This window comes from Variovorax sp. PBS-H4, from assembly GCF_901827205.1.
Classification (GTDB): Bacteria; Pseudomonadota; Gammaproteobacteria; order Burkholderiales; family Burkholderiaceae_C; genus Variovorax.
Map to the genome: position 1 here is coordinate 1 of NZ_LR594676.1, position 115,343 is coordinate 115,343.

96 protein-coding genes and 3 pseudogenes (1 of these 99 running past the window's edge) are annotated in these 115,343 nt (G+C 64.9%); 54 read left to right on the forward strand and 45 right to left on the reverse strand.

What is annotated here, in order from left to right:
* Window positions 1-927 (forward strand): ParA family protein (locus tag E5CHR_RS30550; protein WP_232062342.1); only part of this gene is annotated, 927 nt, incomplete at its 5' end.
* A gap of 983 nt (window positions 928-1,910) precedes the next feature.
* Here the strand turns inward: E5CHR_RS30550 and E5CHR_RS32180 are convergent.
* From E5CHR_RS32180 to mobF, 3 genes are all read right to left on the reverse strand, one after another.
* Window positions 1,911-2,060 (reverse strand): hypothetical protein, encoded by a 150-nt coding sequence (locus E5CHR_RS32180; RefSeq protein ID WP_443083133.1) that lies wholly within the window; start codon window positions 2,058-2,060, stop codon window positions 1,911-1,913.
* Window positions 2,061-4,659: 2,599 nt separating this feature from the next.
* Entirely contained in the window at window positions 4,660-4,800 is a 141-nt protein-coding gene (locus tag E5CHR_RS30560) for a hypothetical protein (protein ID WP_162583993.1), read from the reverse strand.
* Window positions 4,801-5,170: 370 nt separating this feature from the next.
* Window positions 5,171-12,256 (reverse strand): MobF family relaxase, encoded by a 7,086-nt coding sequence (gene mobF / locus E5CHR_RS30565; RefSeq protein WP_162583994.1) that lies wholly within the window; start codon window positions 12,254-12,256, stop codon window positions 5,171-5,173.
* 150 nt (window positions 12,257-12,406) lie between these two features.
* On the opposite strand from mobF, the gene E5CHR_RS30570 reads away from it, so the two are divergent.
* On the forward strand, window positions 12,407-12,844 hold the full coding sequence (locus tag E5CHR_RS30570; protein WP_162583995.1) for a hypothetical protein: 438 nt from the start codon (window positions 12,407-12,409) through the stop codon (window positions 12,842-12,844).
* 1 nt (window position 12,845) lies between these two features.
* The gene (locus E5CHR_RS30575; RefSeq protein WP_162583996.1) at window positions 12,846-13,463 is read left to right on the forward strand and encodes a hypothetical protein; all 618 of its coding nucleotides are present in this window, start codon (window positions 12,846-12,848) and stop codon (window positions 13,461-13,463) included.
* A gap of 63 nt (window positions 13,464-13,526) precedes the next feature.
* Here the strand turns inward: E5CHR_RS30575 and E5CHR_RS30580 are convergent, their stop codons facing one another.
* The 5 genes from E5CHR_RS30580 to E5CHR_RS30600 all read right to left on the reverse strand — a co-directional run bounded on the left by E5CHR_RS30580 (window position 13,527) and on the right by E5CHR_RS30600 (window position 17,828).
* Window positions 13,527-15,293, reverse strand: coding sequence for a ParB/RepB/Spo0J family partition protein (locus E5CHR_RS30580; RefSeq protein ID WP_162583997.1), 1,767 nt, complete (start codon window positions 15,291-15,293; stop codon window positions 13,527-13,529).
* The gene (locus tag E5CHR_RS30585) at window positions 15,290-15,565 is read right to left on the reverse strand and encodes a hypothetical protein (protein WP_162583998.1); all 276 of its coding nucleotides are present in this window, start codon (window positions 15,563-15,565) and stop codon (window positions 15,290-15,292) included. Before E5CHR_RS30585 ends, E5CHR_RS30580 begins: the two co-directional genes overlap by 4 nt.
* Window positions 15,562-15,699 carry a hypothetical protein gene (locus E5CHR_RS30590; protein WP_162583999.1) on the reverse strand — a complete coding sequence of 46 codons (138 nt, stop codon included), beginning with the start codon at window positions 15,697-15,699 and terminating at the stop codon, window positions 15,562-15,564. The genes E5CHR_RS30585 and E5CHR_RS30590 overlap by 4 nt, the downstream gene beginning before the upstream one ends.
* Window positions 15,700-15,784: 85 nt before the next feature.
* Window positions 15,785-16,576 (reverse strand): DUF4192 family protein, encoded by a 792-nt coding sequence (locus tag E5CHR_RS30595; protein WP_162584000.1) that lies wholly within the window; start codon window positions 16,574-16,576, stop codon window positions 15,785-15,787.
* A 238-nt stretch (window positions 16,577-16,814) separates the two neighbouring features.
* Entirely contained in the window at window positions 16,815-17,828 is a 1,014-nt protein-coding gene (locus E5CHR_RS30600; protein WP_162584001.1) for a DUF932 domain-containing protein, read from the reverse strand.
* A gap of 228 nt (window positions 17,829-18,056) precedes the next feature.
* Between E5CHR_RS30600 and E5CHR_RS30605 the strand changes: the two genes are divergently transcribed.
* The 3 genes from E5CHR_RS30605 to E5CHR_RS30615 all read left to right on the forward strand — a co-directional run bounded on the left by E5CHR_RS30605 (window position 18,057) and on the right by E5CHR_RS30615 (window position 19,680).
* Window positions 18,057-18,494 carry a helix-turn-helix transcriptional regulator gene (locus tag E5CHR_RS30605; RefSeq protein ID WP_197893921.1) on the forward strand — a complete coding sequence of 146 codons (438 nt, stop codon included), beginning with the start codon at window positions 18,057-18,059 and terminating at the stop codon, window positions 18,492-18,494.
* Entirely contained in the window at window positions 18,491-18,691 is a 201-nt protein-coding gene (locus E5CHR_RS30610; protein WP_162584002.1) for a hypothetical protein, read from the forward strand. The genes E5CHR_RS30605 and E5CHR_RS30610 overlap by 4 nt, the downstream gene beginning before the upstream one ends.
* An 86-nt stretch (window positions 18,692-18,777) precedes the next feature.
* The gene (locus E5CHR_RS30615) at window positions 18,778-19,680 is read left to right on the forward strand and encodes a hypothetical protein (protein WP_162584003.1); all 903 of its coding nucleotides are present in this window, start codon (window positions 18,778-18,780) and stop codon (window positions 19,678-19,680) included.
* 8 nt (window positions 19,681-19,688) lie between these two features.
* Here the strand turns inward: E5CHR_RS30615 and E5CHR_RS30620 are convergent, their stop codons facing one another.
* From E5CHR_RS30620 to E5CHR_RS30630, 3 genes are all read right to left on the reverse strand, one after another.
* Window positions 19,689-19,889 carry a hypothetical protein gene (locus E5CHR_RS30620; protein ID WP_162584004.1) on the reverse strand — a complete coding sequence of 67 codons (201 nt, stop codon included), beginning with the start codon at window positions 19,887-19,889 and terminating at the stop codon, window positions 19,689-19,691.
* Entirely contained in the window at window positions 19,886-20,437 is a 552-nt protein-coding gene (locus E5CHR_RS30625) for a thermonuclease family protein (protein ID WP_162584005.1), read from the reverse strand. The genes E5CHR_RS30620 and E5CHR_RS30625 overlap by 4 nt, the downstream gene beginning before the upstream one ends.
* A gap of 351 nt (window positions 20,438-20,788) precedes the next feature.
* A complete protein-coding gene (locus E5CHR_RS30630) occupies window positions 20,789-21,628 on the reverse strand; it encodes a PhzF family phenazine biosynthesis protein (protein WP_162584006.1) in 840 nt (279 codons plus the stop codon).
* 480 nt (window positions 21,629-22,108) lie between these two features.
* Between E5CHR_RS30630 and E5CHR_RS30635 the strand changes: the two genes are divergently transcribed.
* The 3 genes from E5CHR_RS30635 to E5CHR_RS30645 all read left to right on the forward strand — a co-directional run bounded on the left by E5CHR_RS30635 (window position 22,109) and on the right by E5CHR_RS30645 (window position 24,563).
* Entirely contained in the window at window positions 22,109-22,318 is a 210-nt protein-coding gene (locus E5CHR_RS30635; RefSeq protein WP_162584007.1) for a hypothetical protein, read from the forward strand.
* Between the two features lie 463 nt (window positions 22,319-22,781).
* Entirely contained in the window at window positions 22,782-23,552 is a 771-nt protein-coding gene (locus E5CHR_RS30640; RefSeq protein WP_162584008.1) for a hypothetical protein, read from the forward strand.
* A 507-nt stretch (window positions 23,553-24,059) separates the two neighbouring features.
* Window positions 24,060-24,563, forward strand: a complete 504-nt coding sequence (locus tag E5CHR_RS30645; protein ID WP_162584009.1) for a hypothetical protein — start codon at window positions 24,060-24,062, stop codon at window positions 24,561-24,563.
* Between the two features lie 26 nt (window positions 24,564-24,589).
* On the opposite strand, the gene E5CHR_RS30650 is transcribed toward E5CHR_RS30645, so the two are convergent.
* The 9 genes and pseudogenes from E5CHR_RS30650 to E5CHR_RS30685 all read right to left on the reverse strand — a co-directional run bounded on the left by E5CHR_RS30650 (window position 24,590) and on the right by E5CHR_RS30685 (window position 30,665).
* The gene (locus E5CHR_RS30650) at window positions 24,590-24,883 is read right to left on the reverse strand and encodes a hypothetical protein (RefSeq protein WP_162584010.1); all 294 of its coding nucleotides are present in this window, start codon (window positions 24,881-24,883) and stop codon (window positions 24,590-24,592) included.
* Window positions 24,880-25,545: a helix-turn-helix domain-containing protein gene (locus E5CHR_RS30655; RefSeq protein WP_162584011.1), complete on the reverse strand. Its 666-nt coding sequence runs from the start codon at window positions 25,543-25,545 to the stop codon at window positions 24,880-24,882. The genes E5CHR_RS30650 and E5CHR_RS30655 overlap by 4 nt, the downstream gene beginning before the upstream one ends.
* 206 nt (window positions 25,546-25,751) lie before the next feature.
* On the reverse strand, window positions 25,752-26,660 hold the full coding sequence (locus E5CHR_RS32185) for a DUF5979 domain-containing protein (RefSeq protein WP_443083136.1): 909 nt from the start codon (window positions 26,658-26,660) through the stop codon (window positions 25,752-25,754).
* A pseudogene (locus E5CHR_RS32190) lies at window positions 26,655-27,137 on the reverse strand (DUF5979 domain-containing protein); the annotation flags it as partial. The pseudogene E5CHR_RS32190 and the gene E5CHR_RS32185, both read right to left, overlap by 6 nt.
* Complete coding sequence (locus E5CHR_RS32195; protein WP_443083137.1) at window positions 27,025-27,348, reverse strand: SdrD B-like domain-containing protein; 324 nt, start codon at window positions 27,346-27,348, stop codon at window positions 27,025-27,027. The gene E5CHR_RS32195 and the pseudogene E5CHR_RS32190, both read right to left, overlap by 113 nt.
* Window positions 27,349-27,921: 573 nt before the next feature.
* Complete coding sequence (locus E5CHR_RS30670; RefSeq protein ID WP_162584012.1) at window positions 27,922-28,230, reverse strand: hypothetical protein; 309 nt, start codon at window positions 28,228-28,230, stop codon at window positions 27,922-27,924.
* Between the two features lie 145 nt (window positions 28,231-28,375).
* On the reverse strand, window positions 28,376-28,621 hold the full coding sequence (locus E5CHR_RS30675; RefSeq protein WP_162584013.1) for a hypothetical protein: 246 nt from the start codon (window positions 28,619-28,621) through the stop codon (window positions 28,376-28,378).
* 20 nt (window positions 28,622-28,641) lie between these two features.
* Complete coding sequence (locus E5CHR_RS30680; protein WP_162584014.1) at window positions 28,642-29,874, reverse strand: hypothetical protein; 1,233 nt, start codon at window positions 29,872-29,874, stop codon at window positions 28,642-28,644.
* Window positions 29,871-30,665, reverse strand: a complete 795-nt coding sequence (locus tag E5CHR_RS30685; protein WP_162584015.1) for a hypothetical protein — start codon at window positions 30,663-30,665, stop codon at window positions 29,871-29,873. Before E5CHR_RS30685 ends, E5CHR_RS30680 begins: the two co-directional genes overlap by 4 nt.
* A gap of 828 nt (window positions 30,666-31,493) precedes the next feature.
* Between E5CHR_RS30685 and E5CHR_RS30690 the strand changes: the two genes are divergently transcribed.
* The 4 genes from E5CHR_RS30690 to E5CHR_RS30705 all read left to right on the forward strand — a co-directional run bounded on the left by E5CHR_RS30690 (window position 31,494) and on the right by E5CHR_RS30705 (window position 37,625).
* The gene (locus E5CHR_RS30690; RefSeq protein ID WP_162584016.1) at window positions 31,494-34,088 is read left to right on the forward strand and encodes a helix-turn-helix transcriptional regulator; all 2,595 of its coding nucleotides are present in this window, start codon (window positions 31,494-31,496) and stop codon (window positions 34,086-34,088) included.
* Between the two features lie 241 nt (window positions 34,089-34,329).
* Window positions 34,330-34,959 (forward strand): DUF3159 domain-containing protein, encoded by a 630-nt coding sequence (locus E5CHR_RS30695; protein ID WP_269474093.1) that lies wholly within the window; start codon window positions 34,330-34,332, stop codon window positions 34,957-34,959.
* A 665-nt stretch (window positions 34,960-35,624) separates the two neighbouring features.
* The gene (locus E5CHR_RS30700; protein WP_162584018.1) at window positions 35,625-36,548 is read left to right on the forward strand and encodes a hypothetical protein; all 924 of its coding nucleotides are present in this window, start codon (window positions 35,625-35,627) and stop codon (window positions 36,546-36,548) included.
* 267 nt (window positions 36,549-36,815) lie between these two features.
* Complete coding sequence (locus tag E5CHR_RS30705; protein WP_162584019.1) at window positions 36,816-37,625, forward strand: LPXTG cell wall anchor domain-containing protein; 810 nt, start codon at window positions 36,816-36,818, stop codon at window positions 37,623-37,625.
* 435 nt (window positions 37,626-38,060) lie between these two features.
* On the opposite strand, the gene E5CHR_RS30710 is transcribed toward E5CHR_RS30705, so the two are convergent.
* From E5CHR_RS30710 to E5CHR_RS31915, 3 genes are all read right to left on the reverse strand, one after another.
* Complete coding sequence (locus E5CHR_RS30710; RefSeq protein ID WP_162584020.1) at window positions 38,061-39,113, reverse strand: alpha/beta hydrolase; 1,053 nt, start codon at window positions 39,111-39,113, stop codon at window positions 38,061-38,063.
* A 183-nt stretch (window positions 39,114-39,296) separates the two neighbouring features.
* Window positions 39,297-40,034: a DUF7507 domain-containing protein gene (locus tag E5CHR_RS32020; protein WP_443083138.1), complete on the reverse strand. Its 738-nt coding sequence runs from the start codon at window positions 40,032-40,034 to the stop codon at window positions 39,297-39,299.
* Window positions 39,929-42,820, reverse strand: a complete 2,892-nt coding sequence (locus E5CHR_RS31915) for a DUF7507 domain-containing protein (RefSeq protein WP_162584022.1) — start codon at window positions 42,818-42,820, stop codon at window positions 39,929-39,931. Before E5CHR_RS31915 ends, E5CHR_RS32020 begins: the two co-directional genes overlap by 106 nt.
* Window positions 42,821-43,434: 614 nt before the next feature.
* Here E5CHR_RS31915 and E5CHR_RS30735 point away from each other — a divergent pair.
* Entirely contained in the window at window positions 43,435-44,358 is a 924-nt protein-coding gene (locus E5CHR_RS30735) for a GGDEF domain-containing protein (protein WP_162584023.1), read from the forward strand.
* Window positions 44,359-44,449: 91 nt separating this feature from the next.
* Entirely contained in the window at window positions 44,450-44,782 is a 333-nt protein-coding gene (locus E5CHR_RS30740) for a histone-like nucleoid-structuring protein Lsr2 (RefSeq protein WP_162584024.1), read from the forward strand.
* Window positions 44,783-44,901: 119 nt separating this feature from the next.
* On the opposite strand, the gene E5CHR_RS30745 is transcribed toward E5CHR_RS30740, so the two are convergent.
* Window positions 44,902-45,396, reverse strand: coding sequence for a hypothetical protein (locus tag E5CHR_RS30745; RefSeq protein ID WP_162584025.1), 495 nt, complete (start codon window positions 45,394-45,396; stop codon window positions 44,902-44,904).
* Window positions 45,397-46,146: 750 nt separating this feature from the next.
* On the opposite strand from E5CHR_RS30745, the gene E5CHR_RS30750 reads away from it, so the two are divergent.
* A complete protein-coding gene (locus E5CHR_RS30750; RefSeq protein ID WP_162584026.1) occupies window positions 46,147-46,350 on the forward strand; it encodes a hypothetical protein in 204 nt (67 codons plus the stop codon).
* Here the strand turns inward: E5CHR_RS30750 and E5CHR_RS31920 are convergent.
* Window positions 46,347-46,658: a hypothetical protein gene (locus E5CHR_RS31920; RefSeq protein WP_232062344.1), complete on the reverse strand. Its 312-nt coding sequence runs from the start codon at window positions 46,656-46,658 to the stop codon at window positions 46,347-46,349. The genes E5CHR_RS30750 and E5CHR_RS31920 overlap by 4 nt on opposite strands.
* A complete protein-coding gene (gene ligD, locus E5CHR_RS31925; protein WP_443083134.1) occupies window positions 46,655-47,794 on the reverse strand; it encodes a non-homologous end-joining DNA ligase LigD in 1,140 nt (379 codons plus the stop codon). The genes E5CHR_RS31920 and ligD overlap by 4 nt, the downstream gene beginning before the upstream one ends.
* A gap of 621 nt (window positions 47,795-48,415) precedes the next feature.
* Here ligD and E5CHR_RS30760 point away from each other — a divergent pair.
* From E5CHR_RS30760 to E5CHR_RS30775, 4 genes are all read left to right on the forward strand, one after another.
* A complete protein-coding gene (locus E5CHR_RS30760; protein ID WP_162584027.1) occupies window positions 48,416-49,408 on the forward strand; it encodes an AbiTii domain-containing protein in 993 nt (330 codons plus the stop codon).
* A 436-nt stretch (window positions 49,409-49,844) separates the two neighbouring features.
* Complete coding sequence (locus E5CHR_RS30765; protein ID WP_162584028.1) at window positions 49,845-51,353, forward strand: serine/threonine-protein kinase; 1,509 nt, start codon at window positions 49,845-49,847, stop codon at window positions 51,351-51,353.
* 448 nt (window positions 51,354-51,801) lie between these two features.
* Window positions 51,802-52,203 (forward strand): DUF1016 N-terminal domain-containing protein, encoded by a 402-nt coding sequence (locus E5CHR_RS32200; protein WP_443083135.1) that lies wholly within the window; start codon window positions 51,802-51,804, stop codon window positions 52,201-52,203.
* Between the two features lie 18 nt (window positions 52,204-52,221).
* The gene (locus E5CHR_RS30775) at window positions 52,222-53,022 is read left to right on the forward strand and encodes a threonine/serine exporter family protein (protein WP_162584029.1); all 801 of its coding nucleotides are present in this window, start codon (window positions 52,222-52,224) and stop codon (window positions 53,020-53,022) included.
* A gap of 127 nt (window positions 53,023-53,149) precedes the next feature.
* On the opposite strand, the gene E5CHR_RS30780 is transcribed toward E5CHR_RS30775, so the two are convergent.
* The 5 genes from E5CHR_RS30780 to E5CHR_RS30800 all read right to left on the reverse strand — a co-directional run bounded on the left by E5CHR_RS30780 (window position 53,150) and on the right by E5CHR_RS30800 (window position 57,576).
* The gene (locus tag E5CHR_RS30780) at window positions 53,150-53,974 is read right to left on the reverse strand and encodes a hypothetical protein (protein WP_162584030.1); all 825 of its coding nucleotides are present in this window, start codon (window positions 53,972-53,974) and stop codon (window positions 53,150-53,152) included.
* A complete protein-coding gene (locus E5CHR_RS30785; protein WP_162584031.1) occupies window positions 53,971-55,092 on the reverse strand; it encodes a hypothetical protein in 1,122 nt (373 codons plus the stop codon). Before E5CHR_RS30785 ends, E5CHR_RS30780 begins: the two co-directional genes overlap by 4 nt.
* A 245-nt stretch (window positions 55,093-55,337) precedes the next feature.
* Window positions 55,338-55,898 carry a hypothetical protein gene (locus E5CHR_RS30790; protein ID WP_162584032.1) on the reverse strand — a complete coding sequence of 187 codons (561 nt, stop codon included), beginning with the start codon at window positions 55,896-55,898 and terminating at the stop codon, window positions 55,338-55,340.
* Window positions 55,895-56,533 (reverse strand): hypothetical protein, encoded by a 639-nt coding sequence (locus E5CHR_RS30795; protein ID WP_162584033.1) that lies wholly within the window; start codon window positions 56,531-56,533, stop codon window positions 55,895-55,897. Before E5CHR_RS30795 ends, E5CHR_RS30790 begins: the two co-directional genes overlap by 4 nt.
* Complete coding sequence (locus tag E5CHR_RS30800; RefSeq protein ID WP_162584034.1) at window positions 56,530-57,576, reverse strand: nucleotidyltransferase; 1,047 nt, start codon at window positions 57,574-57,576, stop codon at window positions 56,530-56,532. Before E5CHR_RS30800 ends, E5CHR_RS30795 begins: the two co-directional genes overlap by 4 nt.
* An 856-nt stretch (window positions 57,577-58,432) precedes the next feature.
* Here E5CHR_RS30800 and E5CHR_RS32205 point away from each other — a divergent pair.
* Window positions 58,433-58,777, forward strand: a complete 345-nt coding sequence (locus E5CHR_RS32205) for a single-stranded DNA-binding protein (protein ID WP_443083139.1) — start codon at window positions 58,433-58,435, stop codon at window positions 58,775-58,777.
* A gap of 192 nt (window positions 58,778-58,969) precedes the next feature.
* Window positions 58,970-59,305, forward strand: coding sequence for a histone-like nucleoid-structuring protein Lsr2 (locus E5CHR_RS30810; protein WP_162584036.1), 336 nt, complete (start codon window positions 58,970-58,972; stop codon window positions 59,303-59,305).
* Window positions 59,306-59,566: 261 nt separating this feature from the next.
* On the opposite strand, the gene E5CHR_RS30815 is transcribed toward E5CHR_RS30810, so the two are convergent.
* Window positions 59,567-60,373 carry a hypothetical protein gene (locus E5CHR_RS30815; protein ID WP_162584037.1) on the reverse strand — a complete coding sequence of 269 codons (807 nt, stop codon included), beginning with the start codon at window positions 60,371-60,373 and terminating at the stop codon, window positions 59,567-59,569.
* Between the two features lie 525 nt (window positions 60,374-60,898).
* Here E5CHR_RS30815 and E5CHR_RS30820 point away from each other — a divergent pair.
* The 6 genes from E5CHR_RS30820 (at window position 60,899) to E5CHR_RS30845 (ending at window position 64,900) form a co-directional block, all read left to right on the forward strand.
* Window positions 60,899-61,468: a TetR/AcrR family transcriptional regulator gene (locus tag E5CHR_RS30820; RefSeq protein ID WP_162584038.1), complete on the forward strand. Its 570-nt coding sequence runs from the start codon at window positions 60,899-60,901 to the stop codon at window positions 61,466-61,468.
* A gap of 300 nt (window positions 61,469-61,768) precedes the next feature.
* A complete protein-coding gene (locus E5CHR_RS30825) occupies window positions 61,769-62,362 on the forward strand; it encodes a hypothetical protein (protein ID WP_162584039.1) in 594 nt (197 codons plus the stop codon).
* Window positions 62,359-62,511, forward strand: coding sequence for a hypothetical protein (locus tag E5CHR_RS30830; RefSeq protein ID WP_162584040.1), 153 nt, complete (start codon window positions 62,359-62,361; stop codon window positions 62,509-62,511). The genes E5CHR_RS30825 and E5CHR_RS30830 overlap by 4 nt, the downstream gene beginning before the upstream one ends.
* A gap of 30 nt (window positions 62,512-62,541) precedes the next feature.
* Entirely contained in the window at window positions 62,542-63,795 is a 1,254-nt protein-coding gene (locus E5CHR_RS30835; RefSeq protein ID WP_232062346.1) for an alpha/beta hydrolase family protein, read from the forward strand.
* Window positions 63,796-63,883: 88 nt separating this feature from the next.
* A complete protein-coding gene (locus tag E5CHR_RS30840; protein WP_162584041.1) occupies window positions 63,884-64,390 on the forward strand; it encodes a DUF6790 family protein in 507 nt (168 codons plus the stop codon).
* 186 nt (window positions 64,391-64,576) lie between these two features.
* The gene (locus E5CHR_RS30845) at window positions 64,577-64,900 is read left to right on the forward strand and encodes a HEAT repeat domain-containing protein (protein WP_162584042.1); all 324 of its coding nucleotides are present in this window, start codon (window positions 64,577-64,579) and stop codon (window positions 64,898-64,900) included.
* A 29-nt stretch (window positions 64,901-64,929) separates the two neighbouring features.
* Here E5CHR_RS30845 and E5CHR_RS30850 read toward each other — a convergent pair whose 3' ends face one another.
* A complete protein-coding gene (locus tag E5CHR_RS30850) occupies window positions 64,930-66,096 on the reverse strand; it encodes an IS30 family transposase (RefSeq protein ID WP_232062347.1) in 1,167 nt (388 codons plus the stop codon).
* Window positions 66,097-66,294: 198 nt separating this feature from the next.
* Here E5CHR_RS30850 and E5CHR_RS30855 point away from each other — a divergent pair, with 198 nt between their 5' ends.
* A complete protein-coding gene (locus E5CHR_RS30855) occupies window positions 66,295-66,531 on the forward strand; it encodes a hypothetical protein (RefSeq protein ID WP_162584044.1) in 237 nt (78 codons plus the stop codon).
* A gap of 374 nt (window positions 66,532-66,905) precedes the next feature.
* Here E5CHR_RS30855 and E5CHR_RS30860 read toward each other — a convergent pair whose 3' ends face one another.
* Complete coding sequence (locus E5CHR_RS30860; protein ID WP_162584045.1) at window positions 66,906-67,913, reverse strand: RHS repeat-associated core domain-containing protein; 1,008 nt, start codon at window positions 67,911-67,913, stop codon at window positions 66,906-66,908.
* Window positions 67,914-68,681: 768 nt separating this feature from the next.
* Here E5CHR_RS30860 and E5CHR_RS30865 point away from each other — a divergent pair.
* Entirely contained in the window at window positions 68,682-68,780 is a 99-nt protein-coding gene (locus E5CHR_RS30865; RefSeq protein ID WP_443083140.1) for an Lsr2 family DNA-binding protein, read from the forward strand.
* Between the two features lie 1,146 nt (window positions 68,781-69,926).
* On the opposite strand, the gene E5CHR_RS30870 is transcribed toward E5CHR_RS30865, so the two are convergent.
* The 3 genes from E5CHR_RS30870 to E5CHR_RS30880 form a co-directional block, all read right to left on the reverse strand.
* A complete protein-coding gene (locus E5CHR_RS30870; RefSeq protein ID WP_162584046.1) occupies window positions 69,927-74,927 on the reverse strand; it encodes a LamG-like jellyroll fold domain-containing protein in 5,001 nt (1,666 codons plus the stop codon).
* Between the two features lie 74 nt (window positions 74,928-75,001).
* Complete coding sequence (locus E5CHR_RS30875) at window positions 75,002-75,424, reverse strand: nuclear transport factor 2 family protein (RefSeq protein WP_162584047.1); 423 nt, start codon at window positions 75,422-75,424, stop codon at window positions 75,002-75,004.
* 95 nt (window positions 75,425-75,519) lie between these two features.
* A complete protein-coding gene (locus E5CHR_RS30880) occupies window positions 75,520-76,083 on the reverse strand; it encodes a TetR/AcrR family transcriptional regulator (RefSeq protein ID WP_162584048.1) in 564 nt (187 codons plus the stop codon).
* 1,053 nt (window positions 76,084-77,136) lie between these two features.
* Here E5CHR_RS30880 and E5CHR_RS30885 point away from each other — a divergent pair.
* Window positions 77,137-77,811, forward strand: coding sequence for a polysaccharide deacetylase family protein (locus tag E5CHR_RS30885; RefSeq protein WP_232062348.1), 675 nt, complete (start codon window positions 77,137-77,139; stop codon window positions 77,809-77,811).
* A gap of 34 nt (window positions 77,812-77,845) precedes the next feature.
* On the opposite strand, the gene E5CHR_RS30890 is transcribed toward E5CHR_RS30885, so the two are convergent.
* The gene (locus E5CHR_RS30890) at window positions 77,846-80,527 is read right to left on the reverse strand and encodes a helix-turn-helix transcriptional regulator (RefSeq protein WP_162584049.1); all 2,682 of its coding nucleotides are present in this window, start codon (window positions 80,525-80,527) and stop codon (window positions 77,846-77,848) included.
* A gap of 168 nt (window positions 80,528-80,695) precedes the next feature.
* On the opposite strand from E5CHR_RS30890, the gene E5CHR_RS30895 reads away from it, so the two are divergent.
* The 7 genes and pseudogenes from E5CHR_RS30895 to E5CHR_RS30925 all read left to right on the forward strand — a co-directional run.
* Window positions 80,696-81,550 (forward strand): alpha/beta fold hydrolase, encoded by an 855-nt coding sequence (locus tag E5CHR_RS30895; protein ID WP_232062349.1) that lies wholly within the window; start codon window positions 80,696-80,698, stop codon window positions 81,548-81,550.
* Window positions 81,550-81,837 carry a hypothetical protein gene (locus E5CHR_RS30900; protein WP_162584050.1) on the forward strand — a complete coding sequence of 96 codons (288 nt, stop codon included), beginning with the start codon at window positions 81,550-81,552 and terminating at the stop codon, window positions 81,835-81,837. The genes E5CHR_RS30895 and E5CHR_RS30900 overlap by 1 nt, the downstream gene beginning before the upstream one ends.
* Before the next feature lie 136 nt (window positions 81,838-81,973).
* Window positions 81,974-82,477, forward strand: a complete 504-nt coding sequence (locus E5CHR_RS30905; RefSeq protein WP_162584051.1) for a DUF1453 family protein — start codon at window positions 81,974-81,976, stop codon at window positions 82,475-82,477.
* A 1,188-nt stretch (window positions 82,478-83,665) separates the two neighbouring features.
* Entirely contained in the window at window positions 83,666-86,869 is a 3,204-nt protein-coding gene (locus tag E5CHR_RS32025; RefSeq protein WP_162584052.1) for an Ig-like domain-containing protein, read from the forward strand.
* 474 nt (window positions 86,870-87,343) lie between these two features.
* Window positions 87,344-87,679 (forward strand): histone-like nucleoid-structuring protein Lsr2, encoded by a 336-nt coding sequence (locus E5CHR_RS30915; protein WP_162584053.1) that lies wholly within the window; start codon window positions 87,344-87,346, stop codon window positions 87,677-87,679.
* Window positions 87,680-88,106: 427 nt separating this feature from the next.
* Window positions 88,107-88,493 carry a hypothetical protein gene (locus tag E5CHR_RS30920; protein WP_162584054.1) on the forward strand — a complete coding sequence of 129 codons (387 nt, stop codon included), beginning with the start codon at window positions 88,107-88,109 and terminating at the stop codon, window positions 88,491-88,493.
* Between the two features lie 82 nt (window positions 88,494-88,575).
* Window positions 88,576-88,830, forward strand: a pseudogene (locus E5CHR_RS30925) (polymorphic toxin type 17 domain-containing protein); the annotation flags it as partial.
* Between the two features lie 752 nt (window positions 88,831-89,582).
* On the opposite strand, the gene E5CHR_RS30930 reads toward E5CHR_RS30925, so the two are convergent.
* Together E5CHR_RS30930 and E5CHR_RS30935 are read right to left on the reverse strand one after the other, a co-directional pair.
* Complete coding sequence (locus E5CHR_RS30930) at window positions 89,583-89,828, reverse strand: hypothetical protein (protein ID WP_162584055.1); 246 nt, start codon at window positions 89,826-89,828, stop codon at window positions 89,583-89,585.
* Between the two features lie 3,080 nt (window positions 89,829-92,908).
* Complete coding sequence (locus tag E5CHR_RS30935) at window positions 92,909-93,913, reverse strand: IS481 family transposase (RefSeq protein ID WP_162584056.1); 1,005 nt, start codon at window positions 93,911-93,913, stop codon at window positions 92,909-92,911.
* Window positions 93,914-94,060: 147 nt separating this feature from the next.
* Between E5CHR_RS30935 and E5CHR_RS30940 the strand changes: the two genes are divergently transcribed.
* Together E5CHR_RS30940 and E5CHR_RS30945 are read left to right on the forward strand one after the other, a co-directional pair.
* Window positions 94,061-94,390: an RHS repeat-associated core domain-containing protein gene (locus tag E5CHR_RS30940; protein ID WP_162584057.1), complete on the forward strand. Its 330-nt coding sequence runs from the start codon at window positions 94,061-94,063 to the stop codon at window positions 94,388-94,390.
* A complete protein-coding gene (locus E5CHR_RS30945; protein WP_162584058.1) occupies window positions 94,387-94,863 on the forward strand; it encodes a hypothetical protein in 477 nt (158 codons plus the stop codon). The genes E5CHR_RS30940 and E5CHR_RS30945 overlap by 4 nt, the downstream gene beginning before the upstream one ends.
* Before the next feature lie 680 nt (window positions 94,864-95,543).
* Here E5CHR_RS30945 and E5CHR_RS32210 read toward each other — a convergent pair.
* On the reverse strand, window positions 95,544-95,945 hold the full coding sequence (locus E5CHR_RS32210) for an IS3 family transposase (protein ID WP_162584059.1): 402 nt from the start codon (window positions 95,943-95,945) through the stop codon (window positions 95,544-95,546).
* Between the two features lie 407 nt (window positions 95,946-96,352).
* Here E5CHR_RS32210 and E5CHR_RS30955 point away from each other — a divergent pair, with 407 nt between their 5' ends.
* Genes E5CHR_RS30955 through E5CHR_RS30965 form a run of 3 tightly spaced genes read left to right on the forward strand, consistent with a single transcriptional unit; the run spans window position 96,353 to window position 96,894 of the window.
* On the forward strand, window positions 96,353-96,523 hold the full coding sequence (locus E5CHR_RS30955; RefSeq protein WP_162584060.1) for a hypothetical protein: 171 nt from the start codon (window positions 96,353-96,355) through the stop codon (window positions 96,521-96,523).
* A 1-nt stretch (window position 96,524) separates the two neighbouring features.
* On the forward strand, window positions 96,525-96,665 hold the full coding sequence (locus E5CHR_RS30960) for a hypothetical protein (protein WP_162584061.1): 141 nt from the start codon (window positions 96,525-96,527) through the stop codon (window positions 96,663-96,665).
* A gap of 1 nt (window position 96,666) precedes the next feature.
* The gene (locus E5CHR_RS30965) at window positions 96,667-96,894 is read left to right on the forward strand and encodes a hypothetical protein (protein WP_162584062.1); all 228 of its coding nucleotides are present in this window, start codon (window positions 96,667-96,669) and stop codon (window positions 96,892-96,894) included.
* A gap of 382 nt (window positions 96,895-97,276) precedes the next feature.
* On the opposite strand, the pseudogene E5CHR_RS31940 reads toward E5CHR_RS30965, so the two are convergent.
* Window positions 97,277-97,396: pseudogene (locus tag E5CHR_RS31940) on the reverse strand (IS3 family transposase); the annotation flags it as partial.
* A 460-nt stretch (window positions 97,397-97,856) separates the two neighbouring features.
* The gene (locus tag E5CHR_RS30970; RefSeq protein ID WP_162584063.1) at window positions 97,857-98,456 is read right to left on the reverse strand and encodes a hypothetical protein; all 600 of its coding nucleotides are present in this window, start codon (window positions 98,454-98,456) and stop codon (window positions 97,857-97,859) included.
* Between the two features lie 488 nt (window positions 98,457-98,944).
* Between E5CHR_RS30970 and E5CHR_RS30975 the strand changes: the two genes are divergently transcribed.
* Window positions 98,945-99,205, forward strand: a complete 261-nt coding sequence (locus tag E5CHR_RS30975) for a hypothetical protein (RefSeq protein WP_162584064.1) — start codon at window positions 98,945-98,947, stop codon at window positions 99,203-99,205.
* Between the two features lie 2,299 nt (window positions 99,206-101,504).
* The gene (locus tag E5CHR_RS30980) at window positions 101,505-102,104 is read left to right on the forward strand and encodes a recombinase family protein (protein WP_162584065.1); all 600 of its coding nucleotides are present in this window, start codon (window positions 101,505-101,507) and stop codon (window positions 102,102-102,104) included.
* Between the two features lie 31 nt (window positions 102,105-102,135).
* Here E5CHR_RS30980 and E5CHR_RS30985 read toward each other — a convergent pair whose 3' ends face one another.
* Entirely contained in the window at window positions 102,136-102,360 is a 225-nt protein-coding gene (locus tag E5CHR_RS30985; RefSeq protein ID WP_162584066.1) for a hypothetical protein, read from the reverse strand.
* Between the two features lie 366 nt (window positions 102,361-102,726).
* Here E5CHR_RS30985 and E5CHR_RS30990 point away from each other — a divergent pair, with 366 nt between their 5' ends.
* The 7 genes from E5CHR_RS30990 (at window position 102,727) to E5CHR_RS31020 (ending at window position 111,559) form a co-directional block, all read left to right on the forward strand.
* Window positions 102,727-103,527: an NAD(P)-dependent oxidoreductase gene (locus E5CHR_RS30990; protein ID WP_232062355.1), complete on the forward strand. Its 801-nt coding sequence runs from the start codon at window positions 102,727-102,729 to the stop codon at window positions 103,525-103,527.
* A gap of 16 nt (window positions 103,528-103,543) precedes the next feature.
* Window positions 103,544-104,095, forward strand: coding sequence for a TetR/AcrR family transcriptional regulator (locus E5CHR_RS30995; RefSeq protein WP_162584067.1), 552 nt, complete (start codon window positions 103,544-103,546; stop codon window positions 104,093-104,095).
* Entirely contained in the window at window positions 104,092-105,828 is a 1,737-nt protein-coding gene (locus tag E5CHR_RS31000) for a CocE/NonD family hydrolase (protein ID WP_162584068.1), read from the forward strand. The genes E5CHR_RS30995 and E5CHR_RS31000 overlap by 4 nt, the downstream gene beginning before the upstream one ends.
* A complete protein-coding gene (locus tag E5CHR_RS31005; protein ID WP_162584069.1) occupies window positions 105,818-107,506 on the forward strand; it encodes a CocE/NonD family hydrolase in 1,689 nt (562 codons plus the stop codon). Before E5CHR_RS31000 ends, E5CHR_RS31005 begins: the two co-directional genes overlap by 11 nt.
* Window positions 107,503-108,357 (forward strand): cation diffusion facilitator family transporter, encoded by an 855-nt coding sequence (locus E5CHR_RS31010; protein ID WP_162584070.1) that lies wholly within the window; start codon window positions 107,503-107,505, stop codon window positions 108,355-108,357. The genes E5CHR_RS31005 and E5CHR_RS31010 overlap by 4 nt, the downstream gene beginning before the upstream one ends.
* Window positions 108,358-109,129: 772 nt before the next feature.
* Window positions 109,130-110,167: an alpha/beta hydrolase gene (locus tag E5CHR_RS31015; protein ID WP_232062350.1), complete on the forward strand. Its 1,038-nt coding sequence runs from the start codon at window positions 109,130-109,132 to the stop codon at window positions 110,165-110,167.
* 342 nt (window positions 110,168-110,509) lie between these two features.
* A complete protein-coding gene (locus tag E5CHR_RS31020; RefSeq protein ID WP_232062351.1) occupies window positions 110,510-111,559 on the forward strand; it encodes a PDDEXK nuclease domain-containing protein in 1,050 nt (349 codons plus the stop codon).
* A gap of 182 nt (window positions 111,560-111,741) precedes the next feature.
* Here the strand turns inward: E5CHR_RS31020 and E5CHR_RS31025 are convergent, their stop codons facing one another.
* Entirely contained in the window at window positions 111,742-112,416 is a 675-nt protein-coding gene (locus tag E5CHR_RS31025; protein ID WP_162584072.1) for a GAF and ANTAR domain-containing protein, read from the reverse strand.
* 289 nt (window positions 112,417-112,705) lie between these two features.
* On the opposite strand from E5CHR_RS31025, the gene E5CHR_RS31030 reads away from it, so the two are divergent.
* Window positions 112,706-113,434, forward strand: coding sequence for a GAF domain-containing protein (locus tag E5CHR_RS31030; RefSeq protein WP_162584073.1), 729 nt, complete (start codon window positions 112,706-112,708; stop codon window positions 113,432-113,434).
* A 961-nt stretch (window positions 113,435-114,395) separates the two neighbouring features.
* A protein-coding gene (locus E5CHR_RS31035; RefSeq protein WP_162584074.1) for a tyrosine-type recombinase/integrase crosses the window boundary here: on the forward strand, window positions 114,396-115,343 show its 5' portion. The gene runs 201 nt beyond the window's last position; 948 of the gene's 1,149 nt are visible here — the first part of the coding sequence; its start codon is at window positions 114,396-114,398; its stop codon lies beyond the right edge, outside the window.

Below are 115,343 nucleotides of genomic sequence, written 5' to 3' on the forward strand. Positions count from 1 at the left end.
ATGGATCGGACAGAGTTGAGTCGCGTCATCGCGGTGGCGAACGGCAAGGGCGGTGTGGGGAAGACGAGTCTCGCTACGACCGTGGCGGCGATGTCGGCCAATGGCGGATTTCGGGTGCTGTTGATCGACCTGGATCCGCAAGGCAACGCTGGTGAAGATCTTGGATACACCGGCGCGGGACTTTCTGACAACGGTCAGGGTCTGGTCACGGCTGTGACAACCCGTTCTGCTTTGGTGCCGACAATCGTGAACTGTCGGGAGCGACTCGATGTGATCAGTGGGGGAGAGCAGCTGGATGACTTGGCTGGTTTGCTCCTGTCACGCCATGTGCGCGGCACCAACGTTGCGGATGTCTTGGTCGAGCCGTTGACGGCGCTTCTGCAGCAAGAGGACTACGACCTGGTGGTGGTTGATTGCCCGCCAGGGGAACCGAACCTCCAACTCCTTGCCCTAGGGGTCGCTCGATGGCTCCTGATTCCTACCAGGTCGGACGCTGCTTCGCTGAAGGGGATGCAGCGGATCGTTCAGCGGCTCGTAGAGGCGCGGGACAGCAATCCTGATCTTGAGTTGCTGGGTGTTGTCTTGTTCGATGTGCCCAGTCAGGCGACTCGGGTGAAGGCTGAGATCTCGAGTCAGATCCAGTCCGCGCTGGCCGGCGCTGCACCTCTGTTCGAGAACACGATCCGCCATAGCGTTTCCGCGTCCGCGGCACGTGGTCAGGGCCAGTTGATCCACGAGTTCGCGGAGTCGGCAGATTCGGAGCCGTTCTGGCAGGCGCTGCGAGAGGGTAGGAAGCCGAAGTCTCCGGGATCAGCGCCCGCGTTGGGGAGGGACTATGCACAGTTGACGCATGAGATCTTGCTCCGGATCACGGACCTGGAAGCGGCGGACGAGCAGGAGCCGGTGGAGGTGGGTCATGGAGCCTAAGCCGATGCCGACCCCAGATTTGGCTGGGCTGCTCAGCCGTCCTCGTAAAGTCAAGCCACGCACGGAGGCTCAGCGCCCGGAACCCAAGTCTGAACAGGTGCAGTCCGCCCCGGAGCCCGTAGCCCCGACCCCATCGCCCAGTCCCGCGTCCACGCCGCCAGCGTCGACGCGGAAAGTCGTCGCAGCCCCCACTTCTGTTCCTGCGATTGTCGATTTGCCGCTCAGTACATACGGGCGAAACGTGACGCTCTACATGCCTGCAGCCGTTGACCGTGCGATGCGGGCCGCGTTGGATCAGTCCCAGATGTCTTTGACCGGCTTCATTTTGACTGCGGTGAACCGGAACCACACGAGGTTGGGGGACTGGTTGGAGTCGGATAGCTCCCAGCCGGGCGATCTCTTCAAGATCACCCAAGCTGCGACGAAGCCAGGGCCCACTGCTCGCGCAACGATACGTCTGACAGAGGAGCAGCTTTCGGCTGTTGATTCGTTGACGAAGAGGTTCGCGGTGCCCCGTACTCAGGTCCTGGTTGCTGCGATCAAAGCCGAGCTTGGATTGCCGGCGCAGTAGATGTCGGCATCGTCGGCCAACACGCACGCCTAGGTCTTCATCGAAAACCGTTGCGTTGCAATGGTTGTCGCGAAACGGCTCGCCTGGTTCGAAGTTGACTTGCGCGGCAGGCTGTTGACCGGATGGCGAGTCTCCTGCACAGGTAGGTGACAGTTCAAGTCACGCAGCCTGATCGGCCGGTATGGTCATGATGGCTTCGAACTCGACAGGGGTCAACCGGCCCAGCCGGGCCTACCTGCGACGGCGGTGATAGGTCCGCTCGATCCAGGTCACGATCGCGATCCGGAGCTCCTCACGTGCGGCCCAGGCCGTCCACCGGCACCACCAGTCTCACAGTCCCCGGACGCACCAACCCGACCCTCGAGCCGACCAGCCGTGACGAGTCAACGCTCGCAGGAACTTCCGGCTGCGACTAAGATCCCCTGTCCGAGTGGACAATGCAGCTGGCCACCGAACTACCGGCAGCCTCCCGGCAGGCGACTGGGTTGTTCAGAGCGTCGACCGCGAGCTTGGATTTCATCCGGTCCGAGATCGAGCAGCCGACGATCCGACCCGAATACACGTCTTTGGTCGCGCACAGATACAGCTTGCCTCGCGGTCTTGTGCTCGGTGATATCGGTCAACCACAGGACGTTTCGCGCCAAGGCAGTGAAATTCCGGTGGACCAGCTCGTCATGCACCGGCGGGCCGACCCTGCGGCCCTTGCCGCGGCTCTTCCTCCCGAAAGCACTCACCACTGGTTGTCGGAGCCGATCCGCCACGCGGTCCGATCGGCCATCTTCTCGCCGGCCTCCGCGGCCTGGTCGGCCAACTACCAGTGGCCGAACTCGGGGTTGTCGTGGTGGGCGTCGAACAACGCGTTCGCGCAGTGGGCTTGCAGGATCTGATGGTCGGTGACCGGCCGGCGAAGCCACCGGTAATAGGGCTGACGGGAGAGCTCCGGGACCGGCACGTCACCGCGACGGGGAAATCTGACAGTCCTTTGGAAAGGCCGCGCCTCGTTCGCGAGTGCCACGCAGGCTGGGGATTTTCAGTGAGCAGGTTTGGGGAGGTTCAGATGAGCGCCATCACTGACGGATCGTTCAGGCGGCGTTGACGATTGATCGGGCTGCTGGCATGTCGATGCGTCCCTGGCTGCTGCGTGGCATAGGTCCGTATGGGCGGTCGGTGTCGAGGGCGAGTTGGCCTGTCATGAGGTGTGCGCGGCGGCGTTTGGCTGGGTCCGACTTCTTCAGTCGCATCCAGTCCACTTCATCGCACCACCATGCCCATAGCACTTTCTCTTGCTGGTAGCGCTGGGCGCGGTCGTCGAGGGCGCCGTTGACTCCGAGGGTTCGAGCAGCGGTATCTCGTCGGTCAAGGGTTGAGCGTTGGACCCGGCCCGTCCGGTCTGTCTTGGTGAGATTGTGTTTGCGGAGCAGCGTGAGAGCTGTAGTGATGTCGCCGAGGGGGTAGTGGGTGAGTGAGACGAGTTCTGTGACGGTTTTCGGGTGGTGGTTGAGGGTTTGGTAGATGCGGCCGAGGTGGGGTCCTAGTCCTCGGGTGGTCCATAGGTCGTGGGTGAGGTCAGTCAGTCGGTGTTGGAGTGTCGTGAGCCATGTGTCACGGAGCGTGGTTGGAGGTGGGGAGGGTTCGGGGGCGGCTTCGCCTTGTGACCGGGTGTTTGAGTGAGCATGTGGATAGCGGTCGATAGTGGGGTGTTGGAGGGTCCAGTGATGGGCTCGGCGGCCAGTGGCGGGAGTGCCGAGCGTGATGCGGCCTTCGCTGGCGAGTTCGTGGAGTCGTAGGCGTGTGGTCTCTCGACCGAGGCCGGTCATGAGGGCGAGGCGCCTGATGTCGGCTTCGATGGTGGGGGTGACTGCAGTTGCTGCCAGGACGCAGAGGGCGTCGAGGACCCGGCGTGCGCTGGGTCCTGTGGCGATTGCCCAGCGGCCCGGGGAGGCGTCCGCTGAGGTTTGAACGGCGTCGATGAGTTCGCCGATCTGGGTCGCTCGGGGGGGCCAGGTGGGGTCGGTGGTGACGGGTGGAGCCGGTGGGTTGTCAGCGGCCCAGCGGACGGCTGACGCCCATTTTCGTGCGACTAGTGCTGTGAGTTCGTGGGGGCTGCGGCGGGTTCTGGGTCGACCGGCTGGTTGGTGTCGGGTGCGTGCATGTTCGAGCCCCGGCGCGGTCGTGATGAGGGCTTCGATGTCCGCACGATGCCAGCGAGCTCGGGCTGCGCCGATGAGGATGCGTCGTAGTGACACGGAGGGGTCTGTGGGAGGGGTGGCGAGCTCGGTGGTGATGCCGGGGGACAGGGTGCGTCGGCGTCCGGGCAGGTGTGGTGCTCCGGCGGCGTCGAGGAGAACGGGGACGGTGCCAGCGGGCAGGTTTTCGCGCTGGTCATGCTGGGTGCCGTCGGTGGTGACAGCTGAGTGGATGAGTTCGTGGAGTGCGTTGAACTGGACCGCGGATACCGCTGGGCGCAGTGTGTCGCCGCCGGTTGGGCCGGACAGGATCGTGGATCGACCGCCGTGACGATGAGGGGACATCGGTGGGCGGAGACATCCGGTAGCGGCGTTGGTAAGCGGGGAGATGTCCAGGGTTGGTAGAGCCAGTCGAGCATCGATGGCGAGGGCTCTGACGTGGGGCGCAGGGATTGGGTCGATCATGGAGAGCCAAATGTGCCGGCCACCGGACGGGCCGGAGCTGCACACGGTGTATTCGATGCCCAGGTCGTCGAGCCATTGAGCCAGGACCGTTAGATCAGCGTCGACGTCTCCGCGGGCAGTGTCGAGGTCAAACCCGATGAAGTGGTAACGCCAGGTTCGGTCATCGGTCAGGTACATCGCCCATGGCGAGGCGGGCACAGGGCCGTCGATGTTGGCAAAGGCCGGGTACAGGTTGAGGGCCTTACCGGCAGCGTCAACTGCCGCAACCCGCACGTCTTCGCGTGGGGAGATTCTGCCAACTATCGCCCATTCGGGCGGATTAGCGTGTCTGGGTAGACCAGAGTCGGGGTAGCCGGTATCGTCAGGCATGTCAGGCAGACATGACCTTTCTTAGGTCCGAGTCCGCAGCGCCAACTGCTGACTCATCTTCTTCGCGAGACCCCGCCCTGCAAGGCGGGGTCTTTCGCGTTATGAATTTGTGCTCATCCCCAGGCCAGACGGCCCGAGAGTTTACGCAGTCTTATTCAGCGGCAGCTCCTCCTGGTTCACTGGCTTGGGATGTGGTGCATGCTCGGGCATGCCCACTGCCTCCGCGGCCAGCATCGCCAAGAACTCGGAGTAGCTCAGACCGAGCGCTTCCGCGGCCTCCATCACCGCTTCGGCGACCGGAACTGGGATGCGTGTAGCGAAGAGGTGACGGTCCCCCTTGCTGGGGCGACCACCTGAACCGGGCCGCCGGCGAGTTCCGTTCATAAGTCCGAATCCAAGCAGGGACAAGTTACTGATACGGGCTGACACGCCGGGCAAGGTCGAAGTTTCTGTAACAGACACGGTGACACGGCTGGTGTTGATTGCTAGGGCTGCATCACGGCCGCGGACGCGCCCCCGGCTCCTGCGATGCTCGGCTCAGCTAGCCAACTGACAGCCCTGCAGCCACTGGCTGGGGCGGTGACCTGACCCGGCGTGCCGGTCGAGGTGTTCAACAGCCGTATTCAGGAATCTTCGGTCCTCGACACCCGAGCTACCTCTCGAAGTCGTTCGGGCTCGCATCGCCATATAGGTCAGGGGTGTCGTAGCCGAGCTCCTGGTCAACCAGCTGCTGGTTCCACTCGTCCTGGCCAGGGATCTCCAGATCGTCGTCGTCGGGGGTGACCTGGTGCTGTGTCGCGGCGGCCTCTGCCGCGGCCTGCTCTGCAGCTTGTTCGGCGAGCCGTTGGACGTGCGCTTGCTGTCGAGCCGTGTCGGCCTGCTGGTCGGGCTGTTCGCGGCGTAGCTGCTGTTCGCGTTGGAGCTCCTGCAGCTGCTCGCGCAGGGCGCTCTCCTGCTGCCGCAGCTCGGCAGCGGCCCGGTGAGCGGCGTCGGCGGCCGCCGCGTCCTGCTGCGCTGCGCCGGCCTCGTAGGCGGCCCGGTCCTGGAGAACCTGCGCCGATTCCTGCTGTTGCTGCGGTGACCCGGCCTGCGTCTGCAGGTTGGTCGCGGCAGTGGCGTGCTCCAGCATCCGGGCGCGGTGGGTGTCCCGTTCCTGGGTCAGCTGGGCCACCTGCGTGGTCAGGTCCTCACGGCGGCGGCCGGCGAATCTGCCCAGCCCGGACAGGTCGTCCTGCGCCTGGCCGAGCCGTTCCGCGGTACTGATGGCCTGGGCCCGTTCGGACCGGGCGGCGGTCTGCAGCTCCCGCATCTGCGCGGCCGCGTCCAGCCGTTGTTGGTGAAGGGCCAGTCCTTGCTCCACGGCGACCTGTGCCGGTCCGCGGCCGGACAGCACCGCAGCCCCGAGGTCGTCGGCGTGACGGGCGGCCGCCTGCAGCTGGGCAGTGACCTGGGCCAGGTCGTAGGTCTGCTGGGCGATGCGTTCGGTTAGTGCAGCGTCCGGAGTCTGCTGGTGAGGGCGCGGCGCCTCGTCGGCGACGGCGAGGTCCTTCACCTGCTGCTGCGGGTCACCGACCTGGTCGACCACAGCGACCGGCGGCTGCTCGACGACCGCCACGTCCTGAACCGCCGCGAGCTCGTCGACGACAGCGAGGTCCTCGGTGAAGGCCTGCAGATCCGACACGTCTTCCTGCAGGTCGACGGACTGCTCCTCGTCGACCACGGCGGCCGCCGGCTGCTCCACGACCGACAGGTCCTCCGCCACCAGCTCACCGACGGCCGCTGGCAGCTCGACGACAGCGAGGTCCTCGGTGAAGGCCTGCAGATCCGACACCTCTTCCTGCAGGTCGACGGGCTGCTCCTGGTCGACCACGACGGCCGCCGGCTGCTCCACGACCGACAGGTCCTCCGCAGCCACCAGCGCGTCGGCGACGGCAGGTTCTGGCGCCGGCTCCTGCCGGGCGGCGGGCTGTTCCTGGTCGATGACCGGGGCCGAGGCGGTCGCGGTGGTCTGTTGGGTGGCGGTGTCGGCGACGGTGAGCATGGCGCCGGGTCGGGTGGGCAGCGCGGGAAGTCCGAGGCCTCCACCGGTGTCGGGCCCTGTCGTCGGGACCGGGGCGATCGGCAGGTGCTTGGTGACTTCGTCGTGGACGGCGAAGGCGTCGAGGGTCTGCCCGTCGACGGCGCGTTCCCGCAGGGACTGGTCGAGTTCGGAGACCATCGCGCCGCGGTACTGCCGGTCGAGCTGGGCGACGGCCGGGGCGACGGTGGCCAGCAGGGCCCGCTGCGCGGTCTGGTCGAGGTCGGTGCCGGCGGCGGCGATGTGGTTGCGGACCACTGCGGCGGCCAGGGGCTGCGCGCTGTTCAGTGCGTCGCGGACGGCCTGCGGGCCGTGGTCTTCGAGCAGCTGGGAGGCGTCCTTGCCGGCTTGCCACACGATCGCCTGGGCGTCGTTGATGTCGAGGTCGGTGAGCAGGGCGTGGGCGCTGTTGGTGGCGGCTCGGCCGGCCCGGTCACCGTCGAACGCCAGGGTCAGAGAATGACCACGGCCGAGAGCACCGGCGCTCTGTAGCACTCGCATGTGATCCATGGTCAAAGCGGTGCCGTTGGTGGCGACGGCCACCGCGGCGCCGGCGGCCGCCGTGGTGATCGCCGCGGCGTCCATGGGGCCTTCAACGATGACGACCGGGGCGCCGGCACGGATCGCGGCGACGGTGTCGGGGTTGAGCCCGTACAGGTTCGAGCTCTTCTTGTAGAGCTCGGTGGTGGGGGAGTTGACGTACTTGGGGTTGCGGTCGTCGACGTCGGTCGGGGCCTTGCGGCCGATGAAGCCGGCCACGATTCCGTCGGGGTTGGTCAGGGGCAGGATCGCGCGGCCATGGAAGACGTCGTTGACGCGGCCCTTGCTGTTGATCCGGATCAGGCCGGCGGCGAGCAGTTCGGGTTCGGTGTAGCCGAGCGCGGTCAGGTGCTGGAAGGTGCGAGTCCAGCCGGGCGGGGCAAACGCGAAGTCGGCGGGGTCCAGGCCACGGCCGGCGATGTAGGCGGGCACCCAGGACTGCGGGGTGAGTGTCCTCCACCAGGCGTGCGCGTCGGCGATCGCCGCCCGGGCGCGGGCCAGCGCCGCCTGGTGCTCGGCCTCGGCCAGCGCGGGAACCGGCGCAGTCTCGGGGTCGGCGGGCTGCAGCTCGGGGTCGGCCGGCTCGATCGGCTCGACGACCGCGGCGGGCTGCAGCTCGGGGGCGGGGAGTGCGGCGAGGTCGGCCGGGTCCGGGTTCCATTCCAGGTCGTAGGGGTCGATCGGGGCGTCGACCGGATCCAGGTCGAAATCGTCAAGGTCCAGCGGCGGGACCTCGGACAGGTCGGCGGGCGGGGCGAACCGTTCCGGGTCGAACGGATCGGTGCTGTCGCCTGGGCCGACCAGGTCGGGGGCCTGCACGCTCGGGTCGGTGGCGCGGGCGAGGTGTTCGTTCAGCAGATCCCAGGCGTCGGCCGGCGCCTGCAGGTCGTGCTGCTCGGGATCCGGGACCGGGTGCTCGTCGTCGAACGGCTCGGGGTCGGTGAGGGTGGTCAGGTTCCACAGCAGCACGGTGGCACGCTCCTGCGCCGGGACGGTGGCGAGCTGGGTGTGCAGCATCCGGGCGGCGGTTTCAAGCATCACGGCCGGGGCCGTGGTGTCGACGGTGGCGGGTTCGGTGCGGGCGTAGGCGTCCATGCGGCCGACAACGGCGGTCCACATGCGGTCACCGATCAGCTTCTCGGTGGCGTCGTGGCCCAGCACGCCCTGCAGGTTCGTGACCCACTGCGGCCGCAGCTGGTGACCGCCGGTCGGTGCCGCGGTGAGCGAACCGAGGTGTTCGGTCAGCCGCCACATCAGGGCGCCGGCAGCACCTTCGGCGGGCAGCGGCGCCCGGTCGTTGACGGCCTGGTCGACGAGCCGAGCCACGGGCAGGCCCGCGGCGTCGGCGCGGGACAACCTCCGCGCGAGCTCCGGCCAGCTCTCGTCGCGGGTGACGATCGCGGCGAGGGCGGGGGAGTGCGCTTCGAGCATCGCCCCCCACCGGCCGGCTCCGTGCGCGGGATCGCCGACGGCCGCGACGGCCCGGCGGGTCAGTTCCTGGTGCAGCACACCGTGGGCGATGGTGCGCGGCTTCTCACCAGCCGGCCGCCGATCGGTGTCCGGCACCGACTGCGCGGCCCGCCACACCGCCAGATCAACGACCAGGCCAGGGTTGGCCAGAACGTAAGGCTGCGCCCAGACCGGGGAGGTCTCCACTGTCCACGCGGCAGCAGACTCGCGGACCTGGCTGGCAAACGCCGCCACCCGCTCAGCGCTCGCCCGCAAGTACGGACCCCACTCCGCGTGCTCGGCCAACGCGGCAGGGACAGCGGGAATCCACGCCAGGGGTCCGGGATCCTGGGAGTGGTTGCCGGTGCGGTCCATCCGCCAGTCCAGGACCGCGGCGATGTCGCGGGCAGTGTCGAGCTCGCGGACATCGATCGCCTTCTGCAGCCGGTCAATGGCCTGCCCGCCCTGCAGCTCGATCATCGCCAGATGGGCGTGCAGGGTGTCCCACGCCGGCGCATGCCGCAGCCCGGGCAGGATCTGCACCGCGGCCGCCTCGAGCTGCCGCATCCGCTCCGCGCCCAGCAGCGCGCCGGCGCCGGCGAGGATGGAGTGGGTGTAGGCGTCGGTGACCGGTCCCAGCCGCAGCGCCGGGTCGCCTGCCTGCTCGATCTGGGTGGTGACCGACAGCGGGGTGCCGTCCCGGGACACCGTGGCGTTGAAGATCTCCACCGCAGTCGGCGGCAGCACAGCGCCCGGGGTAACGACGTCGTGGGCGTCACCGGTGCCCGGGGTGACGATGTGGACATGGGTGCCGTCGGTCGCCCTGGTCATGTTCACGTAGAGGTCGTTGCGGGTCTTCCCTTCGGTGAGGATGACGTGCGCGGTGCCCCGCCGGCGGCCGCGGCTGCCGACGGTCATGCCCTGCACGGAGGCCTCGGTGTAGGCGTAGCCGAGCCGGACCATGCCCTCGGCCACGTACCAGGCCGGCAGGGTGCGGACCAGGTTCCGGCCGAGCAGCCGCACCCGCAACGACCCGTCGGCGCGGACCTCTTCAACATTCCACCGGTAGTTGTTGCGGACGAAGTCGGTCGACCCGAGCGACAGGGTCCGCTTGTTCTTCTTGGTGACGATGGTGTCGCCGGCGGACACCAGCTCCCCGGTTCTGGGGATCTCGATCGACGCCCCGGTCAGCTGGCCGGTGGCGAGTTTGTGGGCTCTCACCTTGGCGTTGAGTTCGGCGACCAGGTCCCACGTCGGGGCGATCATGATCGAGTCGGCGCCGGCGTCGACGTCGGCCTGCCACGCGTCGTAGACCTGGTCGACGACGGTGCCGGAGGTGGCCGCGTGCAGGTAGCCGCGGTCGGTGTAGAAGCCGGTGACTGAGTTGTCCCCGGTCCGCAGGGCCAGCGATGCGGCCGCCACCTGGGGGTCGGTGAACCGCATGACCTCGGTGAGGGTCAGGGCGCCGTGTTCGGCTTCGATGTTGCGCAGGATCCCGCCGGCGCCGCCCGCGGCGCGCTGCTGATCGTCGCCGACCAGAACGACCCGGCCGCCCTGAGCGACCACGAACCGGATCGCCGCGTCCAGCTTCGGAGTGGACGCGATGCCGGCCTCGTCGACGATGACGATGGAGTGCCGGCCGATCTCCCGGTACCAGCGGTCCGGGTCGGCGCCGGGCCCACCGGACAGGTCGTAGACCAGCTTGTCGAGGGTGTCTCCCTGGACTCCTTCGATGGCCGCGGACAGCTCCTGTGCGGCCGCGGCGGTCGGGGCCAGACCGATCACGTTCATGCCGGTGGACTGGGCCGCTGCGGCCAGGACACCCATGACGGTGGTCTTGCCGGTACCGGCCGGTGCCATCGCCAGCTGCACCCGCCGGGAGTTGGTGGCCAGCTCCTTCACCATCAACGCCTGGGACGTGTTGAGGGTCCGGCCGTCGTTGTTCGCCGACCATTCCAGGGCGGCGACCTCGACGTCCATGGCGGTGACGACGGGGCCACCGACAGCGGCCGCAGCGGCCAGGATCCGGTGCTCGGCCGCCAGGATCGCGGGGGAGGTGTAGAGCTGGTTGCCGACCATCCGGAACTTCGATTCACCGGTGGAGCGGGTCAGCTCGTCCGGCTCAGGGACGTCCAGGTCGCTGTCCATGCCGATCGGGATGCAGTGCTCCAGGGACGCTGCCTGCGCGGTCACCCGGGCCGCGACGGTCTCGTACTCGGCCGGGTCAATGTCGGAGTAACGGGCCTGCCGAAGGGCCTCGGCGTGCAGGTTGTGCTCTCGCCACTGAGCCCTGGTCTCCGCCACCACCCGGACCACTTCGGCTGCGAGCTCGCCGATCAGCACCCGATCCACCGGCAGGTAGTCGGGGGCCTGCGTGGTCTGGATCGCGGCCTGCACCATCTGCTCGACTGCGCCAGGGCTGCCCAAGGTGGCGGCGGCTTCGGTTGCCCACTGCTGCCGCTGCTGCTCCAGCGAACGGGGTTCGTGCTTGGCCTGCCGCGTCGACAGGTTGGCCTCCTGGGCCAGCGCGACCCGCTCGATCGCGGTCGGGGTGCGGCCGTGATCGGCGACGAACTGGGACTGCAGCCGGGACAGCTCGGCGTCGATCATCCGCCGGCGGGACGACCACACCGAGTTCAGCTTGCCGATCACTCCGACCAGCTCCCGGACCGGTCGACGCCCGGGGACACCGTCGGCGCGAGCCTCGAAACGGCCCCCAACCCGCTGCGTGATCTCCTGTTCTAGAACAGTGTTGTACATCTCGGAGGCGGCCACGGCGAGGCGGTGAATCATCCGGCCGTCCAGGGCCAGCCACTTGCCGGACTCGGCGGCCTGGACCTTGTTCGACACCGCGACGTGGGTGTGGATGTCGGGGTCACCGGCTCGGGAATCGCGGTGCTTGAACACGGCGGCGACCAGCCCGACGGCCTCGACCTGGGCGACACCGCGGGCACCTTCCCGGGTGTAGCCGGCCTCGGTCTGCAGCCACGTCATGGTGCGTTCGACGGCGGCGTCGTGCGCTGCTTCGATTTTGCGGGCCGTGTCGATCGGTGCCACGGCCCACAACGTGGAGACGGATTTGACGGGGGAGAAGGTCAGATCGAACCCGGCAACAGCGGCCGTCTGGGCCTTGCTCTGCTGAGCGACGAACCCTGACAGCTCTTGCTCATTGGCCGGCACTCGACCGTTGATCTCGGCGAACATCTCGTTGGCCAGCTCGGTCCGCAGCTGCTGCCGAACGGACTCCGGGACGGTCTTGTTGCCGGGGTTGGCGAGCTGCCAGTTGACGTAGGAGTCGGTGAGCCGGGTCTTCCAGTCGCTGGTTTCGGCGCGGATCGAGAACTTCCGGCCGAGGCGGATCGCGTTGTCGATCGCCTTCGTGCGGTCCTTCTTGTTGGTGCCGGCTGGGAGGCCGGCGATGACCCGGCCCATGATCTCGTCGGCGTCCGGGTGGACCCCTTCGCCGAACAGAGCTTTCATCTGGGCCTCGGTGACGACCCCGGAAACGCCCAGGCTGTTCAGGCCGGCGCCCCACCATTCACCAGGGGATTCACCCTTCGCCGAGTAGTAGGACTCAAGGCTGCCGCGGCCGCGCTCAGTGGCATCCTGCGCCGCGACCTGGCGAATCAGGTACAGGTACCCGTCGCCGGCCGTGAGCTTGTGCAGGGACATCACAGGCGTCAGAGTAGCGGGCGGGTCCATAGTGCAAGAGGTGTGAGGCGCTGTAGGGTGTCTGGTGGGCATTCGGTGCGCCGAATCGGGTGGTGACGAATCGAATAGTTGAGAGATCAACAACAGGATCGAAACCGAAGGAGCAGGCTGATGGGCAAGGCGAGCAACGAGAGCGTGACGGCGAGGCAGCGGGCGCGGGAGAAGTTGGCGGCGCTGAACGCTGATCGGGTGGCGAAGGACAAGCGGATCGAGGACGCGACGACCGATGTGTTGGCCGCGCTCGACCGGCAGGCCGAAGCCGACGACGCGCACGCCTCAGCGGTCGCGGCAGCGCGGGCGACGTTCGACGCCGCGGTGGCGAAAGCGGACGCGGCCCGTGACCGCACCCGGGCCGGTCACGACGGGGCAGTGACCGCGGCGGTCGCGGCGCTGCGGGCGGATGGGGTGAGCGTGGCGGACATCGCGGACCTGACCGGGCTGGCCCGGGCCGACGTGACCCGGCGCGGCACACCCGCAACCACGGCACCAGCGGCCACGGCGGAGACTCAGCCTGCGGTCGCTGAGGGTGCGGCGTCGACGGCGGCGTGAGGTGAGCAAGTCGCGGGGGTTGTCACTGGCGATGACGCAGGCGGATTTCATCCGCTGGCGTCAGGCGGTGGTGCCCACCGCGACCTGTCACATCTGGACCGGCGCGGTCGGCTCCAACGGCTACGGCACCCTGCGGCTGGGGGACCGGGTGGTGCGGGCGCATCAGATCGCGGCCCGGTTGCGGTTCGGTCCGGTGCCGCTCGGTGCAACTTTGATGCATGACTGCGAGGTCCGGTTGTGCTGCTCCGGCGAGCCGGGACATGTCCGGATCGCCAGCCAAGGGGAGAACGTTCGGCAGGCGGTCGCTCGCGGCCGGTCGGCCGGTCCTCGGCCCGGTCTGGTGGATTTGCGGGGTGCGCGGGGCGCGTCGGTGGCGGTGCGTGACGCGATCCTCGCCGGGGTCGCGTCCGGGATGGACCGGGCAGCGTTGGCAGTGGTCCTGGCCGAGACTGTCGCGGCGGGTGATCCGCACGGCGGCGGTGCGGCGTTGTTCGACCGGCCGCAGCGGACCGCGCCGTCCGGGTGGGCTGAGGTCGACGACAGTCCGGTGGATCTGCTGGACCCTCGGGCGGTGGCTCCGGTCCGTTCGGGCCCGGTGGAGTCCATGCCGTTGTTCTGAGCCTCAGACACAGCGATGCCCCTGCACTGGCGGTCAGTGCAGGGGCATCGCTGTGCCTGGGGGTCAGGCTGTCTCGGTGCTCTGGTCGATCACCTCCGCAGTGTCGTCGCCGGCATCGGCCAGCCCGGTCGGGTCGGCGTGCTCCATGTCGCCGGCCAACTCGGTGCCGGCCGACTCGTCGTCACCTTCGCCGGCCGACTCGTCCAGGTCGGCAAGGACATCGATCAGCGGGGCGGGCGGGTAGGCGTTGGTGACGGCCAACTGTTCCGGTTCGGACAGCACGTAGCCCAGGTCCTGCAGATGACGCAGGTAGTCGGCGCGGCCGGTGTCCCGCTCGCGGTGCAGGTCCTTGCCGGTGGTGGCTTCGTAGGCGGCGGCGACGTGCGCCCAAAGGATCGGGCCGTGCATTGCCGGTCCGGCCTTCTGCGCGGTCGCGGCGTCATCGATCAGGTTGCCGTAGGTGGACGTGACGGCCAGAGTGCCCAGGATTGTCGCGAGCGGGCCGTCACCGGTCCAGTGCCGGTGCGGGCTGCGGCACCCGATGATCTGCGCGGTGGCCCACGCGGTCATGGCCTTGTGGTGCTTCCTGGCCGACATGAGGGTGTGCAGGAACTCGACGCGGACCCCGGCTGCCGTCTCGCCCATCTTGTTGAGCCGGATCAACTCGCGGCGCTCGTGCCGTTTGGTCTCGGCGGCGGCTTCGGCTGCTTCGGCCCGTGCGGCGTCCTCGGCCTCGATCCGGGCGGTGTAGTCGTCTTCGGATTCGTCGGGTCGGGGGGCGGTGGGGGCGTCGGCACGGGGGATGAGTCGGCGGTCGTACCGGGACAGGTGTCCGTTGTTGGCGGGGTCGAGGCAGAACGTGGTGATGTCGGCCTCGGCGGTCCGGGTCTCGTGGCCGTCGGCGTCCTGGTCGTAGTTCAGTTCACCGGTGATGTGCACGGCGTGAGCGGGGCACGTCTGGTGCTGGTCGGGATCGATGGGCTCGCCCGTCTGCTCGTCCACCAGGTCGGGCAGGGAGTAGCGCCACCCGGGGAAAGTCTCGACCACGGTGACCCCGGCGGCGTCGAACGGGGCGCGGGCCTCGGCGACGGCGGCGGCACACAGCGCGGCGTCGGCGCGTTCCTGGCGGTGGTAGGCCAGCAGGTGGTCCCAATCGCCACGGCGGGCGGCGCGCATCAACTCCTGCGTGGCGTTCGGGTCGTCCTCGAACTCGGCCAGACCGGCGAGCTGTTCGAGCGTCAGGTCGTACTGCTCGGCGGCGTCGACCATTGCGGGTCGCATCGCGGCGACGGTGGCGGCGTTCTGCACGTCCTGGCGGGTGCGGCCGAGCGCTTTGCCGACCTTGGTCGCGGACAGGCCCAGATCGAGGGCGCGTTGAATGCCGGTGACTTCCTGGCGGCGGGTGAGTCGCTGCCCGGTGGTGCCGGTGACCAGCATCGTGCGGACGACGGTTTTGGCGTCGGCCAGGTCGTCGCGAACCTCGCAGCGCAGCGGCAGACCGGCGCGGGCAGCGGCGACCTGGCGTCGGTTCCCGTCGACGGCAACGTGGGTGATGGTGTCGGGGAACCCGTGGCCCTTCACCTGGGCGACGGGCACCACCAGGACCGGGCTGATGATGCCGACCTCGGCCACCGACGCGGTCAGGGCCCGCATGTCGGGGCTGTCGGGGTCGATGTCGTCACGGACATTGTCGGGGTGCTGCGCCACCTGGGCGGGATCCAACTCGACCAGCACACCGACCGGCGTCGGCTCCGGACGGTCCTGACCCTCGGTCTGCGGCTCGGGCTGGGGTTGGGGCTGGGTGGGGAAGTCGATCACGGCGGCGCTCATCGGTGGTTCTCCTTCGAATCAGTGTCGGTGGGGTCGGGGGTGCGGGCCAACAGTTCGGCGGCGTACTCGGCCAGGTCGTCGGTGCGGCCTGCGGGGAACGGGCGGGCCAGGGCGACAAGGTTGGCGATCTGGTCGGCGACGGCCTCGTCCCAGGTAGGGGAAGCGGCCAGGAACAGGGCGACGTTGTCCAGGGTGCGGCGGTCCAGTTCGGCCGGGGTGAGCGTCGACGGCTGCAGGTGCGGGGCTGCGGCGGGGAACGGCAGGACGGTCATGCGAACACCACGGCCAAGACCGGGGCGCCGAGCATCAGGCCGGTGGTGATGAGCAGCAGGGCGGCGGCGATGACAGGGTGTCGGTCGAATGCGGTCATAGCCTGGTCGATCACGGCGTGCGGGTGCGGGTTCACGGTGAGACTCCTTCGGCTCTGGTGGTCTTAGGTGGTGGGGCTGGCTGGTGGCCGGGGGCGTTGTCCCGGCCACCAGCGGCAGGGGTCAGCGGTAGGCGGCGCGGATGACGGCGGGCGGCTGGCCTTCGCTCATCAGGGTGTCGATGGTGCGGGCCGGGTCGTAGCCGGGGCGCGCGGCCAGGGCGCGCACGATCGCAACGTTGGCCAGGGCACCGTCCCCGGCGATGTAGGCCAGCACCGACAGCACCGTGCACAGGACAGCGGTCGCGGCCGAGTCGTCCGGCAGCTGCCGGACAGCGGCCAACACCTCGGGCACGCACCGGCTGGTCGGTGCCGGGTCGGCCAGGATCGCGGCCACCATCTCGTGCGGGTGGGCGCCGGTCTCGGCCTGTGCGATCAGTGCGGCCACCTCGGGGGTGACCTGGTCGGTCGGGTCGTACTGGGCGGACGCTTCGACCTCGGCGCGGCTGTCGAGCACCCGGCGACCGTGCAGCGCGTCCCACCCCTGCAACTGGGGGTCCGGGGTGGCCGGGTCGTTGCTGACGCGCAGGGTGTCGACGATGTCGACCCCGGCACCGAACAGGTGCACGGCCATGACCTGGGCCACCTCGTCCCGCTCGGGGTTCTGGCTGTAGGTGACGACGGCGGCGCGGTCGGCGAACGTCGCGGCCTGCGCGGCCAGGTGCGCGGCCACGTGCGGGGTGAACGTCGACAGGTCCACCCGCATCACCGGGGCGATGGTGCCCCGCGCCGACAGGCAGGCGATCACCAGCGCATCACTGGGGTGAAAACCCAGCAGGTTCGGCAACGCCGACAACAGACCAGCAGAGCCGAACAGGCGAACGGTCGGGACGGGAGCAGAGAAGGGGGAAGACATTTCGGGGCCTCCTGGCGCGAAACAGAGGGGGAGTGAAGTCCTAGGGGGTGGGTGGCCGGAAGTGGGGGAACTTCCGGCCACCCGGCCCGGTGCGGGGGGTCACCGGGCGAACGGGAGAGGACACGCGCCACCTGCCCAGGTTTTGGCAGGATGAGGGCGCTTCCTCAGTGCTGGACGGCACGGGGTGGAGCGAACCGGGGCGGTCAGGAGCTACGAACTCCTGACCGCCCGCTCCGGGTCAGACGCGGAGCAGATCGAACGCGGCCGACTTGATCCCGGGGCCGGTGCCGGTCGCGGCCCGCTCGGCCCGGGCCTGGGCCTGATCGGTGCGGCCACGGGTCGGCATCACGTGATCGATGTACTCGGTGACCGCCTGATACGCGCCCCACCGGGTCGCCCGGAACTCATCGGGCAGGGTCGGGCTGGTCAACTGCAGAGCGCGGATCTCCCGGGCACGGCGGTCGGCGTTGCGCTGGGTCTGCCGCCCGGTGCCGGCCGATTCCGGCCACGCCTTGGCAATGATCGCGGCGAACTCGTCGGCCTCGATCTGCGCGCCGATCATCTGCTCGGCCTCGGCCTGGAACGCGTCGGCGTAGGCGAACGTGATGCCCAGGGCCTGGCGGGCGTGCTCGATCCGGCCTTTGGCTCCGCTGGTGTGCCGGATCGAAAACGACGCCTTGTGACGGCGCAACGCGGCCGCCTGCGTGTTCGCGCACACCACACGCACCGGCGACACCAACAACCGGAACGCGGTGGAACCGTCGTGGCTGTTCAGGGCAATCAGGTACAGATCGACCGGGTCGACCCCGCCGATCAGCATGGTGCGGGGCATCTTCATCGTCAGGAACACCTGACGCCCACCCTTCAACGAACCGGCCGTCTCGAAATGCGCTCCTGACTCGTCCACGATCGCGTTCAGCACCTCGGCGTGGTCCTCGTTCTGGATCGGCTGGTACTCCGACCCCACCACACCCAGCGGCTCCACCGACCCACTGACCGGGTTGGTGCGGACCGTCGCGAACCGCTCCGGCATAGCGATTGGGCCGGTGACCCCGGCCTCGGTCAGCTCGGGCGCGGTCTGCAACGCCAACTTGCGGACGTTCCACCCGCCCAGGTGCGCGTACTGCATCGCCGCAGCCGCGTCGAACGTCTGCGGCAGAACCGTGCCCAGCCCATGCCAGGCGTGCTGGCGGGCCGTCACGAACGACGCCCCCTGCGGCGTGCTGGTCAGGTTCTCGATCTCGTGTGCCATGTCTTGGCCTCTCGCTCTGTCCAGTAAGACCGCCTCACCGGATCTACTGTCTACTATACATGCGTACCGCTATACCGACGTCTCGGGAACTACCTCATACGGGTGGCATGTATAGTGGTGCTGATTGGGCGATTCCCGATCTCTGGGGCTTCACGGACATCGGGCCGGAGTGCAAAAGCGAGTGCTACGTGAATCGGGGAACGGAGAGGACGGGATACCGTGCCGACCATGACTTTTCGACCAGTAGGCGGTGGAGAACTCGCGCGCATGCTCGGCGTTGGTCGTGCACGGGCCGGACAACTCGTCCGCCAACCCGACTTCCCACCGCCGGCGGCTCAGCTATCCAACGGGTCGGTGTGGAATCTGACGGATATCTTGGCGTGGGCCGGTGCCCGCACCCATGCACGTGACCTCGATCTGTCTGTCCTGGACGACATACCGGAGCTGTCCGGAGATCCCGGCCGGCTCGTCGGTCGGCGTGAGGTGGAACTCTTGATCGGCCGGTCGAAGACACAGGTCAACAGGCTCCTCGAAGCCCACGACTTTCCCCAACCCCTTGCGCGGCTGGGCGCCGGTTCTGTCTGGGCGCTGCCCGCAGTGCAGGCCTGGGCTGCAGCCGCCGGTCGTGAACTGAACCTCGACGTACTGGAGCAGGAGCAGACATGATCCCGATCGGCTTACTGACCCGACAGCTCCGAGAAACGCTCGAGGTGGCCGCGAACGCCTCCGGGCCTCAGCGGCTCGCTGCACGGCTGGAGCTCGAAGAATTGACCGATCGGATCCTCGAGGCGCGGATCCTTGACGGCATCGACCCGGTACCGAATCGAGTCGACATCTCACACCCTGAGCGGGATCTGCCATGAGCTGGTCGCCGGCGCGGTCTGAGGACATGCAGCTTGCCGGCACCGACGAGCTCGGCGCGATCCTGGGCCGCACTCGCTGAAAATTGTTGAACGACATCACAGCCGCAGCCAAAGCAGGCAAACCACCCCGGGACACCCATCGTCAGGTGAGGGTTGATGCCCGGTGGGGGTGGACCTGCTGGGAGGTCGACGCCGAAGACGGCCGCGCCCTGATCGAGATAGCGGTGATTCGACCCGGGACCGGCCGCAAGAACCGCACCCTGCTCATGGCCAACTCCGACAATGCCGGGCGGCTCCGCCTTCTGGGTGGCATCGGTGGGACCGTGGTCGGTGCTGTCGGCGGCCTGGCCGGGTTCGCGGCCACCAGCCCGGCGTTGCTCATCGCCGGCACCGGCGGCGCCGCAGGAGTCGGTGCCGGGATGTGGGTGCGGCGCAGGTGGAACCGGTGGCTGGGCGACGCGGTGCGGTTCCAGGACGACGACGCAATCCTGTCTCGGCTGCCGGCTGCCCGGGCGGCACGGAGCATGAACCTGATCAATTTCAAGATCGGCGACTTCCACCAGCACATGGACGCAGTCGCCCGCCAACACGGCACCGAACCGGTCCCGTTGCCGCTGGACCAAACCATCGACTACCTGTTGGACGAGATCCACCAAGCAGTGTGGGATCTGGCGAGCGGGCAGACCGCCAACACCGATGGTGAGGTGCTGGTCGAGCTGTGGCGGGTCAGCAAGGCCGTCGACGACGCGATCAACGCAGCCTGGTCGACCTGGCACGCCTCCCAGGTCGTAATCCCACCGCCCCCTGTCGTGCCCGAGCCGGCACCCTTGCCCGCCACCCCGGCCGAAACCCCACCCGACCCGGCGTTGCAGCGCCCGACGGTTGACCGGCTGAGCCGGCTCACCGGTTCGGTGCGCGATGCCCACACCGCCACCAGCCAAGCTGCCCAAGATGTGCGGGAGATCAACCAACGCGACCTGGGCCGGTAATTGTCCGATCAGCGCAGCAGCGCCGCCGCGATCAGTTCCCGGACGCTGACGCCCAGCACGATGCTGGCGGCCAGCCCGATGACCCTGGCGATGACGGTCCGGACGAACCTTAGGACCAGGACCAGCCCGCCGATGACCACGGCGGCGCCGAGCAGCCAGGTCCACCACGGTGCGGCCGCGATCTGCGCCTGCAGATCCGCGGGGTTCACGGCCCACCGTCGCAGGTGTCGGCGGACCACAGACCCACACCCGTGGTGCGGGCGGTGTTCTCGCGGGCCTGGAACTGCTGCTGATATCGGCGAGGCTGGTCGTAGGTGTACTCGTGGGCAAACCCTCCTGCGATCAGTTCCGCGTTCACCAACGTTCCACCGTCAGGGCCTGTCCATACGAAAGCCGGTGTGCAGCCGTACTTGTCGACCTCACCCTGGGACGGATCGGTTTCCAGCCACACGCTGATGGCGGCGAGCAGCTCGGTGGTGCGGGCGGTCGCCTCCGGGCCGAAACACTCCAGGGTCTGGGTGTCTTCGGGGCTGTCCAAACCGATCAGCCGCACCCGGACCGGGTCGGCACCGGGATCGGTGATGACGGCGATGGTGTCACCGTCAATCACGTACGCCACCGGGTAAGGGCCGGCCGGCGCGACCGCAGGTTGCAGCTGCTCCACCGCCTCCGGGGCTGCAGCGGGGGGGGCGGTCGTGAACGGTTGGCAGCCGACGCACACCAGCCCCACCGCGGCCGCGAGGAAGAGATCTCTCATCGGGCGGCCTGCACGGTCAGCAGCTGGGCGGCGGGGTAGGAGATCCGGCTGGGGATGCCGGCGAACTCGACCAGAGCCGCAGCGGGGAAGCCCTGCAGCCGCGGGTGCCCCGAGCACCCACCGCGGCGGGCCACCCGGATCGGGCAGCACCACATCCCCGGCCTGCAACTGCCACGCAGGTTTCGTCATCGCCATCACCCACCATTCCTCCCACCTGGTCTGTCCGACGGAGCATCCCACCGACCACCGGCAGTGACCCCGCAGCCGTGGTTCGCGCTCCCGCCGATGGAGGTGTCGCCCATCCGCGGCCGGCTCGGCTGGGCGAGAACATCTCGTCACATAGGGATGTCGTCAGCGGTCGGTAGGTAGTTCGAGCTGGCCGTCCACGACGGTGACGCACCGGCCACCCACCCAGATACTGCCATCAGCCGCAGAAGTGACGAAGACCTGGCCTTCTCTTTGCAGGGCGGTGCCCTGTCTCACGGTGTATTGCGGGGGCAGAACCCCCAGTGGGATCAGCCAGACCGCGAAGGCGGCATTGAGGCTCCCGGTCACCGGATCTTCTCCAGCGCCCGGGTCGAATGCTCTCACTTCGTAGTCGGCCGGGCCCTGCAGATCCCGCCCGATCACACCGATCGACAGCTCACCCGACTTCGACAGGTCCGGCTGCAGGGACCGCACCGTCTCGGCCGAATCCAGGACGACCCCGACCCAGCCGGGGCCGTTGTCGGCCCATTCGACCCGCAGGACCTGATCCTGTCCGACGCCCAGCGCTGACAGTGTCTTGTTCAGGACTTCGGGTTCCACCGGGCCGGACTTCAGCAGCGCGGGTGCACGAAAGGCCAGACCGTCGTCGGTGCGTCGAATGCCGACCAGCCCGATCCCGCACTCCTGCATGATCTCCGATCCTGCCGCGACTCCTCCAGCTTCAAGCCACGCATGGGCGCTGCCCAGGGTCGGGTGCCCGGCGAACGGCAGCTCACCCCCGGGGGTGAAGATCCGCAGACGGTAGTCGGCCTCGGCGATCGTCGGGCGCAGCAGGAAGGTCGTCTCCGACAAGTTCGTCCACCGGGCGAATGCCGCCAACTGCTCGTCATCGAGGCAATCAGCTCCGTGCACGACCGCCACCGGGTTGCCCAGCAACGCGGCTGGCGCGAAGACATCGACCTGGGAAAAGAGGAAACGGGGCATGAAACGGTCCTCCTGACAGACAACCACGGCCACCCGCATCCGCGAAAGGCCTTTGCAGCCTTGCACACTCGCGTCGTGGCCAGCAATGAGGACGTGAGTCAGTCACCCCCATTTCTCACCAGCCCATCCGACGGTGCGTCTCACTCATCATCGACAGCGGCCCGCGAGGGCCGGCCAACAGCGAGGCCCCCTCAGAATCGGACATGGACAGGCAAATGGCCCGAAACCTGCGATCCGGAACGTTGTCTCGCTCTCACTTTGTCCACAGGCGAGGACACTGTCGGTGGTGGTCACTACCATCTACAGTCGAAGGTCGGCCCCGCCAACCCACCCCGTTTGGTGCGGTGCAGTCGCCCCCCAATGCCTGCCCCCAGGGCCGGCCTTCACCCCCGCCAACTCGTCGCTGAAACCAGAGCTGCAGTGCCGGTGCAGCTCGCTACCCTGCGGCCGACCGACGTACCGGCGACGAGGGAGTCCGCGATGCATCCTCACCAGCAGCACCGCAGAACCCAGGAACGAGCCTTCTGGGGCGCCGTCGGCGCCGACGAGGCCCGTCGGCGAAAGAAGAAGGACCGCAAGGGCTCAGCGGCTCCTACCCGCGGCCCCATAGGCCAGCTCGTGGAGTTCGTGGTGGCAGCGATGATCATCTGGGGTGTCATCGAACTGCTCCTGGCCTTCCAGCGCCACTGATCGTGGGAGGTCGCGCGTGGGTACGGCCAGGTCCATGGCCAGCCCGAACGCGGTGGACACCATCCGCAGACTGCACGAACTGTGAGGCCACCTGGCCGACCTACCTGCCAATCAGGGTCCGGCCATCCCTGGTCGACGAGCTCGCCCACCTCAGCGACACCGTCTACGGCTACCTGCACGACCCGGGCCTGACAGACGGTCCGCAGCAGGGCCCCGACTACCTGCAGGCGCTCGTCGGGCGCTCCTACGACATCCTCGACCGGCTTCTGCCCTGAACGAGCTCCCACACCCTGGTGCGGGGCGCCGGCAATCCTTGCCGCGGCCGTCTCGTCCACGTCCGGGCAGCGGGGTTCGATGCGGTGCCGCTGTCGGGGTGGCTTTCCTCCGACTGAGTGATGAGTGGCGGCGTGATGTCCGTGTTAGCGTTCACACGTTCAACTACTTGGCCATTGGGGAGAAATTCATGCTGCGCAAACGGATGTGGGCCGCGCCCACCGGTGTCCTGATCGGTGCCGTGGCAATGGCTCTCGCAGCCTCGCCCGCGTACGCAGCAGACTCCGTACTCACCTACCAGCCGGGCACCGACGGATCGTCCGGCACCGCCACCCTCACCGTCACCGACGTCGAACCGGGCCTGCCAGTTTTCATCGAGTTCAATCAGGGCATCGGCGGGCCCGTGGCGACCGGCCCGCAGGCCGTCGTCATCTTCACCTGCGACCCGGAGACCAGCCAATGGTTCTACACCGACGGTGCGCAGAGCGTGGCGGTCGACAGCGTCACGGTGTACACCGCTGACGAAGAGCCACCGCAGACCTTGTTCCTCGACGAGGCGCTGTGCCTGCCCGTGCCGCCGTCGTCGTCCTCCGCCCCGTCCTCGGCCCCGTCGTCAGAGGTGCCGTCGTCTGCACCGTCGACGGTGTCCACTGACGTCGTGTCCTCGCCGCCGGTCAGTTCGTCACCGGCCGTGACCGACTCCGCCGCATCGACTGTCGTATCGACCTCGACGTCCGGATCGGAGAGCGTCGCGCCGACCACCGCGGCATCGACCTCGACGGCCGCCGCGCCGGCTGCGACCACCGCGGCGACCACAAGCGCTGCCCACGCGGGTCCTGCTCTGGCCGCCACCGGCACCGCCCCCGAAAGTGCCCTCTACACCGCGCTCGCTCTACTGGCCGGCGGTGCAGGTCTTGCCTACCTCGGGACCAAGCAGCGTCGACGTCACTCGCACTCCTGAACTGACAACAGGTCCAGAACGATCTGACAGCAGGTCCAGCAACGGGCCCCTCGCCACTGGCGGGGGCCCGTTTTGTATCGTCCCCAGCTCTACAGCTGTCGACAAGGACAGCTGAGTGCCACAAAGGCGGCATTTCGGACATACCCGGCATGGCTTCGGGACTATTCGTCCGGCTGTCTTCGGGCGGTCGCAAAGGTATGAGGGAGGTATGAGAAAGTGCGGTCCCGCCTTTACCCGGGGACGGGACCGCACAGACCTGCCTGGTCATGACGACTCGCAGGGCCACAATAATGTAGCAGGTGCGGGGGAGAGGGGCGGCGCGATCCCCCTGCCGTTCACGTTGTCGCTTAAAGTGTGTGCGTGAGGCCGCCAGGGGTGCATCGTCGAGTTCGTGAGCTTCAAGCTGCGGATTGGGATCAGCTGTTCGCAAGGCCGGACCTGCTTTTGCGGGCGCATCTGTCAGTTTTCATCGATCTCAGCAGCCGCCTGTGGTTCATGGACCGGCCCATGGAAGGCGTTCTCGAGCGCTACTTTACAGTCCGGCAATATTTGGACGACCCGCATCAGTTGCGAACGGGGACAGCTTTCGAGACGGCATGTCTTCGTTCGGTGGACATGCTCGGGCCCTATCTGGACCGCTGGGACAGCGCCAGCCTCACGTCGGCATCGCTGGACGAGGTCGAAGCCCTCCGCCCGCCACTGCTCGAGATTCCCGCGACGATCCTGGTCGGCGGTGCAGGGCGTGAGGCCCACCTTGAGCTGCGCTGCTGGAACCGGGCGAACTGTCTGCTCGAGGGGATCATCTCCCCTTACCGCGCCGCCAGCGGCATCGCCCGCCTGCAGTACGACAACCCCGTGGGTTGCAGGGAGATAGTTGACGTCTTCGATCCGCTGGTCACCCGATACGAGGACTTCCCAGAGGATCGAGAAGCCCTTGATCACACCATCATCGGACTGCTTCGCGGCTATGTCAGATCGGACCCCCACCAGGGTGCTGCCGGCGATCGATGATCGATCTGGTCACGGCACCGCAGCTGTCAGCTGGGAGTTCCCAGGTTGGCCAGGAAGAACAGCCCGAACAGGATGCAGCCGATCGCGATGCAGATCGCCGCGGCGAGCGGCGCGTTGACGTTCCGTGGGTTGAGCTGGTACTCGGCAGGTGGTTCGAGCACTTCGTCAGCCAAGGTGAAGTTGTGTCGGGCCTGTGACTGGCTGAGTTTCGCCCGGCGTCGCATGGCTGCGGCGATGACGGCCGAGTCGATGTCGTCCTGGGCCCAGGGGTGAAGCTCGACCGTGGCGGCGGGGGTTCGGAGAGCTTTGCGGTTGTTCATGTCGCATCTTTCATCAGGACCTGAGGTCCACACAGCGCAACCGAAAGATTCGCGCTGTCGGGATGGTAAATGTGGGAATCAGGACCGGGACCTGCGGGTGCTGCCGATCCGGACGGCCTGCGGTCAGCCATTTTTGAGATGCGGCTTTTCTTTTTGAGAAGCCCCCATTGTTTGATCATGGCGTGCAGTTCGTGGTCGGTCTTGTTGTAGAGGATGCAGAGGTGTCGTCGTTGCTCAGGGGTGATGACATAGAAGCTGAGCTGACGGCGTGGATCCATGGCCAGGACGAGACGTCGAAGCGGACCGATGTCGGCCGCGACGCTTTTGTGGACCGCGGCGATGGAAAGCACAATCTCGTGATGGAGGTCTTCCTGGACGGCGGTATCTTTTCGGCCGGCCGGCAGAGGACTGGGCTGGGCGGGGGCGAGAAGTTCATGCACCGGGACCTGGTAGAGCTGGGCAAGCTCGACGAGCCGGAACACACCGATCTTGCGGGAGCCGCGTTCGTAGGCGCCGAGCGATCCGCTGGTGATGACGCCCCCGGTGATCGCTTCCACGCCGAGCAGGCTGAAGCCCCGTCGAAGTCGATGCTGTCGCAGCCGCTCTCCCAAGACCTTCTGGAAGTCCTCGTGGCGAAGAGGTTCAAACTGTGTCGCCGTCATCGGAGCCCTCTGCTCTGTACAGATCGGGCCCCGACCAGCAAGCCCTGACACCAGGTTGTTGTGCTGCTGCTCCACCCGGGGACAGCCCCGATGGAAACTGTGGTCCCGAACCCGATCCAGGCGGATCGGTTTCGGGACCACAGGTGCTGCGGTAGTGCGGTGGTGCGGTGTTACGTCATCTCAACGGTCGAGATGAGGGTGTTCGGTCAGCTGTGCAGACCGGACTTGCGCGGTCGACGGGCCTGCAGCATGACTGCCCCGCCGAGGCCGAGCAGCAGGGCTGCGACGGTGAGCCAGGTCGCCAGGCTGACACCGGTGTGGGCCAGACCGCCGCCGGCGGTGCCCTTGGGCGGGTTCGGTGCCGGCACCACGGGTGCGGTGCCCTGCGTCGGGGTGACGGACACCGTCGAGGAGACCGGGCTGGTCGGCGTGACCGAGGTCGGCGGCTGCTCCGACGAGGACGGCGACGGCGTCACCGGCGGCGGCGGCGGGAAGGTGTTGGTCACCGTGATGGCGACAACCTGCTCACCGACGACGAACTCGCCCGCCGGATCGATCGAGGAGACGCCACCGTCGGTGTCGGTCTCCTCCGCGGTGCAGACCGTGCCGACCGGAACGTCGGTCAGGGTGATGACGGTGCCGTCCCGGGGCAGTTCGACCTCGACAGTGACCGGCTCGTCGGAGCCGGGTGCCGTGCAGGTGAGCGTCACCGGGAAGGTCTCGGCGTCACCGTGCTCATCGGCCGGGTTGGGGTCGACGATCACCTTGTGCAGCTCGATCGACGACAGGACCGCCTGGTAGGTGTTCGTGACCGTGACAGCGACACCTTCGGTGCCGACGACGAAGTCACCTTCGGGATCGATGGTGACCTGCGCACCGTTGGTGTCGTCCTCGGTCACCGAGCAGGTGGAGCCGAGGTAGATGCCGGGACGTTGACGACGGTGCCGTCGATGTCCAGCACGACCGGGAAGTCGATGGCTTCCTCTGCGCCGGGCCGGACACAGGACAGCGTGACCGGGGAACTCGGTGGCCCGTCCGGTTGCGGCCGGGGTCGGGTCGAGGACGACCTTGCGAAGATCGACCGAGGTCAGTCCGGGCTGGTAGGTGTTGGTCACGGTGATGCTGACCGGTTCGGTGTCGCCGATCACGAACGGGCTCGCCGGGGCGATGGTCACCGCGGCGCCGTTGGCGTCGGTCTCGTTGACCGAACACATGGCACCGACGGGGATGTCGTCGACGGTGACCTCTTCGCCGGAGATCGACAGCACGACCTCGTTGACGATCGGGGTGGCACTGCCGGCCGGGGTGCAGGTGAGGGTGACGGGGAACTCGGTGGCCCGGCCGGGGACGGACGGGGTCGGATCCACGACGACCTTGTGCAGGAGCACCGAGGTGTAGGCCTGCACGATGCCCTGATCGATGTTCAGATCCTGGCTGTTCGGTCCGAGAACGATCGGGTCGGTGGCCCCGGTGACCGGGTCACCGTCGGAATCGACCGCCGGGTCGTCGCCGGCGCCCTTGACCGTGAACGACTGCCCGGCCAGGAGAGCGGCAGGGTCGAACGTCACCGTGTAGGTGCCGGAAGCCAGACCAGCGAACAGGTACTTGCCCCGCCGCGTCAGTGGTGGTGGTCAGCGACACGGTGTTGCCGTCCAGATCCGTGCCGGTCAATGTCACCGGGAATTCGGCGAGGGGCAGCTCACCTTCGTCCTGGATGCCGTTGGCGTTGGTGTCATTCCAGACGTAGTCGCCGATCGAGGAAGAAATGATGGTGATAGTGCGTGCTGCGGGGCCGACCGGCAGGGTGACACCGTTGGCGCGGCCCGGTGACGTTCTGGTAGACGTCCGCTGCGGAGTTGCCGGACGGGGTCATCACGATGGAGACGGTGAAGTTGTCGTCGGGGGTGAAGGCGCCGGGCCGCTGGAAACGCAGACCGGTCACCTCGGCCGCGGAGGCCGGGCATCTGTTGCGGTGCCGGTTCCGCTGGCGACAGTTCCGCCTGCGGGGGCGGTGCACCACACGGTGCTGCCGGTCGGGCTGTTGTGCTGCCCAGGGCGTCCAGCGACAGCATGGCTGGTGCGGTCTTGGTGTAGAGGATGGTGATGCTGTCACCGGCGGTCACCGCGGCCGAGGTGAGGGCTAGGGTGCCGGTGAAAGCTGGTGGTGCCGACGCGTTGGCGGGCAGCACGTCGATCACGTCGACATCACTGACTTCCAGCGGGGAGTCGATGTTGCCGAAGTCCACCGACCAGGTCAGGGTCCGCGGGGTGGTGACGCCCACCGGGTTGACCTCGACCACGCTCTGCGGGTGGACTTGGCGGATCTTGATTCCCGTGGGGGTGACGATCTCGATCTGCGCGCGTCGGTCCGGTTCGCTACGGCGACGGATCAACCGGGGAGCTGACGACCGTGGTATTGGTGTAGAGACCGGTTGCGGACGGTGCTGAGGATCTCGACGGTGTAGACGATCGGATCGATGCCGTGTTGACGGCGATCGGCCCGAGATCCCATCGGACGTAGGTCTGATCGGCAGCACAGGTCAACTGGGAGTCGACCGGGGAACCGGCCTGCACCAGCACCGGGGTGATGGCTTCGCCCGAGGTTTCCCGCTTCGAGGACACGAACTGCTGATAGCGCGGAAGGCAGTCTTCGACGATGACCGCCGGCGAGATCGCGGCGGACACGTCCTGCGGTCAGGGTCGGGTTGAGGCGGTAGTTCACCGTGGCGCCGGAGGAGTACTGCGGCACCGCGGTGTCGGTGAACTCGCTGGTAGTGGGGTTCTGCACGTACTTCTTGATGCGCGCGGTCGCTCACCGATGATCAACCGGTCACCCCAGGCGCCGGTATGGGTCGCCGGGGACGTAGTTGGAGTTCTCGTAGTTGGAAGACGGATCGGCCAGGATGCCGGCGAGGTCCTTGATGCCCTCGACCCGCTTGTAGGTTCCCCAGTTCCCGATGGGATCACCGAGTCCGCCTGCGGTGGAGCGCACGGTCTGGCCGATGGCCAAGTTGACGTACAGGAAGTCCCGGGGACCGGTGTAGTCGGAGGTGAACCCGACCCGGACCCGGTTCACACCGCTGTACACATTTCCGGTCAGGACGGCTCCGGGACGGCGTCCGGAGTGCTGTACCAGGTGCCGGTGGTGCAGTCCGCGTCGGCGCCCGGCCCGGCCGGACCGGACGAGTACTCGATCTTCAGGTTCCGCAGATCCGACAGCGGGGCGGCATCAGAGACACCGTTGAAGAACAGCGAGATCCACGCAGCCTGACCGTTCGACGGTCGGCTGGTTTCCCCGTTCGCGCTCCCGACGTTGTTCAGCAGGGTCAGCCCCAGCTGGGTGTCGTCCCACACGTCGCAGCCGAAGTAGCTGCGGGAGAACTGAGTTCCCGAATTCGGGATACGCCGGTGGGGGAGAAGAACAGGTTGCTCTGCACCTGCTGGCCGGGGGATGACAACGGTGTTGCCCTCGCGGACGTAGCTGGATCCAGGGGGTCCTTGCCAGGCTCCGAACCCGCCGTTGAAAGTCCCGGCGGGGGTGTTGTTCGGGGCTCCCCAGGGCGCGCTGAACCACTTGACGAAGCCTTCACCGCGCTGCAGCGCGATCGGGCCTTGCGGTTGTTGGTTGGCCAGCACCTCGCCGGCGTTGGGGTTACCGGCGATGTCGTTGGCGACGATGTCGGTGTAGGTGTTCTCGGTCTGCAACGTCCAGGAGTTGCCGTTCGGGCTCTCCTCGCCCAGGTCCAGGATCGCATCCAGGGGGATTTCCAGGTTGACCTGCACGGAGATGATGTAGCCACTGTCAGCCGGCAGAGCACTGTTGTTGCCGGACAGCGTCGGCACGGTGTAGCCAGTGGTGTCGGCGTTGGCGAACGAGATCTGCACCGGAGTGCCGACACCGCCCGGCTGCGTGCAGTCGATGGTGCCGGAGTTGCGCACAGCGTTCTTCACCGTGCTGTTGCCGCCGGAGCTCCAGGGCAAGGAGCCCCACAGATTCTGCACCCCTGAGCAGTTGTAGCGCGGTGCGTACTTGGCGAGGGCGGCCGCTTCCGAGCCAGCCTGCGCGATGGCATCTGCCCACACGGTGGCACCGAAGTAGGTGGCGGGGCTGATGTCGTCGACCAACGTGAACGGCGACGCCAACGGGCTGGTGCCCTTCGCCGCGTCCGGGGAGCTGAGGGTGAGCGGGTACTCGTACTGGGTGCACGAGCGCGTCGCGTCGAACGAGCACGGACGGTTCGTGGCATACAGCGGTCCGGTGTTGTCCGCCGCCGACAGGCCCCGCTTGGACACATCGAAGTTCGCCAGTGCGGACACCGTCTGCGTCACGGGTTCGACTGGGTGGCGGTGGTGACCTGGTCACTGGTGGCGCTGGCCGTGATCGGTCCCATCGCGGCGCCGTTCGGCATCTCCGGTCGAACCTTGGCCAGGAAGTTGTAGTCCAGCGAGGTGCCCTGGGCCTGATCGGCGACCGGCAGGACACCGTCTGGGTGCCCAGCGCCTGGTAGGAACGTGGTGGTGACCGGAATGACCGGAGCGCCGAGGCTTGCGGGCGTCAGCGTGGATCCCGTCAGACAGAACGGTGGCAGCGACACCAGTTCCTGGCCCTGGGGCAGGGTGAAGGCAATGACCGGGTTGGTCTGGTCGCCGCCCTCGTAGTTGATGGCCACCGTGTAGTTGATGGTGTCGTTGGTGCGGATGATGTTGTTGGATCCGCTGGAGTCGTTACCCGGGTTGTCGTCAGCATCGAACGGACCGGTGCCCGTCACCTGAGTGAGCTGCAACGTCAGCTCCGGCGCTAACGCAGCGGCTGCCACCTCCGCGACTCGGGCCTGAGCGTCCTGCTCGACCGGCGCCTGCGCCGCATCCTCCCCGATCTCCGAAACGATCGCCGCTTCCGGTTCAGAAGGCGAAGACGTGCTCGCGGACTCGCTGTCAGCAGTAGCGGGGGCCGTCGGATCGCTCACCTCGACACTGCTGCTGACCCCAGACGTCACCGCCTCAGCGGCCTCCGTCGAGACGCTGGCCTCCGCTGCGGTGGAAGCGGCCGGATCGGTCGGCTCGACGGTGTTGGCGGCCGCAGCGGGAACGACCAGGACCACCAGCGCGGTCAGGGCCAAAGCCAGGATCCGGCGCGACCGGCCGGGAGAGTCGATGCTCGCTCGGTGAGCGGGCGTGGTCCGCACTATCGACTTCGCCCTCCGCCCTGACTGGGGTGGCGGCAATGGTCGTTCACGGCGCATGGTGGTCCTCCGGGTAGGAAATGGAAGGTGTTCCTGAAGGGCAGACGTCCGAGTGATGCGCTTGTCACGCGACTCCCGAAGAAACTTCGAGAAAACCTGCCGCGCCCCATCCGGCTCTAACCCGGCGTCATCATACGCACAGGGCGAGGCCCTTATAGCCCACTCCAGCGGGTGGATATTTCGCACAAGGGAACAGTGTGACGCCTCAAGAGCACGGCGCGATGGTAGAGCGATCCTAGCTCTCTGCTCGTCGAAACAGGTTGCTGTGCAACATGTCTTGTACCCCAATCCGACAGTGACCATCAGGGGAGAAGGTCTCGAGAGCGGCCGCTCCATGCCACTCGAACGGCTATCGATGCACACTTTCAGGTGTTGCTACTGAAAGCGGGAGCGTATGGCTTTCGATACATCTCCCTATCGCGTCAAACCACTGGTAGATCGCGGCGCTTATAGGACATCTCTTTCACTGATGGAAGGGCCGCGGACCTAGTTCATACCATTTTTCATACTCGGAAGGCCCAGGATGTCTTGGGCTTCGGTGAAGTTTTTGCCGCTGCTCCGAATGGGACTGAAGCGGCGCGGCATACTGATGTCGTCGCTGGGTGCCGTCCGTCCGGCGTCACCTGGCGCTTGTTCTGTCCAAGTCGGGAGGCTCTGCGCGCCCGTTCTCGGCGCGTCGCCATCTGATGGCAGTGAAGGATGAAGATGTCTGATCCCAGAATCTGGGCGGTGCCTCGACTGCCTCGAGGGCTCCTGGATCGACCGCAGGTTGAGAAACTGCTCGGCAGCGACGCCGTGATCCACGTGGTTCACGGACCCGCAGGGGCAGGCAAGACCACGGTGGTGGCCCAATGGGCGCATGGACTCGCGGATCCGGTCGCTTGGGTTTCGGTGCACCCGGGCAACGCTTCCCGACACGTGTTCTGGCGCGATGCCGCCACTGCCGTGATCAGGTCCTTCTCGGACTATCCCGCCGTCGATCCCCACAGCCGAGAGCCTGCGTGGGACGCCGCAGCCGAGATCGATGCCTTGATGACGTTCTTGCGATCTTGTCCGTCCTTGGTCCTGGTGATCGACGGGGCACATCTCATCGAGGATGAGGCAGTCTTCGCCGATCTGACCGAGTTGGTGACCTCGAGCCGGTCGCTGCGTGTGGTGGTCACCACCCGCGCACACCTGTCGCTCATGGGCTCTGGGGTGCAGGTGCAGATGGACGTCGATGTCATCGGCCCCGAGTCGCTCGTCCTGCAGCCCGAGGAGACCGCGCAGATCCTGGCTGCAGCTGGACCGGCAGTCTCCGACCACATCGACCAGGCAGCTCATCGGGCTGCTGGGGGATCGATCCTTGCGGCGCGGCTGATCGCGGCCACGGTGCACTCGCGCACCGACAGGGGTTCCGAGACCGACAGACCGGGGCTTGCCGCAGCCGGGGAAGAGTACCTACGAAAGGTGTTGCGACAGGTTCCCGACGACGGCCGGCTCGTGGACTTCATGTTGCTGACGTCAACTGCCGATACCCTCCCGCCCCCGCTCGCGCAGGTCCTGGTTCCAACCGCAGACGTGTCCCACCTGCTCCGCGTGCTCGAGGACGTCGGGGGTGGGATGGCCGGCCACGTCGAAGCCGACGGCACCTTCGTCTACCACCCGTTGTTGCGGGAGGGTCTTCGAGCGCGCCTCCGCAGATCCCGACCCGCCGATCTGTACCGGCTCAGGGCACTGGTCGCACAGTGGGAACTGGAGCACGGCGATGCGTTTCGTGCCTTCGACATCGCGGTGGAGATCGACGATCTGGCCTTCGCCTGCCACGTCGCCAAGCGCACGTGGCTGGACATCCTGCGGTTTCATGCTGACGGCATCATCCGGGCGACCAACGGGATCAAGATCTGGCGGCTGCAGCAGTACCCCCTCCTGTCCACGCTGATGGCCGCAGCTCACAACACCCGAGCCGGGGGCCGCTTTCGAGCGATGGAGTACTTCGCAGCCGCCGCCCTGGGCTCACGTATCCACCACAAAACCCTGAACACGGTGGACCGGATCATCCTGACCACGTTGGAAGGATCGGTCCTACGGGTCAGCGGCAACGTCAACCGGGCGCTCACACCGGCGCGCAAAGCAATGTTACTGATCGATCACGCCGACCCGGACACTCTCGACGAGCTGGGCGAGCTCCTCCCGGCCCTGCTCGCCAACAACGGCGTCACCTTCCTCAGCCACTCCAGGTACACCGACGCCATGCACGCCTTCGAGTCGGCGGCCACCGCCGCGGCCGCCTCGACCCGACCGCGGGCACCTCTGCATCCCTTGGCGCTGAAGGCCGGCACGGCCGCGCTTGCCGGCGACCTGGATCACGCCCGCACATTGGTCGACTTCCCGCACCAGACGACTTTCCCAGCAAAGGAAGTGGGCACCTACCTGGCCACCCTTTACCACGTCGCCAGAACGGTCCTCTTCATGGAGACCTTCGACTTCACCGCTGCCGCAGCAGAACTCGACCTGCTCGACGACGAACTACCGACCAACGAACACCGCGGCTTGTTGCTCCACCTTCGAGCTCTGACTGTCGCAGGTGCCGGCGACCCGCTTCGGGCAGCCCACCTCCTGCGCCAATCAACAGTTGTCGACCCCGCACTTCGCAGACTTGCTGCCCCCGCCTTGGCCCAACTCCACGCGACGTCGGCAGTGCTGTTCACCCTCGCCGATCACGTCGACCACGCTCAGACGGCACTGGACGCGATCCCCCGCCGGTGGCGCGACCACGTCCAAGTACAGACCGCACTGGCGGCACTGCACCGAGGCCACTCTGCATCTGCTGAGGCCATTCTGGCCCGCCAGACCCCGGCCGAACCGACCACACGAGGGCAGGCGGAGCGAGACCTGCTGTCCGCAATCCTGTTCTGGCGCGCGGGTCGAGCTGCCACCGCCCGTCACCACTTCACCGCCGCGGCCGTCGCGCTCACCAGCACCAGGATGCGACTTCCCGTTCTTTTCCTGCCTGCAGACGACCTGTCAGCCCTCCGAGAGGCGTTCCCCGACCCCGCATTTGAGCGACTGCTCGGCGCCGGCATCCCTCTCATAGCACCCCCCCTGATGACCGCCGCGCGGTTGACCCCACGTGAACGCCTAGTCATGACGTACCTGGCTCGACACCTGACGGCCTCCCAGATCGCTGCTGAGCTGCACGTTTCGGTCCACACCATCAAATCTCAGATGAACAGCGCCTACCGCAAGCTCGGCGCCCGACGACGCGAAGAAGCCGTTCGAGAGGCAACTCGACTCGGCCTCATCGGACGAGGCGAGTAGGTCCCCACCTGTGACCGGCCCGCGAAGGGGCCGACACCGAGCCGGCCCCCTTCCCGCATCGTCTAAACGGACACCACAGCAGAAATCACTCGAAAACGACTGTGGTGTTGGACCGTTTTCGGCCCCACGTCGTTGATCATCATCGATGGCCGGTCGGCTGTAGGGAGTCCGGAGCAACGAAGGCAAGGTCATGACAGGTAGCGAGCGGCTGGCAATCCCATGGGAGCGTGTAGGCGGTCCGATGGGGATCGTGCGGACAGCTCTGCCGATGGTCGCCTTCGTCGTGACATCTGCAATCGGCGGAATCACCTGGGGCGTCTCAGTTTCGGTGCTGACTGCGTTGGCGCTGGGGGTGGCCCAGTTCGTCCGCAAACGATCAATGACGTCACCGGCGCTGGGACTGCTGGCCGTGTCGTTGGCGTCCCTGGTCGCGCTACTGACAGGCGATCGCCGCGACTACTTCTCGATCGGCATATGGATGGCCCTGGGTGGGGCGGTTCTCATGGTTGCGTCCATCCTGGTGCGATGGCCGCTGGTGGGCGTGGTGTGGGAATTCTTGCGTGGTGGCGGACTGGCCTGGCGGAAGGACCGTTCAGCTGTGCGCAGGTACAGCTGGGCTGGACTCATCTGGATCGGTATCTACCTGTCCCGCTTCAGCGTGCAGCTCGCCCTCTACGAGGCCGATCAGGTGGCATGGCTGTCGGCGAGCCGGATCGTGATGGGTTGGCCACTGTTCGCCGCCGGCGTGTTCGCGACGGCCGTCTTCCTCTGGCGCAGCGAGAACCGTTCGCGGAAGCAAAGACTTGCTGGGACCCCTCCCCGCCAGGAACCGACCAGTTCTGCCGTGACGGGCCCGGCCGGAGAAGTCTGATCAAAGTGCGGGGCTGGCAGACCGCCTACTCCGAACTAGCGGCGCACTAACCGACTGCTGGGGATCGACCGCGCGCACCAAGTACCCCGAACGCGCCGGTGCCACTTAGATCTGTCGCCCACCGGCTTCGGTTTCAGCCGCTGATACGTTCGCGAGCGCGATAGCCGACTATGTCGGTCAACGAGGCTTGCAACACGCGGTCCACCGTTCGGCCGGCGCTGCTAGCCCTGTGGCTCGGTGAGTGGAAAGATCTCGGTCCCGTTCTCCAGAAGACCGTCAATGGAATCGCAAGCGGTGTCAGGTGCGGACGAGCCAACGGGCCCGAACGAATCGCCAGCCGGTGAAAGTGACCCAGCACCGTCAAGTTGTCACGCCGGTGAAGTCGCGCTGGTCGCTGGACCGGGAGATCCGTTTCCGCGAGCGGGCTTGATCAGTCGCGCAACCGGCCCGCCGAGCGGGTGAGCGTGTGGTGTCATCGAGGGATGAGATCCACGTCCAGTCGTTCGCTGTCCGTTGCGTTGTTGGCGCTGTTGGTGGCCGGGTGCACGTCGGCCTCTGGTGATGGGGAGTCTGAAGAGGGGTCGCCAGCTGTGGAGAGCGGGTTGCCGCTGTCGGACAACATGAGGGCGGCCCTGGCCGCTATCCCAGCAGACCAAACCCGGTTCATGGTCACTGATCTACAGGCCGCACGAAGCCGCTGGGGTGTGGGCAACCTCGACGGAACCGCAGCAAAAGACTCACCCGAGGTGACCGCCTGGCAGGAACGCAGTCTCAACAGCGCCGCCGTGGGCGAGCTGGGCGACTACACGCTCCCGATGCTGCAGGAATGGGGGTGGAACACCTTCGATGTCCAGTGGGAGGCCACCCTGTTCGGGGACCGTCCCGTTTCGGTGCTGAAACTCCGCGATGACATTGATATGGCCGTGGTCACCGACTCTCTCGAACAGGCCTACCTCGTCGACGGACCTCCAGAGCGGCCGCACTACCGCTTCGATCGGACCACCGGGGCATCAATCATGCCGTTCCTCGAGGCCACCGTGCTGCCAGAGCACAAGCTGATCGTCACCGGTGGCGCCCCGGAAGAGGTCCTGGCGGTGTTCGACGGCAATGCTCCCTCGGTTGCCTCGCTACCCGAGGAGAAACCGTGGGCGGAGCTGACCATGACACCGGAGGTGATGCAGGTGCGTACCGGGGGCGATGCCTGTACCGATCCCGTGGCCGGCACCCTGGGCCAACGAGCCTCCGCAGACCAACGCGCTCAACTCGAGCAGAAACTCCTCGACCTGCAACAGCTTGCTCGGCCGGTGACGATCGTCCATGCGCTGCAAGACGAGTCGACAGCCGTCATCCTCGCCGGCTACTCCGATCCGCAAGATGCTGCCGCAGACCTGCACGCGCGGCGCACGCTGCTCACTGAAGGCCAGTCCACCCAAGCCGAGCGCCCCTACACCGACCTGCTCCCCACCATCGACATCGCCGCCGAAGGCAAGGACCTCGTGTACAGCGTCTCCGGAACCGGCACCGCCCGCCTGACACTGCAGATGTCCCAAACCCAGGACGACCCGTGGGCCTACTGCGGAACCGGTTGAGCCGTCACAGCTTCGCGTCATGCCCTGGGCGAACCCATCCGCATCGACTCTTGGTAACGCCAACCCCCGCGGCAGGTTCGCGTGGCCACGCGCAACGATTGCGTCGCAAAGTTGGGCCTTTCGCGTGACGGGGCCGCACCTTCGTCGTCTCCACTTCGAAGCCGTCCGGCTTCGTCCCCGTACCCGAAAGTTTCCGCCATGCGCCGTGAACGACTAGTACCGCCACCGAGGTCAAGGTGGGGGGCCAGAGGGATTGTGGTCGGGGTCTTGGTCCTTGCGGCTGGCGGAGTCGTCGGCTGGACGCTGCCGGCCAAGGCCGCACCGGCCCTCACCGCACCGCCCCAGACCGCACCCGGGGAAACCGTCGAGGTACTGGGAACCGACTGCCTGGGCATCGACGCCGCGATTACCGCCACCGTGAGCACGGCGTCGGGGCAGGAAACGATCACGCAGGTGCAACCCGACCCGGAGACCGGCGCCTGGGGTGTCGTGTTTGACGCCGGGTCCACAGACATGACCGTCAACGCATCCTGTTCGACCTACAACGCCACCACCGACTATCCCGCAGCCACCATTGACGTCCGGCAGGACACCACCATCAACGCCACCGACCTGGGCCTGTCGTTCCCCGGTTACACCGGTGCCGTCACCGCCGGCGGCACGCTGCAGATCGAGGCCACCGGCTTCCCTGCGGGCGAGAACGTCACCGTGACCATGTACAGCACACCGATCGTGCTGGCCACCCCGTTGGCCGACGCCCAGGGCCGGGTGGTGACCACCGTCATCATCCCGCCGGACACCGCCGCCGGCATCCACACCATCGAGGTCAAGGGCGAATCGACCGGACTGAAGAACTCTCGACCGATCCTGGTCCAGGCCAGCAGCGCCGGGCCGATGACCACGACCAACCGCACCAGCGCCCTGGCCGAAAGGACCCCGCAGCTGGCCGCAACCGGCACCGCCGCACAGATCCTGATCCCGGGTGCGGGGGGACTACTACTAGCAGGCGGGGCCGCGCTGGCCTTCACCCGTCGACGCTCAACCGGCCTACCTGACCCGGGGAGGGGCCACAAGTAGCGCGAATCCGAAGTTACTGACAGGGGTCTCCATAGAGTCACTGCCCCGGCCCGTCCGTAGCCGGTCCGCTGAACGTCACGCAAACCCCCCAAGGCCTGACATAGGCGCGGACACGGATCCGGCCTCCACGGCCGGTGCCGGTGAGCCGGATCCGGACGGCGGTCGGCGGTGGCCACCACTGTGTGCGGCATGGACAGGGACGCCCATTTTTGCCGCGGAGACAGCGTGAACTGATCGCCTCTGAAGGTCTGCCCACGGTCAGCTCTCTGGCCAGGAAAGGTTCTCGTCGGATTCGCGGCGCGACCGGCTCCCGCACGTGGACGTGTCAGCAGTGCTGGCCAGCTGGACGTTGCAGCCGCTGACCGGCGCGGTGATCTGGCCCGGTGTGCCGCTCGGTGACCTTTGAAGGTGGGGAACAGGCCGGTGAGAGGGGGATCAGGCGAAGCGGCCCTGGAGCCGGCCCGGGCCGCGGCCGCTTGTGGTGTTGAACAGGTCGGTGATGAACGCGATGGATTCGGCAAGGACGCGTTGTCCGTCGTCGCCGTCGAGGTTGAACTGGAACTCGTGCGGCAGTCTCGGTTCGTGGTCCTGCGCGAAGAACACGGTCCGGGTGGGAACGCCGAGCCGTTCAAGGTGTTCGGCGAACGGTTTCGATTGGACCTCGGTTAGTTGGTCCGCGTTCCCGGCAGACATGAAGGTAGGTGGAAAGTTGCCGTTCACGGACTGCGCGGCGCTCATCTGAGTCAGGGCCGCGCTATCGACGAGCGAGCGCGTGCCGGTGTAGGCCCGTAAGACCTGCTGGATGACCCATCCCAACGGGCCCGGTTCGCCGGCGAGCGCGACAGGGTCGTACACGCCGCAGTGCAGGATCATTCCGCGAAGTTGCCGCGCCGCCAGCGCGGGCGCCACGGCGGTGACGGCGGCCGCGTCTGGGTTGGTGATGATGGCCGCGGTCTGGGTGGCCAGCTGGGCACCGGCGGAGTCACCGGCCAGCACGATTCGGTTGCGGTCCACACCGAGCTCCTCGGCGTGCTGGTCCAAGTAGGCCAGGGCGTCTTGGATCTGTTGAACAGCGGTGGGGTAGGAGGCGCGGGGCCCTGGGGTGTAGTCCACCGAGACAGTCGCGATGCCTGTTCGGGCGGTCATGATTTGCAGGTAGGGGTCCACGTTACTGCTGTTGCCGCTGATCCAGCCGCCACCGTGGATCCACACCACCACCGGCAACAGGCCGGCGCTTCCCTGACGGCGGTGCATCGTGAGGAAAGCATCCGGATCGCCCGGCCGGTACGACAACCGGGTCTGCTCAGTGACGCCGGGAATGACATGGGCCTGCATCCGGCGGGCGACGACACTCCCCGCCTGCTCGAACGCGCCCTTGACGATCGCCGACACCCACCTCGGTGACGAACGCACCATCACCGCTGCGAGCACACCGGCCGACACCAGACCCGCAGCCGCCCAGGCCACATCACGTACACCTTTGTTCATTGCCTCATTCTGTCCGACAGAGTGACCCGCGAAGACATGGCCCAGACCTGGGGGTGGGGCTGCTGTGCAAGGTGCATGACATCGCCGTCAGCCAGAGGGTGACCGGCCCGCCGCTGTGGCGTGGATGCGCCGAGGGGCGGCACTCCGGTGTGGAGTGCCGCCCCTCGGGTGTACGGAGCTGGGTCAGCTCTGGGTGGAGCGACGACGCGTCACCAGGACGGTCAGGGCACCGAAGGCGAGCAGGGCCAATGCCAGCGGCACGAGCAGCTCACCGTGCGAGCCGGTGGCGGCCAGCGCCGGCGGCTTCACCGGCGCCGGCGCCGGGGTGGGCGCCGGGGCCGGAGCCGGAGCCGGGGCGGGGACGGTGGTCGGGGTGGTCACCTCCGCCTGGGCGCTCTGGACCTGGGTGGTGCCGTCGGGGGCGGTGCCCCAGGCGGTGGCCACGTTGTGGACGCCGCCGGCGGCGACATCCGCCGCCGTCACGACGTACACCTCATCGGCGATGCACGCGGTGACCTCGAGCGGGGCCAGGACGGTAACGGCGCAGGTGACCGCTCCGGCCTTCGGGTCGTCCACGGTGACGTCGGTGAGGGTGACGTTGCCGGTGTTGGCGACAGCGAAGGTGTAGGCGATCTTCTCGCCGACATCAGCGGTGCCGTTACCGTTGAGATCGTCGAACACCGCGAGCTTCTCGATCTCCAGAGCCGGAGCCGGAGCCGGCACCGGGACCTCGACGGTGGACTCGGGCGAGGTGACCGGCTCTCCGCCGGTGCCGTCCAGACGCTGCGGGGTGGTGCCGGCAGCGGTCGCCGTGTTCAGCACGACGCCGGCATCGACGTCGGCCTGGGTGACGACGTACAGGGCGTCAGCGGTGCACAGAGCCTGCTCGCCCGGGGCCAGCGGCTCGGTCGGGCAGGTGATCGCATCAGCCTTGGGATCCAGAACGGCGATCTCGGTGAGGGTGACGTTGCCGGAGTTGGTGACGACGAAGCTGTAGGCGATGCTCTCGCCTGCATCGGCGACGCCGTTGCCGTTCGTGTCGTCCAGTTCGGCTTCCTTGACCACGTCCAGGGCCGGGGCCAAGGTCGCGGGGACCTCGTCGACGGCCGGGGCGGAGGTGACGGTCGCCGGGGGGTTCTCCGGATCGTTGACCGGCGGCAGCGCGGAAGCGGTCGCGTTGTTGACGACCCATCCGGCGTCGACGTCGGCTTGGGTGACGACGTACAGCTCGTCCGCCGCGCACAGTGCCTGTGCGCCCGGGCCAGCGGCTCGGTCGGGCAGGTGACCGCGCCGGCCTTGGGGTCGTCGACGGCGATCTCGGTGAGAGTGACGTTGCCGGTGTTGGTGACCAGGAACGAGTACTCGATGCTCTCGCCGACATCGGCGGTGCCGTTGTCGTTGTCGTCGATCAGCTCACCGTTCTTCTCCACGGACACGGCCGGGGCGAAGGTGGCGGGGATGGAGATCTCGGACGGCTCGCTGACGGTCGGGGCCGGCGGGTTCTCCGGGTCCAGGACCGGCTGCAGACCGGACGCGGTGGCGGAGTTGAAGACCTCGCCGGCGTCGATGTCGGCCTGGGTGGCGATGTACGGCTCATCGGCCTCGCAGGTCACGGACAGGCCGGGTCCGACCGGCTGGTCTACGCAGGTGACCGTGCCGGCCTTCGGGTCGTCGATGGCGAGGTCGGTAAGGGTGACGTTGCCGGTGTTGGTGACGACGAAGCCGTAGGCAACGCGTTCACCGAGGTCGGCGGTGCCGTTTTCGTTGAGGTCCTCGAGCAGGGAGAGCTTGAGCAGCGACAGCGACGGGGCCGCCTCCGGGGCCGGGGTCTCGGAGATCGACGGATCCGACTGGACCGGGGCCGGCGGGTTCGCCGGATCCAGGACCGGCTGCAGGCCCGAAGCGGTGGCGGTGTTGGTGACGACGCCGCCGTCGACATCGGCCTGGGTCACGACGTACAGGGCGTCAGCCGAGCACAGCGTGTTCTGGCCGGGGGCGAGCTGGGTGACCGGGCAGGTCACAGCGCCGGCCTTCGGATCGTCGACGCTCACGTTGCTGAGGGTGACGTTGCCGGTGTTGGTGACGACGAAGTTGAACTGGATGCTCTCGCCGACCTCGGCCGTGCCGTTGTCGTTGGTGTCAGTCAGCACGGCGGACTTGGCCACCGAGATCGACGGCGCAGCAGCCGGAACCGGGAGCTCGTCTTCCGCCGGGGCGGAATCGACCGGCGGGATCGCCGGGTAGCCGGGCGGCGGCACCGGAGTACCGGTCGCGGTGGCCTCGTTGAACACCACCCCGGCGTCGACGTCGGCCTGGGTCACGACGTAGGAGGCAGCCACACAGGTGATGGTGGCGCCGGCGGCCAGCGCACCGGTCGGGCAGGTCACGGCCCCGACCTTGGAGTCGTCGATCGTGACCGGGTTGATCGCGATGTTGCCGGTGTTGGTGACATCGAAGCTGTACTGCACGCTCTCACCAACATCAGCGACACCGTTGGTGTTCGCATCGTCCAGGACGGAGTTCTTGACCAGCGACAGCGACGGATCGATGGCATCGAAGGTCACGGTGGCCGGCGGCGGGGCGTCGACACCGATGCCGGTGATGTTGTCCGGACCGTTGACGTAAGTGCCCGCTCCGGCGGTGACGTTCACCGAGGCGGTGCAGTTTTCCTGATCCAGTGCCAGGTTGCCGGTCACGGAGACGGTGGTGGCAGTGGCGTTGACGAGACCGGACGGGCAGGTGGTCGACAGCGACGCCGGAGCGGCGACAGTCATCCCTGCAGGCAAGGTGTCGGTAAACGACCAACCGGCCTTCTCACCGAGTTCGGAGGTGTTGGTGATGGTGAAGGTCAGCGTGAGCGGCAGACCCTCGGTCTGCGACGGGGCCGAGTACGACTTGTACAGCTGCGGGGTCGCGTCCAGGATGCGGATGTTGTCGAACGCGGCATCGTTACCGCCGCCGCTGCCCTGGAAGTTGACCATCCGAATGCCCAGCTCGCTGCCGGAAAACAGGTACGCGCTGTTGGCGGTGTAGGTGCCAGCAAGAATGCCCGCATCCGGTCCGGATCCACCCACGGCCGGCGCGGTATAAGGCTCCCCGCCTGCGTTCACATCACAGGGATCGATCGGGTCCCCGTCGACAAAGGTCGGGATCACCTGATCGCCGTCGAGCAGGTAGAAACCGAACAGCGGATGGGCTGCAAAACAGTTCTGCGCCGCCGCGTCCACCGAGAACGTGACGAACCGGTTGCTGGCCAGCAGTGGAATCGGGTCGACCGTCTCGAACTGCACCAGTCCGGCACCGGGGCTGCTGCCCTCGGTGTAGGCCGTCACCGCATGGTTGGTCGCCGGATCTGCCGCCTCGTCATGCTGACCCAACGCATGGGCCAGCTGCCGGACCCGATCGAAGGACCCGTTCACCGGCGGGCAGCTGGTCAAACCGATCGCGCTGTCAGGGGCATTGAACTCCAGGATGCTGCCGTTGCATGCCGTCAGCCACGGCGCAGCCGCCGTGTAAGTGGTCCCGTCGGCACCGGTGTACGCGGTCAAGGACACCGGGTCCGCGGCCACACCGTTCTCGAAGTCCTCGGTGTACACGGTGACCGGAGCGTTCGGCACATCGGGATCTCCCGGCGCCGCGACAGCAACACCCGCGCTGCTGGTGGACAAGACCACGACGCTGCCGAGCAGACCGATGCTGCTCAGCACAGCCAGCCAACGGGACTTACCCCGCAGACGATGCGCGCCGCTTCCCCCCTTCCACCGTGTCGATGGAACGTTTCTCATGGGGTGACGATCAGACACCAGACTCCTTCACAACGAGCAATGGGCAGGACCGCTGCACAGGCCCCTGCGGCAGCTCAGTCCACGCAGGAACCTACAAGATCGTTTTCACACCGACTTCACTCAACATCACGGCCGCGCCGCATCGACCGGTTTGCTCGGCGCTGCCGCCCGCAGCACTGCCACTACAGGTGGGCAACTGCTGTCCGACGGGTACTCCCAGTAGTCAAAGTGCCAAGTGTCTGGGCGCGTCCGAGGGTTACCAACGAGTAGAACCCTGCTACTTTCAAAGGGATGATCTTGGTCTCAAGGCTGCCGTTCTCGCGATACGCACCCGATTCGGCGGTGCCGGGCGGGGCGTTGACTTCATCGCCCGAGCGCGTGAGTCACCGAATGCAGGGCTCAATCGCGTGACCTGGGATCGGGATGGGCGTCCTGTGTGGGTGAGAAGACTGCGCGCATCGTCTGCGCCTGCTTCCCCGTCGCGGACATCTCCGCCCCGGCTGGAGCTTCGCCTGACCCGCCGGTACCTGGCTGCTTTGGCTGTCCTGCACACCCTCGGCCTCATCTACGGAATCAGCGTTGATGCTCCCGTCCGGGAGCTGGTCGGGGATGCGGTGGCGGGTGGGTTCATCCTGGCCGGCATGGGGTTGTCGGTGATGTGTCGGGGATCGGTACGTCGGTGGGCGGTGTTCTTCGCCATGGGCGCGGCTGCACTCGCCTCGCTCGGGTTCGGGACCACACTGGTCGCTCATCTGTGGGCGCTCATCGAACTCATGGCCGTCGCCATGATCGTCCGCGCTTTCAGCCCCGGCCCGGTCGGCCGCCTGACCGCGGCGGCCCTGGGTGTGCTCACTGCGGCATTGCTGACCACGGCCGTGACGGACGTGCCGGAGTTGTGGCAGGTCACGTTCCCGATCTGTGTCGTCGCTTCCAGCGAAATCTTCGGAGCCCTACTGTCCGCGGTCACCAGAGCAGCACTGCTGGATCCGTTGACCGGGGTCTACAACCGCACCGGAGCGGTCATGTCCGCCGCCACCCTACTGAAACGATTCCAGCGGTCCGGCAAACTCACCGGGGTGATCATCCTGGACATCGACAACTTCAAAGCCATCAACGACACCCACGGACACCGCGCCGGCGACAAGGTCCTCACCCAGCTCACCGAACAGTGGACCAAGCTCCTACCAGCCGAATCACTCCTGGCCCGCCTGGGCGGAGATGAGTTCCTCATCCTCACCGGCGCCACGGACCTGACTCAAGTCCGGCAGCTCGCCCGCCACCTCACCCAACGCGCCCGGTACCAGGTCAGTTACGGCGTCTCTCTTGGCGAGGGCTCCCCCTCGTCACTGCCCGACCTTCAAGACATCGCCGATCAGGACCTTTATCACAATAAAAAGAACCCGCCTACCGCGAACCGGCCGGATCTGCAGAACATTCCCCGCAACTTTCCGCCGGAATAGACAGACCGACTGTCCGTACGGTCACTCGTTACTGTGTGAGCTGGGCAGGGGAGAACCAATGTGACCCTGCGAACTGATGCATAATGCACTCATGGCTACCCACACCAGCGTTCAGCTGATCGACGACATCGACGGCTCCTCCGAAGCGGCAGAGACTATCGAGTTCGCATTGGACGGCGCCCACTTCGAAATCGACCTGACCCAAGCCAATGCCGACAAACTCCGCAAAGCCCTCACCAAGTACATCGACGCCGGCCGGCGGGTCAAGAACACCGACCGCCCCACCCGCCGGGCTGTCCGTGGGCAGGGACGCAGCCGCGAAGAAGTGGCCCAGATCCGGGCGTGGGCCGTTGATGCCGGCTACCAGATCGCCGACCGCGGCCGTCTGTCCCAAAGCGTCCTCGAGGCCTACGACGCTCGTTGACCATCCCCACAGCCGCTCTGACTCGTGACACGACCATGCTCGGTCAGCGCCTCGGCCAAGAAGTCTACCGCCTTCGGGAACCCCTGACCCTCGTTGTCTGACGATCCCCAAGCTGTGCCTCAGCATGGATGGAACATGGCCCGTGCAGCCCAGTTCCGTCGCTCCCGCAGGGCATCGAAGGTGACTTCGACGCCCTGGGTGGTGATTTCCCAGTAGCGGCGCAGGGGCGCTGTCACGATCAGGATCTGCTGGGCGGCTGTGGCGTCGAGGAAGAACTGATCGTCGGCTCTGAGTCGATCAAGCGGCAGAACCCAGCCGCGGTTGACGAAGAACCAGGCGACGAGATTGTCGGTGGCCCATTCATGCCGGTCGGCCGGTAGCGGCTGCTCGCTGGAGCCGATGAACAGACTGTCGTCCTGGACGATCGCGCAGAGCGTGGGCACCCGCCTCGCTTTGGACCACCGGCGGTCGTTGCGAATATGACGGAACCCGCCCTTCCTTGGTAGGTGTACTCGCGCCGTCAGCTGCCAGATGTCGATCAGGATGGTGGGGAACGGTGTGTTGAGAACACCGGCAGGCAGAAACGGCGAGTTCCAAGTGGTCACAGAGGTCACGCTGTCAGCTCGGCACACCGAGCTCAGCCCAGCCGGCGACAGTCCTCATGCCAGGGCACTGCGGCTTCGGAGACTAGGTGTAGGCACAAAGTTCCGGTCCATTGCTCAACTCTGCAGCGTGGCCCGTTGATCTCTCGAGGTCTCTTCGATGCCCTCCCACAGCCACTCGGCCAAGACAGGACCCTCGGGGGTGCGATGACTCCACCACCGGGGATCTCTGGCCGGCGCGCCAGCGGCCAGGGCCGCTGCCGCCACCTGCAGGGGCAGCGGCTGGCCGCGGTTGTCTTGCAACCATCGCTGCGCCGCCGGGGCAACACCGGACCACCACAAAGAAAAGCCCACCCTGCCAGGGTGGCCAATCAGCCCCCACGCCGTCAAACAGGTCACGACCCATCCACGATCTGAACGCACTTGGTGGATGGCACCTCCGCGCCGCAGCTGGGCCAGACGCAAGCCATACCGCGACGCCGGCGCGGGTCTGAGCTGACCGGCTTGCATCTGATTCCTGCCTCGAGCTGCGACCCGTCTCACCCCGTCGCCTGATCAACTCGGCGTTGCCGAGGTCGAGGAAGATTTGATGCCGCCCGCTGACCGGCACCGAACGTTGAGGCATCACGACTGATATTGGCACGTGGCGTTCGCTGCTACGCCGCGCAGGACTGGTCCCCAAACCGGGGCAATCTGGACGATTCAGGCGATACTGACTATCGCCATTCGCCAATTGCGGGCGGTCAGGCATGGATCCCGTTCGTGCCGGCAATCGTCGGATTGACCCTTGGTACCATTCCCGCCATGAATACCAAAGAAATGAGTTGGGCGGTCTGTTTCGGGCTCCTCGCCGGTGTCGTGCTGTGGTTGACCACCGACCGGGTGTGGTTCCTGGGCGTCGGAGCCGTCATCGGGATCTTGGTGGGCCTGGCACTGAACGCACGACGCGACCGCGGCCGGGCCTAGCGCAGCTGCGGTAGGTCAGTGGCGCGCAGATCGGCCCGAACCCTGATGTACCGCAACGGGTGTCGCCACACCCCTGCCTGCAAGCCCGTGTCCGCGGCCACTTCGACCACGACGGTGGGTTCGACTTTGGTCAGGGGTTGTGTGCTGCGGTTCTTGGACCAGCGGGTGGAGCTGATCTGATCGGGCCAGGGATGAACAGCGCCGGCAGGTTGCAGCACCTCGCCCAGGCTCCGGGACTGCACCGCGGTCAACGGCACGGTGCGGCCCACCATGATCAGCTGCCCGTCCCGGTGCAGGCCGGCGATCACGACGTCCGGTTGGTGGATCGGGCCGAGGACGCCGCCGACGATGACTTCTTCGGTGTGGCGGGACTTGGTCTGATCCAGTCCCGAACACCGGGCCGGTAGGGGCTGGTCTGGCCTTTGCTGACGATGCCTTCGATCCCGGCCGGCCGATACAGCTCCATCCAACGCACGGCTTCGTCGCGGTCGGTGGTGGTGGGAGACAGCTGCAGCGGTGGGGCCCAGTCGGTCAAATGCTCGAGCTGGTGGCGTCGCTCGGTGAACGGCCTGGCCCGCAGATCCAGGCCGTCGGTCGCGAGGAGGTCGAACACCATGAACGAGGCCGGGTAGGCGCGCACCAGGTCGTCGATCTTGGCGGGGCTGGTGGCCATGCGGCGTTGCAGCAGGTCGAAGTCCAGGCGGGCACCGTTGTAGATGACCAGCTCCCCATCCAGGACCGTCCCTGCCGGTAGTTGGGCGGCGGGGGCGGTGATCTCCGGGAACTTGTCGGTCAGGTCGGTGCCCTGCCGGGACCAGATCCGGGAGCCGCGGTGATCGATGACGATCGCGGCGCGGTAGCCGTCCCATTTCAGCTCATACACGCACCCACCAGGCAGAGCCCGGGCCGGTGGGATGTCGTCCCGGGCTTTAGCTAACGCCACCGTCACCGGGCCGCCCAGACCTTCGACCAGCCGCTGCCCATCATTCGTCGCCGGCAGCTCCGCGGATTGAACCGACGTCGCCGCGACTGTGATGTCAGGAGCCGGGGGCGGTTCGGGTGGTGCAGGAGCTGGGGGAGTGTTCAGGGTGACCGCGGGGTTGCGGCCCGCGGCGACACGGTCCAGCACCTGGCGGAAGGTGAGGTGCTGCAGGTCCGGGTCGTCGAGCTCGTCCCAGGCGCGAGGAGCGGCGACAGTGGGGTGTTCTCGGCCGCGGAGCGAGTAGGGGGCGATGGTGGTCTTGCCGCCGTTGTTCTGCGACCAGTCCAGGAACACCTTCCCCGCCCGCACGGCGCGGGTCATCGTCGCGGTCACCAGGTGCGGCATGTCCTTTACCAAGGTGTCGGCGATTGTGCGGGCCCACTCCGCCGCGGCCGCGGACGGGATCGGTGGATCCATCGGCACATACAGGTGCAGCCCTTTCGACCCAGACGTCACCGGCACACCTCCGCAAAGGCAGCAAAACCGATCAGGACATGACCGAGCGAACCCAGTACCGGTTCTCCAACGCAGACACCGTCCAACTCGACCTCGGCCAAGCCGCCCGGGTTCTTGAGCTCATCCGGGCCGCCTACGCCGCTCAACTTGATGTACCCGAACGACCTTGAGTGACGGCAGACTCGCGGACCGGCCTGGGCGACCGTCGCGATCGTGAACGTGTCTCGGATCAGAGTGACCGGAACTTGAAAACTACGTCGTGCACAAGACCAGCGTTGAACGACACGTAACTCGTGCCGGCGGCCTGTCACGCCACACTGATTTCGGTACTGAGTTCTGCAACACCCAGCACGCTCGACCACAGAGCGGTTCAGCGACCTGGCGGAAGTGTGGCGATAACGGTCGTATTGGCTACGTCTCGACTGGCCGCAGCCTTAACCTCTCAGCACTGAGGGAAGCCGCTGCCAGTGCAGGCCCCGCAGCCACGGCGCCCCGAGCCCCCCGCCGCGGTGGGCCACCGGGATCGGGAATGAGGAGACTGAGTTGGCGATGTCGTCGATGGTCGGGTACCGGGGAAGCAACCACTCCACACCAGTACATTCACCCCATGCATGATGTGATGTAGGCATGGGAAAACAGGAAGACGCACTCGCCCTCGCAGGCGCACTCCTTTCAGAGATCGAACTGCAGCAGCTAGAGCCGGTGGCTGTCGTACTGAAGGCAAGTCGTCTAGCACGCCTAGTCGGGCATGACGATCTTTCAACCTTTACTCGATTCGAACGCGGAGGCTATCCTCCCAATACGAGCTGGGCTCGCTTCGCAAAATTGGCTGGACGAGAAGGAACCGAGGCAGGAAAATACTATACAGTGCCGCTGTCGCGGGTCGAGTCACTGGCGACAGGAGCCGATTCTGCCATCCAGGCACTGGCTGGCGGGCGCCAATTCGGAGGAGATTACAGCGCGATCGCTTCCCGCGAGCACGACAACAAAATTAATGGCCATTCCTCAAACTTGGCAACCTTCCGTGCCATTTCGACGCAAGTTGTTGCCGTGATCTACGACATGGTGGCAGATATTTACCACGAGTTGCTATTTAGCAATCTGCAAGCGTCCCTGTTCTCAGAAACCCAGAACCTAGTGGATGGCACACTAGCTGAGTCAAGCGGTTCTTCACTCGCGAAGATTGAGAGCGTTTCCGCTCGACTACGCGACGGCGACGAAGAGTCGATCAGTCAAGCGTTGACGACTTGCCGCCGATTGATCGATTCCGCTGCCGACTTTCTCTTCACCGCCCGCGAGGAAGCATACAATATTGGAGACGGAGCCACGTTGGCGGTAGGCAAGCCACAGGTCCTCAATCGCCTTCAAGCATTCACGCACAGTGCTAATGCCAGCAAATCCCGCAGGGACCGTTTGCGCGTAACGCTACGTGAACTCTACAGCCGATGCTCGGCCGGCACCCATGATTCCGTGAATGCTCAGGAAGCTCGGTTCGTCTTTCTTCAAACTTACATCGTGCTCGGTGAGGTCCTCACCCTAAAATCGGCTAATAGTATCCCAGATGCCGTCGAACTTCGGGAGAATGGCACTGACGATCAAAGCGCCGATACGGTCGAATAATGGCACCCGGCGACGATCCGCACCTGCTGTCGAGAGCGGCTACGAGATCGCCGATCGGGGTCGCATCTCCAAGAACACCCCTCGAGATTTGTAGGCTCGCTGATCGATATTGGTACGTCGTTCGTGCCGGGGCTCCCGTGTGGGAGTTGTTCGGCTTGTCCGTGGTGGGCGGCTCGGGTCTGCCGACTCAACAGGTCTCGCGCCTGGTGTTGGTCGAGCGATGGGTGGCCACGAGGATGCCGACCGCCGTTTCGATAGATTTGCGACGTTCCAGCGCCGTCCACAGTGCTACCGCGGTGCCACCTTGATGGTCAGATGACTGTGCAGTCCGCGGTCCAGATACTCACTGAAGATCGTCAGTAGGTCCTCGTCTCTCCAGCCACTGCAGTAGACTGCTAGCGCTGGTGCTTGCATTAGTCCGAACAAGGGGTACGACATGAATGACAGCTCGAAGAAAATTCGCCTGGCCCGGACCTGGACGATGGGTAAACTCATCAATAGGGGCGGCTTCGCGAGCGTCTACGAAGCCAGCCTCGAAGATGGGAGCATCCGGGCTGTCGTGAAGCTGGTTGAAAAGGTTCCTGGTGCGGATCGTGAGATTTTGATTGGCTCGGAGGCTCAGAGCACCAGATCGTGGCCGAACGTCGTGCCAGTGATTGATTCAGGAGAGCACGAGGGCAAGCTAGCGATCGTCATGCCCAGAGCAAATATGTCTCTTCGCGATCTCCTAATCGATCGGTCAGGCATACTCGCTACTGACGAGGCACTACGAATTCTTCTTGATATCGCTACTGCTTTGGTGGGAATCGAGGAGAGCGTAGTCCACCGGGACCTCAAGCCTGAGAATATTCTCCTCCTGAACGGGTACTGGTGTATTGCCGATTTCGGAATTTCGCGTTATGCAAGCTCTTCCACCTCGCCAGCAACGCGGAAAAGATCTCTGACTAAGGAGTACGCGGCACCTGAGCAGTGGCAGATGATTCATGCAACCAGCAAGACAGACGTTTACGCCTTCGGTGTCATTGCCTACGAGCTACTGGCTGGATCAAGACCGTTCCATGGACCAGACGAAGAAAGCTACCGGGACCAGCACTGCAACCACCACCCTCCAGTGCTCGCGCAGGCGTCGGTCCGTTTGCGTGATCTAGTCGAGGAATGTCTGGACAAGAACGCAGCTACTCGGCCGACGCCGGCGAGTCTGGTCTCTCGGCTCCAGAGGGCCCAGGAGGCACCCCCAAGCCCGGCGTTGTCGGCTCTGGCCGACTGGAACAGTACTGCACTTCGTGAGCGTCGTGCAGAAATCACGGCCGCACAACAGGCAGAACTGATGAAACGGGACCGCGCAGAGGCATTCAAGACTGCTGAACGACGATTTTCCGCCATTCCTCAAGAATTACTGAACACCTTAGAGACATGGGGCCCAGCAGTTGCCGTGGAGAAAGGTGCGGGTCATGGAACCCAGGCATTCACGGCCAGTGCATATTCTATTCCAAATAAGAACATGGTGAAGCTAGGCGTAAGCAATCCTGTTACGGCCGACCCCTGGTCGGGCCCCTTTGACGTCGTTGCAGAAGCGGTTGTTTCTCTAACTCTTCCCGCGACTCACGGGAAGCAGGGTTGGCGAGGGAGAAATCATTCGCTTTGGTTTTGCGATCCCGTCGAGAAGGGCAGTTACGGTTGGTACGAGGTCGGCTTCACTGCACTCTTCGCCGCGCAGAGTGAATTCGAACCATTTTCCCTGCCCCCTACTGAGAGTGCGATAGCATTTCAAAACGCGATCGGAACCACCCAACTTGGCTGGGGACCAGGGGAGCTCGATCGCTCGGACTTGTCGGAGTTCGTGGAACGTTGGATCGGCTGGTTTGCGTCGGGATTACAGGAGGCCCTCTACCGACCTCACGTAATGCCCGAGTCGGGCAAGGTCAGATCGTTTCGGAGAACCTGACGGAGTTATCGGAAATCTCGAACACCCCGCGGCTGGGATAAAGCCCCCTACACATTCGAGGCTCGGCTTGTTCCCGGGTCAGGTAAGCGATTGAACGTCGACGGGTGGAGGCCAGCATAGTTTGTCGAGATCTGTTTCGAGTTAATAGTTCTCGCCGACAATTCATCTTATGTCAGGTTAAGCAATGCGGATGGCATCTGATGCCGAACTTGCACTCCTCCACTCACGCCGCGGCTGATGGCGATCCGGTATTTCGATGCCGGCAGCCGCCCTGAACGGCTATCGACCCGCCGGCTACACGGAGCTGCGAACAGCTCTGCACTAATTAACACCTTGGCGCGAACTCGCCGACTGCCTGACGTATCGAGCTGCTGGCCCAGGTCAAGGCCGATGTCCATGCCACCAGGTACCGGACCCTCCGGGCGGCGAACACCCAACTGATCGGCCTGTGCTGGCGGATCGGCAAACTCATCCTGGACCGGCAACACGAACAGGGCTGGGTGCCCGGGTCATCGACCGGCTCGCCGCGGACCTGCGACGCGAGATGGGTGAGCAGCGCGGATGGAGCCGCTCGAACCCGTTCTCCATGCGGGCGCTGGCCACGCTGTGGCCGGACCCGGCAATCGTCCAACAGGTCGTTGGACGATTGCCGTGGGGCCCGATCATCGTGCTGCTCAACTCACCGACACGCAGGAACGGGACTGGTACGACCGCCGTTCCGCCGACGGAGGCTAGTCCCGCAGAGTCCTCGAAAACCACATCGCCACCGACTGCGCAGACCTCTGCAGGCTCGCCACCTGAGCTGGTGATCCAGTGGGCGATCTGCCCCGCTCTGGTCCGAGGCAGATAATACCTCTAGGATCTCGCTATGGGGATCACACAGATGCTAGCGGATTCGGCTAGTAATAACTGGATCGATTGGGCTGCAGCAGCGGGAACCATCGGGGCTGGCGTTGCAGCGGCCTTCGCCTCCTACGTGTTGTCTTCTGGGTCAAGGAGAGAACTACAAGATGCTGCGAGAGAAGTCACTAACGATGCCGAGAAGAATTACGAGGCGGTTCGTCAGCAAACTGAGTCGAATCCTGAAGGAGAGGTGGAGACACTTCGTCGCCAGATCGCAGAAAACCGACTTGGGCGAGCGAGGCTCGAACAAGATCGAATTTCGAAGCAGAATCGTGAGATTGATCGCGCTCGGCGCCTCTGGACTTGGATGATCATAGTGACCAGCGTCATTTTCCTCTTAGGCGCGATAGTTGTGCTAGCTGGGGCGGTCGCGGTAGGAATTTTCACTGCAGTCGCGTCGGTCCTGTCCGGATTTGTAGGAGGAGCCGCTTACCATCGCCTTAACAAGCTTGAAGATGCTGAGAGGGAGCGGCAGTCGTTAGAAGATCAACGCTTGGAGAGGGACAAGGGCAGAGACGACGCGCTCCGCTTAGCCCAAGCATTGCCCGAGCAGAGCCGGAATCAACTCACCATGGCTATCGCAATGAGCATGGCGTTTGACGCCGATCTAAGCCAACTCCTGCCCCTGTTGTCCTCCCAGCAGCACCATCAGTCACTCGATCAGCGGCTGCAGCCCCCGCAGCAACCTACTACTGAACGTCAAGTTCAGGCACCAGTTCTCCATCCAAACCCGGACTTCCCAGGACAGCCGGATAGTGAATCTTAGCTCTTGCTCGAACAGATCGGGGCAAGCCTGGACCAACAACGCCGTCACGAGAATCGCCGATTCATAACCACCTGCATCTTCGGTTCTGCCGAGACCTGTCGAGTTTCAATTCGTCGATAGTTGAGGGTTACTGAGGCCAGATGTCTAACAACTCCGTGACCAGGGCATCCCAGGAACCGAGGGTGACCTGGTTGCTGCCAGTCTCTTCGTCAATCAGCCGCCGCAGCACCGAAGTAGCGCTGGGCGTCTGAGTGTCTGCTCGAAGGAACTGCCCCGCCCGTGTCGACGTCGCCTTGGCCTCGGGATTGAGTTGGTGAGACTCGAGGCCAGCTTGCAACGTCTCGACGTCCACGGTGTAGAGCAACCGGTAGATGTCGGTGACATCTTTGCCCTTGATTCGCTCAAGCTTACGTGCGCTGATCCGCTCGTGCAGCTTGATCAACTTCGCCACGATCAACGCAGCGGGACCTGCCACCTTCAGCTCGACCTGACGATCGTCACCGGGAGTGAGCGATAACAAAAGGTTGACCTGGTGGTCGACCAAGGCCGGCTCCAGTCCGCCGGTTATTCGGGCGATTTTGTTTCCATGCGGTGGCAGCTTCGCCGCGCGCGCACCGGGCTTGATGTTGTTGCTCTGGTGCGGGCACACCATCAGATCCACCATGATCCCACTTGGGCTTTTCCACGAGCCGGGTTGGCCCCCTTCGGTGAAACCTGCCTCCAGCAGGCTGGGGGACATCTCCGGTTGCGCGGTCAACACCTCGGCGTTGATGGCCAAGTCGCCGTCAGTCGTCGTGATCGAACCGGGGATACCAGCACCCTCATCTCCGATATTCATGTAGATCGCTTGCGCACCAACGAGAATCAAGCTCTCGCTGTGATCGGATAGCGCCGTCAGTGCATCCAGCAGGGTCGCCCGAGCTGCGCGGTACTCCGGTGAAACCTCGGTCATGTCAACTCGCTTCCTGGATACAACTGATCCATCAACTGGTCTGCTTCGGCGGGGAACCTACCACCCAAGGAGTAAAGATCGGCCAGGACCTGGACAGGTACTACATCCATCACCATCCCACCTTTGAAAGGCGTCAACAGATCTTGATCATCTAGGTGACGGGGCTCTACCAGAACGACGTTTGCTGCGGCCCGATCTACAGGTACCAGCCTGAAATTCATCATCGCAGTGTCAACATCGGCGACGTAGTAAGACGCCAGCGTCAGCGGAACCACCGACAGCAGCTCGCCCTGAAGCAGACGTCGTGCCGATAGCGGCCCGGTTCGGCGTATCCCGTAGCCCGCCGGCAGATCCCACTCGCGGTCGAACACTTTCCCCAGGCCACGTGGGGCCAGCCCCCATTGAACCCTGCGGTGTGACTTCAGGATGCTGTAGTCCTGCAGCCATCGATCCAGTAAAAGCCGCCGGTCAACGCCGACGATCTGCCCTGCAGTGTCTCGCTGGATCGCGCCGAACGCCTCCAGCGCCGGGAGAACCTTCGAGATCGTGCCTGGCGACTGTTGCGTCGTTTTGGCCAGCTCTCGTACCCCCATCGGGAACCGGTTCACTGCCCACAGTGCACGCACCACGCCGCTGGCACCGGGTCCATCCAGCCGATTGATGGACCGGTTTCCGCTTGAGCTCACGGGCGGCCGCAGCGCTCCTTGGGCTTTCACCAGCAGGCTGGTGGGGCCGGCCAGCACGATGGAGACCCAGCCAGTGGTGTCTGCGAACGAGATGCCCAACCGGTCCGCGGCCTCTCGAAGAGACGCCGTTGCATACTCGACGAAGAGCATTGGCATCGAGGCTTTCTCGGACAGGCTGAATAGCTCCAACACCGAGGACAGGCCATGCAACGAGGACCGCACCTGCACTGGGATCCGAGCTGCGCGCCCTGTAGCGCCGGATCGGTCACGAACACGGATCGAGAGGTAGCCGTCGATCCCTTGATCAGCGGATTCACCTGCCTTCGGCTCCCACTCGACGTCACACCACACCAGCGTCGCGCGCACTGACGCCAGAACAGCCCTGATCAGGCGCGTATCGGAGATAGAGGTGTTTCGCATGACAGGAAACATACCATTTTCGGAAACGGTGCAGTTCAGAGGGTCAGCGGCGAGAGCGGCGCAGCTGCCTCGCGGTGGGGACTGATGTGCGCGCGGAGTGATGGTCGCTTCGTGACTTCAACTCGCTCCGCCTCATCACGATTCCGTGGATCGGTTCACGACAATCGAGCACGGCCACCTGTCGATCGGAGCGTCCGGCGGCGGAGCGACTTCGCCGCCGGCCGTCCACCAGAGGCACACTGCGGTTGCTCCAGCACTTATCGCGCGCGTATCCGCCGGAACCACAACTTCTTCAGATCGGCGGACATCGCTTCTACTAGTGCTTCTCGAGCGCCGTTGGAGAGTGCTCTGGGATAGCCCTGACCGAGCGGGATCTGAGTTTGGCGGGTCACGCTCGGTTCGCCCCATGCATCGGTCATCTGAGGGCCGGCTTCGCGTATCGCTGTGTCAGCGAAGTTTTTGAAGGCGGTCGCAACTGAGGCCGGGGCGTGCATGTCGAGAAGTGCTTGGTAGTGCGAGATCGAGGCTTTGGTGTCGGATATCGAGCTGGAGATCGCGAACCAGGTGTTGGGGTCGTCAATCTTGCGTCTGATGCGGTAGGGGGCTTCGAGGTAGGCCTCTACTGTGCCGATGGCGTCTCCGTAGAGGGTGGCGCGTTCGCTTCGTCGACCTGCGTTCTGTTGGACGGCGTAGCCGATGATCGCGACGATGGCTGCAAGGATGGCTGCTCCGCCGACGAACATGTCAGCGGAAGTGATTCCGTCGGCGACGGCGGTGCCGGCTGGTTCGATGGCAGGGTTTGGGGGTTCGTGGGTCATGCGGCGTCCGGTAGTCCGTGGGGGGCTTCGTCGCCGAGCCAGCGACCGCCATCATCGCCTCCGGTTGCGCGCCAGTGGTCTTCGTAGGCGAGGTGGTCGATGGTGATGTTGATGAGGTCGAGCAGGCCTTTGTCGGCCGTCCATCGTCGGTTGACCGGGTCGTAGGGGAAGTAGAGGCAGAGACTGCCGTCGGGCATCCGGTGTTTGGACGGCTTTCCGGGTTCAGCCCAGACCTGGGGGTAGTCCTGAGGGTGCAGGTCGTAGCAGTAGTAGTTCGGGGTCGCGTGGAAGATGATCGAGACCTCGACCAAGTCGTTGGGGCCGCGGACGTCGAGCTCTAACCGGTACTCGAGGATGCCGCGGTGTTCGATTCGGCGCAGTCGGTCTCCGTACTGGCGTCGTGCTGCGTCTTCGAGGAGGGTTTGCCAGGTGGGGGAGTTGCCGTACCAGTGCAGGGCCGGCGGCACCGGGGGCGGGGTACTCGGCAGCCAGTGGATCGGCAGGCGGGTGCAGGTGCGGCTGCCCGGCGCGGAGAGTTCAGGGGTTTGGGTTCGGCTCGAGGAGATGCTGGCCCGCCGGCCGCCGGTCTTGTGACCGGCGGCGCGGCGTTCCGTTCGAGCTTTCCGACCGCTCACGGCGCCCAGGATCGGACAGGGGTGCGATCGCGCACCAGGGGAGCCGCGACCACAGCGCTGGCAGTGGTCGCAGTCTTGGCGCGCAGGTCTGCCTGGCGCTTGACCTGCTGCTTGGTGGCCTCTTCCTCGGGGGGAGGGGGGAGCATGTCGCGGTCGTTGAAGAAGGTGGCCAGGGCCTGGACCGCAAGGACGTCGTACCCGTCGTTGGCGTAGTCGATGGCCTCTTTGAGCTTCGCGCGGGCTGCCGTCAGCTTTCGGACGAGTTCAGTTCGGTCGCCAGGGATGCTGATGCTGCCGGCAACTCCGGCCGGGTCGGGGGTGTCCCGCCAGGCCAGGTCGTTGATGGCGTGGTCGAACCAGGCCATCATGCCGTCGAGCTGGTCCATGTCCTCGCTCAGGCTGGCGAGCCCGAGTGCCTTGATGTTCCAGCTGCACAGCGGCTTGGAATGCCTGCGTGACCAGTGCTTAAGCAGGCGGATCGTTCGCGCGAAGTTGTCGTTGCTCGACTTGTGAGCTTCGCGCACCAGCCGGGTGTGGGTCTCCGGATCGGAGCGGTCCCAGGAATCGTGGTTCGGGATCCACAGCCCGGCCCAGGGGTGGTCCAGCGCGATGATGACGTCTGCAGTGAAGTCCTTCTCATCCGGATCGACCGGGGCGCCGAAGGAGACGAAGACCGAGCGCTTGCGCTTCTCCGAGTTGTAGACCCGCAGAGACGGGAACTCCTCCTTCAGCTTGTCCCGGATGGCGTTCGCGGCGCGATCCTGAAGCTTGCCCGGCCCGTTGGCGTACAGCCCGAACTCGCCATCCGGGTTCGGGACCACGATGCCGAGGTCGACGTCCGTGAGCGGTGTCAGGGCGTCTCTGTGGGCCACCGACCCGTTGGTGTAGGTGCGGCTGTCGGATCCGAACTCCTGCCGAAGCACGTACCTGATGAGGTCCCGCCGCCGGCGTGCTTCCTTCAGCTCGTCGGGGTTGACCTGGATGCGTTCCCGCGCCTCCCTGAGCACCTTCCGGAGGGCGGGAAGACCAGACGCCCCGTTCATCGCCGGCCTCGCTGGTTCAGCGGGGTGGCGGCGTCGGCTGCCAACGGCGCGGTAGTGGGGCGATCCCTGAGCCGGCGCTCGTCCCGGCGGGATTTTTGACGGATGTCGTGGCACACGGTGACAGGCGTCATCGAGTACACCTCCTAGCCCCAGTGGGGCTCTCGTAGTTGAGAGCACCGACCCCTTAGCCAGCAGGGTGGCCAAGGGTTGGGTAGGATGTAAGCCGTCGCGCCGTCCAAAGCAGACAGCTCAAATCCCACTTCGGTACTCCGGGTCCCACCCGGTGATCAGGTGGGATTTTTGCGTTGGGGTGAAGCTTATCCCGTCGGCAGTTACGTACTGTAACGCTCTCGACCGGTCCTGTCTACATCTAGTGCCGATTGAGTTGACAGTCCCCAACATATAGATCCGTGAGTCGCCTTGAGTCACTTTGGCTCGCGCCTCTTTGGCGTGCGCGCCTCGGACTTGCAGGCTTCTTCCTGTCTGCACATCAAGATCAACCGTCTGGTCAGACAGTACCACGTACCCCCGACAGGAGCGGTGCGCGAAGGCCTCTGTCGCGTCCACTGACTGACGATCAGGGGGGCAGGGGGCTTAGCAGTCTCAAGTTGCCGAGTTCTAGCGCTAGGGACAAATGAGAAGGATTTGTGGCTCCGGTCACGTGGAAGCAGTACCGGAGCTGGCACCCTTCCGCCTGCTTCGAACTGGCTCACAGACCCTTGTTGACACAACTTGCGCATGTGGATAGGATCGCTAAATCAGTGGTTAAAAAAACATTGATACTTCCTATCTAGATCCTTCCACATCCGACTTCATCACTGGGGGACCCGTGACCTACCTGGTGACCGAGGGTGAGGTGACGACCGCACCCACCTTGCGAACCGTGCAACGGTCAGGAGGTCAGGGCTATCCGGTCGCAAACTTCATGTTGAGCGTCCGGGACCGCCGGCGACGGGGAGGCGAGTGGATCGATCTTCCGGAGGAGAGCTACGACGTCGCCGTGTACGGCGACGCGGGACGACGCGCTGCCGCAGTGATCCGAATCGGCGATCGAGTCGTAGTCGCCGGCACTGTTCACAAGGAGGAACGTCCTGACACTCGCGACTGGGCAGACCCCTTCAACAGGCATCTCGAAGCCGACCACGTCGGACTGTCGACACGGTTCATGACTCCAGAGCAACGACCGGCCATCACTCGCTGACGTATGGGGCAAATTGGCCCCTCAATCTGCCAATCGACCCGCCCAACGCTTAATATGTCATGTGACGTAAATAGGGCTTCCCGGTTGAATCGACTGATCATCACCAACCCCCGGCCTGTTGAGCCCCGACACGCTCACGATGTAGGCACCTCCTAGGCAGTTACCGCGTAGCCTGCCTGCACAATTCACCACATGGCCACTCACACCAGCGTCCAGTTGATCGACGACCTCGACGGCAAGTCCGAAGCGGCCGAGACCGTGCAGTTCGCACTGGACGGCGCCGCCTTCGAGATCGACCTCACCGAATCCAACGCCGCCAAGCTCCGCAAAGCCCTAGACAGGTATGTCGCCGCCGGCCGCCGAATCCGCGCTACCAGCCCGAGCACCCGCAGGCCGGCCACCCGCAGCGAAGGCCGCAGCCGAGAGGAACTGGCACAGATCCGGGCCTGGGCTGTCGAGGCTGGCTACGAGATCGCCGACCGCGGCCGCATCGCCAAGAACATCCTCGAGGCCTACGACGCCCGCTGATTTGGACAGACAGTTCATATTGACGAGACCTGTTGCATCCCAACGCATCTCGCCGATAATAATGATTATGTCAGGTTTGGGCTGAAACAGCCTGGCGGACACCAGCTTTCGCATCACCGCCCATCGATAGACCCTTGACTCCCAACGTCATCGACAAAGACGGTAAAACCCTCAACCGCAGTCCCTTGATCCGCATGGCTGGGACGATGCAAAAGGGCCCCGCGCCGGTGGCGAGGGCCCGTTGCTGGAGCCGTTGTCAGATCAGGAGTGCGACTGACGTCGACGCTGCTTGGTCCCGAGGTAGGCAAGGCTTGCGCCGCCGGCCAGGAGCGCGAGCGCGGTGTAGAGGGCACCTTCGGGAGCAGTGCCGGTGGCGGCCAGAGCAGGACCCGCGTGGGCAGCACTCGTGGTTGCCGCGGTGGTCGCAGCCGGCGCGGCGGCTGCCGAGGTCGACGCCGCGGTGGTCGGCGCAACGCTCTCAGAACCGGACGCCGAGGTCGAGGTCGACACGACAGTCGATGCGGCGGAGTCGGTCACAGCCGGGGACGAACCGGCCGATGAGGTTGCGACCTCAGAGGAAGGTCCGATGGTGACGGTGGGCTGGATTGTGATCGACGGGGCCGAGGACACCGACGTCGGTGAAGAGACCGGGGTTTCGATCAAGGGGTTGCACAGCGTCTGATCCAGGAAGACTGCCGGGGAGAAGTTGGGATCGAAGGTGTTGGGGTCGATGGTCACGTAGGAGACGTCTTCGATGGCGGGAAGGCCCGGACCGAGGACCCAGGCGCCGTCGAAGCATCGCAGTAGGAGCAATGGCAGCGGTTCGGAAGGCTCAGTGAGCCAATACTGGCCGCTGTTGGCAGCGATGGCATCGGCCCCCGGATCGTAGGGATCTGCGCTGACAACCGCGGTAGGTGCTCCGTTCTCGTCGACGGAATAGGTGACGGTGACGTCAGCGGCAGCCGTCCCGGCTGCGAAGACGACAGTCCCGGCCACGATGCCTAGCACGATGGACGACTTTCCCAGCACACGACGCAACATCAGCAAATCCGCCGAAAGATCCCCCATTGCCCGAGTTGTCGGGTCTGTGCGGGAATTTAGCATGGCGAGTGGAACCGGACGGGCACGAGCCGGGCGCACACGATCGATGCTCGCTGCACCTCGACCACCCGACAGCGGCGTCACTCTCCCCTACCGCTACCGCTGGACCCGGCAGACATCGCCGACCTGCCCTACCGCTGTCGATGGACCCAGCAGACATCCCCGATCGGCAATGCCGGCGTGCTGCAGCCAGGAACAGAACAGACCGGTCTGCAGTCTTCGCCGCAGTAGTACTGCCAGCTCAGATGTCACCTACCTGTGCAGCAGACCCCTTCGATGGGGTGACATCCTCGGTCAGGCAGGGCTGGTGGAACATCGGGAGCGGGCGAGGTAGCCTCGCCGGTACCGATGGTCGCTCTCCGACAGGCCGCGGCACAGCTACCGATGCTCGGCCCCACGTGGTTCTCCGCCTGTCGAAGTCCGTGGTGACCGAGCTGTGTTGGTCCGGTGGAACCAGATGACCGGTCATCGGCGAGATCGAGGAGAGACGGGATGCGCCCGCACAAACGAGATGTGATTCTGCGGGCCGCTTTCGAGGTGATCGAGCGTGACGGGGTGGCCGAACTGACGATCGAGGCCGTCGCAGGAGAATGTGGTCTGACCCGGGCTGGGGTGCAGTACCACTTCGGTACGCGGGAGTTGCTGTTCCAGGCGGTGCAGGAGTGGCGTGCTGTCCGCTGGGACGGGCTCTTGCGTGACAAGCTCGGTGCGGATCCAGCGGCGGCGACGTTGGACGAGCGTCTTGCAGCTTATGCGGAGGTCAGTGAGGAACCTGCATCGACGGGGGAGTTGTTGCTGATGTTGGAGGCCTCTCGACGCCCTGAGCACCGGCATGCCTACGGCGAGGTCGCCCAGCACTGGCTGCCGGATCTGTCGCAGATCTCGCCTGACGATTCCGCTGCGGTGACCCGGCTTCTGGTCCAGGTTGCCTCGGATGGCCTGTGGGTCGCCGACTCCATCGGCTCGCCGATCCCGGCAGCGCTCCGAAAGGCCATCTCGGCCCGCATCATAGCTCTGATCAGCCACGACGTCTCCACAGGCGGTACGGACCCGGGCTGCTGAACCGGACACCGATGCTCTGAACGGATGAATCCCTGCCAGCAAACTGGACTAGTAACTTTGCGCAGTGCATAGTTGTGGCAGCGAGATGCTGCAACGCCCAGCGGGGACCTCACGACGAGATGCAAGTAGGCATGTGCCTGTCCGGCGTCTCGCGGTGATCGCTGTGCAGCCCGGGGTGTGAAGGTCTTGGGAGGCAGCGTGTTTGCACCTGTCGGGCACGTCGGAGTGTCCGATGGGTCTCTCCTTTGTCGTTTCCCTGTCCACGTCGGGTGATCCCGGCTGCAAGAAAGTGAACTGATCATGAATCCGGTCAAACTGCTTCTCGGTTTCCTGCCTTGGTTGTTGTACAGCGTGTTGACCGATCTGCCGATCGACGGGATCGCCGGCCCGGCAGCAATTCTCGCCACTGTTGTCAGTGTCGTGCTGTTGCTGGTGAACCGCAAGAACGGGATCAGCATCATCGATGCCACCAGCGCGGTGGTCTTCGGGGCGCTCACGGTAGTGGCCTTCGCCGGCGGCGCCGAGTGGATCCACGACTACGGCAGGGCCACCTCGGCTGTCGTGCTGGCCGTGGTCATGTTGATCTCGTCGGTGACGGTGCCTTTCTCGGAGCAGTATGCCCGTTCGTCGGTGCCGCAGCAGTACTGGGGCTCACCGATCTTCCGCGCGAAGAACCGCCGTATCAGCGCGTTGTGGGGTTTCACCATGCTGATCATGACCGGCTCACACCTGCTTGCCACCTTCCTGCTGGAGGAAGGCACCACGGCCGGTCAGTTCTTGCTGAATTGGTTGGTGCCGGCGCTGCTCGTGGTGCTGGCAGTCAAGCAGACCAAGCGCATGTCGGGTGATCACGTGGAGCAGGCCTCAGCCGGCGCTGCGACCACCGGGCGATGATCAGCGAGACCGCCACGATGCCGACTGCGGTCGACCTGCAGTCCGAACGCTACCTGTCCGGCTGGTTCGCCCCGATCATCGACGAGATCAACATGAAGGACCCGCGAGAGCCCACCGTTGCCCGGCAGGCCGGTACGACCGTCTCCTGACCCGTCCGTTTGCGGCCGGCTCACCCCCTGATGAGAAAGCTGAACGTCATGTCCCTGCTGCACCCCGATGCGCACCGCGTCTACCAGACCGAGTTCCTGCCCGACTCGCGCGACTACACCGTCCGGTCTCTGCTCGGCAAGACCTCCCGCGGTTGCGCCGACGCCGGCGAGGTCCTCGCCACCCTTGCCTCCGTTGACCCGTCGGACCACCGTGCGTGGTTCGATGCCTGGGTGGCCCTGGGGCGCCGTATCGCGGCCGTCGCTGCCGCCAGTGCCGCTGCCGGGCACCGCGTCTCAGCCGCCCGCGCCTATCTGCGGGCAGCCACCTATTTCGCCACCGCGGTCTCGGCCGTGGACGGTTTGGACGGCGACGAATCACCGCTGCTGCCCACCTTTCACGAGCACCGCGCATCCTGGGAAGGGTTCGTCACCACCACCGCGTGGCCGGTGGAACGGGTCGACATCCCCTACGAAGGCTCGACGATGCCGGGCTGGTTCTTCCGCCCGGACACCGCGGCCGGACCGCGCCGCACCCTGGTCGTGGTCAACGGCAGCGACGGGTCCCTGAGCGGGCTGTGGGCCGAGGCCGCCGAAGGCGCTCTGGAACGCGGCTACAACGTGCTGCTGTTCGACGGCCCCGGCCAGCAGTCCATGCTGTTCGAACGAGACATCCCGTTCCGGCCGGACTGGGGCCCGGTACTCACCCCCGTCGTTGATTTCCTGCTCGCCCGCGGCGATGTCGACCCGGACCGGCTCGCGTCGTACGCGATCAGCCAGGGCGGCTACTGGCTGCCCCAGGCCCTGACCACCGAACACCGGTTCGCCGCGGCGGTCGCCGACGGAGGCGTCGTCGACGTCGGCCGCACCTGGACCTCGCACATCCCGCACCCGGTGCTGGCCGCCTACCTCAAGGGCGACACGGCGAAGTTTGACCGGGAAATGAACCTGGGTTTTTCGGTGCCGGGCGGGAAAGCGCAACGACGCAACTGGAACTTCCGGGCCCGCCCCTACGGCATCACCGGCTTCGCCGCCACCCTGGACCAGGTCCGCAAGTACGACCTCACCGCTGCCGCCGGACATATCACCACCCCACTGCTGGTCACCGACTGCGAAGACGAACAGTTCTTCCCAGGCCAGGCCGCCGAGCTCGCGAAACTCGTGCCCACCGCAGAGCTGATCACGTTCACCGCGCAAGAAGGCGCCCGGTTCCACTGCCAGCCCATGGCCCGCGAACTCACCGAGCAGCGAGTCTTCGACTGGCTCGACGAACAGCTGCACCCCTGAGACCCCACCGGCCCGCTCCATCACCACCCGCCTGATTTCGCCCCGCCCGCACCTTGCGCCGACGCCACCATCCAGAACGGAACCCACGATGACCACCCCCGCCCGTACGACCCCAGCCACCTCGAAGATCCACACCCTGCTCGGCGGGATCCTGCCGTTCATCGGCCTCATCCTGTTCACCGTCGCCACCGTCATCCAGCTCGCCAGCGGCCTGGACCACGGCTGGCAACAACAGATGCTCGGCAACGCCGTCACCTACCTCATCGGCTGGGCCATGCTCGGTGCCGGCGTTGCGCACCTGCTGTTCGGCAAACACATCTCCAAGACCATCGGCTTCAAAGCCGACCGCTACGAGTTCGAGGTCGGCGCCGCCGACTTCTCCATGGGCCTTGTCGCTCTCCTGGTCGCCGGCTCCGCCCCGCAGTACTGGTGGGCGATCATCCTGGCCAGCTCCATCTACCGGGTGCTGTGCGGGATCGGCCACATCCGCTCCATGATCCAGGACCGCAACTTCACCCCCAACAACACCGCCATCCTGTTCATCAACTTCGCCGTCCCGGTGTTCCTGGTCGCCGGCTACCTGGCCTGGACCTGACCACCGCGCCTTCACCGCGGAACCTCGCACCACTGCATAGTCACCTGCCCCGACACCACTGCTGGTTCAGCTCAAGGGGTCAACGCACCACGGCTGGACGAAACTACTGCGCTGCGCAGTCTTTCATGCTGCGTTATGGCCTCCGCGGTTACCGTCGAGACATTATGCCTCTCTAGGATCGTCGGTATGGTCAGTGACTTCGTGCGCGGGATGGCGATGATGCGTAAGCATGACCCGCAAACACAGGAGGATGGGTTCGGACTGGTGAAACGGGTCGCTGCTGAACACGCAGACGAACTAGTCGTTGCGCACTCGGAGGAAGCTGACCCAGGCCTGCGGAACTGGCTGCTCGAGCTGCTTGTCGAGGCACAATCCCCGGAAGCACTACCGATCTTTGCCAGGGCACTCGAGCTCGACGCCACCCGTCATTGGGGTGAAGCGGGCCTCCTGAAGCTGAACACGAAGGAGGCCAGAGCCGTTCTCTGGAGACACGGACAGAACCAGTTCTAGTAGCCCAACCTGCGCGCGCAGTTCGAGTTTCAGGACTCGGCCGCTGCCCGCCGAACGCTCGCTGGCGCCTGAGCCAGCATCTGCAGGTAGATCTCGTTCGGTGTCCGCCAACCAAGCACCGCCCGTGGGCGGCTATTGAGTCGATCGGCGAATCCGTCCAGCTCTGGCTGGTCGTGAACGGAGATATTGCCGTTCTTGTTCAGGTACTGGCGCAGCAGCCCGTTGGTGTTCTCGTTCGTCCCTCGCTGCCACGGGCTCCGGGCCGCGCAGAAGAACACCGGGCACCCTGTCTGCTCAGTGAACCCGCGATGGTCAGCCATCTCCCGACCGCGGTCCCACGTCAACGACTTCACCATCGACCCCGGCAACCGGCCGAACGCCGCCACAAGAGCAGCCCGCACCGCCGGCGCTTTCATCCCGTCCGGCAACGCCACCAGCATCACCAGTCGGCTCGTCCTTTCCACGAGCGTGATCACAGCCGACGGGCGCTTACCCATGATCAGATCCCCCTCCCAATGACCGGCGATCTTCCGCAGCTCGACTTCCTCAGGACGATCGGTGATCGGCACCATGTTCTTAATCCTGGGCTTGATTTGAGAACCGCTGGCCCGCTTCGGATACCGCATCAGTCGACCCGACCGCAGCGCCCGGACCAGTTGCGCCCGCACCGCCCGACGAGCCGGCGTGAACAACTCCAGGTAGATCGTCTCGTGGCTGACCCGCATGGACACGTCACTGGGGAAGTCGGTTACCAGGCGGTGACTGATCTGCTGCGGGGACCAATCCCAGCCCAGCTGCATCTCGACCACCCGCCGCAGCTCCGCATTCATCGACAGCTTCGAGACCTTCGGTCGCCGGCCCCGCTCGAACGCGGCCTCGTCGGCCGCCAACGCTCGGTACTTCGCCGCGCCACCGTTGCGGGCGATCTCCCTACTCACGCTGCTTGGCGCCCTGCCCAGTCGGCCGGCGATGACCCGGCAGGACTCGCCCAACGCCAAGCCGCGGGAGATCTCCTCCCGCTCTTGCATCGTCAGATGACGCGGCGAGCGACACCGTGCCGGCGGCCGGATTCCGCCCGTCTGCTGCAAGAACCGCCGAACTCGTTGCATTGGCATGTCGACCTCGCGGGCGACCGCCGAGATCGATCGGCCCGCCTTGAACTCAACCCACACCCGGTCTTGCTGCTCCAGTGACATGCCGAAACCATGCACGACGCCTCCGATCGCTGATCAACGAGAGTGGTGCGTTGACCCCTGGAGACCGCCATCGTTTGCGAGCTAAGTTTCGGGCCGCACGCCCGGACCCCTCCTGCGAGACCACTGCGGAGACGGCGCCTGTCTGGGCTCGAAGGTGCTGATCCAGCCGCAACCAGGCGCTTCGTGTTAGAAACTTGCATGACTTCCGATACGGACGACTCCAGCATCATCAGCGAGTGCTTGTGGGCGGCAGCCGACGGACCGTTCTTCCCCGACTGGGAATTCTCAACTTTGTTCGGCCTTTCTCGCGAAGAGGTGCGAGACCTTATCTGCGTCTTCTTATCTTTATCGGCGCTCTCGGCCCTTCTTTCTTTTATACACCAACGCGCCAATTATACCCGCCACCATGCAGATTCCTCCGATCACAAGAGCTGATGTTCCACGCGACTCCAGACTTTCGTTGGGACTCATGTAGAAGAGCGCGCTGGCTACGAATAGAAGTGGTCCACACGCTATGATCACAAAGAAGGGATTGATTCTTTTCATCATCAGTCCTACTTGATCAGGAACCAAGAGCTCCGATTGTAAGGATGACTGCACCCACAAGAAGTATCAGCCCTGTGATACGCGATCCCCCCCACCAACTTGGTTCGAGACCAACTCGGGAGGAAATCGCTGCATCCATACGTTCGTTCACCGCCTGAGCGGTACCAGGCTTGAGCAGGAAAAATAGGCCGATAACGAGGCAAAGTGCTGCCCCTATCCAGAACGCAATGCTTGACATCTTGACCTTTCTTGACGCATCTTGCCTAGTCCCCGCATGATTCGATGCATGCCTCGGTGAATTTCTGAGCAGCACCCACAGCCCGATCAGCCTCTCGGGCGACGGCTTTGCTGGCACCTAGTTTGGCTGCTCCTTTCGCTCCAAGCATACCAAGACCTGATCCGATGGCGCCCTCGATCACTTCGCCACCAGCCCCTGCCCAATCGCCTTCCAATGCTTTGTCGGTCGCTTTGATCCCGGTAGCGGCCAGACCCAGTGCACCTCCGATTGGCCCTGGGACAGCCGCTGACACCCAGTCGACCACTTCACCAATATCCTCAAGCAAGTCCAACCCGGTGGAATCGCTATAGGTGATGGGATTGGACGCGGAGTAGAGGTAGCGGTTGGCTTCTTGTCCGGAGGGGTCGGGCTGGTTGAAGCGGCCGATAGTGGGGTCGTAGTAGCGGACGCCGAGTTTGGTCAGGCCCGTGGTGTTGTCGTAGAAACCGCCGATGTAGCGCCAAGGGTTCGCCGCGGCCTGGGTTCCGGTCTGGGTGGTGATGTCGCCGAAAGGCCCGTAGGTGTAGCTCGCGGTGGTGGTTTGGGCCTGGTTGGTGAGCAGCAGGATGGAGCCTTGCCGGTCGGTGGTGTAGTAGCTGCTGTTGCTGCCTGTGCGTAGGGCGATCAGGTTGCCTTTATTGTCGCGGATGTACTGGGTGGTGACGCCGGCGGTGCTGGAGGTGGTGACGGCGCCGAGAAGTCCGGTGCCGAGGGTAGCGCCGGCGGCGGTGACGCGTTGGTCGTTGGTGGAGCCGGCGTAGGTGTAGCTTGCGGCGCCGCCGGTGGTGGTAGAGGCGAGCTGGTCGTAGTTCGAGGTCCAGGTGTTGGTGCCGGAGATCCCGCCCGTGAGTTGGTTGCCGTTGCCGTCGTAGGTGTAGGCGGTGCCGCCGGCGGGTGTGATGCAGCCGGTACCTGTGGTGGCCGCACGCCAGCACAGTTGGTCGGCAGCGTTATAGCCGTAGTGGGTGGTGACGCCGGCGATGGTCTGGGACAAGCGATTGCTGTTGTTGTCGTAGGTCCAGGAACTGACGTTGGCGCCGCTGGTGGCGGAGGTGAGTCGGTTGAGCTGGTCGTAGCCGTACGTGGTGACGGTGCCGCTGCGGGTTGCGCGGTTGGAGCGATAGTCTCGGCAGCCCTAGGCGGAGTTGGTTGTGGGCCAGGCGCAGGCGTAGGCGCGATCGGAGGTGTCGTTGGCGGATTCGTCACTGGCGCCCTCGGATGGCTTCTCGAATAAGGAGACGTCATGAGAAATGCCCTGGCCCTGATAGTGGGTCTCGCAATCGCGATGGGTGTGTGCCTCGCCGCCGGTTGGGCCGTGGGGCTACCCTGGACTAGAAGCGCCACAATAGGAGCGGTCGTCTGCGCCGTGATCTTTGTGCTGTGGTTCTCCCTTGTCCGAAAGGCAAACCAATCGCAGCGCTAAGGGCGAGGCGACCTGTCTAAATCTGATTACTCGGGTCTTCGGTGACTCATCCTTCACCAGCCTTGAGCTCCGCGACGTCACCCCGTGTACGTCGAACAGGGGCGGTACCTGGTAAAGGATCAGACAGACGAGGGCTGAGATGTCGGACCGAACCCCCGCTCTTACCAAGGAGTGGGGGTTCGGTGGTCTCACAGGGTGCGCATCACTTGCCGCACGCTGGTGAGGCCGCGGGGTCCGCAGTGCTGCGGAAGACCAACCTGATCTGGCCATGAGCGGGGTAAACGATCCTTTAACGGGCCGGATCGAGACACTCTCGACCGCTGCTCAAATCAAGAGGACATAGCTCAGATCCGGGCCTGGGCGGTTGAGAACGGTCATGAGGTCGCCGACCGCGGCCGGCCGCCGCAGGTCGTCCTGGATGCCTACTACGCCCACTGACCTGCAGCAACTTCGTGGTTCGGTGAGACCTGTTGCCCCGCAATAGGTCTCACCGATAATCTAGATTATGTAAGCGAAAGCAGTGCGGATGTCATCTGATGCCGATCTCGCACTCCTCTGATCACGCCGTGGCCGCCGATCCGGGATCTCGATGCTGGCGACCGCCGTGAACTGCAAAGGTTGCGGATGAGCCTGGTAGTGCCAGTCCGGTCGTTGACCGTCGTCAAGCCGTGGGTCGACACCGAGCGCCGGATCCTCCCTTGGCTCGCTGACCTGCTTCGCTGAGCGGGTCTCGCATCAGATGCGAGATTCTCGCGGTCGCCGCGATCCGTCGAGAGAGCTGCGAGTAGCGATTGCCAACAGCAGCGGCGCTCGATCTCGCAAGAACAACGCTGCCGACCGACGGCAACCTGAGCCCTGGGGTTCGTCACCTGCACCCGTCTGACATGCACCGTTGCCAGTAACAGAGCTATGACGGCGGTCGGTCGGCGAGGCGGCTGTCGTGAGCGGTGGCTACCTGGCGTCGACGGTGCACCAGCGCCACTAGACCAGCTCCGACCGCGGTCGCCACCAATCCAGCTGCGGTGAGGCTTCTTGCGGCGAAGCCGGTGGCGGCGAGCTGGCCGTCGACAGATCGGGTGGGAAGGGCAGAAGCCGTTGATCGGGTGGGGGACGTGGTGGGCGGAGTGGAGGTGGTTGGCGGGGAGGTGGCACTGCCAGTCGGTGGTGGGGTGATCTGGGTGCTGGGGGTGGGGGTGGGGGTGGGGGGAGCTTGGGGCTCGGCGCCGAACACCATCACTAGGCGGTTGTGGCCGGACGGGTGGTCCCACCGGGCCAGGACGATCTCGCCGAAGGTCAGGACTTCTAGCCAGGTTCGGGATGTCGGCGCCCAGTACCCAGCTTCGTGGTCGAAGGTGAGGACTCTCCCATCGGCGGTTCGGGTCCAGGCCCGTTCTGGGCGCTGGCGTGCGAGGTCGGTCGGGGTTGCGTGGTGCACCCTCAGCTGCGACAGCAGTGTCACCTCGGGTACCGCTGCGGCTGCAGGTGGGGCCACGGTTGTGGTGAGAACTGCGGTGGCGGCTGTGGCCGCGGCCAGGGTTGCGGCAGCTCCGGCGAGGAAGGTGCGTCGGGTGAGCGAGGAGGCGGTCATTGGAGTCCGCCCAGGACATTGCCGATCCAGGAGATGACGTCGCTGGTCTCGGAGGTGACGGCTTTACCTGCCAGGAACGCCTGTCCGGGTGGGGAGTCGACGTCGAAGGCGTAGAGGCCGAGCTCGACCAGGTTTGACATGGCGGCGAGGGTGTTGGCGGAGATGACCATGCCGGGCCCTTTTCCGTTCGACAGGTCCCGATAGCCGCTGTTCCACACTCCCGCGTAGACCGCGGACATGACGAGGAACACTGTGCCCCAGGTGACGTCACGGCCAAGCTGGTATTGCTGACCGTCGGGCGGGAGCGAGGCGGGGACGTAACTCATCGCAGATGTGTTGCCGATGATGGGGATCGATTGGACGGCCCAGAAGACCCAGTCCTTGGTCTCGAAGGCACTATTGCTCTGGCCGACCGCCGCTCCCAGTGCCCAGTTGATCGTGTCCACGGCGATGTCGGTCACCGACCAGAACTGCGGAATGCCGGGCAGAGCCGAACCGTACTTAGACATCGTGTAATACAGGCTCGTGGTGTCGATGACGGTGGCGGCCGTGCCGGACAGGAAGCCGGCCATGGCGAGCAGTATGGCTTTGCCTTCACCGTTGTCGTTGTCCGGGATGGTGGAGTGGCCTGTCTTGACCTCCAGCAGAATGGTGGAGGGGATGGCGATGATCAGGCAGATCAGATCCAGCAGGGTGAGCTGATCACCGCTGATGGCCTTCCACAGATCGGACAGGAACGGTATGTGGATGGGTGTGTCCAACCATGCCACCAACTGGTCCAGGACGGCGACCAGGAGGTCCAGGATCGCATCGCCGACTTCAGCGGCGAAGGAGATCACCGCGTCGGCAACATCTTTGAAGATCACGAGCAGATCGGTGAACGCTGTTCCCGCAATGGAGGACGGGTCCTTCAGTTTGTCCGAGGTGGCGTCGACTGCTGCGCGGATCTCTGCCGGGAGCGCCACGAAGTCGGTTTGGATTGCCGATTGGCAGGTGGCCTCGAACTTTTTCCAGGCCTGCACGATGATGTCGGCGTTCCAGCCCTGGTTGTTGACGCTGGTGCCGCTGCCGGCCTGCACCGAGCTGGTGTCGGCGCCGGCGGCGTTCTCCTTGAGCTTTTGATGCATGAAGGTGCAGGAGGTGGAGTTGTTGTGCCCGCCGGTGTTGTAGGCGGTGTCGGGATCGCCGTTCCCGGCGGCGGTCTGGCCCGCCAGTTGGCCGGACAGGTTCGTTGCCGTGGCGGTCAGTTGCGTGGATCCACCTTGTGCCTGCAGTGCGGTGAAGGTCGCGCCGATGTCGCCGGCAGCGAGGTTGGCCTGCAGCTGCTCGGTGAACCCGGACCCGTCGACCGGGTTGGTGATCGCCTCCTTGATGATGACGTGGTTCTTCTTGATGCTGTCCCAGTCGAACAGTGCGGACAAGAACTGCACCACCCGTCGCACGTCCTGGTCGGCATCGGCCAGGACTGTTCGGAAGAACCCGCCGACGACGGTGACGGCGTCTTCCAGGGAGTTGATCGTGAACTTGTACGCCTGTTCCACCCCTTGGATCACCGTTTCGGCAGCGGACTCGGTGGCCTTCACCGCCATGGTCACTACCCGGTCCACACCTTTGACCACCTTGTCGGCGAAATCTTTGATGTCTCCGAAGATCCCCCCGACCGCGAGCTGCCCGGCCCACGCCACGACGTCGGAGGGGTAGCTGTTGACATAGGTGACGTTGGTGAGATCGGTGAGGTCCACCGTGAAGGTCGAATTGTTCCCGACATAGGGTCGGGTGCTTGCTTCGTCGCTCGATGCGGAGAACAGCACATTGGCTACCGGGCCGCCGGCACGGACGAATCGGTTGTCGTTGGCGCCGGACAGCAACGGAGCGTTCACTGCTGGCGACAGGTTTCCCAGCGTGTTGCGGATCGACTGGGCGACGTTGTCCAGCGAGCCGTTGGTATTGGTGACGAGACTGGCTGCGATGAGCGGGGTTCCGTCGTAGGCCAGAGCCGTGTCCAGGTAGGTCGTGCCGGGAACCGGTACTGGCGGGGTGGCACCGCCGACGGTGGCCAGGGTGGTGAGCTGCTCGTGGTCGGGGTAGATCACGATGGATTCGTCAGGGGCCATGAAGTTCGCCCACGCCCGCAGCGCTGGGCAGCCGAGATCCTGGTGGGCTTGCGGGTTTCCGCTGGTGTCCCAGGCATTGATGGCCAGGGTGAGTTGGCCGTTGGCGTCCGAGATGAACCAGGCCGGTGTGGTCGGGTCGATGCCGATCACCGGGCCCTGGTTGACGATGGTCAACGAGTCGTCGGCCCAGACCTTGATGGCTTGGCCGGCCCTGGCTACGCCTTGACCGTCGCGGATGGTCAGTGTGACGCGGTAGGAGGTGTTGTTGCCCTGCGCTCCACCGGTCGCGGGGTAGGTGAAGTCCTCAACGATCAGTTTGCTGGCGACTGAGAACTCGCGGATGACGGCGGCCATGTTCACCGCGTACACGCTGGACAGGCTGTAGAAGTAGACGGTTCCGTTCTGGACACCCGCCTGGACGAACAGGATGGTGTCGGCGCTGGGAATCTCGTAGGCGAGCACATCGTTGCCCTGCGAGGCGGTGTCGACTGCCAGGAAGGTGGGCACGGCGTTCAGACCGTCGCCTTGGTTGGCGAAGTAGAGGATGCCGTCCTCGGCCAGCAGGTCGGTGGTGATCGGGGCGCCGGTGTCGATGCGCCACAGTTCGTCACCGGTCCCGGCGTCCAGGGCGTAGAGGATGCCGTTGTCGCTGGCCACGTACAGGCTGGAACCCAGCAGCACCGGTTGTCGGGCGCGACCCGAATCGGTGTCCAGGACGTGCTGCCACTGCAGGCTGCCGTCGGAGAAGTCCAGTGCAACAACCTGGTTGCCCAGCGGCACGTACAGCGCAGACGGCGCCAGCGTGAGGTTCCCGGTCGGTTCCCCGGTCAACGGAACGTTCCAGGTCGAGTCGACAGTTTGGGCGGTGCTGGTGGTGTCGTAGGCAGCGACCGTTCCGACACCTCCCTGCCCGACCGCGGTGAAGACGATGTCGCCGTACAGGATCGGATCGCAGAGCATGCCGGTGGGAGTGTTCGGCACCGAGGGCAGGAAAGTGGTCCGTACCCGCACCGGGTCGGTGGAGGTGCCCCAGGCCAACCCGCTGGTGAACGCGTCGATAGCTACCCCGACGCAGGCGCCATCATCAAGGGGGACCGGGCGGGTGAGAAAGGATGCCGCGTCGAAGGTGACTGGGGCGGCACCGATCAGTGCCCCGGTGTCGGTGTTCACGATGTGGATCTCGAGCTGGGTGTTCAGCTGCACGTCGGAAGTCACACCGACATACGCCGCGGCCGGGGTGATGGTGACCGCTCCGGCGACGACTGCGTCGTCGTGCCACTGGCTGAGCGGTTTCGCGTCGTAGGTCCAGGTCACCTGTCCGGTCTGGATGTCGACCGACTGCAGCTGTGCGGCCGGCGCGGCGGTCGAACCGTTCGCCGCACACAACACCCCCAGTGGGGAGTAGGACGGGCCGATCGGGGACGAGCCCGGGACCGCGTACACCCAGGCACCGGCGGGAAGCGTCTGCGACGGCAGGTTGGTCACGATGACCGGGGCACCACCGTTGTCGAATACCGGGGAGCCCTGCTGCGCCACGTTCCTGACGAACAGACCGTTCGGGATGGACGGATCGCAGTCGGTGAAGTTGATGAGGATCTGCAGATCTGTTTCAGTACCGGTCAACGTCGCCCAACGGTAGGCGGCGATCTGGGCGGTGCTGCGGGCTTGCATCCAGAACCTGACGTCATAGACGAGGCCGACAAATCCCGGGGGCAGTGCTGGCGCGCCCCCCACCCCGAGGTAGTTCAGGACCGCGGTGCCCGTCGTTGACGCGGTCAGCGGATACGTGTCCGGGCAGGCGACCCCGTCCTTGTAGAACGTGACGTATCCGGCCGCCAACACCACGGCGACATGATGCCACTGCCCGTCGGAGATCACGCGGAGATCGGTGGAGGTGAAGCTGTCGTTCCCGAGGCTGAAACTCAGCTGATCTCCTCCTTCGTAGGCGAAGGTCATCGTCGGTCCGTTGAGCACGCTGGAGTGGAACAGCAACTGTTTTCGGGCGCCGTTCCCGGAGTCTGTAGCCAGCTGGATCCACATCTCGATCGTGGATGCTGCGCTCGAGACGAAAAGGTCCATCGGGATCTCGATAGAGGTGGCCGCTGCGGTGATCTGCAAAGCGCAGGTCGGCTGGGGTGTGTCCAGCGTGATGATGTCGACCTCGTTGTACAGGCCGCCGTACCCACCTCCCACCGCGTTGACCGTCGAGTTGCTGGCCGCGTCGAAACTGATCGAGGCGGTCAAGCCGGTGGTCGAGGGGTTGGTCGTCCACCGGGAAAGCTGGATGTCGGTGGTGTCACGCGCGACAGACCAAACTCGCAGGTTCCACATCTCACCCAGGAACCCCTGCGCAGTGCCCAGTCCGGCACCCAATTGCAACTGTCCGGTCGCCGTCTGCGGGCTCCCGACCGGAATCGACTCGACGGTGTCCACACCGTCTTTGAAGAAAGAAATGTTCCCGTTGAAGAAGACGACGGCGATGTGATGCCACTGCCCGTCCGTGACCGGAGTGGTGTCGGTCGACGTCCAACCCGGTCCCTCACCACCCGCGCTCCAGAAGACACTCAGCTGATCGTTGCCGATGCTGATCCTGGGACTGGCGCCAGGGGAGTTGGTACCGATGAAGATGGTCTGGTCCTCTTTGGCCGAGGTGCGAATCCAGCCTTCGAAGGTGGCTTCGTCGGTCGAGACACCAGTACCCCACGAGCCTTCCACCACGGCGTAGGCGTTGGGTTCACGGAAGTTCAACACCGAGGCGTTCAGAGCTCCCAGTTCCTGCTGCCGGCGGAGCTTGCCCCCACGGGGCAGCATCGCCTGTCGACGGATCTCCGGCAGCAGACCCGGCACCGTGGTTGGCAGGTCGAAGATGGTGGGTTCGGTCATGATGGTTCACCTCGGGCAGGTGGGACGGGTTGGGGGTAGTTCTGGTGTGGATCGAACTCGGATCCGGTTCGGTACTAGCTTGGATCAGCGAACAGCTCGTGCACCTTGCTCTGGTCGTAGTAGCCCACGACCTCCTGCACGAGCCCGTTCTCCACCCGCATCGACCAGCAGTAGCGCATCGAGTAGTCGCAGCCGTTGTGGCCGATTCCGCCGACACCACGAAACTCCACCACCCCCCACTGCCCCTCGGCCGTGATCCGCTCGACCACCGGCTCCGGCCACCGCGCCAACCGCGCAGCAAGCGGTCGGTAGACACCCTCGACGTAGGCAGCCAACCCTCGAAACGTTCCGGAGACTGGGGAGTCGCCGGTAGCTGTCCAGGTCACATCCTCGGCAAGCCCCGCCAGAAACAGGTCAGAGGAGAAACCGGCGTCACTGAGCCGCGAAAACCAGTCCCGCAGGACCGTCCCCGCATCGCCCTGCACTGAAGCCGACACGTGCCACACTCCTGGATCTTGATCTTGACCTAACGGACATTAGGTCATCGATGCCAGCAAGGGAACCCACCGGACAAAACTCATCAACTCGACTGCTAGCTGGTTCCATCGGAGCGGACGCCGGACCGCAGCAGGGCCTCACGGATCAACGTGGCATCGTCCGGCCAAGCAAACCTCGGATGCGCCGGCGGCAGATCGGCGATGCCGTGCAACTGAATCCACACCCCGGTTGCAGCGTTGCGAGCCTCAACCGACAACGGGTCTAAGCCCAGGACGCTCGCCATCGCCGCTACCAGTTCGGTGAAGGACTCCCCAGCCTCGTTGTGCACATCCTGCAAGGCCGAGGCTCCAGCGCGGGCGAACAGCACCCGGTACAGACCCGGTGAACGCCGCGCGAAGCCGACATAGTCGAGCGCGAACTGTTCGATCTGCTCCGCAACAGCCGCGGTCCGGTCCCGATCGACGGTGATCGCATGCAGATAGGCCTGCCAGGCCCTGGTCACCACCTGGCTGCAGATCTCCTGAACGTTCGGAAAATGCAGGTAGATCGAGGGCACCGCGACCCCCACCCGGCGAGCGATCCCGCTCAAGGTGACACTAGATTCGTCACCCGTCTCGTCGATCACAGCCGCCGCCGCAGCCAGGATGTCCTCAGCCAACTGGCCACCTTCGCCGCGCCGGCTCCGCGGACGAGAAGCCCGCGATTGAACCCCTGCCCTCGACGGCATCCCTCTTCCTCCCATCCTGGAACCAGTCATCTCTCGACAGGTTGCCAGGAAGTACCCGCTCTCGTTGATTGCTACCACTCCGACCTGGGGAACTGGCTCGAGGATTCTCGGCCAGACCTGCTGATGTGCGATGTGGTGAGTGATGTCGTGTCCAGCGAACCGATCTGTCAGCAGTCAGTTCCCGCGGTTGCCGGTGGGGCAGGAGGGCTGATCAGCGTGAGTCGCGACGAGCATGATGACTCACCGCAACCCTGCCGGTGCGGTGGGCATCATGGGCGCGAGAAGGTACTGGGCCGAAAACTGTGGTCGACGACCTCCCAACCGGCTTAACAGCCCAAGTGCGATCTGGCTTGGCCTGTGAGTCCCGCATCTCAGCAAACTGGTTGTGACGGGCTTGCGCCGTCGCCGATGTCAGACCCAGCAGACCGAAGGTGACCACCCGACAACATCACGACCTTGATCCGGTGCCGCGCAGACCAAACCATCATCGCCACGGCCACGGCAGCGGAATGTCGGCCCGTGAAGAATTCCCAGTTCAGAGTTGTGGTCGACCCCCAACCTCGGCGAAAGCGCCAACGAGGGTGGGACTGGGAATTTTCCCTAGGGTGTTGGAGCGGCCGCCTTCATAGCGTCGAGAACACGGTGCCCATAGCCGCTCGACGACCAGAAGGAACGACCATCTTTACTCACTCCCGGCGGCTCGGCCGAAGCCGCTCACTCTGGTCCGGGCTTGCCTGCCTGGCACTGCTACTGCTGAGCGCTGCCTGTGCCGCGCAGCCCTTTTCAGGCGATGGTCGCAGAGGCGCTGACTCACCGGGACCGCCGGGCCGTCTCGACCCCTCCGGGGTGACCGTGCCGCCTTTGACCTCGACGGTCCCCGAGCCCCAGTTGCCGGCTCCGGCACCGGCACCGGCACCGGCACCGGCACCGGCACCGGCTGAAACTTTGCTTACAAGTCTATTGCCGACCGCTGTCGAGCCGACGGTGACATCGCCTGTTGTGCCTGAGGTTGCGGAGCTGCCCGGTGAGCTTGCCGACCTGATGCCACCGTACGACACCGTGCTGGGGTATCACGGGGACGCCCAGGTCGCTTATCTGACGTTCGATGACGGACCGGGCCCGTACACCTCGCAGGTTCTGGACATTCTGGCCGAACATGGTGTCCTGGCAACGTTCTGTCAGGTCGGGAACCACATCGACGATTACCCGGAGACGCAGCGGCGGCTGATCGCTGCCGGCCATACTGTGTGCAACCACAGTTGGGACCACCCGTCCGGTCTCGGTGACGCGCCGGCCGAGGTGATCGATACCGAGATTGCCCGCACCGAGCAGGCTTTCGGGGCTTACGGCGTGCGATCGCATTGGTTCCGGGCCCCCGGTGGTGATTTCGGTCAGACGACTGTTTTGCGTCAGGTCGCCCAGGCCCGCGGCGTGCAGCCGTTGGGCTGGGCCGTTGATTCACAGGACTGGCGAAAGCCCGGAGTACAGGCCATTGTCAACAATGTGATGTCCAGGATTGAACCCGGGGCGATCGTGCTGCTGCACGATGCTGGTGGCGTGGACCGGGAACAGACGGTGCAGGCGTTGCCCGTGATCATCCGAGCGCTGCAGGACGCCGGTTACCAGTTGGCATCGCTGCCGCCTAGCGGACTTGGATGAGCAGAAAGACGTTCTAACAACGCATGTCGTCAGATCAACCGCCGGTGAGCCGGCGCCGCAACTCGCGTCGTCCGGACAGGTGCAGCTTGCTGTAGATGTTTCCGAGGTGGTACTCGATTGTCTTGGGTGTCAGGTACAGCTCTGCGGCGATCTCGTTGTTCGTCATCCCTTTTGCGATCAGGACGGCGACGTCCTGTTCCCGCTCGGTCAGTCCCAACGCCGGAGAGGCCGGCTGATGAAGGCCGGCTTCTGCCAGTTCGGCGTCGCAACGGGCGATAAACGGCGCGGCCCGCAAGGTGACGAACAGCGACCTCGCACGGGTCAGCCTGTCGATGCCTTCGCGGCGGTGACCCATCCGCTTTTCCAGACCTCCACTGCTGTAGAGCACTTCGGCCACGGTGAAAGGCGAGGTTGCCAGGCCGGGCTCGGACAGTTCCCGGTCGTAGGCTGCGGCAGCTGCCGCAGCATCACCTCGCGCCTGAGCCAGGCGCCCGGTCAGCCACCCCAGCCGGGCTGGCCCCGGTGCCTGCGGGAGTCGGCGCACCATCTCCCGGTAGGTCCGCAGTTCTGCTTCGGCTTCGTCGAGTCGGTCCAGCTCAGTCAGCGCTGTGATGGCGGCGATCATCAGCCACCGGTAGGAACGGACTGCTTGCAGTTTCAGCAGGGGAGCGGCGCGCCGCACCGGTGCGATGACGTCCAGCACCTGGTCGTAATCGCCCCGCACCAGACAGAGCTGTGATGCCGCCGATGCCGTCAGGCCGTCACCCTGTGTCGAACGGATCCGGCTGTTGGCGCGTTCGGCCTCGTCGAGATGTGACTGGGCCAAGTCCCATTGGCCGCGGTTGGCCGGGACCATGGCGGCCGTCGCGTGGGCCAGGGCCGACAGCCAGGGCCTCTCGCCGGTATCGGCCAGGGTGCAGGCAGCGCCGGCGTCCACGGCTGCGGCGTCCCAGTCGCCGAGGAGGTAGTGACCGAGAGAGCGCTGCAGGTGCGCCCGGTCCAGCATGACCGAGGGACGCCACCGGTGGCTCAGTGAGATGGCGTAGGTCAGGTCCTGGACCGAGGCTGTGAGATCTCCGTGGAAGTACCGGATCATGCCGCGGGCGGCGAACTGGTCGGCGTCGGCGCTTTCGCCACGGTCGGGCGGGGTCATCGGATCCAGGATGTGCATTGCCCGGTCGATCTGACCGGACTGCCATTCGCCGACCGCTCGCATGGTGGACAGACGTACCTGCGTTTGCGTTGGCAGGTCTTGGTGCAGCGACGCGACACTGTTCACTGCGTCGAGGATCTCGTTTCCTTCGTTCAGACTGGCATGCATGCGTGCCAGTTCGATCGCTGCCGATGCCGCCAGGTCGGCGTCGCCGGTGGCCTTGGCCTTGTCGATCGCAGCCCGCAACAGGGGCCCGGCATCGGTGATCTGCCCGTTGTCGCGGGACAGCAGGCCCAGTGCGTAGCTGCGCAGCGCACTGTTGCGCGCTTGCCGGGCTTGTGGCTCGAGTGCGGCGGCGGCGGTGAGATCGAACGCCTCCAGGCTGTCACACAAAGCGTTTAGTACCAGAGTCTCTCGCTGTTCCGGGTCGGGGCTCACCGTGCGGGCCATCATCAGGTGGGCCGCGGCCTGCCCGGGGCGGCTGGAGCGACGTGCCGTGTCAGCTTGGGCCACCAGCTCGTCGGTCAGTTGCTGGTCGGGTTGTGGCGCGGCCATCACGCGGTGGGTCAGGGCTCGTAGGCCGGTGGTCGCTGCGGCTGCTCGCCGGTGAAGCGTGCGTTGCCGTAGGAGGGGGATGTGGTCGTGGACGGCGTCGCGCAGCAGTGCGTGGCTGAACCGGACCAGGCCCGGCGGTTCCAGGACCACCATCCCGATGTCCGTACCTGCTTGTAGGGCCGCGAAGGTGTCCCCGGTGCCGGCGACGGTGGCTAGGACGCTGGGCGAGGTCGGTTCGGCCAGGACCGCCAGCGCTTCGATCACGCCGACGGTGTCCGGCGGGAGCCCCCGCAGCATCTGCCGCGCTGCGCCGGCCGGTGACACCGTTCGCGGCCCTGTTGCGTCCGGGGCCGCGAGGTTGGCGAGCACCAGCAGGGGAACCCCGCCTGTGGCACGAACGATGTCCGCGGCCGAGGGCAACGAGACCGGCTGTTGCTGTGTGTCGATCAATTCGAGAACGTCTGCTTCGGACAGAGGCGATGGTTCGACGACTCGGGCGAAGGCTGGATCTGCCAGGAGTGACCCCCATGGGTCGGGCGATGTGGAGGTCCGGCGTGCGATCACCACCAGGATGCGGTCCGAGCGCAGACGTCGCAGGGCGAAGCGGACGGCGTCAGCCGACCCGGTGTCCATCCAATGTGCGTCGTCGATCACCAGAACACCGGTGGTGTCGGTGTTCTGCTGCTGTCCGAACCAGTGCAACAGCCGCCGCGCCACCGACAGTACCGATTCGGCCGGGTCGATCAGGTCGCCGATGATCAGCCCGGCCAGGCCGAACTCGATGACCTGCTCGTGTTCGTCGCACGTCACCCGCGTGACCGCGACTTTCCTACCGTCGACATGATCTGCTGCCCCGGCCAGCCGGCTCAGCAAAGTCGTCTTCCCAATACCAGCGACACCTTGGACGATGACCAGCTGTGGCTGTGATTGGGCGGCCAGCATCAAAGCCGCCTGCAGCTCGGCACGCTCGGTCGCCCTGCCGACCAGGGTTGGCGCCGGTGCTGTCATGACCGAACTTGTATCAGGCGAAAAGGAACGTACCCGACACCGGTACGGATGGGGCTGAGTCCCCGGTGCACGACTAGGGAAATTCCCCGGGGTGTTCCTCACCGGCCGGATCCAGACTGGGCTACGAGCGGGATGTCACCGCCATCTTGATCAAGCGGAGGTCGCGGCGTGCCGGACGAATGTCGATGGACCACCCTCGGGGTGCGGATGCGACAGGTGCGTCGCCGTCCGGGGGAGTTGAACTGGTTGTTCTTCCCCGGCGGGCCCGGGCTGGGCTCCGAAAGCCTGACTGAACTTGTTGAGACCGTCGACGTGCCCGGGACGAGTTGGTTGGTTGACCTGCCGGGTGACGGGTCCAATGTCGGCGCACCCGGGGCGCCCCGCAATCCATACAGCTTGTGGCCCCAGGTGTTGTTGGAGGCGGTGGCTGCGGTTCCTCAGCCGGTATGCGTCGGCCACGCCGCCGGCGGCGAACACCTGCTGTCGGTGTCGGAGCTTGAGGGCTATCTCCGCGGACTGGTGCTGATCAGCGCAGCACCCGACGCCGGCTGGATGCCTGCTTTCTCCACAATGACCCAGGACAACCCGCTGCCTGAAGCGGCTGCGGCGACCGACCGGTACAACCGCCAGCCGGGCGACGACACCTTGCGTGACCTCGCCGTCGCGAGCGCCCCGTGGAATTTCACCGCCCAAGGGTTGGCTGCCGGGCGAGATCTGCTCAGTCGCCTGCCGTACAACTCGGCGGCCGTGGAGTGGTCATCAGCCCATGTCGACCGGACCTACGTGTCGGCTTGGTGGCCGGAGAACCTGCCCACGCTGATCCTCAGTGGGCAGGACGACCGCACCGTCACCCAAGACCTGTGGGCAGATCCGCATTACCGCGCAGACCACGTCCTGCACCATCAGATCCCAGCCGCTGCCCACTTCCCCTGGATCGAACAACCCGACGCGGTCCGCGCCGCCTTCGCCGAGTTCACCGCCGCCCTCGCCGACCCGGCGACACCAGTAGGAGCACGCAACTGATGGACGGCATCTTCCACAAGAGCAGCCACGCCGCGGCGCAAATAGCAGCTAGCGACCGCGCGGGCGACAGGAAACCCGCCCTGCTGCTCGTCCACGGCGCGGCCGACGCTGTAGGCAAGACCGCAGTTTTGTACGAGCTTCATCGCCCCTTCGAAGGGCACGGACCGTTGAAGCCTGTCGGGATCGGGACCGGCTTCACTGCCGATCCGGTGGCGCAGCAGTGGGAGTGGTCGCACCTGGAGACCACGATCCGGGTGCGTGGTGCGCCGACGTACGCAGGCCGTTGAAGTCCACTGACCTATTCCCCTGAGTCGTCCCAGGTGCTTGACCTGACCACCTGAGCACGATCGGTAACAGCAGTTCAAGCCGCATTGTCCGGCCCATTCCCTGCACTATCCACGCCCCGCCGAAAGGACCCATGCCATGACCGTCTACGAGATCGTGATCTTGGTTGCGATGGTCGGTTACGCCATCTTCCGCCAGACCCAGTTCCACGAGGTAGTGGGTGACACCCGTTTCAAACTGGCCATCATCTACGGCATCGTGGGTCTAGCGATGGGTGGCTACCACGTGCCGAACGGGCGGTGGGAGATCATCTTTCTCGCCACCAGTCTGCTGCTCTCCGTCGTCGTCGGTCTGGTGCGGGGCAAATACACCCGAGTCTGGGCCGACCAAGGACGCGTCTACAGCCAGGGAACCGCTTTCACCATCTCCCTTTTCGTCGGACTCGTGGCGGTCAAGTTCACGATGGGCACCCTGGCCTACTTCAATGGGCTCAGTGACAGCGGCCGTTTTGGCGAGATCCTGCTCATGATCGCGACAATGGTCGCCTTCCAGGCCCAGATCATCTGGCGCCGGGCCCAGCCGCTCGGGGCGCGGACATCAGAAAAAGCCCAGCCCACTCGCTCCCACACGACCACCCCCTGACCACCGTCATGCACGAGAGCTCCTCCTGCGACAGCACTTCGGCCGAGAATCCGTCCATCGCGTTGATCGCCGCGGACCCAGCGCTACGCGACCGGCTCGACAGCGAACGGCGGCTGCTTATCGCGGCAGCGGACCGGGCAGTCCTAGAGGGCTGGCCACCACCCGGAACCAGACCAGCAATCGTGCTCTACCCCTGGGGATGGACCGGATGGACTGTGGCTCTGGACGGGGGACGCAGGCTTCAGGAGATAGGGGTGCACCACCCCGACCTCAGGCATGCCCCTGGCCTGACGTGGCAGTTGTGGCCCAGTTGGCTGGGATCTGCCGTCCTGGTCGGGCTCCCCGGTGGACTGCTCCTGTCCTGGTGGCTCGTGGGCGGGCCGCAGCAACCGGGAAGCAGTCCCGTCATCATCGGGTGCCTTCGCTCTGCGTCGCTGCCGGTGCCTGCCTGCATCGTCTTCTGGGCCGACGCGATCTCCGAGCATTCCCCGACCGCCGGATCCGCGGCGACGAAACACATTTCGCGCTCGTATGCAGAGCTATCACGCTCGCGAACAAGGTGATCGCGTCAGAGAAACCCGCGTCGTGCTGCGCCGAACGAGGGGTCGGCGCAGACGGCGAACAAGAAGCCCTGGCTCGGTCTATGCAACAACACCTATGGACATTGACCAGTGGCAATAACGGTCCCGATCATCCGTCCCGCCTGCATGATCTGAAGCAGATGGTGAGTGCGATGACCGAACTGGACGACACACCTGACGAGCACCATCACCCCTGAGCGGGTCTTGGATCTCACTGGATCGGCGCCGCCAAGATCGTCCGTTTGTCCGGACGCTTCCTATGTGCCCGCCGGCAAATCACAGCTGCGCCCTTCACCCGCAGGAGCGCCAGCCAACCAAGGCCTGGCGTCGGCAGATCCGGGCGGCTTGGTGCCGAGGGCCGGCAAAGCAGCGCCGTCGAGACCCCCAAACAACAACCGACCACGTCACGAGCGAAAGAAAGCCAATGAAACGACATGTTCTTGCACCACCACATCAGCCAGAATCATCCCCACCGCATCCTCGGCGGGTCCGCCGCCTACGACAAGCGTCAGCGGCGCTGCTGGCGGCTCTGCTGACCCTGGCGGTGCTCACTCCTGTCGCGGCTGCCGGTGAAGCCGCAACGGACTCCAGGACCGGGGCAGCCAGCTTGGCCGCAGCCGACAGCAACTGTCCGCAGTACGGCCCCATTCCCGAACCGCAGCAGGCCCGTCAATCGCTGTGGAAGAATCTGAAAGAGCTCGCCCACGGGATCATCTTGGGAGCCGAGTCCTTCGAAGATCCGGCGAAAGCCCACGAATTTGCCGGCTGGGGACTTGACATCATCAATGGCTCGCACTCGGACGAGTCCTCGCAGAGCGAGCTGGAGCAGCAGCGGATCGAGCTGAACGAGAACCGGGAAACCCTGCAGTACATCTGCCAGACCATGGAAAAGACCGAACAAGAAGTTCGGGAAGTCATCGACAATCAGCACTGGCAGCTCTACCAGCAGCAGCTCGACAAGGTCAGAGATGTCAAGGTGAACGTCCAAACCGTGACCGATCAACTTCACGACCAGATGGCTGCAACGATCGGAACACCCTTGGACCCGGCTCAGGTTCGGACCTGGCGAACCACTGCGGTGACGAACTTGAACGCCCTGCAGGAGTACATCTACGGAACATCCGAAGGGAGCTATCTGCTGCCGCTGTATCGCCAGGTCGTAGAAGATTTCCTGCGCAACAAAGGCCTGCCGCTGCCCTCGGAAACCGGCGTCTACACGACAGAATTCCTGCATCCCATCTACGACCAGGTGGCCTACTACATGGCGCTGATGACGGCGAACATGCGGGTCCTGGCCGAGGTGTACCACGTGGTCCTGCCCGGCGAGAATGCGGCTGACAACGGTGCTACAGCCAACTCCTACATCACCAGATCGCAGAACTTGATGCAGGAGTGGGTGCAGTACGCCGCGCCCACTCAACGAGACATCCCCGACGGGACAGCCGTGGACACGCGGACGAGTCCGTTCACAATGTGGACTTCTTCGCCGGTGGGTTTGAACGGCCAATCGCCCACGACCGTCTGTCGCACTGCGACTGCGTTCTGTTTCGAGAACCTCTACACCTCCGACCACCGCATCATGAACTCACGCCTGGTCCGACCTGTCACGGCCCCCATCCCCCCGGTCGGTGACCTGCCCGACTGGCAGATCCCCACCGCTGCTCAGTTCAACTCCCTTGTCAACGGTGCCACTGGAGGTGTCGACGCCCGCCTGAGAGGTCTTGGGCTCCCCGGATTGGCCTCGAGACAGGTCACCTCGCACCTCGCAGGGCTCGATCGTCCGGTGTCGGTGGTGGGGCCGTTCCTGGTCGAAGGCGAGGACCCGACCAGTTCCAGCGTTGTGCACTGGGCCAGCCAGGACCCCGACTCTGCCGCTCAAGCCTTCTCCACCACCTCCATGCCACCGGGACAGAACAGTCTCGCGGGGTATCTGGTCCTGGTCCGCGACTTCGCGGTCGATCAGCTCATTGGCGGTGCACCCGAGGAAGCCGCGAACGCAGCGGAGCCTGAAACGATCGGCGCAGCAGCCTTCGTCCCGGCGAACGTGCCCTCCGCCAGCCTCGGTCAACCCGTCTACTTCACCGACGCCACGATGTGCTCCGACGGCACCACCTACACCGTGCCCGCGGATGCAACGGCGGTGAAGGTGGTCACGGTCGGAGCTGTGGGCGGAGCCGGCCGACTGAACAAGCAACAGTCGGCGGCGGGCGGGTTCGGCGGCGAGGTCACCACCATCGTGCCCACGCAACCCGGCGCTGTACTTCACGTCCAGGTCGGAAGTGCCGGTGCTGACACCACCGGCGGGGTCGGCGGCGGCGGCCGCGGAGGCGACACGGTCCAGACCGTTGGCGGTGATGTCGGCAACCACTCAGGAGGCGGCGGTGGCGCCTCCGGCGTCAGCACCGACCCAACCTGTTCGCTGTGGCTCGCAGTAGGCGCCGGCGGAGGCGGCGGCGGATCAGGCTATTCACATCAGCCTCTGGTGAACGCTGCTGTGCCCGGAGGACGCGGCGGCGATGCGTGCCCCGATCTGAAGAGCTGCGGCAAACCCGGCGATGGACAGCCCCTGCCAAACCAGACCAACTCGCATCCCGGGGGCGCAGGAACGCCTCCACCACAAAACGACCCCCGCAGCAACAACACCGGCGGAAGCCTGCCCGGACAGGCAGGGGCCACGATGGCCGGTGGTCGGGGCAGCGACGGACTCCGTAATGTCGCCGGCTACAGCGGCGGCGGCGCCGGCGGCGGCGGCGGAGCCGGCTTCTACGGCGGTGGGAGCGGCGGCGGAGGCGGCTGGATAGGTTCGGGCGGCGGCGGAGCCGGTGGCGCCAACTTCGCCATCGACGCCTACGGCCTCAACGCCGTGCAGACCAATGTCGCATCCGAAGGACAACTGAGCTTGGTAGTCATCACGCCGCTGCGCAACACGGGCATCCAAGCACCGATGACGCTGACAGCCTCGCAGACCACACTGGGCCTGGGGGAGGACCTGACCCTCACCGTCCAAATGCCCGCCGATGTCACCGGGCAAATCGGCTTCTACGACTCCTCCCTGCCCGGACCGGACAAAGGAATAGGACTTGCCGATCTACGCGACGGAAAAGCAGTCCTGAGCCTGGCAGAATTCAGCCGCCCCTTCGGCATGGGCGTCCACACGCTGAGCGCCTCCTTCGGCGGCGACGCAATCTACAGCGCCAACGACACCCCAGCCGTCACCGTGACAGTCGAACGCCGCAGCCCCAAAATCACGCTGACCGCCTCCAAGAACGTCCTGGCCATCAACGATGCCATCACCCTCACCGCCTCCCTAGACCCGACCCAGACAACCGGCACCGTCGATTTCATCGACACAGATGCCCCCAGCAACAATCTCATCGGGTCAGCCACCGTGGTCAACGGTGTCGCCACCCTGCATCAAGACGCCACCACGATGAAGCCCGGCAACCATCACCTCGTCGCCCAGTACAACGGCGACGACCTCTACGCAGCAGCCACCTCCCCGAAAATCCTCATCAACGTCGGGACCGGAGCCGTTCAACCCCCGACATCCCCATCCCCAACACCCCTCTCACCGACCATCACGACCACATCACCGACCTCCCCGGTAGCCAGCCCCGGGACTCCGACAATCTCGACGACACACATCAACTCCACGCCAACCACAGGAAAGCCGCTAGCTTCCGCCACCCGGCCAACAGCCCTCGCACACACTGGAGCGGGCCCGACCACCACGATGTTGATCACCGGCCTGATGATGCTCCTGATTGGGGGGCTCCTGACGCTCACTCGCCGCCGGCGGCAACGAGGCTAGTCCTCAGCTGAAGGACTGCGGTGGAGGCCGGAGACAACTTCGGCCCCCACCGCAACGGAGGGTCGGCCTGCGCCGCAGTTACGGATCATGATCTGCTCCGCGCGGGCAAAGGTTCCTGGGTGCAGCTGGATGAACTCTCCGAACCCACACGATCGAGCGGACTGCATACACTCGCCAACGGGCGACACCGTCCAACTCGACCTCGACCACGCAGCCCATACCCCCCTCGAGCTCATCCAAGCCGCCTACACACCGCTCAGCTGCGACCACAATCGTTAGTAGCCAGCCGACGCCCCACCCGATCACGACCGATACATCACCGCGCCGCGAACTTCCTAAAACGATTGCGCCACAACGTAACTCGGCAGGTTTGAAATAGACCTCGGGGAGTTGCTGAGGGCAAACCGATTGATCGCGGCACCCATCAGGCGAGTCTTGCGCGAGATTCTGCAGATGGATCTGCAGAATTGGCCCATGGCTACTCACACCAGCGTTCAGTTGATCGATGACCTCGATGGCAAGTCCGAAGCGGCCGAGACCGTCCAGTTCGGACTAGACGGCGCCGTCTACGAGATCGATTTGACCCAGGCCAATGCTGACAAGCTCCGCAAAGCCCTTGACCGCTACGTCGACGCCGCCCGACAGCTGAAACACACACCCGACCGCGGCACCCGTCGGCGCTCAGCCGGCCGGACCCGCAGCCGCGAAGACATGGCACAGATCCGGTCCTGGGCTGCCGAGAACGGCTACGAGGTCGCCGACCGCGGACGCCTACCTCAGACCGTCCTGGACGCGTACGACGCCCACTGACCAGCAGATACGCAGCGCCTAGCGAGACCTGTTGTGCAGCAACAGGTCTCGCCGATAATCTATCTTATGTCGGTTTAACTGCTGCGTATTTGCATCAGATGCAACTGAGCTGGCCTCGCTACGACCTTGAGGCACTGGAGACTTGCTTCACACCGGCCCGCTGACCTGGGATGACACCCGCGAACTCCGGCGCGGTAGATCCGGGAGCAGGGATAAGCCGCCGACGGGACCATGCCAGCTCTGCTGGCATCGATCCCCTACCTGCACATATAGGTTTGATGGTGCATCCAGTGCACCATTGGTGCATCTGATGAACCACCTCGTCTTCTGACAGTCTGAGCCTCGCCACATGTCAGCGGCTAGGGTCTTCTTGAGGTACGCAGCTCCGGGAGTGGGCACGCCTATCCATCGACCGAGGGGGGAACCGATGAGCAACGTTCAGATTCGCACAGTCGACGGTTCAGATGTGAGACAGCCTGAGCAGCTCAAGGTCGGTCGTCACGTGCTCTGGCTGGCTGCGACCGCACTTCTGGGCGGAGTGTTTCAATATCCAGTCCTCGTCTCCATCAAGCTCTTTGAGCCGGAGAGCAGGAACCCCGTTCCCGGCGCCGCCGCCGATGAAGCTCTGTTCCTAGGACTGCTGTCGTCGTCAATCGTGCTCGTCGTGGCCATGGGGGCGTTCCTGCTGTTGCAGTTGTGCGCCTTGCGATTACTGCGGCTCCGTACGCAGGGCTACGTATTCTGGCTAGCGGCCACTTCCGCCTTCGTCCTTGGTGTGCTGCTCGTCGGGGGGCCGCTGCGGGGCAACCTCTAGCCGCGGATACGACCGATCCTGATACGCAGAGGTGCCAGTAATCCTCTGCGTATTGCATCTGATGCATGGGGTCGAGATGGGCCTCCCATCTACTGGTAGAATACGGTTCGTGCCACCGACCAACTACAACCCTGCTTCGCCTCTTCCGCGAGGGCCACAGAACGGATTCGTCGACAGGTTTGGTAACGAATGGGTGGCTGGACCCTCGCGGACAGCTGGGCATCCATTTGAATGGGACGTCCAGCTATCACCAACCGGACGAGAGCAGATTGGATGGTTGTCGCGTGACGGAAGACACGTTAACGTCTCTCCATTTGGTGAAGTGACTCACAGATGAAGCCATTGCCTTTCTATGCCCTTGTGAGGACTCGCAGCGCGGGTGAATCGGGCGGCAAGCAACCTGTCGGAATCGGGATGATAGTCGGGAGGGCCGAGAGTTCCATAGGCTGGACTTATGCGGTCCAGATGGGGGAGCGGACCTATAGCTTTTCGGGCGACGATCTTGTCCCTCTAGGTGTCTCAATCGCGCCCGAGGTAGCGCGAGGAACTTTCGAAGAAGTGCAATCTGTGCCTTTAGTTGAACGGACACAGCCTCTGTAGCGGATACCAGCGCTTGACAGGCCAACCACCTTTACCCTCACCTGTGGGCGTGATTGGCCCAGGCGTACAGGTGACCAGCCCACGCCTCGACCTGTTCGGCCTGCAGCTCGGCCCACCGACCCTCAAGTGGCGATGGCGGCCGCGTACTGCATGATGTTCTCGATCTGTTCCTGGTGAGCGAACGGTTGGTCTCCTTGCTCATCCCGAACTCACGAAGCTCCAGGCCTCAGCAGGAGGGGGTTGCCGGCTCAACACTTCTAGCAGCTTGTCAGTCACGACCTGCGGGTCGAGGATGACGCTATCGGTGTTCTCGCTCAGCGACGGCGGTCCAGTGAGGATCGCACGCCCCACTTCGACGGCCAGAGACTGCCGGTCAGGTTTAGAGATGCCTTCCAGGAAGGCCGGCCATGCTATCTGAGCGATACCCATTGCGACACAACAGGTCTCGCCGATTAGCCACGTCATGTCGGGTTGGGACTGAAAAGGCTTTCACCACTGGCTGTTTCGCTGGAGAGCATTTCTGATCCAGAGCCCCCCGACCAGGACGATCGCAGCCCGGATGGCGGCCAGGCCGGCCAGCATGAAGCCACCGACGCTGACGGAGAACGAGGCCGCAGCGCGGTGCAGACCGTCGATGAGGAAGATGATGATGGCAGGGCCGACACCGCCGCCGGCTGCACTCCACATGACCGCGCCGTAGAGCTCGCCCCTGGCTACAAACAGCACCGCGGCCACCAGGATGCCTACCAGGAGCCAGAATCCGAGTCAGAGCCACCCGGATGCAATGTGCCGCACCATGTTCCACACTGCGACGAAGAACCCTGCAACAGCTACCAGTCCGGCGACAACAAGAATCTGACGCCCTCGATCTGAGATGCGACGACCACCGATGTAGGCGTGATGACTCGGAACGTCCTGGTCTCGTCGCCTCGTGGTCTTTTCGCTCGCCTGCGCCCGAGGGGAGCGGCCCGGGTCGTCGTCATCCGCGACACCTCGCGCACTGTTGCCGACCCCACAACAGAGACCTCCACTAGAATCGCGAGTGGAAGGTCTCTGCTGTGGCACCGGGGGCTATCTAATCGTCGCGACTTCCAATCAGTCGGCTTCAGCTCGGCTCTTTAGGCTCTGCCCGCCTTCTCTGAGTAGCTTGCCAGATGAGGTAGCCGATCAGAATGACGGGAACCGTAGCGATCCACAACCTTTCCCAAGTGCTGGTCCTCACTGCGATCGAGACGACCCATCCAATTCCGACGAGACAAGCTGCTAAGAGTGCCCATTCGCTTCGTTTCACGATTTAACTCTACCGACTCTTCTTAGAAGCAGCCAGCGTGCTTGAGTGACCATGCAGAACCGAAGCCCATGGCTACGGCCATGGGCCAAGAAACCGGGAGGGCAGCGAGGCTAACCCCGAGGCTGTAGAGGTACGAGGCACAGCTCTCTGTCATCACCCGTCAGTCCGGGAAGATGCGGGTTGTCGCGGCAGCCCGCAGGAAGCCCTCCCGCGGCGAGTACGGCCTGGGCCCATCGCGAACTCCGAGCAGCTTGACACAACGGGGTCCTGGAATCAGCCTGAGCGGAGTCGGGAGCTTATCCTTCCAGAAGCAGGCGCGTCACCTAAAGACCCGAAATGAGTACGCGGGCGGCGGATACTTCAACACATTCGACGACGCCAACGCAGTCTTCGACGACATAGTTAGAAATATTGCTGAATTCATTGGAATGAATGGAACAAATCCCGTCTACCGCAGCACCGCAGCCCCAGGTTTTAACACCAACAGCGGGGCCGGTTATTTCGGTCAACCTACAGACCTTTTTATGCTGAAGGGGACTGCGTCCCCAAGCGTGGTACCGCTCAATCCTCTTTGGGTCCCGTGATACCATCAACCATGGTCGACACAACAAGTTTCAATCACTGGCTCAACTATGCCTATGCATCTGTTGCCACCGCATGCTTAGGCCTAATTCCAGAGACCGTTGAATCAATCCAGTTTACCCTATCGGAGTCGGAGCTCATTCTCATATTCCACGGACCGTCTATATCTGTTGGAGATCGAGAAGATCTGGAAGAAATTCGGGAAGAGCTAACTGCCCTGATGCCCCCAGGCGTCCGGGCTCGAGGCAGGGTAGTAATCGGAAACGCCCCGCCATGGGCGAGCTCGGTGTACGACTTCTATCGATCGAAGCGATCACAAGAGCGTCTTTCCCAGCTGTCCGTAAGGCCTGAATAGGCACGTCAAAGCCGGCGCAGTCCTCGAATCAGGCCGGATGCCTCGCTGCCCCTGCTACCCGGCAACGCCGATGGTTCGCGCCCGATCATCTTGACTCGGTCCAGCGGGCAGGTTCGAGCCGATCAATGACCCAGTGAAGCGTTCCTTGCATCGTACGGACGGTGTTGCGGGCAGGCTGTCCTTGGAGCAGGGGTGTCTCGCCCATTTGGCAGTTGATCGGCATCGATCCACAGCCATTCGTGGAAGTGATGGGCACTGTCAGGGGGATCCGGACTCCTGATTCGACTAAGCGCAGCGCATCCGCCCATTGACGGTGCACTCGGTTTCTGACAAATCTTGCAGCGGCGATGGTGTCGGCGTTCTCGGCGCGTCGACGCCAGTTCCAGCTGAGAGGTTGGCCGTCGGGCGCCAGTGGGTGGCGATCCGGTCGTCGAGTACGACGGACCAGTTCAGCGCCTCAAACAAGGCGATGAACAGTTCACTCGAGTTCTTCTCTGCTGCAGCGTGTTGGACGCGGGCGGCAGCTGCGTCGAAGCCGTGCAGCATCGTTCTGACGGTGAAGATGTGCGCGAGCTGGCCTCCAGCTTTGTCCCAGGCGGTGCCGGAATTGCTACCTCAGTCGCAGGAAGCGTCATCGGCGGTATCGGTGGCGTCATGAATGGCAAGGACTGGGAAGGGGAAGTTCTCGAAGGTGTCGTTAGCACCGCCGGCGCCGTCAACGGTATCGACCTCAGCTCCGAACACCGATCGAGCTGGCTCCGCATGGAACGGGACGCCCACACCCAACGAACCATCGAGACCAGCTTCGAAACCACCGCAGCCGTCCAACAGTTCGCCAGGACCAGCTACGAATACAACGACATCGGGGACATCCTCAAAACCGTCAACACCCAGGGCGGCCAAATCACCTCACCGGTCCAGACCACCTGCTACCGCTACAACGGGCTCCGTGAGCTCACCGCAGCCTGGTCCAGCCCCACCATGGCCGTGAACTGCGCCACCACCACAGCCCCCACCCCGGCGAACACCACCATGGTCGGCGGAGCGCAACCGTTCTCCACCACCTGGGCCTTCGACAACGTCGGCAGCCGCACCAGCCAGGTCCAACACAAGGTCACCGGCGGACGCACCACCACCGCAACCACCAGCTACACCATGGCCAACCCGACCGTTGCCCACGCCCTGTCCTCGACCAGCACCACCACCAGCCCCGTCACCACCACCACGACCACCGGCTACACCTACGACCTCAACGGCAACATGCTCACCCGCACCGGAGTCGCCGGCGGCAACCAAACCTTCACCTACAACCAGGAAAACCGGGTCGCCTCCGTCGCCAACACCGCCGGGACGCAAACCTACGTCTACGACGCCGACGGCACCCTGCTCCGCAAGAAGACTCCCACCCACACCATCGTCACCATCGACGACACCGAATACATCCGCCACAACACCACCGGCGCCTACACCTCCAACCGCTCCTTCTCCCACGCCGGCTACCCCATCGCCACCATCGACACCAACGACCTCAACCGGTTCCAATACACCGACCAGAACAACACCGCATCCGTAGCCGTCGCCGCCCCACTAGCTGTGATGTCCAGGCAGGTTGGTGAGCCTGCTGATGGGGGTGCCGCCGATGGCGGAGTGGATCCGGTGGTGATTGTAGAAGTGGATCCAGTGCGGCAGAGCGTGCCGGCGGGCAGCTTCTGAGTCGTAGAAGCGGGAGTAGGCCCAGCCATCGGACAAAGTCCGATGAAATCGTTCGATCTTGCCGTTGGTCTGCGGCCGGTAAGGGCGGGTCCGTTTCGGTGCGATACCGAGCTCGGCGCAGGTGTCCCGCCACAGATGTGAGCGGTAGGCCGATCCGTTGTCGGACAGCACCCGCTCGATGCTGACGCCCCGGTCGTTGAACCAGGCGACCGCGCGTTTGAGGACATCGACTGCTGTGACGGCCTTCTCGTCGGCGCAGATCTCGGCGTAGGCCAGGCGGGAGTGGTCGTCGATCACGGTGTGGACGAACGCGGTGCCCAGCCGTGGTTCGTAGGTGGCGGAGCGTTGACCGGTTCGTTGGGCAGTCGCGGACCGGTTCCGGTCCCCTTGTTGTCGGCCGAGGAAGCGGTGACCGCCGCCGTCGGGGATGTTCCCGAACTTGGTGACGTCGACGTGGATCATCGAGCCCGGGTGTGGGTGTTCGTAGCGGCGGATCGGCTCGCCGGTGACCCGGTCGATGCGGGACGGCCGATTGATTCTGCAGCGCACCAGGACTGCGTGCACGGTCGAGGCCGCGATACCCAACCGGCCGGCGATCTGGACCGGGCCGAGTCGCAGCCGCCACCGCAGCTTCACGATCTGCTTCTTCAAGTCTTCGCTGGTGCGGTTCGGGATGGACTTGGGGCGGCTGGATCGGTCGGTCATGCCCGCTGCGCCTTCGGATCGGTAGCGGGCGGCCCACTTTCGGGCCGTGACCGGGGAGACCATGAACATCTTCGCTGCGGTGGTCGCGGTCCAGCCCTGCTCGACGATCAGTCGGGCCAGTCGGAGCCGGGCTCGTGGGGTCAGAGCAGCGTTGGAATGGGTAGCGTGGGACACGAGGCCTCCTGTGGGTGGAGCGGTTCCTAGACAGCTCCACTCTCACCCGCGGGAGGCCTCACCCAACGGCAGGCTCAGGGACGTGTCCCACAACAACGTCCCTGGACATCACAACTAGCCGGCTTCGCCACTCCCGTCCGGCGACACATGGACCCCTACGGCAACCCCCTCGGCACACCCACCGGAACCTGGCACAACCGCCTCGGCTTCCTCGGAAAACACCAAGACACCACCACCGGCCTCACCGAACTCGGCGCCCGCCTCTACGACCCCACCACCGGCCGATTCACCCAAGTAGACCCCATCGGCGAACCACACAACCCGCAGCAAACTAATGGCTACAACTACGGCTGGAATAGTCCAGGATCCACCGTAGCGATTTTCGTCTATAGCGAAGGTCCGTACGTCGGTCAGATCGCGACCGCCTTCGTCCCTGGCGCGACAAACCTTCGTCATTGGGATATGGTGGGTCCATGAAACTCAAGGACACACTGGAAGTGATATCTGGACACGAACTGTCCCACGGTGTGATTGTGTACGGGTTAAGCATTAGGGGGAGTCAACCAAGAACCGTTCAGTTAGGCTCAGATTTCATCAATCGCATTGATGTATCATTTCTTTACGGCGAACAATGGGAGATTCGCGTTTGCGATATTGGTTTCACAAAGTGGCCGAAGACGAATGAGCAATGGAACGCAATCGTCCATCAGATGCTATCCATCATGCTCAGCACCGGAGCCGTGATCGCCTGGCTGGGAAGTGAAGGCAGGCCACTTGCCACGCCTCCTGCGTTATTCGATCCGAAAGCAATGGAGGGTGGGATACTAGCTTGGGCGACAAGCACGGAGTCATCACCGGTTCCTAGTTTGGATGGTCCACCCTCCAGTGTCGGGAACAATGAACTCGATCGATTGCGAACTCGCTTCATGGATCTCGCAACGTCGGATTAGTCCAATCTGTTTACATCGACGAGGTCTATTGCGGAAGAAATCCAACTCCGGCGGCGCTACTATCGATATCGCCTTCGGAAAGCGGAGGAAAGGCGAACAAGATTCATGTCGACGGAGAGCAGTGATGGCACTCCAAGTGAACTGACGCTGGTCGAGCATGTCCTATAGAGCTTGAACGATGACTACTTGTCTCCCCCGGCCATGGCTGGAATCGTCGAGGAGGTCACCGGGCCCAGAGCATCGGATGCCGTGCAGTATTGTAATGACCATCGGGCCGACTTTCCAACATCTGAACAACTCCCTCGAGTACGCTGCCGAAGCACAAGATTTCCTGAGAAATCCCGGGCCAGGGACCCTGACAATAGCTCGCACGAACGGAAATGTAGTAAGATATAATCCCACTACTAATGCATTTGGCGTCATGAACTCAGCTAGAGCACCAAAATCCTACTACAAGCCGGACCCAGCGCAACACGGCCTACCATCTAACTTGGACTACTTCAATGCACAGTATTGGTGACTCCTATTGCCGCGTCTGCGGATACCTCTCTCTTGACCCACCATGGGGAGAGAGCGGCAGAGACCCTTCCTTCCTGATTTGCCCCTGCTGCGGTGTCGAGTGGGGCTATCAAGACGTCTCGCCGACGGGAATCGCTCGCTACCGCGCGCGGTGGCTCTCACTAGGAGCACCTTGGAAGGACAGGAAATTCCCGAACGATGGCCTGACCGTGGACCAACGAATGTCTCGCGTACTCAGTGATCCGCCTGAGTGAGGTGTTCGGTATGAGCCGGGCGACCTGGTCCCGGCCGATCTGGTGGCCGGCGCGGCGTATCAACCGCCAGAGTTTGCGGACTCCGTAGAGCCGTCGGTTCTTGACGAAGATTGCTGACCAGGGTGTTGACCAGGTGCGCCTCGTCCCACATCGCATCGGTGACGGGGCAGGCCTTGGCAGCGCGGTAGGTGCTGGGACGCGATCGGCAGTTGGTGCTCGGTGAGCACGGTGCAGATCGACTCGCCGCCGAAACGATCCGTTACTGATGGATGTAGCCACCTGGCCCGGGGCGTCGGTGGCCTCGTCCATCACAGACGGTCTTTTACCAGCACGGGAGGTAATGGCGCCCGCCAACCTGCAACCACAGGGCTCTCAACGAGACCTGTTGTGCAGCAACAGGTCTCGCCGATAATCTACCTTATGTCAGGTTGGGGTTGTGTGCACCGATCAGGAGGCGCGATCTTTCGCTCGGCCACTTCTCCCGAGGCTCTCTACGATCAAGCCAGCGATAGCCGACGGAATAGACGCCACGGCGAAGATCGCCGCCGGGAAGAGCTCGCACAGACTCGAGCCTGGGCCACTGAAGTCGGCCGGTGGTGCACACTTCCGGTACAAGCTGAGTACGAGGGCCTCGGTTTGTGCCATGCAACCGAGCGACAGCCCAACGAAGGACATGAGTCATGGACTACTGAAACCCTGAGAACTCCAAGTTCCTGATGAACGTCTACCCATGGATCTTCGCCGTCTTCGCTCTCGGGTTCGTCGTACTGTCCTTCGTGACGCCCTACTGGTGGCTCGGCATCTTCGCTGTGGGCGGCCTACTGCTCGTTCTGTTCAACCGGAATCGAGCCAAGAAGCGGCTGGCCGCCAGGGACGGACACAACTGACATGGTCTGGATCTTTCGAATCCTGATCCTGCTCGGTGTCCTCGCAGCCGTCATCTTCAGCCCGGTTCCGTGGTGGGTCTTCCCGGTTGTGCTGATCACGATGGCGGTTCAGCTCTACGTCACAGAAGGTCGGAGGCGCTGAGATGTTCCGAGCCGTCTACCGGCAGTACGTCCGCAGCTCATCGCTGACGGCCCGCATCCTGCCCTTTCTCTGGCCCCTGATCCTGCTCGTGGTCCTGGCAATGGTCATCTTCGGGCCCGTGGCCTGGTGGGTGATCCCCATCGTTCTGGTGATCATGGGCGTCCAGTTCTACTTCATCAGGATCATGGGGCCTGGCATCGACGAAGAGAGGCGCCGGCTCGGGCAGTAGAGGGCACTCAAACGCACAGACCGGGTCGGGTGCGCAAACCGCCGAATCCGCAACACCAAACTCAGCACCGGCCGGCCGCCGCAAAAGTCCCCTGCCACGGGACACCTATCGACCGGCACCTACCCGACTTTCGACGAGACTCGTTACAAACCAATATTTCTCGCCGAGAATCGACGTTATGTCAGGTGGTTCTCTGCGTATTGCACCCGATGCAACACGACGGCTCGCGCTACGCCTCAACCGACGCATCGAGGGCTTGCGGTGCAGGTGGTTTGAACTGGGGCGATGCTGCAGCAATCTCCTTCGCCCGCCCGGCTGGGGTCTCGGCGTTGTGACCGGCAAGGTCTGAAGTGCCTCCGAACGGCACTGCCTCCACCTGCGTGAGGTGGGCCTGCACGATCTGGTGGTCGGTGACCGGTCGATGCAGCCACCGATACCAGCGCTGACGGGAGAGCTTGAGGACCCGGCACGTCACCGCGACGGGGATCCCATCCGCGGCGAGCTATATTCGCGGTTTCGAACTTGGTTCAAGATCAGAAGAACTGAGTGGATTTCGTGATTGGATCTGGAAAAAGGTCCAGGATGAACACTCCTCACTCCCCTGGGAGTTAGCCCTTCTCGCCATGATCGACGAACAGATAACCACGAATGAAGGAGGAATTAGACTATCCAACGAACCTAACGCGACGGCAGTAGCCATGCTGTTAGACAGCATTGCAGAATTCACTAATGCGCAAGACCACTGATCTGGTCTGGCAGACGTCGGCTGGCAGACCCGAGCAGTCGACCCAGACAGTGGCACCGCCACCCCGACCGAGTCGTCGTGCACCTGATGTTCGGGCAGAAAATCTTGTCACCTTGCCAAATCAGTAACGGTGCGCGGGCCGCATTCGATCGTTTCCTCGGTCGGGTTCGGTTTGGCTTGGTCATGAGCTACGAGCTACTGAATCGTCACCAACAAGTCATTGGCGGTCCCGCCTCAGCATTCCTTGGACGATCCGGAGAACGTTGGCCTCCTGCTCTTCTCTCCATGATGACTCGTGCGACACGATTCCACCTTCGTCTACCGACAGGCCGAGAATCGACAATAGATCAAATATCTGACCTATGTCTCCTGCCGGCGAATCAACCAACTCTTCGGCCAAATCGTAGTTGAAGTCCAGATTGGATTCAGCTGCCCATAGTGAAAGTGCGCGGGAGACGTCTTTTGACTCCCGCAAGGTGACGCCATCGAGCTGACGTTCAGCTCGGATGTACTCTGAGTGTCCAGGCCCGACGCAGTACGCAGACTGGCGTGGCCATGTCGTGGTTCCCGACAGCATCAGAACCATCGCCACACTGTCAAGACAACTTGCGACCAGATAATTCCGCGACTCGAAGGCGCCAAGGGCCCTTGGGGCTTGATGAAATACCTTGATTGTGTCGAATTGACGGAACTCGCGAAGCAGCCAGCCCGGCGGGCAGGGTATCTCCCTCGTGAAATCTCCTAGCCAATCCACAGATAGCTCGACCTCCCGCATGTCGTCGAGCCTCATAAGGACGAACGAACCGTTGTATCCCATGGCAATTCCTGTCTGGAGGGGGAGCGCGCTAGTCGAGGATATCAATCATTATGGTCGAGTCATCGCTCCTCCGGGCCATTGGCCGTCGGCGCTGACTGTTTCCAGCCAGTCTGCCCTCTTGAGAAGCTGCTCGCCAGGTCGGGTCAATTCCGAGCTCGTCGGACAGGTCCCGCAGGCGGATCCTGGTGGCCTGGTTGGTCAATTCGTCTACCTCTGGATCGCTGTTTCCTCGCGCCGAGGGTATCGACGCGCCAGCGTTCGCGGCCGACCAGGGCCCTCCGCGCGCAGAGGCCAGCCAGCTCAGCTGTCCCCTACCTGTGCAGCAGACCCCCTTCAATCGGATCACCCGGAGGCAGCGTCACACACCACCTCCAGGGACGTGACCCGCCAGCGGTGCTCGAGTCCTTCCTGCTACAGATCGGTGACGAGCAGCGAGCCGACCGCACTAGGGCGTTTTGGCCGTCGGCTGATTAATTAGGCTCGGCAGCATGAACGAGTCGGACTGGGCATCGAGCGGCCTACAGCTCACCGACGCCGCCAACCGCTTCGAGGTCCTGTCGCGATGCCTCGCCGTGACCGCACAAATCACGGAATGGCAACAGACCCGGGACGAGTGGTCCGGCGCGGATGCCGCGAACGCACTCGACCAAGCGCTAGGAGACCTCAAACGGCTTGCTTCCGGAGAAGCTGCCGCGCTGGTGCAGGTAGTGCAACGAGTGCTGCACGATCTCCCCCCGCCATGGGAGTAACTCACGACCCGCCCCTGAGACCCTTCGACATACTAAATGTCCGCGAAGGATCGTTTTCTTGCCAAAGTGCCCGTGTTGTAAAGCCTCCCGTGTCCGCGTGACTTTGGAGGTTGTGAGACGTTGTAACGCTTGACACGGCATGCGGACACCGTGTCGCGTTCCTCGGCGTGTCGCCCGGGTGATCGCACCGCGACAGTTGGCCGGTTAAGCCCTGTGCAGCAGACCCTTGACGTGGCCGAGCCCTCGTCCCGGCCTGCGAGCTAAGACTCCTCCTTGAGTGATCAGGGAAAGGTTGACGCTCACGCGCCATCTTTCAGCGTTCGTCCGAGCCGCGGCGGCTGCGCGAGCCCCACGCGAGGGAAAGTAGGGTGAGCAGAGGGATGAGGGGGAGAACAATTTTTCCCCAGTCTTGCTCGTCCCAAACGATCCAAAATCCCCAAGCGGCTAGCCCGAGAAGCAAAACCAAGAGGAATATCTGGGTTGATTTCATAGTTGGAAGTTTACCTCGGGTCGAATAGGCCAGAACATGGGGCACGCCGGGTGCCGTGGTCGCGCGTCCAACCCGAGCCGAAAGTTGGTCGGTTCGAACGCTCGATGGTCACGACACCCGGCGGCTAACTACCGGCAGAGAGAGATTTCGCTAGCAGCAACCACTATTCCTGAGTCCTTTGGTAGCTAGAAGCGCCAACACCACGGAAAGACCGAGACTGGGTGCTCCCAAGACAATTCCCGCTGGCACAGCGGGTGCAAACTCGAAACAGCCCGGAGTCTTCCATTCACTTCCGTCCCACGTCAGGGTGCAAAGGCCGGAAGGATCGCTGAAACTGATGGGGTTGGCGAGGGAGTACAGGTAGTCGTTGGCTTCTTGTCCGGAGGGGTCGGGTTGGTTGAGGCGGCCGACGGTGGGGGGTGGGTTCCAGGATCTGTTGCAACACTCGTTATCTCGGATCGGTCGGGAGGGTGAGCATGCCTGGAGCTCGGTTGAACTTTGCTCAGCGGGGAGAGATCGCGTTGGGATTGGTGCGGGACGCTAGCTTGGCCGTCGAACGCTAGCTGGAGGCTGGCAGGTCACATTGTCAGCCGCGTCCGCTCATGCGACGGCTACAGTGAGTAGTCCGCGCGCGGTGCCGCTTCCGAGCGGCCGCAAGCCTGGACAACGCCGGGATCACAGCCAACCCGAGGAGCCAGAAGTACCTCGGGCCGTCCTGAACTATAAAGACGATCGCGATCACTGCAAGGACCGCCCCCACCGCAAAGGCAATCCAGTCCCATGTAGTCAACCCCATACGATTCATGATCTTGAAGGTACCCAGCAATGGTCCGACATCGGACGGAGGGGTCTGCCCCAGGTTCAGTTGAATCGCGGGGTGTGAATCTCAGGCCGCGGTCGCGTCTGTTGGTAGATCGTCTCAAACACGACCAGGGTGAGCTCGCCCAGGGATCGCTGCTGGTGGCGGCGGTGATAGGTCTTCTCGATCCAGGTCGCGATCGCCAAACGGAGTTCGTGCTGGCTGGTCCACCTCTGCCTCCGGCTACATCCTCGCCTACGCCCTTGCCGCTGGAATCGCGATCACACTCGTCGTCGTAGCCATAGCTTCTCTGTAGTCCACCGATCGGTGACCAGCTCAAGGTCGTCGTGCGCGGTGCTTCACGATGTTGATTACAGCCAGGACCAGGCACCCCACTGCAGCAATGCCTGCACCAGAAGCCGCGAGCATAGAACTCGTGGTCGATAAGATGATCGCGCCTATGATGAGCGCGCCCACGCTGCACGCCAAAAGATAGATGGTCGTCCGTCTGGCCATCGCCGCGTCCCCGGATTTCAACGGTTCACCATGGTCACGATGACGGCCGCTGCCAGGAACAGAACCCCGACTGCACCGCACACCCACACCCCCGCTTTGACCGAAGACGCTTCAGCCTCCGGCTCCTTCCACTTGTCGGGGGCGAGGCGTTCGCTGGCTCGATAGAGCTTTCGTCCGAAGAGGGCGTACACCAGGGACCACAGTACGAACCCCCCACCCATGAACCAAAGTATGGCCGTCCCGTTCATGACCCACCGGTACCCCTGCACCTTCCTCAGCATCGCTACCCGTCGCCGCTTCACGCCAAAGCACTAGATACCAGGGTTCGTGCCAATCGCCTGCATGCCCCACGCAGTGCTTCGTCACACCAAATGTCCGCAAAGATCGTATTCTTTACATGCCGATTACTCCCCCATCACCGCAGGTCGCAGTTGTAAAGGAACCCGTGTCCGCACCTATGTCAAGCCCTCGGGGGTTTGCGTTACATTCAGTCGATGCGGATCGGCTACGGACGGGTCTCCACCCGGGACCAACACCCGGAGTCGCAGCTCGATGCCCTCCAGGGCGCCTGCTGCGATGAGGTCTACATCGACAAGGCCTCCGGCAAGCTCGCCCGCCGGCCCGAACTCGACAAGGCACTGATTGCCGCCAGCCGGCGCGGAGACCAGCTCGTGGTCACCAAGCTCGACCGGCTCGGCCGTTCCTTGGAACACCTCATCGACCTGTCCAAGAATCTCCAGGACCGCGGGGTCGACCTGGTCGTCCTCGACCAAGGTATCGACACCTCGACCGCGGTCGGCCGCATGTTCTTCCAGCTCCTCGGCTCGATCGCCGAGTTCGAGCACGCCCTGATGTCGGAACGCACCTTGGACGGGCTCGCAGCTGCCCGAGCCCGCGGCCGCACCGGTGGCCAGAAACCGAAGCTCGGCGCACGACAGATCAAGGTGGCACAGGCGATGTACAACGAACTCGGCCCACATGGGCGGCACCGCTACACCGTCGGCCAGATCGCCGCCGAGTTCGGAGTCACCCGCCCCACCATCTACCGCTACCTCGACCAGGCATCCGCACCGGAAGAACCCGCCGAATCCTGATACGCAGAGGTGCCGGCAGGTGGTGCGAATGTCATCTGATGCCGAAGTTGCACCGCAGTGATCGCATTGCTGCCAAGCGCCCGACATCTCGACGGCGAGCAGCTGCCCCGAACTGCGGCGGCTGCTGGCCAGCACGGTAGTCCAGCGTGGTTGCCCTGCCGTCGTTGATGCCATCAAAGTCTTCATGGACCTCACCGCCGGACCGTCGACCTGAGTCGATGCCCACGCCGAGCGCTTCCGGCACGTCGGTCTGCACCGCTAGGAGGTCCTCGCTTCGGATGCGAGATTGCCGCAGTTGGTGCGATCGGTTGGCACCAGTTCTGCATCAGGTCCCATCTGAGGCTTTTGGATCGAGCAACTGCCCACCAGGCTCGCCGACGGCTCGCTTGGTGTCCTGGGTTCACTGGTGCTTTTGGGTGGTTGGGGGACGAATCCCTTGACGGCTGGCGGGCCGGGCGCGCAATCTTGGTAGGTCAACCAACCAGACGATCTCCGCCGCGGTTCGGATCACGAGGTCTCAAATTGAAAGGCAGTGTGTGATGGTGGATGTGACGGTGGTGGGGACGGGTGCGATGGGCTCGGCCATTGCCCGGAACCTTTGCGGGGCGGGTTCACGGTGGGTGTGTGGAATCGGGACAGCTCACGTCTGGCTCCGCTGACCGACGCGGGTGCGGTGCGGATCAGCTCGGTGTCCCAGGCGTTCGCGTCCTCAGGTGTTGTGCTGTCGGTGCTGGCCAATGACGCAGCCTTCCGCGAGGTCGTCCTCGACAGCGGTGTCCTGGCCGGTGCCGCTGAGGGCCTGGTGCACACGAACATGGCCACGCTCAGCCCCGATCTGGTGCGGGAAGCTGCAGCCGCCCATGCTGCGGCGGGCGTGGGGTATGTCGCCTCGCCGATGTTCGGTCCGCCGCCGCTGGCTGAGGCGGGGGCGCTGAACATCATCACCGCCGGAGCGCCGGCCGCGGTCGCCCGGGTGCAGCCGTTCCTCGCGGCCATCAGTGCGAAAGTGTGGCCGCTGGGCGCGATCCCGGAGCAGGCGAACCTGGTGAAGGTGGCGGGCAACCTGGTGGTCTCCTCCGCCATCCAGGTGCTCTCGGAGGCTGTCAGCCTCGCCGAACGCGGCGGTATCGACGCCCGATGGCTGGTCGACATGCTGACGTCGACCATCGTGCCCGGCCCGGTCTATGCCACGGTTGGCGAACGGATCGCGACCTCCCGGTACACGCCGGTCGGTTTCAGCGCCGTCGGCGGCCGCAAAGACGTCGACCTGGCCCGCTCAGCCGCGGCTGCCTACGACCTGCAGCTGCCGTTCGCGGACCCGCTGTCCGGAATGTTGACCGAGGTCATCGACGCCGGTCATGGACAGCAGGACTGGACCCAGCTGGCCGAGTTGCAGCGGCGCCGCTTTCTCAGCGCCCTCTGAATCGAAGGAAAGCATCGTGGCTGACAAGAGATCCGACATCGTGGGCGCAGCTATGGCTCTGGTGCAGGAGGAAGGCCTGTCCGGTCTGACCCAGCCCCGGGTGGCGAAGCGGCTCGAGCTGCGGCAGAGCCACGTCACCTACTACTTCCCCACCCGTGACGACCTGCTCGCCGCGGTCACCGAGCAGGCGGTCCAGCAAAGGGTCGCCGCCCTGAACACCGTCCGGTCCCCGCGCACCCTTCCTCGGAAGATTGCGGCACTGGCGGCTGTTCTCATTGACCCGGCGCAGACCCGCGTTCTCCTGGCCCTGACCCAGATCGCTGACAGCACACCGACTCTCCGCCCGCACTTCCGTTCCCTGTCCGGGGGCATCGCCCCGGCCGCCACCTCCCTGTTGCAGGCCGCCGGCGCCGACCCGACACCAGAGGCGATCGCCCTGCTGCAGACCACCTCGACCGGAATGGCCGTCGTTGCCCTCGCGACCGGGCAGAGCGATCCGGCACCTCTGATCGCCCTGCTCACCGATCTTCTCGCCTCACTCCCCCGTTCCCGGAAGGAACAGCCATGACTGCGCTGAAACCCTCGACCACCGGCCGGCAGTACGCCGACTGGACCCCCACCGCCGTCGCGATGAGCGGCCTCGGCCACCGCATGCTTGCCGATCAGATGGTCCCGGTCGCCGACGACGCCGCATTGCACACCGACGTCTATCTGCCCGAGACGCAGGGCCGCTACCCAGCGGTCGTCATCTTCGGCGGCTACTCCGCCGAGCTGGCCTCGGCGGGAGTTCCCATGGGCAGCAACGAGATCGGCTCCCCGCCGGTGTTCACCGACCGCGGCTACTGCCCCGTCGTCGTCGAACGCCGCGGCATGGGGCGCTCCACCGGTGAACAGGCCCCCCACTTCCACCCGCAGGACACCGACGACGAAGTGAAGGTCATCGCCTGGGCCGCTGAACAGCCCTGGTGCAACGGCGAGGTCGTTCTGTTCGGCACCTCGTACTACGGCGTCACCCAACTGCTCGCGGCCGAACGGAAACCCCCTGCCCTGAAGGCGTTCTTCGCCAACGAGGTGTGCACGGACCTCTACCGCCATCTGATCAACTTCGGTGGGGCCCCGGCCCTGTACTTCCTGAACGTGTGGATGGGTGCCAACTTCACCAAGGGGATGGAGGACCTGCGTCTCAGTCCGCAGAAGCGCGCGCTGATCAGTCAACTCACCAACGGCCGACTCCATCCGTTGATGGAGAAGATCGTGCACCGCAAGATGGACGACCTGTTCACCCACTTCATGGCCGCCACCCCGACCGAACCCATCCTGCGCTCCTACGTCGACTGGATCTTCGACGCGAAAACGCCCGACCACCCGGGCCTGCCGACGGGATCGTCCGGGAGACTGGACCAGATCGACATCCCGTTCACCGTCGTGCAGAACCTCGGCTATCTCAACCTGCACCAGTTCGGCACCTACGATCTGTGGGAGAACGCTTCCACCCCGGCCGATCGCAAGTGGATGATCCTCGGCCCCGCCGAGTACGACCTGCCCGTCTTCTCCTGGCAGAAGGAGGCTCTGGCTTTCTTCGACCACATCCTGCGGGGCACCGACAACGGCTACGACGCCCAGCCTCCCGTCCGCTACTGGGTCGAGGGCGCGGAGAGCTTCGCGACGGACATCTCGTTCCCCCCCGCAACCGCACGCCGTCGACGGCTGTACCTCGGGTCCGAGAGCACCCTGTCGGACCAGGTGCCGGCCGAAGGCAGCGACAGCTGGCTCGCCGTCCCCCTGGGACTGCCGACCCTCGGCGGCCTCGACACCATCGACCGCCAGCTGGTCACCTTCACCATGCAGATCGAACGCGACACCCAACTCGCCGGTGCTGTGACTGCCCGGCTGACGTTCAGCTGCAACGAGATCGATTCCTTCATCATGGCGCGACTGTCCCGCATCGACACCCAGGGCACGCCGCACCTGCTGTCCACCGGCGCCGTCCGCCCCACCACCTGCACCGAGGACCCCTCCCGATCCACCAGCATCGAAATCGTCCACGACACCGGGATCCGCACTCCCCTGGTCCCGGGAGAGCCGACCGAGGTGTGGTTCAGCCTCACCCCCTTCCCGGTCCTGCTACGGGCCGGTGAACGACTGCAGCTCGACATCGGTAGCCGCTCCGACCTACTGCGCGGCGACCCGTCCGACGGCTACGTCCAATTCGACATCCCCGCCCCGCCCTACCTGTGCCGCAACACCGTCCACTTCGGCGGCGAGAGTTGGATCGAGGTCGACGAGACCGATGTTCACTGACCGCCCCTGGCACCGCCCCGGCGCCACCACGTACGCACTGACCCGGCTCCGCGGACTTCGCCGTCCACCCGTGACAGTGGTCGAAGCCCCCGACGTGATCGTCGACAACAACCGCCCGATCCCCACCCGGGACGGAACCGTCCTGCGAGCAAACGTGTACCGCCCACAAGGTGCCGGTCCCTGGCCGGTGATCCTGTGCGCGCACCCCTACGGCAAGGACAACCTGCCGACCCGCAACGGCAAGGGATGGAAGCTCTCCCCCCAGTTCCGCGCCATGCGCCAAACCTCGCCCGTGCGGTTCTCCCCGTACACCAGTTGGGAAGCCCCCGACCCCGCCTACTGGACCGCGCACGGCTACGTCGTCGTCAACGCGGACCTGCGCGGGTCGGGCACCTCCGACGGCATCGGCACCCTGCTGTCGGCGCAGGAGGGCCGCGACGTCGCCGACATCATCCAATGGTCGGCCGAACAGCCATGGAGCACCGGTGATGTCGGCATGCTCGGCGTCTCCTACCTGGCAATCAGCCAATACGCCGGCGCCGCCGAACGACCCCCGGCGCTGCGCTGCATCGCCCCGTGGGAGGGCTTCACCGATCCTTACCGCGATCTGATGCGACCCGGCGGGGTCCGTGAGAACGGCTTCCTCCAGCTCTGGTCCGCCTTGATGAAAGCCCGAGAAACGGTCGATCTGGCGAAGGCGACCGCCGTGCACCCGACCCGCGACGCCTGGTGGCAGTCCCTGGTCCGCGACATCGACCGGATCCAGGTACCGGCACTGCTGTGCACCTCGTTCTCCGACAACAACCTGCACAGCCGCGGCACCTTTCGGGCCTTCGAGAAGATCGGCAGTACCGACCGTTTCGCCTGGACCCACCGCAGCGGCAAATGGTCGACCTTCTACTCCGACGAGGCCAAGCACGACCAGCTGGCCTTCTTCGAGCACTTCCTCGCAGGCCGGACACCGCGCCCCGACCTGCCCCCGGTCCGCCTAGAAATCCGGGACAGCCGCGACGTCGTCACCGCCGTCCGCGCCGAGAACGAATGGCCACTGGCCCGGACGTCGTGGACACCCTGGTACCTCGGCCCCGACGATCTCACCGACGCCCCGGCGACCACCGACGGCAGCGGCACCTTCAACCTCCGTCGCACCGCCGTCGCGTTCCGACGCCAGATGACCGAGGACTGCGAACTCACCGGCCCCATGTCCCTGCGGATCTGGGTGGAACTGCATCACACCACTGACGCGAACCTCTTCGTCGGGATCGAGAAATGGCGAGACGGCAAGTACGTGCCGTTCGAGGGCTCCTACGGCTTCGGCCGAGATCGGGTCACCACCGGCTGGCAACGGGTATCGATGCGCGCTCTGGAGCAGAACGCCTCAGCTCCCGGACGGCCCCAGTTCACCTTCGACCGCGCTCAGCCGGTCGCCTCCGGTGAGATCGTCCCGGTAGACGTCGCTCTCGGGCCGTCGGCCACAAGCTTCCGCGCCGGGGACGAGCTTCGCCTCGTCATCGCCGGCCGGTGGCTCTGGCCGCGGAACCCCCTTACCGGGCAGTTCCCCGCCAGGTATCCCAAGGGACCCAAGGGCACGGCCACCCTGTACTGGGGTCCCGATCGCCCCGCAGCTCTGACCGTCCCCATCATTCCCGCTGACCATCCGGGGTCGAGCCGGCAATGAAAGCAGCCTGGATCGAGGACCTGCTGTCGTTGGCCCCGCCAATCGCCTTTTTGATCGCGGTCCACATCGTCAAGCGGCCGCCATCGGCCAAATACCCCTACGGTCTTCACCGCGCCGTCGGAGTTGCTCACCTGGTCGCCGGCGTCGCCCTGTTCGCGATGGGCGCGTTCCTCATCTTCGACTCGATCACCGGACTGATCGGAGCTGAACACCCACCCATCGGATCCGTGGTGTTCCTGGGCCACCAGATCTGGCTGGGCTGGTTGATGATCGGCGCGATGGCGCTCACCATCCCCCTGCCGATCTACTTCGGCAAGGTCAAAATGCGGCTGGCGAAGGAACTGCACGACAAGGTCCTCTACGCCGACGCCGACATGAACAAGGCCGACTGGATGACTGCTGTCGGGTCCATCGTCGGCGTCACCGGCATCGGATTCGGCCTGTGGTGGGCCGATTCGGTCGCCGCCCTGTTCATCGCCACCAGCATCCTGTGGGACGGCATCAAGAACCTGCGCTCAGCCGTCACCGACCTCATGGACACCACCGCCACCACCTTCGACGACGACGAACCGCACCCCGTCGCCCGGAAAGTCGACGCCTACCTCCGCGACCTGCCCTGGGCCGACCAGGTCGGCTCCAGAGTCCGCGACCAAGGCCACGTCTTCCACGTGGAGTCCTTCATCGTCCCCGCCCACGGTCACATGCCGACCCTGCAACAGCTCACCGACGCCCGGAACGGCTGCATCGCGCTGGACTGGAAAGTCCAGGACATCGTCCTGATCCCGATCGACCACCTGCCCGCAGAAGTCGGCGGACCCGACCACACCCACCCCGCCGAACGCAGCCGCTGAAGACTGCAACCGGCGCGGGTTACCTCTTGCACGGTCTGGTCAGGTGCCTGATGGTGGGCGGCGACAAGTACCTAGGGCAACCCCAATGGCTACCGGGCCTGATCACCGACGCAGCTGAGCGCGGTCATCAACTCATGGCAGCGCCCTGTGGGCGAGACCCGCTGGTCCGCGCTCGCGATCTGGCTCAGGAAAGCTGTGCCCGCGCTGCACCAGCGCGACGCCACCGATGCCGGCATTCCCAGTGTCCTGTCCATCCGCCTCTCCCTACGACCCCACCCTCGGGTGTGGTCAGCCTTACATCACCCTGGGCAAGGACCCGCTAGCGGGTAGTGGACAAAGGCCCGACTGGGTATTGGACGGAGGGAAAAGAGCTGACCCGAGCGACGTCATCGGAGCCGACATGACCCGACGAAGCACGATCCGCTATGTCCGCCCCGTTCTGCTCGCGGCAGTCCTGGCGACCGCCGGCGGCTGCGGGAGTGCTCCCCCCGCTGGTAGCGACCTACCCGAGATGTACACGACCAGCGTCCTGTCCTCCGACAGGACCTCGGCGTCTTCCACGGCCCAGAGCCCGCCGACGTCTACCGCTTCGTCCTCCACCGCCGCGCCGGGCTCCCGGACGCCGACGGTTGATTCCGGTGCCGACCCGGGAGAGGTCGCCATCGAACTGCCGCCGCCCACGGGTCCGGCCGACACCGGGACCGTTCTGCTCCACCTGCGCGATGAGTCCCGGACGGACCCACTGGATCCGGCCGGAGGTCAACGGGAGCTCATGGTCCAACTCTGGTATCAGGCCGATCTGTCCGGGTCGGCCGCGGACCTGCCGCTCGCTCCCTACGTGCCCACTGCGGAGGCGGAGGCGTTGCTGGCGTTCTACCCGATCCCCCCGGGCGCTTTCACCGCAGAGACGAACAGCCGGATCGGTGCCCCCGTCGCCGCCGGCTCCCACTCGGTGGTGTTCTTCCACCACGGGCTGTGTGCCGCCCGCACGGACTCGACCATCGTGGCCGAGCAACTCGCAAGTCTGGGACACGTCGTCGTGGCCTTGGGCAACACTCACGAATCACCCCTGGTGCAGTTCCCGGACGGCCGCACCGTCGCTACCAGCAACCCCGACTTCTGCACCGCTGGAACGGATCCGGCTTCACCGGTGCTGCAGCAACTGCTGCAGGTGCGGGTCGAGGACGTCAGCTTCACCGCTGATGCCCTGCAGCAGATCCACGACGGCGCCAACCCCACCGCCGACGGCGCCCCACTGCCTGCCGGGCTCGATTCCGCCCTGGAACTGGACCGGATGGGCATCTACGGGCACAGCTTCGGCGGCGCGACGGCAGCAGCCGTGCTGGCCGTCGACGGCAGGTTCGTGGCCGGGATCGATCTCGACGGGTTCATCATCGGCCCGGTCGCCCAGCAAGGCCTCGACAAGCCGTTCCTGGTGGTGGGAAGCAGCTACCACGACCCGACCTTCGACCCGACCTGGGGCACCTTCCTGCCGACCCTGACCGGGTGGCACCGCTGGTTCCAGGTCACCGATGCCGGGCACTACCGGTTCATCGACCTCGGCGGCAGCGCCATGAAGTGGGGGCTCGACACCACGTTGAAAGAACAGGACCCGACCACCTGGACCCAGGTATTCGGCGACATCGACGACGCCACCTCACAGCAGATCAACCGCGACCTCGTCGCCGGGTTCTTCGGCGACTTCCTACGCGATGAGTCCGCGGCGGTGCTCGAAGAGCCGGCAGCCCTCTTCCCCAACGTCATCGACCGCACCGCAGAGATCGTGACCAGCCCGACGCCCACCAGCTGACAATGGGTGATGAGGCTAGTTCGTGAGGTTGGACCTCGTTTGCCGGACTGGACAGTGCCACCTCCGAAATCGACCTGAGCCAAGCCAACGCCCACACGCTCCGCACGGCCCTGCGCCTGTACGGCTCCGCCGACCGAGCTCCGTAGCCGTAACGAACTCGCCCAGATCCGCACTCGGGCTGTCGAGGCTGTCGTCCTTTGAGGGATCGCCGGATCGGCCACGCCACGCGCTGGCGGCACTTCCGGCTACGGTTGATCTGCGTCCGACGATTGGTCGGTGGCGGATTGGTGCTGTGGTGGAGGGACTGTGACGTCGTTGGTGCCGCAAGGATACCGCGGCCTCGTGGCCGCGATCGGCGTCGAGGTCCGGTCCACCCGGCTACGGGCAGCGCGGGCAGCCAATACCGAGCTGGTCGCCTTGTACTGGCGGATCGGTCGGCTGATCCTGGAACGTCAACGCACGCAGCCGTGGGGCTCGAAGGTGATCCGGCAGCTCGCGGCCGACCTGCGGCGGGAGTTCCCGTCAATGACCGGATTGTCGGCAACGAACCTGCAGTACATGAGAGCATTCGCAGCTGCCTGGCCGGCTGAGCCAGTTTCCCCACAGCCTGTGGGGAAACTGCCATGGGGGCACGTCCGGGCCCTGCTCGATCAGCTCGACGACCCGGTACTGCGTGACTGGTACGCCCAGCGTGACGCCGTGAACAACTGGTCCCGGCAGGTCTTGGAACACCACATCGCAACCGGCCTGCACCGCAGGGCCGGTGCGGCGCCGAACAACTTCACCCGCCACCTCGAGCCCAGCGATGCCGACCAAGCGCAAGAGATCGTCAAAGACCCCTACATCTTCGACTTCCTCGACCTGGACGAGCGGTCCAAAGAACGGGCCATCGAAGAAGCCCTTACCGACCGGCTCCAAGACACCCTTGCCGAACTCGGACCAGGATTCGCCTTCGTGGGCCGGCAAGTGCACCTTGCCGTCGACAGCGACGAGTTCTTCATCGACTTGCTGCTGTTCCACGCCGAGCAGGTCCGCTACGTCGTCGTCGAACTCAAGGTAGGAAAATTTCGGCCCGAGTTCGCCGGGCAACTCGCCTTCTATGTCACCCTCGTCGATGAACAGCTCCGCCACCCGGACCGGCACGCCCCCACCGTCGGCATCCTGCTATGCAGCACCGGATCCAACGACAGCGTCGTGCGATACGCGCTGCGGTCCACCAACGCTCCCATGGCCATCGCCACCTACACCTACGACATGCTGCCGCCAGCTGAACAGGCAGCCCTCCCTGCTGCTGAAGCGATCACTGCCGCGTTCACTGGCGTCGGCGAATTAGCTGACGACACCCAGATAGACGTCGGCTCAGCCGCCGCGATCATCGACGACACGCAGTGAATGATGCTGAACAGGTGAAGCGATGCCGGCTGTCTACATCACCAAACCGTGACCGAATGGGCCACGGGCGGGAATCAAGTATGGGCGGACCAAGGTCAACCCTGACCACGGATCCGTGCTGTGAGGGCTGAGCCCAGCGAGGCAACTGGACTTCCGATTTCCTGCAGGACCGTCGGGGGCCCTCAATCGCGAAATTCTGGAGGGATGCCGCGGTGAGCAACAATCCTGGTGGCAATCGCTGACAGCTTCAGCTCGTGGTGGCTGGACAGTCGTCGTAACACCTCGAACGCCTGGTCCATGCTGATGTCGTACTTGCCCACCAGAATTCCCTGGGCCGCGCCGACTCGGTGCCGGGCGTCAATCGCCGCCCACAGGTGTTCGCTCTGCCGGTGCCCAGCCAGGGTCACCGACACCGTCGACGCGATGAACTTCGCTGTTTCCAGGTCGTCGTGCCCGAAGGTTCGTGAACCGGTGACGTACAGATTGAGAGCACCCATGGAATCCCGCTCGGTATACAGATGCACGCTCAGCACCGCACCGACCCCGGCTCGGGCCGCAGCCGGACCCCAGATAGGCCAACGCTCGTCACCGCTCACGTCGTGACTGGTCAAGGCGCCGTCCTGGTACGACGCCTGCACGCAGGGCCCCTGCCGAAGGTCGTACTGAAGGGCGTCGAGTCTGTTCACCAGGTCATCGGTGGCGCCGACGGTCGACAGCTCATCACCAACTCGTTCGGTAACCCCGGCCATGTCACACACCCCCGAGGCGACAGCGGCAGCCAGGATCCCCCGCAACCCTTGATCTAGGCGCGCGTCGATATCTGCCTGCCCGAGTGCCCGCTGGGCCTGGGTGATCATGTCCTGGATGAACCGAGGAACTGTCTCCGGGCCGGTTACCACGACAGTGGCTGGTCACATTGGGCCGTCGGACGGCACTTCAACTCTAGGAATAGCGCTGACACGGTGGGCCTTTCCCTCCGACTCATGCGGGCTGCGAGTGCTACCCGCCCATCGACATGACGTCGGGTCTGCGACCCGATAGGTGGGTGTCATGGTAAACCGAGGACCCTGGGCTCTCCGTACACACCTGCTATCCACTGGCGGCGGTGTCGACACCGGGTGTGGCGGGTATTCACCCGAGGTGGAGATGTCCGAACCGTTTGCAGCTGCCTATCGGCGCGCCACCACCCAGACGGCGCCCGGTGGCCCGGAGATGATCGGCGTGCAACTCGCCGTGGCCTGCGCCGACGCGCTCTCCGTCGACGGCGTGGGTCTGAGCCTTTTCACCTCCGACTCCTTCAGAACCCCGATCGGGGCCAGCAGTCCCTTTGCCACCGCCGCGGAGAGGCTGCAGTTCACCGTCGGCGAAGGACCCTGCCTGGACGCCCACACGCACCGCGAGCCTGTCCGTGCTTCCGACACTGAGTTGGCGCGGCGGTGGCCGGCGTTTCATCGAGAGCTCGTTACCAAGACTCCCTTTCGAGGCATCATCTCCCTCCCCTTGGGGCATGATCTGGCCGGTCACGCCGCGATCGACATCTACTTCCGTCACCCGGGACGCATCCTGGATCCGACCATCCAGCAGACCACCGCAGCAGCAAACACCGTGGCCGCTCTGCTCGCAGAGCATCTCCGATCAATCCCGTTCGGTTCGGCCGCGATCGACGCTTGGTTCGACGCCACGGAAGACTCTCAACGAGCCATGGTCAGTATTGCCATGGGGATGGTCACCGTGGCCGCGGACGTGACCTTCCACGATGCTCTGTCACTGCTGCGCGCTCACGCTTACGCCACGGACACCTCCCTTGACCAGCTCAGCACAGACCTGGTCACTGGCCGCAAGACCACCCACGATCTCGAACTGGGGAACTGGTAGGAGGGCAACCGCGTACCCGAAATTGCCTTCGATTCCCGCTGCTCCCTTATTGATGCTTGCGGTCCCAAAACCCCTCACCCGCCGTCTTAAGCATTAGCCCGGCTGACGTCGATTCCGTGGCCGTGGTCGCACCCGCTCGGAACGGACGGCGGTAGGGCGGAGCAACCTTCATCTCGATCGCCGCCACGGCGACCACGTTGAACGCCGCACACCTCGATGTCTTGGTGCAGGTTGTGATCGTGGTGGACCGGCGCACGGCGGCCCCGGCTGGACGTATGCCTGACCATCCGGGCGTCGAGATCGGGGTTCCCAGACCGGCTTGGCGCGGCCGAAGTCGCAGGCATCGCCCACATCCTGAATAGCACCCACGTCCTCACCAGCAGAGATGTGGTTGGCCTGCACCGACGCAGACAGCCGCACGTCCTCCTCGACTGGCTGATGCATCATCACCTGGTGGCCAGCAGTGAGGTGGAGCTGCTTCTGAGAAGCAGGTGAGGCCAACTGAGCGGTCCGGCCTTGAGCGCCCGGACCACCGGTGCCCCCTGGGCCCACCCCCCACATCGCGGAGCCAATTTTGGCACCTTCGCCCAGGCCTACCTCGTCGTCGGCGGTTCCCCACCTAGCAGAGCACGAAAAACGTCCTGGTCAAAACGGCACGCACCAACGCCTGCACGACCGGCCGTAGGCCGACGGGATAGCCGCCTACCTCCTGCGCCATTCGCCAGGCTTCCGAGCCATTCAGTGCACGATGGGGCCTGCCCGGCTGGTCGCACCTCGACTACGTAGCACTCGCTTTGGTTAACAGTTCTGCTGCGATGATAATTGAACGTTATCATCGCAGCATGGTGCGAGACGTGGTCTGGGTGCCCACCGCGTCTGCGACGCGCAACTGCGGGGTGTTGCTGCAGGTCAGGCGCCCCGAAAGTCGTGGGCGGGCCGTACTGAGTCTTTGGAGTGCTCGATGAGTGAGCCGGCAACCGAGCCTAGATTCGTCAGTGTGACGGAAGTTGGGGTGTTGTCGCAGGTTGAGGGCGTGGATGCGGTCGGGATTGGAGAGCTTCGAGAGCTGGTCGAGGCGTCTTTGGCTTCAGCGACGCAGCGGGCGTATGCAGCCGATTGGGAGCGGTTCGCTGTGTGGTGTGACGGTCAAGGCGTGGATGCGGTGTGGGCCTCGGATGAGGACTTGGGCCGGTATGTGGCGTTGGCTGCGTCTGAGGTTCGTGAAGACGGGTCGTGGGCGGTAGCAGTGGCTACGTTGCGCCGTTGGGTGTCGGGGATCAATCAGGTTCATCGGGCGGTCGGGCGTGAGTTGGCGCCGGGTCGGTCGGAAGTGGTGCGGCGTGCGTTGGCGGGTGTGGCTCGGACGCGGAGGGAGGCGCCGCGGCGGCGTAAGCCGTTGCGGTTGATGGCGTTGAAGAAGCTGGTGGTGACAGCTCGGGGGACCGCTGTGACGTGGCAGCAGAAGATTCGGGCTGAGCGGGACTGCGCGATCTTGCTGGTGGGTCATCTGGGGGCGTTTCGTGAGTCTGAGCTGGTGCAGTTGCGGTTGGGGGACTTTGAGCAGGTCGATGGTGGTCTGCATGTGTACGTGGCAGGGTCGAAGACTGATCAGCTGGGCACGGGCAGGTCGAAGGGGTTGACTCGGGTTGCTGCTGCGCAGGGGTGTGCGTTGTGTGCGTGGTGGCGGTGGTGGTCGTTAGTGCGCGCGCATGATGCTGGTGGGCGTCCAGCGGTGCTGAATGCTGTGGAGGCGCTCCCTGCGGCGGACGAGCATGTGTGCCGGCAGCAAGTGCTCGTTGGTGAGCCTGGGATGCCGTTCTTGCGGGTGCTGGGTCAGGCTGGCTGGGTGACTGAGCGCGGGTTGTCCCCGCATGCGGTGTACCACGTGGTTCGTCGGCGGGCGAAGCTG

Coding starts and splice junctions, on each gene's coding strand:
- E5CHR_RS30835 (WP_232062346.1), top strand. CDS start 62,542: ATGAGAAAGCTGAACGTCATGTCCCTGCTGCACCCCGATGCGCACCGC.
- E5CHR_RS30850 (WP_232062347.1), bottom strand. CDS start 66,096: ATGTCACTGGAGCAGCAAGACCGGGTGTGGGTTGAGTTCAAGGCGGGC.
- E5CHR_RS30595 (WP_162584000.1), bottom strand. CDS start 16,576: ATGTCTTCCCCCTTCTCTGCTCCCGTCCCGACCGTTCGCCTGTTCGGC.
- E5CHR_RS30815 (WP_162584037.1), bottom strand. CDS start 60,373: ATGGGGGATCTTTCGGCGGATTTGCTGATGTTGCGTCGTGTGCTGGGA.
- E5CHR_RS30965 (WP_162584062.1), top strand. CDS start 96,667: ATGTTCCGAGCCGTCTACCGGCAGTACGTCCGCAGCTCATCGCTGACG.
- E5CHR_RS30585 (WP_162583998.1), bottom strand. CDS start 15,565: ATGACCGTCCTGCCGTTCCCCGCCGCAGCCCCGCACCTGCAGCCGTCG.
- E5CHR_RS30640 (WP_162584008.1), top strand. CDS start 22,782: ATGCTGCGCAAACGGATGTGGGCCGCGCCCACCGGTGTCCTGATCGGT.
- E5CHR_RS30800 (WP_162584034.1), bottom strand. CDS start 57,576: ATGAACGGGGCGTCTGGTCTTCCCGCCCTCCGGAAGGTGCTCAGGGAG.
- E5CHR_RS30905 (WP_162584051.1), top strand. CDS start 81,974: ATGACCGTCTACGAGATCGTGATCTTGGTTGCGATGGTCGGTTACGCC.
- E5CHR_RS31000 (WP_162584068.1), top strand. CDS start 104,092: ATGACTGCGCTGAAACCCTCGACCACCGGCCGGCAGTACGCCGACTGG.
- E5CHR_RS30820 (WP_162584038.1), top strand. CDS start 60,899: ATGCGCCCGCACAAACGAGATGTGATTCTGCGGGCCGCTTTCGAGGTG.
- E5CHR_RS30980 (WP_162584065.1), top strand. CDS start 101,505: ATGCGGATCGGCTACGGACGGGTCTCCACCCGGGACCAACACCCGGAG.
- E5CHR_RS30845 (WP_162584042.1), top strand. CDS start 64,577: ATGGTCAGTGACTTCGTGCGCGGGATGGCGATGATGCGTAAGCATGAC.
- E5CHR_RS30900 (WP_162584050.1), top strand. CDS start 81,550: ATGGACGGCATCTTCCACAAGAGCAGCCACGCCGCGGCGCAAATAGCA.
- E5CHR_RS30970 (WP_162584063.1), bottom strand. CDS start 98,456: ATGGGATACAACGGTTCGTTCGTCCTTATGAGGCTCGACGACATGCGG.
- E5CHR_RS30655 (WP_162584011.1), bottom strand. CDS start 25,545: ATGACGGCGACACAGTTTGAACCTCTTCGCCACGAGGACTTCCAGAAG.
- E5CHR_RS31010 (WP_162584070.1), top strand. CDS start 107,503: ATGAAAGCAGCCTGGATCGAGGACCTGCTGTCGTTGGCCCCGCCAATC.
- E5CHR_RS30810 (WP_162584036.1), top strand. CDS start 58,970: ATGGCCACTCACACCAGCGTCCAGTTGATCGACGACCTCGACGGCAAG.
- E5CHR_RS30650 (WP_162584010.1), bottom strand. CDS start 24,883: ATGAACAACCGCAAAGCTCTCCGAACCCCCGCCGCCACGGTCGAGCTT.
- E5CHR_RS30710 (WP_162584020.1), bottom strand. CDS start 39,113: ATGAACAAAGGTGTACGTGATGTGGCCTGGGCGGCTGCGGGTCTGGTG.
- E5CHR_RS30570 (WP_162583995.1), top strand. CDS start 12,407: ATGGGCAAGGCGAGCAACGAGAGCGTGACGGCGAGGCAGCGGGCGCGG.
- E5CHR_RS30855 (WP_162584044.1), top strand. CDS start 66,295: ATGACTTCCGATACGGACGACTCCAGCATCATCAGCGAGTGCTTGTGG.
- E5CHR_RS30700 (WP_162584018.1), top strand. CDS start 35,625: ATGGTCACTGATCTACAGGCCGCACGAAGCCGCTGGGGTGTGGGCAAC.
- mobF (WP_162583994.1), bottom strand. CDS start 12,256: ATGTCCCTGCACAAGCTCACGGCCGGCGACGGGTACCTGTACCTGATT.
- E5CHR_RS30765 (WP_162584028.1), top strand. CDS start 49,845: ATGAATGACAGCTCGAAGAAAATTCGCCTGGCCCGGACCTGGACGATG.
- E5CHR_RS31015 (WP_232062350.1), top strand. CDS start 109,130: ATGGTCCAACTCTGGTATCAGGCCGATCTGTCCGGGTCGGCCGCGGAC.
- E5CHR_RS31005 (WP_162584069.1), top strand. CDS start 105,818: ATGTTCACTGACCGCCCCTGGCACCGCCCCGGCGCCACCACGTACGCA.
- E5CHR_RS30870 (WP_162584046.1), bottom strand. CDS start 74,927: ATGACCGAACCCACCATCTTCGACCTGCCAACCACGGTGCCGGGTCTG.
- E5CHR_RS30830 (WP_162584040.1), top strand. CDS start 62,359: ATGATCAGCGAGACCGCCACGATGCCGACTGCGGTCGACCTGCAGTCC.
- E5CHR_RS30920 (WP_162584054.1), top strand. CDS start 88,107: ATGAGCAACGTTCAGATTCGCACAGTCGACGGTTCAGATGTGAGACAG.
- E5CHR_RS30790 (WP_162584032.1), bottom strand. CDS start 55,898: ATGACCCACGAACCCCCAAACCCTGCCATCGAACCAGCCGGCACCGCC.
- E5CHR_RS30625 (WP_162584005.1), bottom strand. CDS start 20,437: ATGAGAGATCTCTTCCTCGCGGCCGCGGTGGGGCTGGTGTGCGTCGGC.
- E5CHR_RS30605 (WP_197893921.1), top strand. CDS start 18,057: ATGACTTTTCGACCAGTAGGCGGTGGAGAACTCGCGCGCATGCTCGGC.
- E5CHR_RS30635 (WP_162584007.1), top strand. CDS start 22,109: ATGCATCCTCACCAGCAGCACCGCAGAACCCAGGAACGAGCCTTCTGG.
- E5CHR_RS30580 (WP_162583997.1), bottom strand. CDS start 15,293: ATGAGCGCCGCCGTGATCGACTTCCCCACCCAGCCCCAACCCCAGCCC.
- E5CHR_RS30840 (WP_162584041.1), top strand. CDS start 63,884: ATGACCACCCCCGCCCGTACGACCCCAGCCACCTCGAAGATCCACACC.
- E5CHR_RS31025 (WP_162584072.1), bottom strand. CDS start 112,416: ATGATCACCCAGGCCCAGCGGGCACTCGGGCAGGCAGATATCGACGCG.
- E5CHR_RS30960 (WP_162584061.1), top strand. CDS start 96,525: ATGGTCTGGATCTTTCGAATCCTGATCCTGCTCGGTGTCCTCGCAGCC.
- E5CHR_RS30785 (WP_162584031.1), bottom strand. CDS start 55,092: ATGTTTCCTGTCATGCGAAACACCTCTATCTCCGATACGCGCCTGATC.
- E5CHR_RS30775 (WP_162584029.1), top strand. CDS start 52,222: ATGGGGATCACACAGATGCTAGCGGATTCGGCTAGTAATAACTGGATC.
- E5CHR_RS30645 (WP_162584009.1), top strand. CDS start 24,060: ATGGAAGGCGTTCTCGAGCGCTACTTTACAGTCCGGCAATATTTGGAC.
- E5CHR_RS30610 (WP_162584002.1), top strand. CDS start 18,491: ATGATCCCGATCGGCTTACTGACCCGACAGCTCCGAGAAACGCTCGAG.
- E5CHR_RS30915 (WP_162584053.1), top strand. CDS start 87,344: ATGGCTACTCACACCAGCGTTCAGTTGATCGATGACCTCGATGGCAAG.
- E5CHR_RS30780 (WP_162584030.1), bottom strand. CDS start 53,974: ATGACCGAGGTTTCACCGGAGTACCGCGCAGCTCGGGCGACCCTGCTG.
- E5CHR_RS30760 (WP_162584027.1), top strand. CDS start 48,416: ATGGGAAAACAGGAAGACGCACTCGCCCTCGCAGGCGCACTCCTTTCA.
- E5CHR_RS30630 (WP_162584006.1), bottom strand. CDS start 21,628: ATGCCCCGTTTCCTCTTTTCCCAGGTCGATGTCTTCGCGCCAGCCGCG.
- E5CHR_RS30740 (WP_162584024.1), top strand. CDS start 44,450: ATGGCTACCCACACCAGCGTTCAGCTGATCGACGACATCGACGGCTCC.
- E5CHR_RS30940 (WP_162584057.1), top strand. CDS start 94,061: ATGGACCCCTACGGCAACCCCCTCGGCACACCCACCGGAACCTGGCAC.
- E5CHR_RS30955 (WP_162584060.1), top strand. CDS start 96,353: ATGAACGTCTACCCATGGATCTTCGCCGTCTTCGCTCTCGGGTTCGTC.
- E5CHR_RS30690 (WP_162584016.1), top strand. CDS start 31,494: ATGTCTGATCCCAGAATCTGGGCGGTGCCTCGACTGCCTCGAGGGCTC.
- E5CHR_RS30600 (WP_162584001.1), bottom strand. CDS start 17,828: ATGGCACACGAGATCGAGAACCTGACCAGCACGCCGCAGGGGGCGTCG.
- E5CHR_RS30825 (WP_162584039.1), top strand. CDS start 61,769: ATGAATCCGGTCAAACTGCTTCTCGGTTTCCTGCCTTGGTTGTTGTAC.
- E5CHR_RS30945 (WP_162584058.1), top strand. CDS start 94,387: ATGAAACTCAAGGACACACTGGAAGTGATATCTGGACACGAACTGTCC.
- E5CHR_RS31030 (WP_162584073.1), top strand. CDS start 112,706: ATGTCCGAACCGTTTGCAGCTGCCTATCGGCGCGCCACCACCCAGACG.
- E5CHR_RS30695 (WP_269474093.1), top strand. CDS start 34,330: ATGGGGATCGTGCGGACAGCTCTGCCGATGGTCGCCTTCGTCGTGACA.
- E5CHR_RS30560 (WP_162583993.1), bottom strand. CDS start 4,800: ATGGAGGCCGCGGAAGCGCTCGGTCTGAGCTACTCCGAGTTCTTGGCG.
- E5CHR_RS32210 (WP_162584059.1), bottom strand. CDS start 95,945: ATGGACGAGGCCACCGACGCCCCGGGCCAGGTGGCTACATCCATCAGT.
- E5CHR_RS30890 (WP_162584049.1), bottom strand. CDS start 80,527: ATGACAGCACCGGCGCCAACCCTGGTCGGCAGGGCGACCGAGCGTGCC.
- E5CHR_RS30975 (WP_162584064.1), top strand. CDS start 98,945: ATGAACGAGTCGGACTGGGCATCGAGCGGCCTACAGCTCACCGACGCC.